The sequence below is a fragment of the Modestobacter sp. VKM Ac-2979 genome (assembly GCF_026967995.1).
In the GTDB taxonomy this organism is placed as follows: domain Bacteria; phylum Actinomycetota; class Actinomycetes; order Mycobacteriales; family Geodermatophilaceae; genus Modestobacter.
The window spans coordinates 114,213-228,344 of sequence record NZ_JAPVBO010000007.1; the positions used below are offsets into that span (position 1 = coordinate 114,213).

Annotated in this window: 101 protein-coding genes (1 of these 101 cut by a window edge); 51 read left to right on the forward strand and 50 right to left on the reverse strand. The window is 72.9% G+C overall.

Translation table 11 applies throughout. The features are described from left to right. The 4 genes from O2W15_RS20115 to O2W15_RS20130 all read right to left on the reverse strand — a co-directional run. Positions 1-181: the start of a M20 family metallopeptidase gene (locus O2W15_RS20115; protein WP_269180688.1), read on the reverse strand. The gene continues 1,010 nt to the left of window position 1, outside the view; 181 of the gene's 1,191 nt are visible here — the first part of the coding sequence; its start codon is at positions 179-181; its stop codon lies beyond the left edge, outside the window. A gap of 7 nt (positions 182-188) precedes the next feature. Next, positions 189-3,530, reverse strand: a complete 3,342-nt coding sequence (locus O2W15_RS20120) for a serine hydrolase (RefSeq protein WP_269180689.1) — start codon at positions 3,528-3,530, stop codon at positions 189-191. A gap of 90 nt (positions 3,531-3,620) precedes the next feature. Continuing rightward, positions 3,621-4,628 carry a hypothetical protein gene (locus tag O2W15_RS20125; protein ID WP_269180690.1) on the reverse strand — a complete coding sequence of 336 codons (1,008 nt, stop codon included), beginning with the start codon at positions 4,626-4,628 and terminating at the stop codon, positions 3,621-3,623. Next, positions 4,625-4,978, reverse strand: coding sequence for a GntR family transcriptional regulator (locus O2W15_RS20130; RefSeq protein WP_269163615.1), 354 nt, complete (start codon positions 4,976-4,978; stop codon positions 4,625-4,627). Before O2W15_RS20130 ends, O2W15_RS20125 begins: the two co-directional genes overlap by 4 nt. A 147-nt stretch (positions 4,979-5,125) precedes the next feature. Between O2W15_RS20130 and O2W15_RS20135 the strand changes: the two genes are divergently transcribed. Further along, positions 5,126-6,070, forward strand: a complete 945-nt coding sequence (locus tag O2W15_RS20135; RefSeq protein WP_269180691.1) for a hypothetical protein — start codon at positions 5,126-5,128, stop codon at positions 6,068-6,070. A gap of 7 nt (positions 6,071-6,077) precedes the next feature. Here O2W15_RS20135 and O2W15_RS20140 read toward each other — a convergent pair whose 3' ends face one another. After that, a complete protein-coding gene (locus O2W15_RS20140) occupies positions 6,078-7,028 on the reverse strand; it encodes a GGDEF domain-containing protein (protein WP_269180692.1) in 951 nt (316 codons plus the stop codon). A gap of 151 nt (positions 7,029-7,179) precedes the next feature. On the opposite strand from O2W15_RS20140, the gene O2W15_RS20145 reads away from it, so the two are divergent. Together O2W15_RS20145 and O2W15_RS20150 are read left to right on the forward strand one after the other, a co-directional pair. Beyond that, on the forward strand, positions 7,180-7,896 hold the full coding sequence (locus tag O2W15_RS20145; protein ID WP_269180693.1) for a mycothiol-dependent nitroreductase Rv2466c family protein: 717 nt from the start codon (positions 7,180-7,182) through the stop codon (positions 7,894-7,896). A 130-nt stretch (positions 7,897-8,026) separates the two neighbouring features. Next, a complete protein-coding gene (locus tag O2W15_RS20150; protein ID WP_269180694.1) occupies positions 8,027-9,487 on the forward strand; it encodes a benzaldehyde dehydrogenase in 1,461 nt (486 codons plus the stop codon). Between the two features lie 75 nt (positions 9,488-9,562). On the opposite strand, the gene O2W15_RS20155 is transcribed toward O2W15_RS20150, so the two are convergent. Continuing rightward, the gene (locus O2W15_RS20155; protein WP_269180695.1) at positions 9,563-10,966 is read right to left on the reverse strand and encodes an NAD(P)/FAD-dependent oxidoreductase; all 1,404 of its coding nucleotides are present in this window, start codon (positions 10,964-10,966) and stop codon (positions 9,563-9,565) included. Positions 10,967-11,074: 108 nt separating this feature from the next. On the opposite strand from O2W15_RS20155, the gene O2W15_RS20160 reads away from it, so the two are divergent. Beyond that, positions 11,075-11,755, forward strand: a complete 681-nt coding sequence (locus tag O2W15_RS20160; protein WP_269163620.1) for an alpha/beta fold hydrolase — start codon at positions 11,075-11,077, stop codon at positions 11,753-11,755. A gap of 13 nt (positions 11,756-11,768) precedes the next feature. Here the strand turns inward: O2W15_RS20160 and O2W15_RS20165 are convergent, their stop codons facing one another. The 3 genes from O2W15_RS20165 to O2W15_RS20175 form a co-directional block, all read right to left on the reverse strand. Beyond that, positions 11,769-12,239 carry a hypothetical protein gene (locus O2W15_RS20165; protein WP_269180696.1) on the reverse strand — a complete coding sequence of 157 codons (471 nt, stop codon included), beginning with the start codon at positions 12,237-12,239 and terminating at the stop codon, positions 11,769-11,771. A 144-nt stretch (positions 12,240-12,383) separates the two neighbouring features. Continuing rightward, a complete protein-coding gene (locus O2W15_RS20170; protein WP_269180697.1) occupies positions 12,384-14,072 on the reverse strand; it encodes a DEAD/DEAH box helicase in 1,689 nt (562 codons plus the stop codon). Positions 14,073-14,316: 244 nt separating this feature from the next. After that, complete coding sequence (locus O2W15_RS20175) at positions 14,317-15,837, reverse strand: aldehyde dehydrogenase family protein (RefSeq protein WP_269180698.1); 1,521 nt, start codon at positions 15,835-15,837, stop codon at positions 14,317-14,319. A gap of 494 nt (positions 15,838-16,331) precedes the next feature. Here O2W15_RS20175 and O2W15_RS20180 point away from each other — a divergent pair, with 494 nt between their 5' ends. Together O2W15_RS20180 and O2W15_RS20185 are read left to right on the forward strand one after the other, a co-directional pair. Beyond that, a complete protein-coding gene (locus O2W15_RS20180) occupies positions 16,332-16,601 on the forward strand; it encodes a GlsB/YeaQ/YmgE family stress response membrane protein (RefSeq protein WP_269163624.1) in 270 nt (89 codons plus the stop codon). A 107-nt stretch (positions 16,602-16,708) separates the two neighbouring features. Beyond that, the gene (locus O2W15_RS20185) at positions 16,709-19,672 is read left to right on the forward strand and encodes a sacsin N-terminal ATP-binding-like domain-containing protein (protein WP_269180699.1); all 2,964 of its coding nucleotides are present in this window, start codon (positions 16,709-16,711) and stop codon (positions 19,670-19,672) included. Positions 19,673-19,723: 51 nt separating this feature from the next. Here O2W15_RS20185 and O2W15_RS20190 read toward each other — a convergent pair whose 3' ends face one another. Continuing rightward, the gene (locus O2W15_RS20190; RefSeq protein WP_269163626.1) at positions 19,724-20,104 is read right to left on the reverse strand and encodes a hypothetical protein; all 381 of its coding nucleotides are present in this window, start codon (positions 20,102-20,104) and stop codon (positions 19,724-19,726) included. Between the two features lie 222 nt (positions 20,105-20,326). Continuing rightward, the gene (locus O2W15_RS20195; protein ID WP_269163627.1) at positions 20,327-20,635 is read right to left on the reverse strand and encodes a hypothetical protein; all 309 of its coding nucleotides are present in this window, start codon (positions 20,633-20,635) and stop codon (positions 20,327-20,329) included. A 100-nt stretch (positions 20,636-20,735) separates the two neighbouring features. Between O2W15_RS20195 and O2W15_RS20200 the strand changes: the two genes are divergently transcribed. The 3 genes from O2W15_RS20200 (at position 20,736) to O2W15_RS20210 (ending at position 22,813) form a co-directional block, all read left to right on the forward strand. Continuing rightward, complete coding sequence (locus tag O2W15_RS20200; RefSeq protein WP_269180700.1) at positions 20,736-21,857, forward strand: 5-methyltetrahydropteroyltriglutamate--homocysteine S-methyltransferase; 1,122 nt, start codon at positions 20,736-20,738, stop codon at positions 21,855-21,857. Positions 21,858-22,049: 192 nt separating this feature from the next. After that, the gene (locus O2W15_RS20205; protein ID WP_269163629.1) at positions 22,050-22,397 is read left to right on the forward strand and encodes an STAS domain-containing protein; all 348 of its coding nucleotides are present in this window, start codon (positions 22,050-22,052) and stop codon (positions 22,395-22,397) included. A 20-nt stretch (positions 22,398-22,417) separates the two neighbouring features. Next, positions 22,418-22,813 carry a GNAT family N-acetyltransferase gene (locus O2W15_RS20210; RefSeq protein WP_269180701.1) on the forward strand — a complete coding sequence of 132 codons (396 nt, stop codon included), beginning with the start codon at positions 22,418-22,420 and terminating at the stop codon, positions 22,811-22,813. A gap of 34 nt (positions 22,814-22,847) precedes the next feature. Here O2W15_RS20210 and O2W15_RS20215 read toward each other — a convergent pair whose 3' ends face one another. Continuing rightward, positions 22,848-23,711: a DUF1206 domain-containing protein gene (locus O2W15_RS20215; protein WP_269163631.1), complete on the reverse strand. Its 864-nt coding sequence runs from the start codon at positions 23,709-23,711 to the stop codon at positions 22,848-22,850. 58 nt (positions 23,712-23,769) lie between these two features. Continuing rightward, positions 23,770-24,606, reverse strand: a complete 837-nt coding sequence (locus tag O2W15_RS20220) for a DUF1206 domain-containing protein (protein ID WP_269180702.1) — start codon at positions 24,604-24,606, stop codon at positions 23,770-23,772. A gap of 159 nt (positions 24,607-24,765) precedes the next feature. Between O2W15_RS20220 and O2W15_RS20225 the strand changes: the two genes are divergently transcribed. The 5 genes from O2W15_RS20225 (at position 24,766) to O2W15_RS20245 (ending at position 31,249) form a co-directional block, all read left to right on the forward strand. Then, entirely contained in the window at positions 24,766-25,407 is a 642-nt protein-coding gene (locus tag O2W15_RS20225) for a hypothetical protein (protein WP_269180703.1), read from the forward strand. A gap of 388 nt (positions 25,408-25,795) precedes the next feature. Beyond that, positions 25,796-27,055: a cytochrome P450 gene (locus O2W15_RS20230; RefSeq protein ID WP_269180704.1), complete on the forward strand. Its 1,260-nt coding sequence runs from the start codon at positions 25,796-25,798 to the stop codon at positions 27,053-27,055. A gap of 51 nt (positions 27,056-27,106) precedes the next feature. Further along, positions 27,107-27,898 (forward strand): alpha/beta fold hydrolase, encoded by a 792-nt coding sequence (locus O2W15_RS20235; RefSeq protein WP_269163635.1) that lies wholly within the window; start codon positions 27,107-27,109, stop codon positions 27,896-27,898. After that, positions 27,895-30,186: a SpoIIE family protein phosphatase gene (locus tag O2W15_RS20240; protein WP_269180705.1), complete on the forward strand. Its 2,292-nt coding sequence runs from the start codon at positions 27,895-27,897 to the stop codon at positions 30,184-30,186. Before O2W15_RS20235 ends, O2W15_RS20240 begins: the two co-directional genes overlap by 4 nt. Positions 30,187-30,265: 79 nt before the next feature. Further along, on the forward strand, positions 30,266-31,249 hold the full coding sequence (locus tag O2W15_RS20245; protein ID WP_269180706.1) for an Acg family FMN-binding oxidoreductase: 984 nt from the start codon (positions 30,266-30,268) through the stop codon (positions 31,247-31,249). A gap of 6 nt (positions 31,250-31,255) precedes the next feature. Here the strand turns inward: O2W15_RS20245 and O2W15_RS20250 are convergent, their stop codons facing one another. Beyond that, entirely contained in the window at positions 31,256-33,583 is a 2,328-nt protein-coding gene (locus O2W15_RS20250; protein ID WP_269180707.1) for a HelD family protein, read from the reverse strand. A 141-nt stretch (positions 33,584-33,724) separates the two neighbouring features. Between O2W15_RS20250 and O2W15_RS20255 the strand changes: the two genes are divergently transcribed. Both O2W15_RS20255 and O2W15_RS20260 read left to right on the forward strand, forming a co-directional pair. Further along, positions 33,725-34,459: an alanyl-tRNA editing protein gene (locus O2W15_RS20255; protein ID WP_269180708.1), complete on the forward strand. Its 735-nt coding sequence runs from the start codon at positions 33,725-33,727 to the stop codon at positions 34,457-34,459. Between the two features lie 22 nt (positions 34,460-34,481). Next, complete coding sequence (locus O2W15_RS20260; RefSeq protein ID WP_269180709.1) at positions 34,482-34,964, forward strand: GNAT family N-acetyltransferase; 483 nt, start codon at positions 34,482-34,484, stop codon at positions 34,962-34,964. A gap of 65 nt (positions 34,965-35,029) precedes the next feature. Here O2W15_RS20260 and O2W15_RS20265 read toward each other — a convergent pair whose 3' ends face one another. The 4 genes from O2W15_RS20265 to O2W15_RS20280 all read right to left on the reverse strand — a co-directional run bounded on the left by O2W15_RS20265 (position 35,030) and on the right by O2W15_RS20280 (position 37,571). Then, entirely contained in the window at positions 35,030-35,605 is a 576-nt protein-coding gene (locus O2W15_RS20265; RefSeq protein WP_269180710.1) for a TetR/AcrR family transcriptional regulator, read from the reverse strand. Then, on the reverse strand, positions 35,598-36,428 hold the full coding sequence (locus O2W15_RS20270) for an alpha/beta fold hydrolase (RefSeq protein WP_269180711.1): 831 nt from the start codon (positions 36,426-36,428) through the stop codon (positions 35,598-35,600). The genes O2W15_RS20265 and O2W15_RS20270 overlap by 8 nt, the downstream gene beginning before the upstream one ends. Before the next feature lie 115 nt (positions 36,429-36,543). Next, on the reverse strand, positions 36,544-37,113 hold the full coding sequence (locus tag O2W15_RS20275) for a mycothiol transferase (protein WP_269180712.1): 570 nt from the start codon (positions 37,111-37,113) through the stop codon (positions 36,544-36,546). Between the two features lie 32 nt (positions 37,114-37,145). Continuing rightward, on the reverse strand, positions 37,146-37,571 hold the full coding sequence (locus O2W15_RS20280; protein ID WP_269180713.1) for a DUF1810 domain-containing protein: 426 nt from the start codon (positions 37,569-37,571) through the stop codon (positions 37,146-37,148). Between the two features lie 101 nt (positions 37,572-37,672). Here O2W15_RS20280 and O2W15_RS20285 point away from each other — a divergent pair, with 101 nt between their 5' ends. Genes O2W15_RS20285 through O2W15_RS20295 form a run of 3 tightly spaced genes read left to right on the forward strand, consistent with a single transcriptional unit; the run spans position 37,673 to position 40,499 of the window. Next, the gene (locus O2W15_RS20285) at positions 37,673-38,836 is read left to right on the forward strand and encodes an acyl-CoA dehydrogenase family protein (protein ID WP_269180714.1); all 1,164 of its coding nucleotides are present in this window, start codon (positions 37,673-37,675) and stop codon (positions 38,834-38,836) included. After that, entirely contained in the window at positions 38,833-39,894 is a 1,062-nt protein-coding gene (locus O2W15_RS20290; RefSeq protein ID WP_269180715.1) for an acyl-CoA dehydrogenase family protein, read from the forward strand. The genes O2W15_RS20285 and O2W15_RS20290 overlap by 4 nt, the downstream gene beginning before the upstream one ends. Next, a complete protein-coding gene (locus O2W15_RS20295) occupies positions 39,891-40,499 on the forward strand; it encodes a GNAT family N-acetyltransferase (protein ID WP_269180716.1) in 609 nt (202 codons plus the stop codon). The genes O2W15_RS20290 and O2W15_RS20295 overlap by 4 nt, the downstream gene beginning before the upstream one ends. A 22-nt stretch (positions 40,500-40,521) precedes the next feature. On the opposite strand, the gene O2W15_RS20300 is transcribed toward O2W15_RS20295, so the two are convergent. From O2W15_RS20300 to O2W15_RS20315, 4 genes are all read right to left on the reverse strand, one after another. Beyond that, positions 40,522-41,145 (reverse strand): hypothetical protein, encoded by a 624-nt coding sequence (locus tag O2W15_RS20300; protein WP_269180717.1) that lies wholly within the window; start codon positions 41,143-41,145, stop codon positions 40,522-40,524. Positions 41,146-41,346: 201 nt separating this feature from the next. Continuing rightward, positions 41,347-42,111, reverse strand: a complete 765-nt coding sequence (locus O2W15_RS20305; protein ID WP_269180718.1) for a DUF6308 family protein — start codon at positions 42,109-42,111, stop codon at positions 41,347-41,349. A 10-nt stretch (positions 42,112-42,121) separates the two neighbouring features. After that, positions 42,122-42,442, reverse strand: a complete 321-nt coding sequence (locus O2W15_RS20310; protein WP_156119131.1) for an EthD family reductase — start codon at positions 42,440-42,442, stop codon at positions 42,122-42,124. Positions 42,443-42,524: 82 nt separating this feature from the next. Then, entirely contained in the window at positions 42,525-43,565 is a 1,041-nt protein-coding gene (locus O2W15_RS20315; RefSeq protein ID WP_269163649.1) for a glutathione S-transferase family protein, read from the reverse strand. Positions 43,566-43,663: 98 nt separating this feature from the next. Between O2W15_RS20315 and O2W15_RS20320 the strand changes: the two genes are divergently transcribed. Beyond that, positions 43,664-43,891, forward strand: coding sequence for a hypothetical protein (locus tag O2W15_RS20320; RefSeq protein ID WP_269163650.1), 228 nt, complete (start codon positions 43,664-43,666; stop codon positions 43,889-43,891). A gap of 232 nt (positions 43,892-44,123) precedes the next feature. Next, positions 44,124-46,778, forward strand: coding sequence for an ExeM/NucH family extracellular endonuclease (locus tag O2W15_RS20325; RefSeq protein WP_269180719.1), 2,655 nt, complete (start codon positions 44,124-44,126; stop codon positions 46,776-46,778). 82 nt (positions 46,779-46,860) lie between these two features. Here the strand turns inward: O2W15_RS20325 and O2W15_RS20330 are convergent, their stop codons facing one another. The 8 genes from O2W15_RS20330 to O2W15_RS20365 all read right to left on the reverse strand — a co-directional run bounded on the left by O2W15_RS20330 (position 46,861) and on the right by O2W15_RS20365 (position 54,585). Then, complete coding sequence (locus O2W15_RS20330) at positions 46,861-47,718, reverse strand: formate/nitrite transporter family protein (RefSeq protein ID WP_269180720.1); 858 nt, start codon at positions 47,716-47,718, stop codon at positions 46,861-46,863. Between the two features lie 139 nt (positions 47,719-47,857). Further along, a complete protein-coding gene (locus tag O2W15_RS20335; protein WP_269180721.1) occupies positions 47,858-48,448 on the reverse strand; it encodes a helix-turn-helix domain-containing protein in 591 nt (196 codons plus the stop codon). 60 nt (positions 48,449-48,508) lie between these two features. Further along, complete coding sequence (locus O2W15_RS20340) at positions 48,509-48,940, reverse strand: hypothetical protein (protein ID WP_269180722.1); 432 nt, start codon at positions 48,938-48,940, stop codon at positions 48,509-48,511. Between the two features lie 127 nt (positions 48,941-49,067). Continuing rightward, the gene (locus tag O2W15_RS20345; protein WP_269180723.1) at positions 49,068-49,691 is read right to left on the reverse strand and encodes an antibiotic biosynthesis monooxygenase; all 624 of its coding nucleotides are present in this window, start codon (positions 49,689-49,691) and stop codon (positions 49,068-49,070) included. A 149-nt stretch (positions 49,692-49,840) separates the two neighbouring features. After that, complete coding sequence (locus O2W15_RS20350; RefSeq protein WP_269180724.1) at positions 49,841-51,694, reverse strand: glycoside hydrolase family 15 protein; 1,854 nt, start codon at positions 51,692-51,694, stop codon at positions 49,841-49,843. Continuing rightward, on the reverse strand, positions 51,691-52,584 hold the full coding sequence (locus O2W15_RS20355) for a glucose 1-dehydrogenase (RefSeq protein ID WP_269167772.1): 894 nt from the start codon (positions 52,582-52,584) through the stop codon (positions 51,691-51,693). Before O2W15_RS20355 ends, O2W15_RS20350 begins: the two co-directional genes overlap by 4 nt. Before the next feature lie 41 nt (positions 52,585-52,625). Next, positions 52,626-54,167 (reverse strand): protein kinase domain-containing protein, encoded by a 1,542-nt coding sequence (locus O2W15_RS20360; RefSeq protein ID WP_269180725.1) that lies wholly within the window; start codon positions 54,165-54,167, stop codon positions 52,626-52,628. Between the two features lie 52 nt (positions 54,168-54,219). Then, a complete protein-coding gene (locus O2W15_RS20365) occupies positions 54,220-54,585 on the reverse strand; it encodes a MerR family DNA-binding transcriptional regulator (RefSeq protein WP_269180726.1) in 366 nt (121 codons plus the stop codon). Positions 54,586-54,648: 63 nt separating this feature from the next. On the opposite strand from O2W15_RS20365, the gene O2W15_RS20370 reads away from it, so the two are divergent. Both O2W15_RS20370 and O2W15_RS20375 read left to right on the forward strand, forming a co-directional pair. Next, positions 54,649-55,206: an NADPH-dependent FMN reductase gene (locus tag O2W15_RS20370; protein ID WP_269180727.1), complete on the forward strand. Its 558-nt coding sequence runs from the start codon at positions 54,649-54,651 to the stop codon at positions 55,204-55,206. Continuing rightward, entirely contained in the window at positions 55,203-55,631 is a 429-nt protein-coding gene (locus O2W15_RS20375) for a YybH family protein (RefSeq protein WP_269180728.1), read from the forward strand. The genes O2W15_RS20370 and O2W15_RS20375 overlap by 4 nt, the downstream gene beginning before the upstream one ends. Positions 55,632-55,645: 14 nt before the next feature. Here the strand turns inward: O2W15_RS20375 and O2W15_RS20380 are convergent, their stop codons facing one another. Both O2W15_RS20380 and O2W15_RS20385 read right to left on the reverse strand, forming a co-directional pair. After that, on the reverse strand, positions 55,646-57,256 hold the full coding sequence (locus O2W15_RS20380; protein WP_269180729.1) for a protein kinase domain-containing protein: 1,611 nt from the start codon (positions 57,254-57,256) through the stop codon (positions 55,646-55,648). A gap of 117 nt (positions 57,257-57,373) precedes the next feature. Continuing rightward, the gene (locus tag O2W15_RS20385; RefSeq protein WP_269180730.1) at positions 57,374-57,961 is read right to left on the reverse strand and encodes a sensor histidine kinase; all 588 of its coding nucleotides are present in this window, start codon (positions 57,959-57,961) and stop codon (positions 57,374-57,376) included. A 355-nt stretch (positions 57,962-58,316) separates the two neighbouring features. Here O2W15_RS20385 and O2W15_RS20390 point away from each other — a divergent pair, with 355 nt between their 5' ends. Then, positions 58,317-59,288, forward strand: coding sequence for a ferritin-like domain-containing protein (locus O2W15_RS20390; protein ID WP_269180731.1), 972 nt, complete (start codon positions 58,317-58,319; stop codon positions 59,286-59,288). A gap of 226 nt (positions 59,289-59,514) precedes the next feature. On the opposite strand, the gene O2W15_RS20395 is transcribed toward O2W15_RS20390, so the two are convergent. The 3 genes from O2W15_RS20395 to O2W15_RS20405 form a co-directional block, all read right to left on the reverse strand. Further along, positions 59,515-60,306 carry an ABC transporter ATP-binding protein gene (locus tag O2W15_RS20395; protein ID WP_269180732.1) on the reverse strand — a complete coding sequence of 264 codons (792 nt, stop codon included), beginning with the start codon at positions 60,304-60,306 and terminating at the stop codon, positions 59,515-59,517. Between the two features lie 9 nt (positions 60,307-60,315). Further along, the gene (locus O2W15_RS20400; protein ID WP_269180733.1) at positions 60,316-61,191 is read right to left on the reverse strand and encodes an ABC transporter permease; all 876 of its coding nucleotides are present in this window, start codon (positions 61,189-61,191) and stop codon (positions 60,316-60,318) included. A gap of 62 nt (positions 61,192-61,253) precedes the next feature. Then, positions 61,254-62,225 carry an ABC transporter substrate-binding protein gene (locus O2W15_RS20405; RefSeq protein WP_269180734.1) on the reverse strand — a complete coding sequence of 324 codons (972 nt, stop codon included), beginning with the start codon at positions 62,223-62,225 and terminating at the stop codon, positions 61,254-61,256. Positions 62,226-62,500: 275 nt separating this feature from the next. Here O2W15_RS20405 and O2W15_RS20410 point away from each other — a divergent pair, with 275 nt between their 5' ends. The 6 genes from O2W15_RS20410 (at position 62,501) to O2W15_RS20435 (ending at position 69,198) form a co-directional block, all read left to right on the forward strand. Next, positions 62,501-63,994, forward strand: coding sequence for a DUF4407 domain-containing protein (locus O2W15_RS20410; RefSeq protein ID WP_269180735.1), 1,494 nt, complete (start codon positions 62,501-62,503; stop codon positions 63,992-63,994). A gap of 137 nt (positions 63,995-64,131) precedes the next feature. Beyond that, positions 64,132-64,731, forward strand: a complete 600-nt coding sequence (locus O2W15_RS20415; RefSeq protein WP_269180736.1) for a sigma-70 family RNA polymerase sigma factor — start codon at positions 64,132-64,134, stop codon at positions 64,729-64,731. Positions 64,732-64,753: 22 nt separating this feature from the next. Then, entirely contained in the window at positions 64,754-65,767 is a 1,014-nt protein-coding gene (locus O2W15_RS20420; RefSeq protein ID WP_269180737.1) for an LLM class flavin-dependent oxidoreductase, read from the forward strand. Positions 65,768-65,855: 88 nt separating this feature from the next. Then, on the forward strand, positions 65,856-67,607 hold the full coding sequence (locus tag O2W15_RS20425; protein WP_269180738.1) for a putative bifunctional diguanylate cyclase/phosphodiesterase: 1,752 nt from the start codon (positions 65,856-65,858) through the stop codon (positions 67,605-67,607). Positions 67,608-67,684: 77 nt separating this feature from the next. Further along, entirely contained in the window at positions 67,685-68,572 is an 888-nt protein-coding gene (locus tag O2W15_RS20430; protein ID WP_269180739.1) for an NmrA family NAD(P)-binding protein, read from the forward strand. Further along, entirely contained in the window at positions 68,569-69,198 is a 630-nt protein-coding gene (locus O2W15_RS20435) for a TetR/AcrR family transcriptional regulator (RefSeq protein ID WP_269180740.1), read from the forward strand. Before O2W15_RS20430 ends, O2W15_RS20435 begins: the two co-directional genes overlap by 4 nt. Positions 69,199-69,204: 6 nt before the next feature. On the opposite strand, the gene O2W15_RS20440 is transcribed toward O2W15_RS20435, so the two are convergent. After that, positions 69,205-69,399: a hypothetical protein gene (locus O2W15_RS20440; RefSeq protein ID WP_269180741.1), complete on the reverse strand. Its 195-nt coding sequence runs from the start codon at positions 69,397-69,399 to the stop codon at positions 69,205-69,207. A 101-nt stretch (positions 69,400-69,500) separates the two neighbouring features. Between O2W15_RS20440 and O2W15_RS20445 the strand changes: the two genes are divergently transcribed. Continuing rightward, a complete protein-coding gene (locus O2W15_RS20445; RefSeq protein WP_269163676.1) occupies positions 69,501-70,034 on the forward strand; it encodes an NUDIX hydrolase family protein in 534 nt (177 codons plus the stop codon). Positions 70,035-70,039: 5 nt separating this feature from the next. On the opposite strand, the gene O2W15_RS20450 is transcribed toward O2W15_RS20445, so the two are convergent. Together O2W15_RS20450 and O2W15_RS20455 are read right to left on the reverse strand one after the other, a co-directional pair. Next, positions 70,040-70,813, reverse strand: coding sequence for a thioesterase family protein (locus O2W15_RS20450; RefSeq protein WP_269180742.1), 774 nt, complete (start codon positions 70,811-70,813; stop codon positions 70,040-70,042). A gap of 66 nt (positions 70,814-70,879) precedes the next feature. Continuing rightward, the gene (locus O2W15_RS20455) at positions 70,880-71,776 is read right to left on the reverse strand and encodes a LysR family transcriptional regulator (RefSeq protein ID WP_269180743.1); all 897 of its coding nucleotides are present in this window, start codon (positions 71,774-71,776) and stop codon (positions 70,880-70,882) included. 113 nt (positions 71,777-71,889) lie between these two features. Here O2W15_RS20455 and O2W15_RS20460 point away from each other — a divergent pair, with 113 nt between their 5' ends. The 3 genes from O2W15_RS20460 to O2W15_RS20470 all read left to right on the forward strand — a co-directional run bounded on the left by O2W15_RS20460 (position 71,890) and on the right by O2W15_RS20470 (position 75,597). Beyond that, a complete protein-coding gene (locus O2W15_RS20460) occupies positions 71,890-73,311 on the forward strand; it encodes a M20 family metallopeptidase (RefSeq protein ID WP_269180744.1) in 1,422 nt (473 codons plus the stop codon). Then, complete coding sequence (locus O2W15_RS20465; protein ID WP_269180745.1) at positions 73,308-74,609, forward strand: MFS transporter; 1,302 nt, start codon at positions 73,308-73,310, stop codon at positions 74,607-74,609. Before O2W15_RS20460 ends, O2W15_RS20465 begins: the two co-directional genes overlap by 4 nt. A gap of 127 nt (positions 74,610-74,736) precedes the next feature. After that, the gene (locus O2W15_RS20470) at positions 74,737-75,597 is read left to right on the forward strand and encodes an alpha/beta hydrolase (protein WP_269180746.1); all 861 of its coding nucleotides are present in this window, start codon (positions 74,737-74,739) and stop codon (positions 75,595-75,597) included. 28 nt (positions 75,598-75,625) lie between these two features. Here O2W15_RS20470 and O2W15_RS20475 read toward each other — a convergent pair whose 3' ends face one another. Then, positions 75,626-76,888, reverse strand: coding sequence for an MFS transporter (locus tag O2W15_RS20475; protein ID WP_269180747.1), 1,263 nt, complete (start codon positions 76,886-76,888; stop codon positions 75,626-75,628). A 225-nt stretch (positions 76,889-77,113) separates the two neighbouring features. Here O2W15_RS20475 and O2W15_RS20480 point away from each other — a divergent pair, with 225 nt between their 5' ends. Beyond that, positions 77,114-77,344 (forward strand): ribbon-helix-helix domain-containing protein, encoded by a 231-nt coding sequence (locus O2W15_RS20480; protein WP_269180748.1) that lies wholly within the window; start codon positions 77,114-77,116, stop codon positions 77,342-77,344. Continuing rightward, positions 77,331-77,678, forward strand: coding sequence for a type II toxin-antitoxin system PemK/MazF family toxin (locus tag O2W15_RS20485; protein WP_269180749.1), 348 nt, complete (start codon positions 77,331-77,333; stop codon positions 77,676-77,678). Before O2W15_RS20480 ends, O2W15_RS20485 begins: the two co-directional genes overlap by 14 nt. 223 nt (positions 77,679-77,901) lie before the next feature. Here O2W15_RS20485 and O2W15_RS20490 read toward each other — a convergent pair whose 3' ends face one another. The 6 genes from O2W15_RS20490 to O2W15_RS20515 all read right to left on the reverse strand — a co-directional run bounded on the left by O2W15_RS20490 (position 77,902) and on the right by O2W15_RS20515 (position 81,522). Next, complete coding sequence (locus O2W15_RS20490) at positions 77,902-79,011, reverse strand: hypothetical protein (RefSeq protein WP_269180750.1); 1,110 nt, start codon at positions 79,009-79,011, stop codon at positions 77,902-77,904. Between the two features lie 76 nt (positions 79,012-79,087). After that, positions 79,088-79,348, reverse strand: coding sequence for a type II toxin-antitoxin system VapC family toxin (locus O2W15_RS20495; RefSeq protein WP_269180751.1), 261 nt, complete (start codon positions 79,346-79,348; stop codon positions 79,088-79,090). A gap of 11 nt (positions 79,349-79,359) precedes the next feature. After that, positions 79,360-79,677 (reverse strand): hypothetical protein, encoded by a 318-nt coding sequence (locus O2W15_RS20500; protein WP_269180752.1) that lies wholly within the window; start codon positions 79,675-79,677, stop codon positions 79,360-79,362. A gap of 51 nt (positions 79,678-79,728) precedes the next feature. Next, positions 79,729-80,169, reverse strand: a complete 441-nt coding sequence (locus tag O2W15_RS20505) for a hypothetical protein (protein ID WP_269180753.1) — start codon at positions 80,167-80,169, stop codon at positions 79,729-79,731. 136 nt (positions 80,170-80,305) lie between these two features. Continuing rightward, complete coding sequence (locus O2W15_RS20510; protein WP_269180754.1) at positions 80,306-81,076, reverse strand: oxidoreductase; 771 nt, start codon at positions 81,074-81,076, stop codon at positions 80,306-80,308. Beyond that, positions 81,064-81,522: an oxidoreductase gene (locus O2W15_RS20515; RefSeq protein WP_269180755.1), complete on the reverse strand. Its 459-nt coding sequence runs from the start codon at positions 81,520-81,522 to the stop codon at positions 81,064-81,066. The genes O2W15_RS20510 and O2W15_RS20515 overlap by 13 nt, the downstream gene beginning before the upstream one ends. Before the next feature lie 153 nt (positions 81,523-81,675). On the opposite strand from O2W15_RS20515, the gene O2W15_RS20520 reads away from it, so the two are divergent. From O2W15_RS20520 to O2W15_RS20535, 4 genes are all read left to right on the forward strand, one after another. Beyond that, positions 81,676-82,221 (forward strand): GIY-YIG nuclease family protein, encoded by a 546-nt coding sequence (locus O2W15_RS20520; protein WP_269180756.1) that lies wholly within the window; start codon positions 81,676-81,678, stop codon positions 82,219-82,221. Between the two features lie 763 nt (positions 82,222-82,984). Continuing rightward, complete coding sequence (locus O2W15_RS20525; protein WP_269180757.1) at positions 82,985-83,659, forward strand: hypothetical protein; 675 nt, start codon at positions 82,985-82,987, stop codon at positions 83,657-83,659. Continuing rightward, positions 83,659-85,191: an Eco57I restriction-modification methylase domain-containing protein gene (locus tag O2W15_RS20530; RefSeq protein WP_269180758.1), complete on the forward strand. Its 1,533-nt coding sequence runs from the start codon at positions 83,659-83,661 to the stop codon at positions 85,189-85,191. Before O2W15_RS20525 ends, O2W15_RS20530 begins: the two co-directional genes overlap by 1 nt. Beyond that, positions 85,188-87,950 carry a GIY-YIG nuclease family protein gene (locus O2W15_RS20535; protein ID WP_269180759.1) on the forward strand — a complete coding sequence of 921 codons (2,763 nt, stop codon included), beginning with the start codon at positions 85,188-85,190 and terminating at the stop codon, positions 87,948-87,950. Before O2W15_RS20530 ends, O2W15_RS20535 begins: the two co-directional genes overlap by 4 nt. Before the next feature lie 176 nt (positions 87,951-88,126). Here the strand turns inward: O2W15_RS20535 and O2W15_RS20540 are convergent, their stop codons facing one another. Beyond that, positions 88,127-89,014 (reverse strand): GIY-YIG nuclease family protein, encoded by an 888-nt coding sequence (locus O2W15_RS20540; protein WP_269180760.1) that lies wholly within the window; start codon positions 89,012-89,014, stop codon positions 88,127-88,129. A gap of 423 nt (positions 89,015-89,437) precedes the next feature. Between O2W15_RS20540 and O2W15_RS20545 the strand changes: the two genes are divergently transcribed. From O2W15_RS20545 to O2W15_RS20565, 5 genes are all read left to right on the forward strand, one after another. Further along, positions 89,438-91,243, forward strand: coding sequence for a hypothetical protein (locus O2W15_RS20545; protein WP_269180761.1), 1,806 nt, complete (start codon positions 89,438-89,440; stop codon positions 91,241-91,243). Beyond that, positions 91,240-92,445 carry a DUF6361 family protein gene (locus O2W15_RS20550; RefSeq protein WP_269180762.1) on the forward strand — a complete coding sequence of 402 codons (1,206 nt, stop codon included), beginning with the start codon at positions 91,240-91,242 and terminating at the stop codon, positions 92,443-92,445. Before O2W15_RS20545 ends, O2W15_RS20550 begins: the two co-directional genes overlap by 4 nt. Further along, the gene (locus O2W15_RS20555) at positions 92,432-94,204 is read left to right on the forward strand and encodes a phospholipase D family protein (RefSeq protein ID WP_269180763.1); all 1,773 of its coding nucleotides are present in this window, start codon (positions 92,432-92,434) and stop codon (positions 94,202-94,204) included. Before O2W15_RS20550 ends, O2W15_RS20555 begins: the two co-directional genes overlap by 14 nt. Beyond that, the gene (locus O2W15_RS20560) at positions 94,201-97,368 is read left to right on the forward strand and encodes a C-terminal helicase domain-containing protein (protein ID WP_269180764.1); all 3,168 of its coding nucleotides are present in this window, start codon (positions 94,201-94,203) and stop codon (positions 97,366-97,368) included. The genes O2W15_RS20555 and O2W15_RS20560 overlap by 4 nt, the downstream gene beginning before the upstream one ends. Positions 97,369-97,478: 110 nt before the next feature. Next, positions 97,479-98,057: a hypothetical protein gene (locus O2W15_RS20565; RefSeq protein WP_269180765.1), complete on the forward strand. Its 579-nt coding sequence runs from the start codon at positions 97,479-97,481 to the stop codon at positions 98,055-98,057. A 41-nt stretch (positions 98,058-98,098) separates the two neighbouring features. On the opposite strand, the gene O2W15_RS20570 is transcribed toward O2W15_RS20565, so the two are convergent. Next, the gene (locus O2W15_RS20570) at positions 98,099-101,191 is read right to left on the reverse strand and encodes a DUF3427 domain-containing protein (protein ID WP_269180766.1); all 3,093 of its coding nucleotides are present in this window, start codon (positions 101,189-101,191) and stop codon (positions 98,099-98,101) included. A 276-nt stretch (positions 101,192-101,467) separates the two neighbouring features. On the opposite strand from O2W15_RS20570, the gene O2W15_RS20575 reads away from it, so the two are divergent. Further along, positions 101,468-102,232 (forward strand): nuclease-related domain-containing protein, encoded by a 765-nt coding sequence (locus O2W15_RS20575; RefSeq protein WP_269180767.1) that lies wholly within the window; start codon positions 101,468-101,470, stop codon positions 102,230-102,232. Positions 102,233-102,414: 182 nt separating this feature from the next. On the opposite strand, the gene O2W15_RS20580 is transcribed toward O2W15_RS20575, so the two are convergent. From O2W15_RS20580 to O2W15_RS20590, 3 genes are all read right to left on the reverse strand, one after another. Next, positions 102,415-108,243: a DUF4011 domain-containing protein gene (locus O2W15_RS20580; protein WP_269180768.1), complete on the reverse strand. Its 5,829-nt coding sequence runs from the start codon at positions 108,241-108,243 to the stop codon at positions 102,415-102,417. Between the two features lie 142 nt (positions 108,244-108,385). Continuing rightward, positions 108,386-108,550, reverse strand: a complete 165-nt coding sequence (locus tag O2W15_RS20585) for a hypothetical protein (protein WP_269180769.1) — start codon at positions 108,548-108,550, stop codon at positions 108,386-108,388. Positions 108,551-108,578: 28 nt separating this feature from the next. Further along, positions 108,579-109,856: a hypothetical protein gene (locus O2W15_RS20590; protein WP_269180770.1), complete on the reverse strand. Its 1,278-nt coding sequence runs from the start codon at positions 109,854-109,856 to the stop codon at positions 108,579-108,581. Between the two features lie 230 nt (positions 109,857-110,086). Here O2W15_RS20590 and O2W15_RS20595 point away from each other — a divergent pair, with 230 nt between their 5' ends. From O2W15_RS20595 to O2W15_RS20615, 5 genes are all read left to right on the forward strand, one after another. Continuing rightward, on the forward strand, positions 110,087-111,211 hold the full coding sequence (locus O2W15_RS20595; protein WP_269180771.1) for a thermonuclease family protein: 1,125 nt from the start codon (positions 110,087-110,089) through the stop codon (positions 111,209-111,211). A 224-nt stretch (positions 111,212-111,435) separates the two neighbouring features. Further along, positions 111,436-111,975 (forward strand): hypothetical protein, encoded by a 540-nt coding sequence (locus O2W15_RS20600; protein ID WP_269180772.1) that lies wholly within the window; start codon positions 111,436-111,438, stop codon positions 111,973-111,975. Next, a complete protein-coding gene (locus tag O2W15_RS20605; protein ID WP_269180773.1) occupies positions 111,972-113,267 on the forward strand; it encodes an exonuclease domain-containing protein in 1,296 nt (431 codons plus the stop codon). The genes O2W15_RS20600 and O2W15_RS20605 overlap by 4 nt, the downstream gene beginning before the upstream one ends. Before the next feature lie 13 nt (positions 113,268-113,280). Then, positions 113,281-113,733: a hypothetical protein gene (locus O2W15_RS20610; RefSeq protein WP_269180774.1), complete on the forward strand. Its 453-nt coding sequence runs from the start codon at positions 113,281-113,283 to the stop codon at positions 113,731-113,733. Between the two features lie 137 nt (positions 113,734-113,870). Then, on the forward strand, positions 113,871-114,014 hold the full coding sequence (locus O2W15_RS20615) for a hypothetical protein (RefSeq protein WP_156119226.1): 144 nt from the start codon (positions 113,871-113,873) through the stop codon (positions 114,012-114,014). Positions 114,015-114,132 lie beyond the last annotated feature (118 nt).

The window sequence follows — 114,132 nt, forward strand, 5'->3', positions numbered from 1 at the left end:
CCGGCTCGGCCCCCAGCGCCTTCGCGCCCATCCGGGCCACCCGGGCCGCCCCGGCGGCCACTGCGGCCGGGTCGGCCGAGGGTGACTCGACGGTCACCAGCTCCTCGAGGTCGGCCAGCATCGCCGGCAGCAGCGCGTCGAACTCGGTGGGTCGGACGTCGTGGGGCAGCAGGTGGGTCACCGGGGGATCAGCCCTTCCTCGGATTGGCGCGGCCGCCGGAGTGCACGTAAGCGCTGCCGTCGGCCAGTTGGTAGAACGTGACCGCCGTCCAGCCCTGGGTACCCGGGGCGCGCATCGCGAACAGTCCGTCGGACACCGGCACGAGCTCGTGCTCCTGCACCGGCTGGCCGGTCGCCTCGGCCACGGCGCCGACCGCGGTCTGGCGCAGCACCAGCCCGCCGTCGCGCTCGAACACCTCCGTCTGCACCGAGCTCCGCTCGTAGGAGCCCACGTGGCGGGTGAGGTCCACCGCCGGTGGCTCGGCCGGCGGCTGCAGGCGGTCGGCCATGGTCACCCCGGCCAGCTCGGCGAAGACCTCGCGATAGAGGTCGGCGTAGACGTCCAGCATGTCCCCGCCGTTGGTCAGCAGCGACACCACCAGGCCCTCGCCCGGGCGCTCGCCGGGCAACACCCGCAGGAACGCCCCCTGACCCAGGGTGCCGCCGTCGTGGCCGTGCAGCCGTGCCCCGTGCCAGTCGAACCGGATCCAGCCCAGACCCCAGGATTCGCCGATCGCCCAGGTGTCCGGGAGGGCGGTCTGCGCGCTGGTCATCGCCGCCGCCGACTCCGCGGACAGCAGCCGGGTGCCGTCGGCGGCCACGCCCCCGCGCAGGTGTGCGGCCGCGAAGGCGGTGACGTCCCGGGCGGTGGCGTTGACCAGGCCGGCCGGGCCCAGCGAGCGGGGCAGCAGCCAGGTCGGCGACGGCTGCGGCTCGGCGCCGGGCTCGGCGGCGATGTGCCCGACGGCGGCGCGGTGCAGGATCGCCTCCTCCGGCAGCGTGGAGGTGTGGGTGAGCCCGAGCGGCTCGATGACCCGTTCGCGCAGGGCGGCGTCCCAGGTCTGGCCGGTGAGCACCTCGACCACCCGGCCGACCAGCGTGAAGCCGGAGTTGCAGTAGGAGAAGGTGGCGCCCAGCGGGTGGTTCTGCGCCACGTCGGCCAGTGCGGCCACGTACCGCTCGATGCAGTCGTCGCCGCGGCCGGTGTCGGTGAAGACGTCGCCGTCGATGCCGCTGGTGTGGGTGAGCAGATGTCGCATGGTCACCCGCTTGGCGACGTCGGGGTCGCCCAGCTGGAGCTCGGGCAGCACCTCGACCAGCGGGGCGTCCAGGTCCAGCTTCCCCTCGTCGACCAGCTGCATCACCAGCGTCGTCGTCCAGACCTTGGTGATCGAGCCGATCTGGAACACCGAGTCGGTGGTCACCTCGACGCCGGTCGCCTTGGTCAGCACGCCGGTGGCGGCCTCCACCAGCTCGTCGTCGGCACCCGGGCTCACCCGCCGGATCGCCAGCACCGCCCCCGGGACGCGGTGCGCCGCGGCGAGCTCGTCCAGCCGCCGCTGCCAGTGCGCGGCGTCCAGGACGGGGCGGCTGTTCCCGTGCTGCTGCGCCCAGGCGATCAGCCGCCGGCTGTAGCCGACCCGGTGCGAGGGCCGGCCGTCCAGGATGAACAGGTGTGAGCCGCCCGGGAAGAGGACCAGCTCGGTGGGAACGCGCTGGGTGCGCAGCGCGGTGAACCACTGCTCGGCCTGGCCGACCGGGCAGCGCTCGTCCGCACCGCCGTGCAGCACCAGCGTCGGCGTGCGGACCCGGTGCACGTTCGTGATCGGCGAGAGCGCCCGGACGGCGTCGGGGTCGGTCACCGGGTCGCCGTACTCCAGCGCGAGCACCTCCCCGGCGTCGCTGGTGCCGGTCATGCTGGTCAGGTCGGCGACCACCCCGCCGGCGATCGCAGCCGCGAACCGGTCGGTGCGGCCGGTCAGCCAGCAGGTCATGAAGCCGCCGTAGCTGTAGCCGGTGAGCACCAGCCGCGCCGGGTCGGCCACGCCCTCGGCGACCAGCTGGTCGACCGGGTCCAGGAAGTCGCGTTCGTCGGCGGTGCCCCAGCCGCGGACGGCGCCGGTGAGGAACGCCCGCCCGTACCCGTCGCTGCCGCGCGGGTTGACCAGCAGCACCGCCCAGCCCGCCGCGACCAGCGCCTGGTGGTACGGGTGCGCGGCATCGGCCACCGGGGACCAGGCGTTGTGCGGGCCGCCGTGCACGTCGACCAGCAGCGGCGCCGGCTGCGGGGTCGCCGGGTCGACCAGCAGCCAGCCGTGCACCTCCGTGCCGTCGTGCACGGTGAACGTCCGGGGCTGCGGCCGGACCAGCGCCACCTCGGGGAGCGAGGCCGCCGTGTGCGTGGTGAGCCGGGTGACGGTGCCCGAGCGCAGGTCGACCACGCCGACCTCGCCGTAGCTGGCCGGGTCGGCCAGGACGACGGCGGCGACGTCGGCCTCGCCGGCCACCGACAGCCCGGAGACGACGACGTCCGCGCCGGTCAGCACCGGACGGGGCGTGCCCGACCCGTCGACGGCGGTCGCGTAGACGTGCGAGCAGCCCCGGTCGCGGACGCAGAAGACGACCTCGGCGCCGTCCCGGGTCAGCTGCGGCAGCCCGCCGGGGTAGCCGGGGCCGCCCGGCATGACGTTGCGGTCCAGCGGCGCGGCCAGGTCGCGCTCGGCCGGGACGGCGTCCAGCGGCTGGAGGAGCAGGCCGGTGTGGTCGACGGAGACCGTGGGCTGGCCGGTGACCAGCAGCGCCTCGCCGTCGGCGGTCCACACCATCGGGCCGGCCAGGCCCAGGCCGTCACCGACCCGGCGGGGTGGGCCACCCGCGACGTCGACCACGTGCGCCGGGGTGCGGTGGGTGAGGTCGGCGTCGGGGTCGGTCGCCGCGGCGAACGCCAGCCGGGTGCCGTCGGGCGACCAGGCCGGCCGGCCGGCGTGCCAGTCGCCGGAGGTCAGCTGCCGCACCTCGCCGGTCGCCAGGTCCAGCACGTGCAGGTGCTGCCGGACCCCGCGCAGCAGCCCCGCGCCGTCGGCCTTGTGGCCGATCCGGGTGGTGCTGATCGGTGCGTGGTCGTCCTGCTCGGCCGGGCGGACCGGCGCGGTGAAGGCGATCCGGTCCCCGTCCGGGCTCCAGACCGGGGCCCCGGCGCCGGCGGGCAGGTCGGTCACCTGCTCGGCCTCACCGCCGTCGACCGGCAGCAGGTGCAGCTGCGGCGGCCCGTCGCCGCGGCGGAGGAAGGCGACCCGGTCGCCGGCGGGGGAGAAGGCCGGGCCGGTGTCGGCGGTGCCCCGGGTCAGCGGCGCCGGCGCACCCCAGCCGTCGGCCGCGGCGCGGACCCGCCAGAGCGCGTACCGGTCGGCGTCGGCCGCGGTGTCGGTGGTGTGCAGCACGTAGACGACGGCGCGTCCGTCGGGGGAGACGGTGGGCTCGCCCGGCAGCTGCAGGGCGTGCACGTCCTCGAGAGCGAGTGGTCGACCCATGGGGCGAGCCTGCTGCCCGAGCTCCGGGTGCTCTTCGTCCGAGGCGACGAAGCGCTGCCGGGTGTGCTGGCCGCTGCGACCAGCGCAGGGTCAGGTCCGCTGCCGGGTGGCCAGCGTGTTGAGCAGCGCCGCGGCCTGCCGGGCGCCCGGCACGGTGACGGCGAAGCGTCGTCCGTCGCCCTGGACCACCTCGACCGCCGCACCCCCGCGCAGCACGACGGCCCGGCGCCCGTCCCGGCCCACCCGGTAGCCCCAGCCGCCGAACTCGCGCAGCGGCCGGACGTCGACCACGGTGGCCTCGGCGATGTCGGCGAGCGGCACCTGCCAGGCGGGGCGGCCCAGCGGGGAGCGCACGGTCAGCCCGCGCTCGTCGACCCAGACGCGGGCGGAGCCGAACAACAGGCCGACGACGAGCAGCAACGCAAGGGCCAGCAACAGCGGCGCCGGGGCGATGCCGAGGAGCACCAGCCCGCCGAGCACGAGGCCACCGGTGCCGAGCACGGCGAGGCCGACCGGCTCCATGGTCGCCCGGCCGGACCAGACGGCCCGCTCGCCGGGGGCGACGGACAGCCGGGGTGCCGTCTCGGGCGGCGCGCTGGAGGCCCGCGCTTCCCCCGGCGGTGTGCCCGGCAGCAGCCGGGCGGCGGCCGCGCCGGCGAGGACGGCGAGCAGGCCGGCGACGATCACGGCCAGGGTGGGGGAAGGGGCCGTCGCGGGGTCGGCCAGGCCGCGCTGCCCGGCGATGCTGCCGACGACCAGCCCGACGCAGAAGACCGAGATCCCGGTCGCCGAGCCGGCCGCCAGTCGGCGCTCGGGGGCGGCGACGCGCCGGGCGCGCAGGACCAGCGCCGTGCCCAGCGACCCCAGCGCGGGGACGATGCCGGTGAGCAGCACCGTGCGCAGCGGAGCGGCGAAGCCGTCGGCGCCGTCGGTGCCCCAGTGGACAGCGACCGGCATCGGCAGCTCCGGCCGCCAGGACGCCACCAGCGCAGCACCGGCCGCCCAGACGGCCAGCGGCAGCGCGACGGCGGCGACCTCCCGGGCCCGGCGGAACGGGCTCCGCGCTGCGGTGAGGTCCCTGTCGTGTCCGTCGCTCATGCCATCGCCTCTCTGACCATCTCGGTGACCTCGGTGGCGCTGAGCCCCAGGCGCCGCGCCTCCTCGACCAGTGCGTGCACTGCCTGGCGCAGCGCGGCGACCGCCGGTGCGGCGTCGGTGCGCACCTGGGCGCCGCGGCCGCGGCGGAGTTCGACCAGGCCCTCGGCCCGCAGCTCCTGGTAGCCGCGCAGCACGGTGTGCAGGTTGACCCCCAGCGCGGCCGCCAGGTCGCGGGCGCCGGGGAGACGCTCGCCCGGGGCGATCTCGCCCACGGCGATGCCCCGCCGCACGGCCGCGGAGATCTGCGCGTGCAGCGGCGCGGGGGAGTCGGGGTCGATGCGCACCAGCACGTTGGCAATCTAACTGTTCTATGCGGACTATAACAAGTGCGGCCTGTTCCGGTCGGCGGTCGGCGACGGCGGCATGATGCAGCGGGGTCCGCCGACCGGCTCGCACGGAGGTCGGCCGACGGACGCGCGACAGGAGGAGGGGCGCCGGTGGCCGAGCTGGAGACGATCGCCGAGGAGCTCTACGCCGTCGCCCCAGAGGAGTTCGTCGCTGCCCGCACCGCTGCCCGGGACCGGGCCCGCGCGGCCGGGCACAAGGAGCTGGCGAAGGCGGTCGCCGCACTGCCCAAGCCCACGACGGCGGCCTGGGTCTGCAACCTGCTGGTCCGCCGCCAGGTCGAGGAGGTCGACCAGCTGCTCGAGCTCGGGGAGCTGTTGCGGCAGGCCCAGGTGGACCTCTCCGCCGACCAGTTGCGCGCGCTGGGCCGGCAGCGGAACCAGGTGGTCGCCGCCCTGGCCCGGCAGGCGCGTGCGGTCGCGCACCGGGAGGGGCACGACGTCAGCAGTGCGGTCGCCGACCAGGTGGAGAGCACCCTGCGGGCGGCGATCGCCGACCCCGACGCCGGGACGGCGCTGCGGGCCGGCCGGCTGACCACCGCCCTGTCCTACAGCGGCCTGGGGCCGGTCGACCTCGGTGGCGCCGTGGCGACCCCCATCCGCTCCGGCGGGGCGGCCCCGGCCCGCGGTCAGGAGGCCGGGACCGGAGCGGGCGCGGCGCCGGACGCCGACGCAGCGGAGCGGAGTCAGGCGGAGGAGCGGCGCCGGGAGGCCGAGGAGCGCCGCGCTCGTGAGCTGGCGCAGGCCCGGCGGGACGCCGAGGAGGCCGCCGGGGTGGCCCGGGACGCCGACGCCGCCGTCGCGGCGGCGGAACGGCAGGTGGTCGAGGCAGCGGAGCGACGCGACGAGCTCCAGGAGCGGGCTGCCCGGCTGGCCGAGGAGCTCCGCCGGGTCGAGCGGCAGGCCGGCGAGGCGGCGGGCGCGGTCGGGGAGGCCGGGCACCGGCGGGACGCTGCGGTCCGCCGCGCGCACACCGCCGCCGCGATCCGGGACCGCGCCGCGGCGCGGGTGGCGGAGCTGGCGGACGCCGACGGGTGAGCGCCGGTCAGCTGCCGCCGTCGGTGGGGCCCGCCGTCCGCTGGCGCTTGCCGGCGTACAGCTCGGCGTCCGCGCGCTGCAGCAGCGCGGCCAGCGAGTCGCCGGCGCGGGCGGTCGCCGTCCCCACCGACCAGCTGATCGGGCCGCCGTCCAGTCGCTGGAGCAGTTCCTGTGCGCCCGGCCCGTCGGTGGCTGGCAGGCACAGCACGAACTCGTCGCCGCCGTAGCGGCCGAGCAGGTCGGCGGTGCGCAGCCGGGCCTGCCAGTGCTCGGCCACCTGCTGCAACAACCGGTCGCCGGCGCCGTGCCCGTCGCGGTCGTTCACCACCTTGAAGTCGTCGAGGTCGAGGACGGCGACCGTCAGCGGTTCCTTGCTGCGCAGCGCCCGGGCCAGGCTCCGGCCGGCCTCGGCCTCCCAGGACCGGCGGTTGGCCAGGCCGGTGAGCGGGTCGGTGGCCGCGTCGGTCCGCAGGACGTTGTTGAGCCGGGCATGGGCCTCGGTGAGGAGGAGGGCGCTGATCGCGGTCATCACCCACGGGAGCGCCGCGGTCCGCGGGAGGCTGACGGCGGCGCCGATGCTCGCCGTCCCGACCGCCAGCGCGGCGTGGGCGCGGGCCGCGGGCAGGGAGCAGAAGTGCGCCGCGTACAGCCCGACCGCGATGAGCACCGGGCCGAGTCCGACGATGCCGACGGCGGTGACCGACTGCGAGGCGAGGAAGGCGACGAGCAGGGAGACGCCGGCCAGGGCGACGTGCCCGCCGGCGGGCGACAGCCGGTCGCCGCGCGCCAGGATCGCGGCCGCACCGCCGATCCCGACGACGGCGAGGGCACGGGTCAGCGCCACCGGGGTGTCGGGGTGCATCGGCCACAGCGCCCCGGCCGTGCAGAACAGTCCACCCGACCCGTACAGCAGCGCCAACAGCCCGACCCGGGCCGGGACCCGTCGGTCCGCCGTCACCTCGTCCACCTGCCGTTCTCCATGTCACCGCGTCCATCGGCGATCCGGGCAGGAGCTTGCACCACCGGCCCCGTGGACCGACTCGTCGGAGTGACCCGGCGGTGATCGCCGTCGTCCGGTGGCGGCGCTGCCGCGGGGCTACGGTCGGGTGATGGCCGACCTGCGCTTCTACTTCGACCCGGTGTGTCCCTTCGCCTGGATGACCAGCAAGTGGGTCCGGATGGTCAGCGCCCAGCGCGACCACCGGGTCGAGTGGCGGTTCATCTCGTTGCGGCTGCTCAACGCACACGTCGACTACGCGGCCCAGTTCCCGCCGGAGTACGAGGCCGGGCACACCGCCGGGCTGCGGCTGCTGCGCGTCGCCGCCAGGGCCCGGGTCGAGCACGGCCCGGACGTGGTCGGCGGCCTGTACGAGGCGCTGGGCCGGCGGGTCTTCGAGTCCGCTCCCCAGGCGGACGAGGACCGGGGGCAGCGGGGCACGGCTGAGTTCCTCGCCCCGGTGCTCGCCGAGGTCGGCCTGCCGGCCGAGCTGGCCGACGCGCTGGACGACGAGTCCTGGGACGCGACGATCCGCGCCGAGACCGACGAGGCGCTGGCGCTGACCGGAAAGGACGTCGGCACCCCGATCCTGCACTTCCAGCCGCCGGAGGGCGTGGCCTTCTTCGGCCCGGTGATCAGCCGGCTGCCGTCGGAGGAGGAGGCCGTCGCGCTGTGGGACCACGTGGTCGGCCTGGCGAGCTTCCCCGGCTTCGCCGAGCTCAAGCGCAGCCTGCGGGAGCGGCCCCAGCTGCCGGCCTTCGGCGTGACCCCCGGCGAGGCCGGCCAGCAGGAGGACTGGCACGGGGGCAGTCGCCGGCAGCACCGCTGACCAGGCGGCGGACGACCCTGCCACGCTGGGGTCGGATGCCCCCGGCTTCCGCCGCACGGAAGTCGGGGTGACAGCCGGGCGCGCAGATGACACAACCGGCACGACGACTCACCGACGAGACGAGGCACACATGGCACTGCTCGAGGACGGCGCGTGGCGCGGCAAGATCTGGACCGGTTCCTGGACCGACGGCAGCGGTGGCACCTACACCGCGGTCGAACCGGCCACCGGTGCCGAGCTCGGTGAGGTCGGCAAGGCGACCCCCGCCGACGTGGAGAAGGCCGGCGCCCGCGCCGCCGAGGCCCAGCGGGAGTGGGCTGCGCTGCCGTTCGAGCAGCGCGCCGCAGTGCTCCGCCGGGCCGGTGACCTGCTGACCGAGCACGCCGCGGAGATCAAGGAGTGGCTGGCCCGGGAGTCCGGCGCCATCCAGCCCTTCGGCGACTTCCAGGTGCACACCAGCGCCCAGGAGTGCTACGAGGCCTCCGCTCTGCCCAGCCACCCCTACGGCGAACTGCTGCGCAGCGGCTCACCCCGGCTGTCGTTCGCCCGGCGGGTGCCGGCCGGCGTCGTCGGGGTGATCGCGCCGTTCAACGTGCCGACCATCCTGGCCATCCGGGCGATCGCCCCGGCGCTGGCGCTGGGCAACGCGGTGGTCCTCAAGCCCGACCCGCGCACCGCCATCTGTGGCGGGGCGGTGTTCGCCCGGGTGTTCGAGGAGGCCGGGGTGCCCGCCGGGGTGTTCCAGGTGCTGCCGGGCGGTGCCGACGTCGGGCAGGCGCTGGTCACCGACCCCGCCGTCCGGGTCATCGCCTTCACCGGCTCCACCAAGGCCGGGCGCTCGGTCGGCGCGCTCGCCGGTCAGCACCTGAAGCGGGCGCACCTGGAGCTGGGCGGCAACTCCGCGCTCATCGTGATGGGCGACGTCGACGTGACCGCCGCGGCCTCGGTCGGCGCGTGGGGCACCTTCGCCCACCAGGGGCAGATCTGCATGGCGACCAGCCGGCACCTGGTGCACGAGTCGATCGCCGAGGAGTACACCGCCATCCTCACCAGCAAGGTCGAGAACCTGCCGGTGGGCGACACCTGGCGTGACCAGGTGGCGCTCGGCCCGATCATCGACGCCGGCCAGCGCGACCGGGTGCACGGGCTGGTCACCGCCAGCATCGACAGCGGGGCCACGGTGCGCACCGGTGGCACCTACGAGGGGCTGTTCTACCGGCCGACCGTGCTCGGCGACGTGCCCGTCGACTCCCCGGCCTACCAGGAGGAGATCTTCGGCCCGGTGGCACCGGTGACGCCGTTCTCCTCGCTGGACGAGGTGGCGGCGATGGCGGCCGGCACCGAGTACGGGCTGTCGCTCGGCATCCTGACCCGCGACGTCTACGCCGGCCTGCAGCTGGCCGAGCGGATCCCGTCCGGCCTGGTGCACATCAACGACCAGACGGTCAACGACGAGGCGGTCGCCCCGTTCGGTGGGGTGGGCGCCTCCGGCACCGGCTCCCGGCACGGCGGCCCGCAGGCCAACATCGAGGCGTTCACCGAGACCCAGTGGGTCACGCTACGCGGGGACCTGCCGGCCTACCCGTTCTGACCCTCCGGCACGACGACGACGGCCCCGGTCCCGCAGCAGCGGGACCGGGGCCGTCGTCGTCAGGCGAGGTGCAGGTCAGGCGGAGTCGCGCCCGGTCACGTCGACCGGCTCGCCCAGGTGCCGACGACCACCGGTCTTGGAGACCTCGAAGTCCGCGCCGAGCTCCTCCAGCGCCAGCCGGCCGTACACCTGCTGCTGGGTGGCGGTCCGCTGCGAGCGGCCGCGGCCCAGGAAGCTGACCGCCCAGTGGATCACCGTGGTGAACCGGTTCTTGAAGCCCACCTGGTACATGATGTGCACCGCGAGCCACAGCACCCAGGCGAGGAAGCCGCCGAACTGGAACTTCCAGGTGTCGGCGACCGCGTGGAACCGCGAGATGGTCGCCATGCTGCCCTTGTCGAAGTACGTGAACTCCGGGGCGGTGGGCCGGCCGGCGAGCCTGGCCTTGACGGCGTCCGCGGCGAACTTGCCGCCCTGGATGGCGACCTGGGCGACGCCGGGGAGCCGCTTGAGCGAGATCATGTCGCCGACCACGTGCACCTCGGGGTGGCCCGGCAGGGTGAGGTCGTCCTGCACCGAGATCCGGCCGGCGCGGTCGACTGCGGCACCGGACTGCTCGCCGAGGACCTTGCCCAGCGGGCTGGCCTGCACGCCCGCCGCCCAGATCTTGGTGGCGGCGTGGATGCGGCGCTGGTGGCCGTCGCCGTCCTTGACCACGATGCCGTCGGCGTCGACGTCGGTGACCATCGCGCCCAGCTGGACCTCGACACCGATCTCGTTGAGCTGCTTGTGCGCCTTCTGGCCGAGCTTGTCGACGAACGGCGGCAGCACCTTCGGTGCCGCGTCGAGCAGGATCACCCGGGCGCTGGTCGGGTCGATCCGGCGGAAGTCCTTGCGCAACGTGCGGCGGGCCAGCTCGGCGATCTGCCCGGCCATCTCCACCCCGGTCGGGCCGGCGCCGACGACCACGAAGGTCAGCAGCCGGTCGATCTCGGCCGGGTCGGTGGCCAGCTCGGCGAGCTCGAAGGCGCCGAAGATGCGGCCGCGCAGCTCGAGGGCGTCGTCGATGCTCTTCATGCCGGGGGCGAACTCGGCGAACTGGTCGTTGCCGAAGTAGGACTGCCCGGCGCCGGCGGCCACGATCAGCTCGTCGTACTCGTGCACCGAGGTGCGGCCGAGCACGGTGGAGGTGACGGTGCGGGCGGCGAGGTCGATGTCGGTGACCTCACCGAGCACGACGCGGGCGTTGGCCTGGTCCCGGAGGATCTCCCGGGTGGCCGGCGCGATCTCCCCTTCGGAGAGGATGCCGGTCGCCACCTGGTAGAGCAGCGGCTGGAAGAGGTGATGGCTCGTCTTGGCCACGAGCGTGATGTCGACCGGGGCCTTCTTCAGCTGCTTGGCGGCGAAGAGACCGCCGAAACCTGATCCGACGATGACGACCCTGGGGCGACGTCCGGTCGGCTGGGTCACGGTGGTCACACTGGCTCCTGATGTCGTCATGATGACTGATCCTCCCACTACTGCTCCGGAACGTGCGGGCGCCCTCCGCTACGGGGCGCCGTCGTCCCGGACACAGTCGGCATCCACATGAGCAGCCTGGAGGCGAACGGTGTTCCCGTCGCGGTGTGCGTCCCGGGTCTCGGTCTGGACGAACGGTCTTGGGCGCGGGTCCTGCGGCGTGCCCGCGGGGACGTGGTGCGGCTGCCGGGGATGGGTGTCCGGGGGCCGGTCGGCACCCTGCCGGAGCTGACCGACCAGCTGCTGGCGGCGCTCGGGCCGGGCCGCTGTGTGCTGGTCGCGCACTCGCAGAGCTGTCAGGTGGTGGCGGCTGCCGCCGCGCGGGACGCCCGGGTGGTCGGCGTGCTGCTGCTCGGCCCGACCACCGACCCGCGGATGCGCCGGATGCCGGTGCTGGCCGGTCGCTGGGTGCGCACGGCGGTGCGGGAGCAGTGGTGGCAGGTGCCGTCCATCGTCGCGCAGTGGCTGCGGACCGGGCCCCGGGACATGACCGCGCTGTGGCGGCGGACTGCGCCGGACCCCATCGACGAGCGGCTGCGCCGGGTGGACGTGCCGGTGGTCGTCGTCCGTGGGGAGCGCGACGCGCTCTGTCCCCGGGACTGGGCGGTGCGCCTGGCCGGGTCGGCCCCCCGCGGTCGGTTCGTCGAGCTGCCGGGTGCGGCGCACATGACGCCGCAGACCCGCCCGGACGACGTCGCCGGCCTGCTGGCCGGCCTGCTCGCCGAGATGGACGAGGAGCAGGCCGGCTGACGTACGGCAGCGGCTACCTGCGGCCGGAGCGGGACGGCTTCCGGCGAGTGGCGACCCGGGCCTCCCGGCCGGTGAGGGCCTGGGTGAGCAGACCGATCCCGATCCCGAACATCCAGACGTCCTTGGCGATCGGCAGCCCGTCCTGGGTGGGGGCCACGCTCTTGCCCGGCTTGGTCATCCCCGGGGTGCGCAGGTAGAGCCCCAGCAGCCCGGCGGAGAAGCCGGTGAGCGCGGCGCCGGCGACGGCCGTGGGCACGAACGGGGTCAGCAGCAGCGCCCCGATGGTGATCTCTGCCGTCGACAGCCCCTTGGCGAAGGTGGTCGCCGGGACCTTCTTCAGCGCCGGGTAGGTGCCGGCGGCGAAGCCGTGCAGTCCGGTCGCGGTGGCCTCGTCGGCGGCGCGCTTGCCGAGGCCGGAGTTGAGGATGAACGCCCCGGTGGCGATGCGCGGGGCGATCTCGCTGGGGGTGATGGGCAGGCGCATGGCGACCTCTACTCGTCTACGGGTTTGCTGAAGTGCTCAACATCATCGTCGCGGTCGCCGAGCGGTCGCGCGACCCGGGGTCGGCCACCAGAACGGGCCGGGGGCGGCCTCAGCAGTGCTGAGACCGCCCCCGACCCGGGATGATCAGCGGCCGGTGCGCCCTCGGCCGCGGCCGGCCCCGCTGGGAGCCTGACCCGCCCGGGCGGCGAGCTCGGCGCGGGTGCGCGCCGGGCCGGCCGAACGGGTCTGCCCGCCGCGGCCGCCACCGGACGACGCCGCCGGCGCTGCGCCGCCACCGCCACCGGAGCGCCGACGACGGCCGCCGCCTCCGCCTCCGCCGGTGCCCTGCGGCTGCGGGGCCGGTGCGGGGGCGGGCTCGACGTACGGTGCGGCCGGGCCGGTCAGCGCGGTGATCTCCCGGGCGCCGGGCTTGATCGCCGACACGTCGGGGGTGATCCCGGCCTGCCGGGCCAGGGTGCGGACCTCGCCGGCCTGGTCGGGCGTGGCGATGGTGACCACGATGCCGCCGGCACCGGCGCGGGCGGTACGGCCCGAGCGGTGCAGGTAGGCCTTGTGCTCGGCCGGCGGGTCGACGTGGACGACGATCGCGACGTCGTCGACGTGGATGCCGCGGGCGGCGATGTCGGTGGCGCAGAGCACCCGGGTCTCGCCGTTGCTGAAGGCCTCGAGGTTGCGCTCGCGGGCGTTCTGGCTGAGGTTGCCGTGCAGGTCGACGGCGGGCACGCCCGCAGCGGTGAGCTGCTTGGCCAGCTTCTTGGCCTGGTGCTTGGTGCGGGTGAACATCACCGTGCGGCCCAGCCCCGAGGCCAGCTCCTGGACGATCTGGGGCTTGTCGGCGGCGTCGATCCGGAACACGTGGTGGGTCATCGTCGAGACCGGCGCCACGGCCGGGTCGACCGAGTGCGTGGTCGGCCGGTCCAGGTAGCGCTTGACCAGCACGTCGACGCCGTTGTCCAGGGTGGCGGAGAAGAGCAGCCGCTGGCCGATCTTGGGGGTGCGGTCCAGCAGGCGCTTGACGCCGGGCAGGAAGCCCAGGTCGGCCATGTGGTCGGCCTCGTCGAGGATGGTGATCTCCACGGCGCCGAGGTCGCAGTGACCCTGGCCGATGAGGTCCTCCAGTCGGCCGGGGCAGGCGATGAGCACGTCGACCCCGCCGGCCAGCGCCTGCACCTGCGGGTTCTGCCCGACGCCACCGAAGACGACGGTCGACCGCATGCCGAGCGCGCGGGCCAGCGGGTCGACGACGGCCGCGACCTGGTTGGCCAGCTCGCGGGTCGGCACCAGGATCAGCGCGCGGGGCCGCTTGGGCTGGCGCTTGGTGGTGGAGGAGGCGAGCCGGGCGACCAGCGGGATGCTGAAGGCCAGCGTCTTGCCCGAGCCGGTGCGCCCGCGGCCGAGCACGTCCCGGCCGGCCAAGGTGTCCGGCAGCGTGGCGACCTGGATCGGGAACGGCGAGGTGATGCCGCTGGCGGTGAGCACCTCGACGAGCGGGGCGGGCACGCCGAGCTCGGCGAAGGTGGTGTCGGTGGGCAGCACGGTGGGGACGTCGCCGGTCGGCACGACCGGGGCGGCCGGCACGTGCTCGTCGGCGCGGGGGGCGGTCGGCTGGCCCTCCGGGCGCGGACCGGCGCCCCGGCCGCGGCCGCCACGACGGCGGCGGTTGCCCTCCGCGCTGCCCTCGGCCGGCGGTGCGGCGGGGGCGCGGAAGGCGGGGGAGCCGGTGCTCGCCGTGGGGGCGGCGGACGGACGGGTCGCGCGACGGCGCGGGCGGTCAGCGCTGTCGTTCTGGGCAGGGGGGAACGAGTTGGTCATCTGGGGTTCCTCAACACTCCGGTGGCCACCGTTCGTCCACCGCGGGCGGGGCCACCGCAGGGGGCCGCATCGCTCTTCCGGGTCGGACGTCGGGTCGCCGGCGCGCCTCGGTGGCGCAGCCTCGCGCCGACGTCGAGTCCACCTGCTCTCGGATGAGCGGGGGGCGGCGCCGGTGTCCCTCACTCTGCCAGACCCGGTCGGTCACCGGGCGCAGGCGGGGGAGGGACTGGTCACATCGGGTCGGTCAGCGGTGGCGCCCGTGCACCAGGCCCATCACCCGGGCGAGCACGCCGGCGGCGTTCGCCGGCCGGCCGAAGCTCATCAGGTCCACCGGCAGGCCGACCCGCTGCCGGGTGATCGCCTTGGCCCGGGTGAACTCGCGCAGCCCGTCCTCGCCGTGGATCCGGCCGAAGCCGCTCTCCCCGACCCCGCCGAAGGGCAGCGCCGGCACGGAGGCGAAGGTGAGCACCGAGTTGATCGAGGTCATCCCGCTGCGCATCCGGCGGGCCAGGTCCATCGCCCGGTCCGTCGACCCGCTGAACACCGAGCCGCCCAGCCCCATCGTGGAGTCGTTGGCCCGGCGCAGGCCCTCCTCGGCGTCGGCCACCTCGGCGATGGTCAAGGTCGGGCCGAAGGTCTCCTCCCGGACGGCGGCGGAGCTCTCCGGCACGTCGAGCAGCACGGTGGGGGCGATGAACCCGCCCTCGACGGTCGCACCGGTCACCGCCCGTCCACCGGTGGCCACCGCGTCGTCCAGGTGCCGGCGGACGACCTCGGTCTGGCTCGCCATGGTCATCGGGCCGTAGGCCGCCGCGTCGTCCGAACCCGGCCGCAGCGCGGCCGTCCGGCGGGTGACCTCGGCGACGAACCGGTCGTAGACGGCGCTGGTGGCGTAGACCCGCTCGATGCCGATGCAGGTCTGCCCGGCGTTGCTCATCGCCCCCCACACCGCGGCGTCGGCGGCGGCGCTCACGTCGGCGTCGTCGTCGACGATCATCGCGTCCTTGCCGCCGCACTCCATGAGCACGGGCGTGAGGGTCTCGGCGCAGGCGGCCATCACCTTCCGGCCGGTGGCGGCCGACCCGGTGAAGGCGAGCTTGTCGACCCCGGCCCGGCAGAGGGCGGCACCCGTCTCCCCGGACCCGGTGACCAGCTGGAGGGCGTCGGCGACGTCGGGGACCGCGGTCTGCCAGGCATCGACCAGCCAGGCGCCGACCGCGGGGGTGAACTCGCTGGGCTTGAAGACGACGGCGTTGCCGGCGGCCAGCGCGTAGGCGATCGAGCCCATCGGGGTGAAGACGGGGTAGTTCCACGGTCCGATCACGCCGACGACGCCCAGCGGCTGGTACTCGAGGTGGGCCGCGTGGTTGGCAGCCAGCATCCCGACCTTGACCCGACGGGGGCCGAGGGTCTTCTCCGCGTGCCCGGCGGCCCAGGCCAGGTGGTCGACGGCGAGGGTGATCTCCAGGATCGCGTCGGCGCGCGGCTTGCCGTTCTCCCGGTGCACGAGATCGGCGAGCTCGTGCACCCGCCGGGCGAGGTGACCGCGGTAGGCCGCCAGCCGGAGCCGCCGTTCGGCGAACCCCAGCGCCGCCCAGGACCCGGAGCTCGGGCGGGCGCGCTCGACGGCCTGCCGGACGGCGTCCGCGTCGTCCACGGGGAACACCCCGACGACGGCGCCGGTGGCCGGGTCGGTCGTCTCGAACGTGCCGGCCCGGCCGGCCGACGGACCAGGGACGCTGTCCAACTCCTCGTCGAGCGACATGTGACCCAGGTTACTGGTCGGTAGTGTCGGGACCGGGGCGGGGTGACCACGGAACCGGTGACGTGCCCGGCCGGCACAGAGCTCCCCGGTGACCGCACGGTCGACCTGGACAGCCGGTCGGACGACGTCGGGGAGTGGGTGCCCGCACCCCGCCGCTCCGTCTGTCACTCCGGCGGGCCGTGTACCGAGGGTGGCGGGTGAGCGGCCCCGGGCAGCGGGCCGCTGGACCGCGCCGGCACCTGTGAGCGCGCTGAGTGTGCGGCATCACGAAGCGTGAGGTGTTGCGTTCGCGTGGCGGGGAAGGCGGGACAAAAGTGCCAGGCCAGTGCGGGACTGTGGTCGACCTGATCGTCTGACATCAGGCTGCCCATCACTCAATGTGATGAACGTTGATCATCTGTGCGTTTGAGTGGGGTCTGCGGTGGGGACATGATCATCCGCTTCTGGAGACGCCAGGACGCACGACGGTCCGCCGTCGACACAAGGAGGCACACATGATCTGGAACATCATCGTACTGATCGTCATCGGCGCCATCGCCGGGTTCATCGCCCGCGCCGTCATCCCCGGCAAGCAGGACCTCAGCATCGGTCTGACAATCGTGCTCGGCATCGTCGGCTCGCTGGTCGGCAACCTGCTCGGGAGCCTCCTCACCGGTGACGGCTTCGAGATCGGCACCGCCGGCATCATCGGCTCGATCATCGGCGCGATCATCGTGCTCGGGATCTACGTCATGACCACGGGACGCAAGAACATCTCCCGCTGACGGGAGTCCGCACTCCCTGACACACGTCGAGGGCCCGGCCGTACTGGCCGGGCCCTCGACGTCTGTCCGGGCACCTCCCGGACGCGCTCCTCGGGCATGCTGCCCGGGTGCCCACCCCCGCCGAACTGCGCCGTCGGGTGCTGGCCGCCTGGACCGACTCCCCGGCCCGGTTCCGGGAGGACGCCAACGCCGAGGAGGACCTGGTCCGCGGCGGCTACCGCGACCGGCTCCTCGTGGAGCTCGCCCAGAACGCCGCCGACGCGGCGAGCCGGGCCGGGGTCCGGGGGCACCTCCGGCTCGACCTGACCGACGGCGTCCTGCGGGCCGCCAACACCGGGGCAGCGCTGGACGACGACGGCGTCCAGGCGCTGGCGACCCTGCGGGCGTCGGCCAAGCGGGACACCGGCGACACCGTCGGCCGCTTCGGCGTCGGCTTCGCGGCCGTTCTTGCGGTGACCGACGAGCCGGCCGTCCTCTCCACCGACCGCTCCGTGCGGTTCAGCGCCGCCGACACCCGCACGGCGGTCGCCGCCCTCTCCGCCCTCGGGCCCGAGCTGGCCCGCCGGGGCGGTGCCGTGCCGGTCCTGCGCCTGCCGTTCGAGACCGACGTCCGGCCCGCGGCCGGGTTCGCCACCGAGGTCGTGCTGCCGCTGCGGCCGGACGCCGTCGCGGCGGTGCGGACGTCGTTGCAGTCACTGGAACCAGAGGTTTTGCTGGCGCTGCCCGCGCTGAGCCGGGTCGACGTGGTGCTCGACGGCCGGGTCCGCACCTCCACCCGCGAGGACGACGGCCCGCGGGTCCGGCTGGCCGGCGGGGACACGGTGACGACCTGGCAGCTGGTGCAGCGCACCGGTGACCTGCCCGCGGCGCTGTTCGCCGACCGGCCCGTCGAGGAGCGGGAACGCCGGCGGTACGCCGTCACCTGGGCCGTCCCGGTCGACGACGACGGGGTCCCGCTCCCGTTGGCCGGCCGGCAGGTGCTGCACGCGCCGACCCCGAGTGATGAACCGCTGTCGCTGCCGGTCCGGCTGATCGCTCCCTTCCCCCTGGGCCCGGACCGGCGGCACGTGGCCCCCGGTCCGGTCACCGACGCGCTCGTCCAGGTGGCGGCCGACGGCTACGCCGACCTGCTCGCCACGCTGCCCGCCGACCCGGTCCTGCTGCAACTGGTGCCGGCCGTCGGGCTGGCGGCTGCCGACCTGGACGCCGCGGTGTGCCGGGCGGTGCTCGACCGGGTCACCGCGACCTCGTGGCTGCCGGCCGCCGACCCGGAGGAGCCGCCGCTGCGTCCGGACCGGGCCGTGGCGCTGGACGACCCGACCGACGACCGGGTCGCCGCCCTGGTCGGCGTGCTCCCCGGCCTGCTGCCCGCCGGCTGGTCCCGGCGCACCGACGCCCGGGTGCTGGCCGCCCTCGGCGTGCGTCGCGCCGGGTGGGCCGACGTGGTCGAGGCGGTGCGCGGGGTGCGGCGGCCAGGGGAGTGGTGGGCCCGGCTCTACGGCGCGCTGGACGGCGCCGACCGCGACGAGTTGGCCGCGCTGCCGGTGCCGCTGGCCGACGGGCGAACGGCGCAGACCCCGGCCGGCGTGCTGCTCGCCGACGAGTCGCTGCCCGCCGCTCGGCTGGCTCCGCTCGGACTGCGGATCGCCGACCCGGCCGTGGCGGCCGGTCCGGCCCGGCGGGTGCTGGAGCGGCTGGGCGCGCGGCCGGCGACCGCAGCCGCGGTGCTCGCCGACGCGGACGTGCGCGCGGCGGTGGAGAGCTCGCTGGACCGGGCCGACGACGACGAGGACGTCGAGCCGCTGGCCCTCGCCGTCCTCGCCCTCGTCGCCGCGGCAGCACCTGCTCCCGGGGACCTGCCGTGGCTGGCGGAGCTCGCGCTGCCCGACGACGACGGCGGCTGGGCGCCCGCCGGGGAACTGGTGTGCCCCGGGTCGCCGCTGGCCGACGTGCTCGCGCCCGGGGCGCTCGGCGCCCTCGACCCGGAGTTCGCCCGCGGCCAGGACGTCGACGTACTGCGCGCGGTGGGCGTGCTGGACACCTTCGCCCTGCTGACCGCCGAGGACCCCGACGACCTGGACGTCGACCGGGTCGAGGAGTGGGTGGACGCCGTGCTGGACCGGCTGCCGGCCGATGCGCAGCCGCCGGAGTGGCCGGTGCTCACGGCGGTGCGGGACCTGGAGCTGGTGCGTGACTGGGAGTCCGCGATGCCGCTCCTCGCCGCCCTGCCGCCGGCCGCCCGGGCCGACCTCGACCTCGGCGGCACCGTCGTCCCCGGTTATCTGCGCTGGTGGCTGCGCACCTCACCGGTCCTGGGCGGGGCGCGGCCGGCCCGGCTCCGCGCCGCGGACGCCGCCGAGTTGCAGGGACTGTACGAACCGGTCGGCGACCTCCCCGGCGCGGTGCTCGACCTGCTCGGCGTCCCGGCCACGGTGGCCGACGTGCTGGCCGACGTGGACGACGCGATCGACCTGCTCGACCGGCTCGGGGACCCGGCGCGCACGGTCTCCCCGACGGTGCTGCGCACGGTGTACGCCCAGCTCGCCGAGGCGCTGGACGGTGTGGACGTCGACCCGCCGGCGCGGGTCCGGACCGCGCCGGACCAGGTCAGCGACGCGGCGGTGGTGCTGGACGCGCCGTGGTTACAGCCACTGGTCTCATCGGCCGTGGTGCCCGCCGGTGGCCGCCCCGTCGCGGTCGCCGACCTGCTGGACGTGCCGCTGGCCAGCGAGGAGGTCGCCGCCCGGGTGGCCAGCCGCCCGGCCCGGACGGTCGGCTGGGCCGAGGTGCCCGGTGCCGGCTTGGCCGCCGCCCGGTTGGGGCTGACCGCGCTGACCGGGTCGGTCGCCGTCCACCCGACGCTGACCGTGACCGGTGGGGTCGAGGTTGCCTGGTGGCCCGGTGCCGACGTCGACGCGGTGGACGGGACGCCGGCCGCCCTCGGCCGGGCGCTGGCCTGGCGGGCCGGCGCCTGGCCGCTGCGACAGGCGCTGGCCGAGGCGTTCGCCCATCCGCACCGCGCCACCGAGCTCGCCGCCGAGGACGCCGTCGCACCCCCACCCGCCGGTTGAGCGACCCTCCTGCAGGGGCCCGTCGCGAGCGTGCGGCAGGAGGGTCTTCCCTCAGTAGTAGCGCGGGATGGCCTGGGCACCGGGGGCGTGGCCGTGCCGGCTGTCCGGGCGCGGGCCGTGCCCGGTCGCCCGGCCCCCGGCGCGTGGCGCCCGCTGGTGGGCCAGCCACGCCTCGTGCAGGGAGAGCCAGTGCGCGGCCGTGAGGTCCGCGGCTCGTGCAGTCGGCGACAGGCCCTCGGCGTGCAGCCAGCGGACCCCGGCGGTGCCGGGCAGCAGGCCGCGCAGCACGGCGCCGAGCGCAGGCTGCCGACTGGCGCCGGGTGCGGCGAGCACCGCGTGCGTCAGCCGGTCGAAGCCGTCGTGGGCGTCGTCGGTGAGCTGGCCGCGGGCCGCGCCGGCCGGGCCGTCGAGAGCAGGGGTGGGTCGTGACACGGAGGACCTCCGGGAGGGCAGCGGGCAGCCCGCGACATCGGTGCGGGCACGCCGGGAACGAGGGAGGAGCGGTCGCAGCCGGTCGCGGGACCGGCGGACGGCGGGGCTGCGTGACAGCGCCCGCGGATCAGCTCAGGAGGTGTGCAGCCGCAGCCGCAGCGAGGTGTCGCCCATGTCGAGGACGCTAGGGACGGTCTCCAGCGCCGTCCACCGCTTTTCGGGTCAGGAGGTCGTGCGGTCCTCGGCGGCGCGCGCCTTGGCGGCCTGCCGCGCCTGGTGGGCGGCGTAGCGGGCGGCGTCCTTCTCCCGGCGGGGGGCGTTCTTCTCCCACTTGACCTTGCGCCGCCGGGCGCGGGCGACCTCGCGCGCCTCGAAGTCCGGGTGCTGCGACCAGGTGCTGGACAGCTGGACGACGACGACCGCCGCGCCACCGAAGATCAGCACGACGGCACCCAGGATCGCGTCGGTGCCGAAGGCCAGCACCGTGAGGGCCACCCAGACGGTACCGACGACGACGGTCCGCTTCGACATGCGGCCAGTATCCGCCTGCTGGCTGTGCGCCCGGCGCGGCCTCGCCGATCCGGTGCCGTTCGGAGAGGCCGAGGCCCGGTGGACCGAGCATGCTGGGGACATGTCCGACCGATCCGGCCCACCGTTCCGTGCCGACCACGTCGGCAGCCTGCTGCGTCCCCCGGCGCTGCTCGACGCCCGGGAGCGGTTCGCCGCCGGGTCGATCGACGCCGCCGAGCTGCGCGGGATCGAGGACGAGGCGATCGCCGACGTGGTCCGTATGCAGGCCGACGTCGGCCTGTCGACCGCCACCGACGGCGAGTTCCGCCGGGCGTCCTGGCACATGGACTTCATCTACGCGATCAACGGCATCAGCAAGGTCCGCGAGAACATCGAGGTCCACTTCAAGAACGCCGACGGCACGATCGACTTCACCCCGGCCGGCCTGCGGGTGGACGGGCCGCTGTCGATCGACGAACCGATCTTCGGCCCCGACCTGGCCTTCCTGCAGTCGCAGGTCCAGCCGGGGCAGACGGCGAAGCTGACCATCCCGTCGCCGTCGATGGTCCACTACCGGGGCGGTGCCGCGGCGATCGACCCGGCCGTCTACCCCGACGAGGACGGCTTCTGGGACGCCCTCTCGGCCGCCTACCGCCAGCAGGTGCAGGCGGTCGCGGCCCAGGGGTGCACCTACCTCCAGCTGGACGACACCAGCCTCGCCTACCTCAACGACCCGGCGCAGCGTGCGGAGCTCGCCGACCAGGGACGCGACGCCGAACACCAGCACGAGCGGTACATCCGGCAGATCAACGCAGCCCTCGCCGGTCGGCCGGACGGCCTCACCGTGACCACGCACATGTGCCGCGGCAACTTCCGGTCCTCCTGGGTCGCCGAGGGCGGCTACGACTTCGTCGCCGAGGCGCTGTTCGGCGGGCTGGAGGTCGACGGCTTCTTCCTGGAGTACGACGACGCACGCTCCGGTGGCTTCGAGCCGCTGCGGTTCGTGCCGCCGGGCAAGCGCGTCGTCCTGGGGCTGGTCACCAGCAAGCGGCCCGAGCTGGAGCGCAAGGACGACCTCAAGCGCCGGATCGACGAGGCCGCGCAACACGTGCCGCTGGAGCAGCTGGCGCTCTCGCCGCAGTGCGGCTTCTCCTCGACCGTGGAGGGGAACGCGCTGACCCGCGACGAGCAGGTCGCCAAGCTGGCCCTGGTGGTGGAGACGGCGCAGGAGATCTGGGGCTGACACGCCCGGCCCGTGGGACCGCTCCCTCGGCGTGGCGCGGCGCGCCACGCCGAGGGCCCCTTGTGCCCAACCGACCTCCTCCCTAGCGTTCGCGGTGCGGTTCAACCACCAGCCGCGACCGAGTGCACGTTGCTCGGCGCACGAGGCCGGCCGCCGACGCCGCCGGCCACGCGAGCTAAGCCGGAGGTCCGCATGACCGCACTCAACGTCGACGTCGACCCCACCCGCATCGACGTGCACGCCGCCACCTCGTCGGCCGGCTGCACCGTCTCCGTCAGCGGTGAGGTCGACTCCGCCACCGCCCCGGGGCTCCGCGGCTGCCTCCTCGAGGTCCTCGCCCGCCCGGGGACCACGACCGTGGAGGTGGACCTGCGCGGGGTCACCTTCCTCGACTCCGCCGGGCTCTCCGCCCTGGCGACCGCACACCGGTCGGCTCAGGCCGGTGGCCGCGACCTGCGGATGCGGTGCGGCACCACGCGCGCCGTCGCCCGGCCGTTGCAGATCACCGGCCTGTGGGACGTCTTCACCATCATCGACTGACCGACGCAGGGCACGGCGCGATGACCGAGTACACGTGGCGCGGTCCGTTCGCCGACGCCGACGTCAACACGCTGCACGCCGAGGGCTTCGGGCACCCGGTGCTCGCCGACGCCTGGGGCGCCCAGCTGGAGCGGCACAGCCTCGGCTGGGTCACCGCCGTGCAGAGCGGCGAACTGGTCGGCTTCGTCAACGTCGCCTGGGACGGCGGGGTGCACGCCTTCCTGCTGGACACGATGGTGCGGGCCGACCGGCGCCGGACCGGGATCGGCCGGGCACTGGTCGAGACCGCGGTGGCCGGGGCGCAGGCGGCGGGCTGCGAGTGGCTGCACGTCGACTTCGACGACCACCTGCGCGGCTTCTACCTGGACGAGTGCGGCTTCACCCCGACCGGCGCCGGCCTGGTCCAGCTCCGCTGACCACCAAAATGGCCATTTTGGTGGTCAGGGTGGGTCAGGTGGCGGGGTCGCGGTCGGGGTAGCGGGCCCGGACCAGCGCGTACACCCCGAACGCCATGAAGCCGACGGCGACCGCGGTGAGCAGCCACCGCCCGGTCGGTACGCCGCCGATCGCGTTCATCGCGCCGTCCAGGCCGGTCGCCGTCGACACGTCCCGGGTCGCCGCCGCGTACACCAGCAGACCGCCGGAGACGGTGAAGGCGATGCCCTTGGCCACATAGCCGACCGAGCCCAGCCGCTCGATCAGCGGTTCCCATCGGTCGGGGGCCGAGTCCAGGTCGACGTCCCGCATGAACTTCCCGGTCACCCCGCGGACGAGCACGTACAGGCCGACCGCGGCGACGCCGAGCCCGACGGCGACCACCAGCGTCGATCCGCCGGGGATCTCCAGTGCGTCGTCGGCCATCGCCTGGAACCGCTCGTCGGCCTGGTAGCCGGCGCCGACGGCGAAGAAGAGGGCCGTGAGCCCCAGCACCGCGTACACGACGGCCTTCGCCGCGCACTTGGTGCAGACGACGCCGGTGCGCAGCCGGTGGTCCGGACGGAGCAACCCGGTCCACCACCGCAGCACCTCGCCGGCCTGCCAGAGCGCCAGGGCGAACAGGCCCAACCCGATGCCCCACAGCAGCACCCGGCCGCCGGGGGACTCGGAGACCGCCTGCAGCGCCCCGGTCTGGTCGGCGTCCTCGGTGCCGGGCTCCACGAACCAGGCGATCCGGAAGGCCAGCCAGCCGATGAGCAGGTGCAGCACGCCGTAGGCGACCAGCCCGACCCGGGCCAGGTGCTCCAGGACGGGGTGGTCGGTGACCTCCCGGGCGCGGGCGACGGCGTCGTGCACCCGCTGCGGAACGGCGTTCACCTCGGGGATGGTGCCCGACCGGCCGGGACCCCGCCGGTCAGGGTCCGGACCCGACCGGTCAGGTGCGCTCGGGGAACCGGGCCCGGAACAGGCAGAAGACGCCGAACGCGGCGATGCCGAGGGCGACCAGGGTGAGGAGGGCCTGACCGAACGGCGCCGACAGGATGGTCTGCATCGCGTCGTCGAGCCCGCCGGCCTTGTCGGAGTCGAAGGTGACCGCTGCCCACCCGAGCAGGCCACCGACGACTGCCAGGGCGACCCCCTTCGCCGGGTAGCCCACCTGGCCCAGCCGCTCGATCAGCCGGCGCTGGGTCGCCGAGGCCTCTGCGGTCTCGATCTCCTTGAGGAACCGCTTGGTCACGCCCTTGTGCACCAGGTAGGCACCCACCCCGAGCAGCGCGAGTGCCGCAGCACCGATGAGGTAGCGGCCACCGGGCCAGCCGAGGACCCCGGCGACCGTCTGCTCCTCCTGCGCCGAGCTGGACTGACCGCCACCGGTGGCGAACCGGATCGCGGTGTAGGCCAGGACCAGGTAGATGAGGGTCTTGGCGATCGCCTTGGCGATCGTGGCGAGCGCGTCCTTCCGCGCATCGCCGGAGGCCTGAAGGCCGGCTCGGTGACGCAGCACCTCGGCCAGCTGCCAGACGGCCAGCGCGAGCAGGCCCAGGGCCAGCACCCACAGCAGCGGCTTCCCGAACGGCTGGGCCGCCAGCGTGGACATCGCCCCGGACTGGTCGGCCGAGCCGCCGCCGCCACCCCAGGCCAGCTGCAGCGACAGCCAGGCCAGCAGCAGGTGGACGACGCCGTAGGCGATCAGCCCCACGCGCGCCAGGTTCTCCAGCGCGTCGCTGTTGCCTGCCCGGTCGGCGCTCGCCGCGGTTCCCGAGGTGCCCATGACCGTTCCTCCTGTGTCGCCGTGTGCTCGGCGATCGCCTGTCGCAAGCGGCGATCAGCGTGGCACAACACGAGGTCGACCGCCGGGGGAGTGCGTGCGGGACCGGGGAGGCGCCGGTCCGTGCGGGACGGATCCCGGTCGGTGAGGGAGACTGGCGGAGTGACGAACGCCGTGACCGCCGGCCGGCAGGCCGGGAGCTCCCCGATCACCCCGCCCACGCCGGAGCAGGCCCGGTCCACCTGGCCGCGGATGGTGGTGCTGGGCGTCGTCCTGCTCGCCCTCGGGATCATGGCCCTGACCTGGCCCGCGGTCGGTTCACGACTGCTGCTCGGCGCGATCGGCCTGTTCGGCGTCGTCCAGGGCGTGCGGTTGCTGCGCCGCGCCCGCACCGGTGCCGTCGAGCGCACGACCGCGCTGGTCGGCGCGGGCGGCGTCTGGCTCGGGGCCCTCGCCATGGGGATGGCGCTGCTGTCGGCGACGGCGACCGGCTGGCTGTTCGTCGCCGCCGGCGTCATCGCGCTGCCGGCCCTGGCCGTCGCCGCCACCGACCGGCGTCCGCTGGCCCTCGGTGGTGCTGCGCTGGTCGCGGCCGCCGCGGTGGCGGTCGCCGTGCTCGGTGGGGTCGACGCCCTGCTGGCCACGGCGCGGGTCCTCGCCGCGGGGACGGTCGGGGCCCTCGGCCTGGCCAACCTGGCCGGTGCGGTCGGCATGGCCCGGATCGCCCGCCGGCCGGCGCCGGCGCCGGCGGCCGGCTGCGGTGGCTGCGCCTGCGGTGCCGGCGGCTGCGGTTCGGCCGGCTGAGCACCCGTCCCGTCCCACCGCGTCGCGTCCCACCGCGGCACGCCGTCCAGTCGTCTCGCGCCGGACACCTGCCCGTCACCGGAGCGACCTAGCGTCGATCCGGAGGTGGGCGGGAGACCCCTGCCCCACCCGCAGGGGGAGGCCGGGGACACCGGCCGGGCGAGAGGAACGGGACATGCGCACGATCGAACGCACGGTGTGGACGTGCGAGAACTGCCGACGCAAGAACGCGAACACCCGCAAGCGCTGTACCGACTGCGGCACCACCCGGCACTGAGCAGCAGCACCTGCGGCCGCGCGCAACGGGGCGCCGGCTCGGAGGGTCCCCGATCCCGGGCGTGACCTGACCGCCGGTTTCCTCGGCCACGACGTGGGCACGCCACAGGTCATGATCCGCATGCCCCGGCTGGACCAGTCGATCCAGATGTTGGCCAGGGGTTACGCCTGGCTGCCCGACCTGCGCCGCGCGGCCGGCCGGGACACCGTGCGCACCCGGCTGATGGTGCGCCCGACCCTCGGCGTCGTGGGGGCCGGTGGGGCCCGCTTCCTCTACGACGAGCGCAACGTGCGCCGCAGCGGCGCGTTGCCCGAGCCGGTCGTCAGCACCCTGTTCGGTCACGGGGCCGTGCACACCCTCGACGGCGAGCCCCACCGGGTCCGCAAGGCGATGTTCGTGGACCTGCTGATGGGCGAGGGGATCGGCGACCTGGTCGACCGGGTCACCACCGCCTGGGACGAGGCCGCGCAGCGCTGGGCGCAGCAGCCGCAGGTCGTGCTGATGGACGCAGCCGCCGAGGTGCTCACCCGCGGGGTCTGTGACTGGGCAGCGGTGCCGGTGAGCGACGAGGAGCTGCCGGCGCTGGCCCGCGACCTCACCACGATGGTCGACGGCTTCGCCACCGGCGCCCCTCGGCACTGGCGTGCCCGCCGGGCGCGGCAGCGGCGTGAGGCGTGGCTGGCCGGGATCGTCGAGGAGGTGCGCAGCGGCCGGCGGAGGGTGCCCGCGGGCTCGGTGCTCGACGTCGTCGCCGGCCACCGAGACTCCGAGGGGGAGCTGCTGGAGCCGCGGGTGGCCGCGGTGGAGGTGCTCAACGTCATCCGGCCGACCGTCGCCGTCTGCTGGTTCGTCGGCTTCACCGCGCACGCCCTGCACCACTGGCCGGCCATCCGGGAGCGGCTGCGGACCGGCCAGCCGGCGTACGCCACGGCCGTGACCCACGAGGTGCGCCGGTTCTACCCGTTCGCGCCGTTCATCGGTGGCCGCTCGCCGCGGGAGGTCGAGTGGGAGGGGCAGACGGTGCCTGCCGGGGCCATGGTGCTGCTGGACCTGTTCGGCCAGAACCACGACCCCGAGCTCTTCCCCGATCCCTACGCGTTCCGGCCCGAGCGGTTCCTGGACGGCGAGGGAGCCGGTGCCGCCGTCCGGCGGATCGGCCCGTGGGAGCTGGTCCCGCAGGGGGCCGGTGACCCTCGCACCGGGCACCGCTGCCCGGGTGAGGACATCACGGTCGCGCTGCTGTCGGCGCTCGCCGTCCGGCTGGCCCGGCTGGCGTACACCCTGCCGCCGCAGGACCTGGAGATCTCACTGCGCCGTATCCCCGCACGGCCGGCGAGTGGGGTCGTGCTCACCGCCGTCCGGCCCGGCTGACCGGGTGCGGAGGCTGGTACCGGAACGGCCCGGTCGCGTAGGTTCGTCGACATGAGCGTCCGCACGCGGCACGACGTCCGTGTGAGCGGTCGACCCGGGGGCCGGCCGATGGTGTTCGCGCACGGCTACGGCTGCGACCAGAACATGTGGCGGTTCATCACCCCCGACTTCGAGGTGGACCACCAGGTGGTCACCTTCGACCACGTGGGGTTCGGCCACTCCGACCTCTCGGCCTACGACCCGGCGAAGTACAACAGCCTGCGCGGGTACGCCGCGGACGTCGTCGAGGTCATGCGCGACCTGGAGCTGACCGACGCGGTGTTCGTCGGGCACTCGGTCAGCGCCATGATCGGTGTGCTGGCGTACGCGCAGGCCCCAGAGCTGTTCGGGGCGATGGTGATGGTCGGGCCGAGCGCCCGGTACGTCGACGACGGCGAGTACGTCGGCGGGTTCTCCCGGGCCCAGATCAAGGACCTGCTGGACAACCTGGACGCCAACCACCTGGGCTGGTCGGCCGCGATCGCGCCGGTGATCATGGGCAACCCGGACCGGCCCGAGCTGGCGGCCGAGCTGACCAACAGCTTCTGCCGCACCGACCCCGACGTGGCGCGGCAGTTCGCCCGGGTCTCCTTCCTCTCCGACAACCGGGCCGACCTGCCCGGCGTCGGCGTGCCCACCCTGGTGCTGCAGTGCTCGGAGGACGTGATCGCGCCCGAGACGGCCGGTCGGTACGTGCACGAGCACGTCCCCGGCTCGACCTTCACCCAGCTGTCCGCGACCGGGCACTGCCCGCACCTGAGCGCACCGGAGGAGACCACCGCCGCCATCCGGGCCTGGTCGTGACGGCGTCCCGCACGGCCGGCTCCGACCGTCGTCGCGGGGACGGCGACCGGGCTCAGCTGGACCAGCTGCTCGAGGACGACCCGGCCGACCTGTACGAGAACGCACCCTGCGGCTACCTGTCCACGCTGCCGGACGGGACGATCGTCAAGGTCAACCAGACGCTGTGCAACTGGCTGGGCCGCCCCGCCGAACGGGTGCTGCGCACCCGGCTGCGCGACCTGCTCAGCGTCGGCGGCCAGGTCTTCCACGACACCCACCTGGCCCCGCTGCTGCGGATGCAGGGGGCGGTCCGCGAGGTCGCCCTGGACGTCGTCCGGGACGACGGCTCGGTGCTGCCCTGCCTGGTGAACGCGGTCGAGCTGCGCGACCCCGAGGGCCGGCCGTTGCTGGTCCGCGCGACGCTGTTCGAGGCCACCGCCCGGCGGCGTTACGAGCGGGAGATCCTGACCGCACACCGGGCCGCGGAGCTCTCCGAGGCCCGGTCGCGGACGTTGCAGCAGGTCGTCGTGCAGCTGGCCGGCGCAACGACGGTGGCCGACGTGGCCGGTGTCGTCGTCCAGCAGGCGCGCTCGGCCCTGCGCAGCCGCGGAGCCGCGCTGCTGCTGGTCGTCCCCCGTCCGGTCGCCCCCGACGGCGACGCCGACGGTGTCGTGCGGCGGTCGGAGCTGGTCGTGGCCCGCAGCGACGGTCTGCCGGCCGCGCTGCTGGACCAGCTGGCCACCGCGGCCGACGGCCGGATCGCGCTGGAGCTGGCCGAGGGGTTGCGGGTCGTCGTGCCCGACGAGCGGCTGCACGGCCGGCGGCCCGAGCTGGCCGCCACGCTGGAGAGCGCCGGGCTGCACGCGCTCGTCGTCGTCCCGGTGTCCGCCGACACCCGCCGGCTCGGCGTCCTGCTGCTCGGCCAGGGCAGCTCGGGCGCCGACGACCTGATCGACCTCGACGAGCCCCGGGACGGCGTGCTCTCCGACGGGGACGTCGACCTGCTGTGGACGCTGGGCCGCCAGGCCGGCCAGGCGCTGGAGCGGGCCCGGCTGCACGAGGAGACCACCCGCCAGGCCGCGCGCTCGGCCTTCCTGCTGTACGCCGCACGGCAGATGGCCGCGGCGACCGGGGTGGGGGAGACGGTCGACCGGCTGTCGGAGCTGGCCGTGCCGCGGCTGGCCGACGTCTGCCTGCTCGACCTGGTCACCCAGCACGGGGCCCGGCGGGTGCTCGCCCGGCACGGGGACCCGGCCCGCCAGCACCTGGTCGACGACCTGCTCGAGTGGGCGCCACCGGCCCGGGAGCTGCCCTTCCCCGCCCGGCGGGCGCTGGCCGAGGGACGCACCCAGTGGTTCTCCGCGCCCGACGACGCGTGGCTGGTCTCGGTGGTCCGCGATCCCCGGGAGCTGGCGGGGGTGCGGGCACTGGAGCTGGCCAGCATCGTCAGCGTGCCGCTGGTGGCGGAGGGGCGGTCGCTGGGCGTGCTGACCCTGAGCGCCGACCGGCGCCGTGGCGTGTTCAGCGCCGCCGACGTCGAGGTGGTCGAGCAGCTGGCGCACCAGGTGTCGCTGGTGCTCGCCAAGGCCCAGCGGTACGAGCTGGAGTCGCGGACCTCGCACACCCTGCAGGCCACCCTGTTGCCGCCGCACCCGCCCGCGGTGCCGGGGATGACCGTCGCCGTGCGCTACCTGGCCGCCACCTCCGGGGTCGAGATCGGCGGGGACTTCTACGACGTCGCCACGTTGCCCGGCGACCACGTGGCGATCGCCGTCGGCGACGTGGTGGGCCACGACATCACCGCGGCGGCGACGATGGGACAGCTGCGCAGCGTCTACCGGGCCCTGCTGGTGGAGGCGCCCGCGCCGTCCGCGGTCATCGACCGGCTGCAGGCCAGCTGGCCGCTGCTCGGGCTGCAGCGGATGGCCACGGCCCTCTTCGCCACCCTGGACCTGCCCACCGGGTTGCTCCACGTCGCCTCGGCCGGGCACCCGCCGCCGCTGCTGATCGTCGACGGCCGCGCCGAGTACCTGCCGGTGACGCCCAGCCGGATGCTCGGGGCACCACCGGCGCCGGCCGTCGAGTGGAGCGGCGTGGTGCCGCCGGGGGCGACGCTGCTGCTGTTCACCGACGGCCTGGTGGAGAGCCGCACCAGTGACCTCGACACCGGCCTGGCCCGGCTGCGGGCGGCGGCCGAGCGCTGGGCCACCGTGGGCGCCGACGCGCTCTGCGACCGGCTGCTGGCCGAGCTGGCCGGAGCGCACCGCGCCGACGACATCGCGCTGCTGGCGCTCACCCGCGACGCCTGACCCGGGACGTTCGCCTCCTGCGCTCGGCGACGATCCCGGGCAGGCTGGGGCGGTAACCCGAAGGTGACAGGAGGCGGACATGCTGGACCAGGCGCAGTGGACCCAGGTGGTGGAGCAGGCGGTGCGGGCACCGTCGATCCACAACACCCAGCCCTGGGCGTTCACCGCTTCCGGTGACCGGCTGGAGGTGCGGCACGACACCGCCCGGGGCCTGCCCGCGATCGACCCCACGGGCCGTCAGCAGGTGCTCAGCTGCGGGGTCGCCGTGCACTTCGCGGTGGTGGCCCTGCGGGGGGCCGGCGTGACCGCCGAGGTCGACGTGCTGCCCGACCCGGCCGACCCGGAGCACCTGGCGACCGTGCGCGTGACCGGGCGGGGCGAGCCCGACGCCACCGACGTGCGGGCGGCCGCGGCGATCGGCGCCCGGCACACCGACCGTGCGCCGTTCCTGCCCGAGCCGCTGCCGGCCGGCCTGGTCGACCGGCTGCAGGCCGAGACGGGCCGGGACGGCGTCTGGCTCAAGCCGATCAGCCGGATGGAGGAGGAGACAGCGGTCGCCGTCCTGCTCGACCAGGGGGAGCAGCTGGAACAGCACGACCCGGCGTACCTGGCCGAGCTGCAGGCCTGGCTGCGGACCGACCCGGACGCACCCGACGGGGTGCCGGTCGCGGCCCTGCCCACGGAGAGCCGCGCCACGAACTTCGCCGTCCGTGACTTCGCCGGCGGCGGACCGCACCCCACCCCCGTGACGCCGGCCGACGACGACCCGCCGCCGCCGGTCGAGCACCCCTCCGTCGTCCTGCTGGGCACCGCTGCCGACGACCGGCGGGCCTGGGTGTGGGCCGGCATGGCGCTGGGCCGGCTGCTGCTGTCGATCACCGACGCCGGGCTGACCGCCTCACCGCTGACCCAGGCGCTGGACCAGGACTGGGCCCGGAACCGGCTGACCGCCCGGCTGGACCTGGTCGGCCACCCGCAGATGATGCTGCGGCTGGGCCGGCCGTCCGGCGCGCAGGTGACCAGCGGCCGACGCCCGGTGGCCGAGGTCCTCCGGGTCAGCTGACCCGGCTCAGTCCTCGACCGGCTGGGGCTCGGTGAGGCGGTCCAGTTCGTGGGGGAGCTCGCCGGGGTGCAGCACGGCCAGCCGCTGGGTGGGCCGGGTGAGCGCCACGTACAGGTCGCTGTGCCCGCGCGCGCCCTCGGCCAGCACCGCGGCCGGGTCGACCAGCAGCACCGAGTCGAACTCCAGGCCCTTGGCGTCTGCGGGCACCAGCACGACCGGCCCGGCGGAGGAGTCCGCGGCCGGGCCGCTGGAGACCGCCGGCCAGCCCGTGCGCAGGCAGTCGACGACGTCGTCGACCCGGCTCGGCGGCACGATCACCGCGACGGTGCCCCCGGCGGCGGCCAGCTCGGCGGTCACGTCGGCGACCCGGGGGAGCAGCGACGCCTCGGTCACCTGCTCGGCGGACGGCGGCACCCCGGTGCTCCGCACGGACCGGGGCGCGGTGGTGCCGGCACCACCGGCGGCCAGCACGTCGGCGGCGACGGCCATGACCTCGGCCGGGGTCCGGTAGTTCACCGTCAGCTGGGCCAGCCGCCACTGCGCAGCGGCGTGCGGCGCGAGGACCGCGCCCCAGTCGGTGGCGCCGGCCAGGCTGCCGGTCTGGGCCAGGTCGCCGACGACGGTCATCGACCGGGTCGGGCACTTGCGGGCCAGCAGCCGCCAGGTCATCGCCGACAGCTCCTGCGCCTCGTCGACGACCACGTGCCCGAAGGTCCAGGTGCGGTCGGTCGCGGCCCGCTCGGCGGCCGACCGGACGTCCACCTCGGCCTCGCGGTCGGCGAGCATCTCGGCGTCCAGCAGGTCGCCGGCGGTCAGCTCCTCGCCGTCCTCGTCGTCGTCGAGGTCGGTGGAGCGGGAGCCGTACAGCAGGTCGAGGGTCTCCTGCGCCTCGTCCCGGGCCTGCCGGCGGCGACGTGCCTCACGGGCGCGGTCGGCGCTGTCGTCGTACCCGAGCAGCTCGTCGGCCTCCTCCAGCAGCGGGACGTCGGCCGGCGTCCACGGCGTGCCGGCCGGGCGGGAGAGGAGGGCGCGGTCCTCGTCGGTCCAGCCCTTCGTCGCCCGCGCGATGCGCTCGGGGGAGGAGAGCAGGTCGCCGAGCAGCTGCTCGGCGGTGAGCACCGGCCACATCTCGTCGACCAGCGCGCGGACGGCGGTCTCCCCGGCGATCTCCGAGCGGAGCGCGTCCAGGTCGCGGGAGTCCAGCAGGCTGCCGCCGCCGCGCACGTCGGCGCCGATCCGGTCGGCGTAGCGCTGGGCCACCAGGTCGACCAGGGCGCGGCGGAAGGCCGGCCGGCCCAGGTTGTGCAGCCGGGACGCGCGCCGGCCGGCGGTGCGGCAGCGGGTGAGGTCGACCGAGCGCAGCTTGATCGACACCCCGTCGATGCGCAGCTCCCGGACGCCGCGGGGCACCGTCTCCCGGTCGCGGACGGCGGCCTTGAGCACGTCGACCATCGCCAGCCGGCCCTTGACCTCGGCCACCTGCTGGCTCTCCGCGCCGCGGGCGTCCAGCCCGGGGCGCAGCTGGCCGAGCCCGGCGAGCAGCACCCCCGTCTCACCGAGCGCGGGCAGCACGTCGGCGATGTAGCGCAGGAAGGTGGGCGTGGGCCCGACGACGAGCAGGCCGCTGCGGGCCAGCCGGTCGCGGTGGGTGTAGAGCAGGTAGGCCGCCCGGTGCAGGGCGACCGCCGTCTTCCCGGTGCCCGGGCCGCCCTGCACGACCAGCACCCCACGGGCGTCGCTGCGGATGATCGCGTCCTGCTCGGCCTGGATGGTGGCCACGATGTCGGCCATCCGGCCGGTGCGCTCGGCGGTGAGCGCGGCCATCAGCGCCGCCTCGCCGGTCAGCGGCGGACCGTCGGTCTCCTCGGGGCGCACGGTGAGCACCTCGTCGTTGACCGCAGTGACCCGTCGGCTGCGGGTGCGGATGTGCCGGCGGCGCACCACGCCCTCGGGTCGGAACGGCGTCGCGGTGTAGAACGGCCGGGACGCCGGCGCGCGCCAGTCGACCAGGGCCGGGTCGCCCGCGGGGTCGTCGGCGGGCAGCCCGACCCGGCCGATGTAGAGCGGCTGCGGCTGCTCCTCGCGGTCCAGCCGGCCGATCACCAGCCCGTGGTCGGCTGCGTCGAGGGCGGTGATCCGCTGCGAGTGGAAGCGCGCCGCGGCCTCCCGCTCACCGAGGGACTGCGGGTTGATCACCGGGCTCGCCAGCGCCTGCCGGAAGCGGGTCACGGCGAGCTCGCGCGCGGCATCGAGCCGGCGGTAGAGGTCGGTGACGGCGGTCTGCTCGGCGGCCAGGGCGGGATCCGGGGCGGCGTCAGGGGGCGAGCTGGACAACGGGCGCTGCTCCTCGGGGGGTGTGCGTACGGCGGTGCTCCGTGGCGACTGGCAACCGTACGGGCACCCGGCTCCTTCCCGGGCGGAATGGACTCCCGGTGGACTGGTCCGTGGCGTCAGCGGCCGGGGCAGGATCGCGGCATGGCCACTGCACACCACGGGCACACCCACCGCCTCGACCTCGCCGACGCCACCGTGCGGGAGTGGGACGCCACCGTGGTCGCCGCTGACGCCGACCAGGGGATCGTGCTGGACCGCTCCGCCTTCTACCCCGGCGGCGGCGGGCAGCCCCCGGACCAGGGCGTGCTGCTGTGGGGCGGGGTGCGCACCCGGATCGCCGGCACCCGCCGCGGCGACGAGCTGTACCTGGTGCCCGAGGAGGGTGACCCGCTGCCGCCGGTGGGGACGGCGGTCCGCGGCGCGCTGGACGACGAGCGCCGGACCGCGCTGATGCGCACCCACTCCGGGCTGCACGTGCTCACCGGCGTCGTGTTCCGGGACTTCGGTGCGCTGGTCACCGGCGGCACCATGGAGCCGCTGACCGCCCGGATGGACTTCGACCTCGCCGAGGTGCCGGCCGACTTCAAGGAGCGGGTCGCCGCGTCGGTCAACGCCGAGCTGGCCGCCGACCGCCGGATCGAGGTCCGCGAGCTGCCCCGGGACGAGGCGTTCGCGATCCCGGACATCATCCGGACCGCCACCAACCTGGTGCCGCCGGAGCTGGAGGTGGTGCGGATCGTGGACATCGTCGGGCTGGACACCCAGGCCGACGGCGGCACCCATGTGGCGTCCACGGCGATGGTGGGCCGGGTCGAGGTGGTGAAGGTGGAGAACAAGGGCCGCGGCTTCCGCCGTCTCCGCCTCCGGATCGTCTAGAGCCACCGTGGCGTGGGAGCCGATGGTGCTGCGAATCGAGACAGAGCGGCTGGTGCTGACCCCGGAGGAGCCTGCGGACGCCGGGTGGTTCACCGAATTGCTGAACGCCCGCGGGACGGGCGTCTTCACCCGGTCGGACGCGGTGGAGCGGATCGCGGCGATGACCGAGACGATCGCGACGTCGGGCATCGGCGTGCTGGCGGTGCGTCGTCGGTCGGACGACGCAGCGCTGGGCTACTGCGGCCTCGTCGTCGGCCGCGGTTCGCTGGCCGAGCCCGAGCTTGCCTACGAGCTGCTGCGCTCCGCGCACGGTCGGGGATACGCGACCGAGGCCGCCCACGCGGTGCTGACTGCGGCGTTCGCGACCGGCCGGACCCGGATCTGGGCGACCGTGCGGTCGTGGAACGAGCCGTCCTTCCGAGTGCTGGCGAAGCTCGGCTTCGCCCGGGATCACACCACGGCCGATGACGCAGGAGAGCTGGTCTGGCTGGTGCACGACGGATGAGGACGGAGGTCAGCACCGAGTCGCACCCCGTTCGTCCGATCGGCGGGCGCGGGACCGGCAGGAGGCTACTGCCGGGAGGAGACGCTCCGCAGACCGCGGTCGAGGAGGTCGATGAGCCACTCGAAGCTCTCGTCGATGTCGGCGGACCACTGGAAGCCGTTCGCGGACTGCAGGGTCGCGAAACCGTGCAAGAAGCTGCGCAACGCGCGCAGCGCGTGGTCCAACTCCGCTCCTTCGACGGCGTAGGACCGGAGCACCGCGGTGAACGAGTCGAGCAACCCGAGTCCCGCGACCGCGATCGGGTCGTCCGGACCGGTCGGCTCGACGCCGATGGTCGCGGCGTACCGACCCGGGTGGGTGAGCCCGAAGTCGCGGAAGGCGTGGGCGGCGGCGGCGAGCGCGTCCCGCCCCGAGCGGCCCTGCGTGGCGGCGCCCACCGCCTCGGCCGCCTCGGCCAGGGCCAGTGCGGCGATCTGGCGGTTCAGGTCCTCCTGGCTGTTGACGTGCTTGTACAGCGACGGCGTCCGGACGCCCAGGCGCTCGGCCAGCCCGCCCATGGTCAGGCCCGTGAAGCCGACCTCGTCGGCGAGCGCGGCGCCGGCCGCGACGACCGCGGCCCGGTCGAGACCGGCCCTAGGCACGGACGGAGTCCAGGAACGACAGCACCAGAGCACTGACCTGGTCGGGGAACTGGACGTGCGGGTAGTGCCCGGCGCCGTCGACCATCGCCAGCCGCCCCAGCCCGGCCGGCAGTGCGGCCACGATCGCCTCGCCCTCGGCCTGCGGGGACGCCCAGTCGGGGTCCAGCGTGCCCTGCACGACCAGCACCGGGCAGCGGACGTCGGCCAGCCGCGCACCGGCGTCCGCGGGAGTCGTCTTGCCCATGCCCTGCAGCGCCTTCATCCGGCCCGGCTCACGCAGCATCGCCTCGATCTGGTCGAGCCGGGCGTCCCAGTCGGCCGGCTTCGGCCCGGGGTAGGCAACCGCCAGGTACCTCCGCCACTGCCCGGTGCTGCCGAGCAGGGCGGTGCCGAGCAGGTGGGACATGCCGCGCCGAAAGCGGGCGCTCCGCAGGTCGCCGAGCGCGATCGACTGCTTGCGGGTGAACGGCGCCAGCTCGACCACCGCGGTGACCGACGAGGGGGCCGTCGCCGCGGCGATCGTGACGGCGCCACCGGAGATGGAGTGACCGACCAGCACCGCCGGGCCGCCAAGGTGCTCCACCAGGGCGATCAAGTCACCGGCGATGTCCGTCCGGGTGTAGGACGGCCAGCCCACGCTGGACTCGCCGGAGCCGCGCAGGTCCATCGCGGCGACGCGGTACCCGGCCGCGACCAGGGCCGGGGCGAGGAACCGGTAGGCCGCACGGCTGTCGCCCATGCCGTGGGCCAGTACGACGAGCGGGCCGGCGCCGGTCACCTCGTACGCGATCGTGCCGCCGTCGACGGTCAGGTGCTCGGTCATGTCGTCCTCCAGTCAGCTAATGCTGTTAGCTCAAAGCTAATGGCGATAGCCATGACCTGTCAACCCTGCTGCCGGAGCACGGCGGGCAGCTGCCCGGTGCCCCCCAGGGAGTCGCTCAACCGAACGGCAGTCGGCCCAGCCGCGGGTGCCAGCCGGGTGGCGGGTCCTCGCCGACCAGGCCGTCGACGGCCTCGCGGAGCAGGTCGGCGTGCCCGGTGTGCCGGCCGTACTCCTCGATGAGGTCGCACAGCAGCCGGCGGAGACCGGCGTGCTCGCCGTCCGGGCCGGTCAGCTCGACCCGCTGGTCCATCCCGCCCGCGACGGCGGCGTCCCACCGGGCGCGGGACCGCGCGACGGCGTCGTCCCACAGCGCGTAGAGCCGCTCGGGGGAGTCGTCCGCGGCGGAGGTGAAGGCCCAGTCGCCGCCGCCCCACTCCGACTCCCACGGCTCACCGATCGGCGCGCCGCTCAGCCGGCCGGTGGAGCAGTCGTCCTCCACCAGCGCCAGGTGCTTGAGCAGGCCGCCGAGGGTGAGGGCAGAGGCGCCGATCCGGGTCTGCAGCCCGGCGGCGTCCAGGTCGGCGGCCTTCCAGCGGAAGGTGGTGCGCAGCCGGTCCAGCGCCCCGAGCAAGTGCTCGGCCTCCGTGCCGGCGAAAGGTGGTTCCCAGGGAGGGTCGTCGCTCATGGCGGCACCGTAGGGCCAGCGGCGGACAGGATCTACAGCCGCGACGTCGTCGCCGGGTCCTCGGCGCCGGCGAAGTACTGGGCGAGGACCTGGCCGAAGAGCGGCTCGTCGGGTGCGGCCCGGGCGAACAACGTCATCGACGAGCGCAGCTTCTGCGCGTCGATCGACCCCAGGACGGCGACCGGGTCGTCGGTGTCCAGCTCGGTGAGCGCCCGGGCGCACTCGCGCAGCCGGGGGCCGAGCACCGGGTGGGCGAGGTACGCGCGGGCCTCGTCCAGCCCGCTGATCGCGTACCGCTGGGCCATCGCGCTGCTGCCGAGGCCGGTGAGCTGCGGGAGCACGAACCACATCCAGTGGCTGGTCTTGCGCCCGGCGCGCAGCTCGGCGAGGGCCTGGTCGTAGGTGCCGCCGGAGTCCTGCGCGTCGACGAACCGGGACAGGGAGAAGGGATCGGTCACCCGGTCAGCCTGCCCCCCAGCGGGCCGGGACACACCGCAGCCGGTAGAACCGACACCGGACCCAGCGAGACCGGGCACCACACCGACGTGGGGAGCACTGCATGGGCAGCAACTCGTTGACGCTGGCGCCCGCGCCGCGATCGGCCGCCGCCGAGGAGGTACGGGCCGAGGTGCGCGAGTTCCTCGCCGCCGAGCTGGCCGCCGGGAGCTTCACCACGCACGTGGACACCTGGCTGTCCGGCGTCGACCCGGCGTTCTCCCGCAAGCTCGGCGAGCGCGGCTGGCTGGGCATGACCTGGCCGAAGCAGTACGGCGGGCACGAACGGACGGCGATGGAGCGCTACGCGGTCACCGAGGAGCTGCTGGCCGCCGGCGCCCCGGTCGCGGCGCACTGGATCGCCGACCGGCAGTCCGGGCCCAACCTGCTGCGCTACGGCACCGAGGCGCAGCGCACCGAGATCCTGCCGCGCATCGCGGCGGGGGAGTGCTACTTCGTGATCGGGATGAGCGAGCCGGACAGCGGCTCGGACCTCGCCTCGATCCGCACCCGGGCAACCCGCAACGGCGACGGCGACTGGGTGGTCAACGGCGCCAAGGTCTGGACGTCGAACGCGCACACCTCGCACTACGCGATCACCCTGGTGCGCACGTCGCCGGCCGACCCGGCCAACCGGCACGCGGGGCTCTCGCAGCTGCTGGTCGACCTGTCGCTGCCCGGGATCACCGTCAACCCGATCCGGATCCTGGACGGCGGCCACCACTTCAACGAGGTCGTGTTCGAGGACGTGGTCATCCCCGGCGACATGCTGCTGGGCGAGGAGGGTGCGGGCTGGCACCAGGTGACCGCGGAGCTGGCGTTCGAGCGCTCCGGGCCGGAACGGTTCCTGTCCACCTACCCGCTGATCGCCGAGTTCGCCCGGCGCGCGGCCGAGGGCCAGGACCCGGCCCAGCTGGCCGCCCTGGGCCGGCTGTCGGCCCGGCTGCTCTCCCTGCGTCAGCTCTCGCTCCGCATCGCCGGGGCGCTGGACCGCGGCGAGCTGCCCGACATCCCGGCCGCCCTGGTCAAGGACGTCGGGACGACGTTCGAGGCCGACGTGATCGACGAGGTCCGCCGGGTGGTCGACGTCCCGGCGTCGCTGGACTCACCCGACGCGCTGGGCCGGGCCCTGGCCGAGGCACAGCTGCACGCGCCGGGCTACACGCTGCGCGGCGGCACCAACGAGATCCTGCGCGGGATCGTGGCGAGGGGACTGGGGCTCCGATGAGCGACGTCGATCTGGTCGTCGAGACCGTCCGGGACATCCTGACGAAGCACGAGCCGTTCGCGCTCACCGCCGAGCGGTCGTGGGACGCCGGGCTGTGGTCCGCGCTCGCCGCGGCCGGGCTGACCGGGGTGGGGCTCCCCGAGGAGGCCGGCGGCTCCGGCGGCGAGCTGGCCGACGCGGTGGCGATCGTGGGGGCGCTGGCCGCCGGGGCCGCGGCGGTGCCGGTGGCCGAGCAGCTGCTGGTGGCCGCCCCCGCCGTCCTGGCCGCCGGCCTCGACCTCCCCGCACCCGAGGAGCCGCTCTCCATCGCGGTGGACGGCGCGGTCACCGCCGAGCCCCGGGACGACGGTGACGGCCCGGGCAGCTGGACGCTCACCGGCACCGCGACCGACGTGGCGTGGGCCGGCGTCGCGCAGCACCTCGCCGTGCTGGCGACCAGCGCGGTGGGGCCGGTGCTCGCACTGGTCGACGTCGCCGGGCGGGAGACCACGCACGCGGCCAACCTGGCCGGCGAACCCCGCGGCTCGTTCGTGCTGCAGGGGGTGACCGCGGCCGGGGCGCTGCTGACCGACGCGCAGGCCGAGCAGCTGCGGGCCCGGTACGCGCTGGCCCGGGCGGTGCAGCTGTCCGCGGCGCTGCAGCAGGTGCTGGCCTGGACGGTGCACCACGCCGGCGAGCGGCACCAGTTCGGCCGGCCGCTGGGCAAGTTCCAGGCGATCCAGATGGAGCTGGCCGAGATGGCCGGTGAGGTGACCGCGGTGGCGGCACTGGTCGACGCCGCCGTGCAGGCGGTCGAGCGCGGGGAGTCCCTGGTGCTGGCGGCCGCGGCGGCGAAGGTGCGGGCCGGGGCCGCGGTCGAGGTGGTCGCCCGGCTGGCCCACCAGGTGCACGGCGCGATCGGCTTCACCCAGGAGCACCGGCTGCACCACCTCACCCGGCGCTGCTGGTCGTGGCGGGACGAGGCCGGCACCGAGACGGCGTGGGCCCGGGTGCTCGGCGCCGGGCTGCTCGCCGACGGCCCCGACGCGCTCTGGCCGGCACTCACCCGGGTGGTGTGAAGCCGCGCATCCGGTCGTACCGCCGCTCCGACCGGGCGGCGGTCTACGACGTCTGCGTGCGCACCGCCGACGCCGGCGGTGACGCCCGGGGCCGGTGGTCGACCGACGACCTGATGCCCGACCTGTTCGCCGGCCCGTACGTCGACCTCGAGCCGGACCGGGCGTTCGTGCTGGACGACGGCGGGCGGGCGGTCGGCTACGTGCTGGGCACCGCCGACACGGCCGGCTTCGTGCGGGACTGGCGGGCGCGGTGGCTGCCGCGGCTGGCCGACCGGTACCCGGCGCCGCCCGAGCCGCCGCGCACACCGGAGGAGCGGATGGCGTCGCTGCTGCACCGGCCGGAGCGGATGCTCGTGCCCGAGCTCGCGGCGTACCCGGCGCACCTGCACGTCGACCTGCTGCCCGAGGCGCAGGGCGCCGGCTGGGGACGGGCGCTGATCGAGGTGTTCTGCGCCGCGGTCGCCGCGGCCGGGGCACCCGGTGTGCACCTGGGCGTGGACCCGGCCAACGCCCGCGCCCTCGGCTTCTACGCCCGGCTCGGCTTCACCGAGGTCGCCGTCCCGTCGGTGTCGGGCGCGGTCTTCCTCGCCCGCCCGACCACCTGACCCGCGCTCGTCCCGCCGTCGACTACACGGTCTCGGGGATGCGGAGGTGGGCGACGACCAGGTCGAACTCGGCGACCTCGGTGATCCGCCCGCCCATCGCCCGGCCGTACTCCGTGCGCAGCGCATCGGCGCGCTGACCGGCGACGAGCATCGCCTCCCGGTCGGCGTAGGCGACGGCCAGCACGGTGCCGCCGGAGACCCGGTCGATCATCAGGCTGGCGCTGCAGAAGCCGGTGAGCTCCTCGATCCGGGGCAGCAGGGCCATCCGGAACGTGGCGACGTCGTCGTCGAGCGCGGCCGGGGCCGGGCGGGAGCTCCAGATGAGCCGGCAGACGGCGTCGGCGCCGGTGGGCTGCGCCCGGTGCAAGACGGCGACCTCCCACTGCGCCACCACCGGCACGGCTCCGAGCACCTGGCCGAGGCGAGCGCGGTCGCGGCGCATGCCCTCGGCGCTGCCGAGCATCGCCTGCTCGTCCGCCCAGCCGCTGGTGACGATGCAGCGGCCGGTGCGGCGGCCGACGAGCATCGACAGCCCGGTGCAGCCCGGGAGGCCGGTCGTCGTCGGGAGCCACTCGTCCCGGACGAAGTCGATCGCGTCGTCGAGAGCACGCGGGTTGCCACGAAGGGTGGTGGTCCGTGCGTACATGGGCTGCCTCCTCGCCTCCGGCGCCGCCCCCGGCGACGCCGCCGTGCAGCGAACTGTGCTCGTGTCCCTGAGCCGCGGTCAGCCGGTGAGCGGTCCCCGGTCACGGGACCCGGCGTTGCGTCACGGGCCGCTGAACGACGGCGCACCCTCTGCTCCCCGGGGGACGGGGGTCTCGCCCGGCTGGTCCGAGCCGTCGGTCGCTCAGCGGGTCGCGCTGAGCGACCGGTGCCACTCCTCGGCCGCCTCGCCCAGCGCCACCGCCGTGCCCAGCCGCAGCGTGCCACTGAGCCAGACCAGCAGGTCGTGCAGCCGCAGCCGGGTCAGCGGGGCGCCGAGCAGCTCGGCCGCCGCCTGCTCCAGCGCCGTGAAGGCGGCATCGTTGGCGCGGAGCTCGCGGTGCACGACCGCCGCCGTCCCGCTGTCGCCCTCGCGCAGGTGCGGCACCGTCTGCAGCCAGGTGGCGCGGTGCAGCAACGGCACCAGGTCGGGACGGCGGTGGTGCAGCGCAGCCGCCACGTGCCGCCGCTGCGGTTCAGGCAGCTCACCGAGACCGCGCAGGCCGGCGCCGACGGTGCCCGGTTCACCGAGCACCGACAGCTCGTCGTCCGGCAGCTCCCAGAAGGCCCGTCCGGACGCACGCGCGGCGAGGGCGGCGGCCACGGGTCCGGCCGCGTCGAGGGCAGCGCGGACCGCGGACCACGCGTCGGGGTCCAGCCGGCCGTGCAGCCCCTCGGCCACCAGCACGTCCTCGTCGCCCAGTGGCCCGGCGGGCACCGGCCGGGCGTCGAAGCGCTCGTAGCCGAAGGCCGGCACCTGGACCCACCGGCCGTCCCGCTCGTTGGGGGAGCGGTACCGCAGCGGCCGCCGTCCCCGGGCGTACCCGAGGACGGCGGCCAGCGCGGTGCCCCACGGCAGCGGCTCCGGTCCGGCAGTGGGCAGCGCGAGGTCCGGCCGGCCGGTCAGCACGGGGCGGAGGTCAGCCGGCCGGGCTGACGTCGTCCAGGTCGAAGCTGGACATGGACGCCCCGCCGGTGGCGAAGGTGGCCACGTCGGCGCCGGCGGCGCGGCCGGCCTCGGAGCCCATGCCGGCCCCCATCGCGTCGGCGGACTCGAAGTCCAGCTCGGCGATCAGGTACGGCCCGGGCGCGATGGGGTCCATCGACCGCGGATGCCCGACGGTGAACCGGAGGAGCCCGGGGATGGCCTGCGCCAGACCGACGTGCACGTCCCGGTAGTGCTGGTCGAACTCCGCCGGGTCGGTCGGCTGGCCGTACTGGACGATCAGTCTGTGCACCACTGCGCCACCTCTCCTCGGTCCGCGGGCTCCGCTGCCCGGGACGCCGTGGTCAGCCAACCAGGGCGCCCGGGCTGCGGCGCGCTCAGCGGTGGCCGATGCCGCCGGGGCCGTGCTCGGGCGGGATGACCTCGCCCTCGATCGGCGGTCCGGGCGGGGTGCCGTCGCCGAACGGGCGGCCGCCCAGCTCCTCGCGCCCGTGCGGGGTCAGCCAGACCGACGTGTCCGGGCCCATCGGGATGATCTGGGTCGGGTTGATGTCGGCGTGCACGACGTAGTAGTGCTCCTTGATCTGCGGGAAGTCGGTGGTGTCACCGAAGCCCGGGGTCTGGAACAGGTCGCGGGCGTAGCCCCACAGCGCCGACATCTCGGCCAGCTTGTTCCGGTTGGCCTTGAAGTGGCCGTGGTAGACGGCGTCGAACCGGGCCAGCGTGGTGAACAGCCGCACGTCGGCCTCGGTGATCGTCTCGCCCATCAGGAACCGACGGGTGGACAACCGCTCCTCCAGCCAGTCCATCGCCGTCCACAGCCGCTCGTAGGCCTTGTCGTAGGCGCGCTGGGAGCCGGCGAAGCCGCAGCGGTAGACGCCGTTGTTCACCTCGGTGAAGATCCGCTCGATCACCTCGTCCATCTCCGCCCGCAGGTGCTCCGGGTAGAGGTCGGGGGCGCCGTCGCGGTGGAACGCGGTCCACTCACTGGAGAAGTCCAGCGTCATCTGCTTGAAGTCGTTGGTGACCACGGCCCCGGTCGGGACGTCGACCATCGCCGGCACCGTGATGCCACGCGGGTACTCCGGGTCGCGGGCGAAGAACGCCTGCTGCAGCCGCTCGTACCCCAGCACCGGGTCGCGGCCGTCGGGGTCGAGGTCGAAGGTCCAGCTGCGTTCGTCGTGCGTGGGCCCGCAGATGCCCATGGAGATGGCCTGCTCCAGGCCGAGCAGCCGCCGGACGATCGCCGCGCGGTTGGCCCACGGGCAGGCCCGGGCGATGACCAGCCGGTACCGGCCGGCCTCCACCGGCCACCGGCTGTCGCCGTCGGCGGTGATCCGGTCGGTGATGTAGTTCTGGTCCCGCTGGTAGTCCTGGCCCTTTTCGACGTAACCGCTGCCGCTCTTGGAGGTGCTCACCCCTCCAGCCTCGCCGACCGGACGCCCCGCCGCAGCGTGTGGCGCGCGGTGCCGGGCGATCGCGGCCTCGTGGGTCCGGGCCGGGCTAGCCTCGTGGCATGGCCGCCCCCTTCCGCCCGCCCTGGTTCGGCCACCGGGGGGTGCAGCTGCTGGCCGGCGTGGCGGTGGCCTACAACCTCGTCGCGATCGTGCTGCGGCTGGTGGACGGCGACTGGGGCGAGGCCTTCCTGAGCGTCGCGTGGACCGTGGTGTTCAGCTACGTGCTGGTGGAGTCGCTGCGGTTCCGAAAGCAGCAGGACGCCGGTCAGGACACCGCCGCCGACTGACCGGCGCCCGGACGGCACCGGCCGGGCCGGGGCAGCGGGATCGTGCTCGGCGCACCGGGAGCGGGACGGCGGGATGGAGCCGGCCACGGCCACGGGGCCGAGGACTCGCCGGGGACGCCGCCCCTCGCGTTGGCGTGTCACGAAATGGTCACTTACCGTCAGCGAGTCGTCCACATCCGCCGCTCAGGCTGGGCATGGACCCACTCCGCGTCGCCCTCCGAGAGGACCGTTCGTGCCCCTCCCCCCTGGTACCATCCGCACCGCTGCGAGGCGCGCTGCCCTCGGCGCTGCCACGGCGTCCGCTGCCGTGCTCGCCGCCGTCGCCGTCCCGGCGGTCGCAGTCGCCGCGCCGCCCACCACGCCGTTCATCTCCGAGATCCACTACGACAACGCCGGCACCGACGTGGGTGAGTTCGTCGAGGTGCAGCTCCCCGCCGGCACCAGCTCCGACGGCCTGAGCGTGGTCCTCTACAACGGGGGCAACGGTGCGGTCTACGACACCGACGCCCTCCCGGCCGTGACCGCGCCCGCGGACGGCTCGGCCGTCGCGGTCGTCGACTACCCGTCCAACGGGATCCAGAACGGCGCCCCGGACGCGGTCGCCCTGGTCCGCGGCACGGAGGTGCTCGAGTTCCTCTCCTACGAGGGGACGATGACCGCCGCCGGCGGCCCGGCCACCGGCACGACCAGCACCGACATCGGTGTCGAGGAGACCGGCAGCGAGCCGGCTGGGCAGTCGCTGTCGCGCAGCTACGACGCGGCCACCGACGCGCTCGTCTGGTCCGGTCCGGCCGCGGCCAGCAAGGGCGTGGTCAACTCCGCGGCCCCCGGTCCGGTGGAGCCGCCGCCGGCCGCCGGCGAGGTGTGCGACGTCCCGGTGACCAACGAGATCGGCGAGGTGCAGGGCACCGGCGCGACCACCCCGCTGGACGGCTCGACGGTCACCGTGCGCGGCGTCGTCGTCGGCGACGTCCCCGGGCTCTCCGGCTTCTACCTGCAGGACGCCGACGGTGACGGTGACGCCGCCACCTCCGACGGCGTCTTCGTCTTCTCGGCGGTCGAGGTGGACCTCGGCGACACCGTCGCGGTGACCGGCGCCGCCGAGGAGTACTTCGAGCAGACTCAGATCCGCGGCGAGGCGAACGTGGGCATCTGCACCGACGGCACCGTCGTGGACCTGCCGACGCCGGCCCCGCTGGACCTGCCCGCCGACGACGACACCCGCGAGCGGTTCGAGGGCATGCTGGTCGCCCCGGTCGACACGCTGACCGTCAGCGAGGTCTACGCCCTCACCAGCTACGGCGAGCTGACCCTGTCCGAGGGTGGCCTGCTGGTGCAGCCGACCGAGCTGGCCCGCCCCGGCGCCGGCGCGGAGGCGATCGCGGCGGAGAACGCCCTGCGCCGCATCGTCCTCGATGACGCGCAGAGCAGCCGGGTCAGCGTCACCACCGCGCCGTACCTGTCGCCGGAGACCCCGGTGCGGGTGGGCGACGAGCTGTCCTTCACCGAGCCGCTGGTGCTCGGCTACGGGTTCGACGCCTGGCGGCTGCAGCCAGCCGACGGCACCGCGGACGGCGTCTTCGCCCTGCAGAACACCCGCCCGGCCGCGCCGGGCGAGGTGGGTGGCGACGTCCAGCTGGGTGCGTTCAACGTGCTCAACTACTTCCTCACCTTCGGTGGGGTCGGCCGGGGTGCGCCGAACCAGGCCGAGTTCGAGGAGCAGGCCGGCAAGATCGTGACGGCGATCAACGCGCTGGACGCCGACGTGGTCACCCTGATGGAGATCGAGGACACCGACTCCACCGGGCTGACCCCGGGCAACGCGGACACCGCGCTGGCCGACCTGGTGACCCGGCTCAACGCCGACGCCGGCAGTCAGAAGTGGGCCTACGTCGCCTTCCCGGAGGAGCTGTACGCGGTCGACCGGGACGTCATCCGCAACGCGATCATCTACCAGCCCGCCGTCGTCACCCCGGTCGGTGACTCGGTCGGCCTGGTCGACGAGTCGGTCTGGTCCAACGCCCGCGAGCCGATCGCCCAGACGTTCACCGCGGACGGCGACGCCTTCACCGTGGTGGCCAACCACTTCAAGTCCAAGGGAGGCACCGGCACCGGTGACAACCTCGACACCGGGCAGGGCTCGTTCAACGGCGACCGGGTGCGGCAGGCGGAGTCGCTGGCGGTCTTCGCCGAGCAGCTGGAGGCGCAAACCGGCGACCCGGACGTCGTGCTGATGGGCGACTTCAACGCCTACACCCAGGAGGACCCGATCGAGGCTCTCCGCGACGAGGGCTTCGTCAACCTGGGTGAGGAGTTCGACCCGGGCCGGTACAGCTATGTGTTCAACGCACTGTCCGGCTCGCTGGACCACGCGCTGGCCACGGCCGAGCTCACCGCCAAGGTCACCGACGTCGTGCACTGGAACATCAACTCGGTGGAGTCCTTCGCCTACCAGTACGCCGGCGACCCGGAGCTGTACGCGGCGGACCCCTACCGCTCCAGCGACCACGACCCGCTGCTGCTCGGCATCGACCTCGAGGAGACTGTCGTGGTGCCCGAGCCGCAGCTCTGCCAGGGCCTCGAGCCCACCCTCGTCGGCACCGAGGGCGACGACGTGCTGCGTGGCGGCAACGGCGTCGACGTGATCATGGGCCTGGGCGGCAACGACACCATCACCGGTGGCAACGGCGCCGACATCATCTGCGGCGGCGCCGGCGACGACGTGATCCGCGGCGGGAACGGCAGCGACGTGCTGCTGGGCGGCGCCGGAGACGACGAGCTGTACGGGGACAACGGCAGCGACACGCTGATCGGCGGCCCGGGCACCGACGTCCTCGACCAGGGGCGGGGCAAGGGCTCCGAGCAGCAGGGCGGCGCGGAGTCCTGACCGCGGGCTGATCGGTTCCTGAACCGCACAACGGCGGCGTCCCACCGAGGTGGGGCGCCGCCGTTGTCGTGTGCGGAGCGGGTCAGCCGCGTTCCGCCGGCGGGGCGGACGCCTCGGACTCCTCGGGCTCGTCCTCGGGCTCGTCCTTGAGGAACAGGTACCAGTAGGACGTGGACACGAAGACCACCGCGCCGACGAGGTTGCCGGCGCCGGCCAGCAGCCAGTTGAGCGCCGCGTCGTCCCAGCCCAGGTCCGGGACGCCGGCGAAGATCGCCGCCGGGAGGAAGAACATGTTGGCGATCACGTGGTCGAAGCCCATCGCCACGAACGCCATGATCGGGAAGAAGATCGCCAGGATCTTGCCCGAGACGGTCGTCGCCGCCAGGGACATCCAGACCGCGAGGCAGACCAGCCAGTTGCAGCCGACCGCGCGGAGGAACGTCTGCCAGGCGGTCTCGCCCAGCGCCTTGCCCTCGGAGATCGAGGCCAGCCGCTCGTAGGTGAGCCCGCCGGTACCGGTGGCGCTGGCGTCCCCGATCACCCCGGTCTGCACGGCGAGGAAGAAGGCCACGAACATGGCGCCGACCAGGTTGCCGATCAGCACCAGGGACAGGTTCTTGGCGACGTCGCCGAGGCCGATCTTGCCGCGCATGGCCCCCAGCGGGACCAGTGCCATGTTGCCGGTGGCCAGGTCGGAGCCGGCGACGAGCACGAGCACCAGGCCGAGGGTGAAGGTGGCGCCGGTGAACAGCGTCGGCAGCGTCCCCCAGGTCTCCGGGTCGAGGCCGGAGGAGACGACGATGGCGACGAGGCCGCCGAAGGCGATGTAGGCGCCGGCCAGGAAGGCGCTGACCAGCACCTTGTCCCAGGTGCGGCGGGTCTTCTTCGCCCCGGTCGCGGCGGCGACCTGGGCGATCTCCTTGGGTGCGCGAGCGGGCAAGGCGTACCTCCTGGGGAGTCGAGCGGGTCGGCCCGTGGTCTCAGGCCCGGGAGGCACCAGCCTCTCGGACGGCGCGCGGTCCCGCACGGTGAGCGGTGGACCCGCCGAGCAGTCGGGGGCGGGCGTCCGGCCTGGCCGGCTAGTCGCTGCTGCCGCGCGGCCGGGCGCGCACGTGCATGCGCTCTCCCTGTGGCCCGAACAGGGCCAGCAGCTCGACCGGGGCCGGCCCGGGGTTGGTCAGCGCGTGCGGCACATGGGTGTCGAACTCGACCACCTCGCCCGGGGTGAGCTCCAGCCGCTGGTCGCCGAGGAAGAGCACGAACCGGCCGTTGAGCACGTAGAGCCACTCGTAGCCCTCGTGCGTCTTGAGCTCCACGCCGCCGGTGGGGTGACCCGGAGGCATGATCATCTTGTAGGCCTGCAGCCCGCCGGGCCGGCGGGTGAGCGGCAGCATGGTCATGCCGTTGCGCAGCACCGGGCGCGGCTGGACCCGGGGGTCCTGTGACGGTGGCTCGTCGAGCAGCTGGTCCAGCGGCACCTGCAGGGCGCGGGTGAGCGGCAGCAGCAGCTCCAGCGTCGCCCGCCGCTGCCCGGACTCCAGCCGGGACAGCGTGCTCACCGAGATGCCGGTGGTCTCCGACAGCTGGGTCAGCGTGGTGTCCCGCTGCTGCCGCAGCGCCCGCAGTCGGGGCCCGACGGCCTGGACCACCGCATCGACGTCGTCGCTCATGCCGACCAGCTTGCCGGTACAGCAACGATGCTTGTCAAGCCGTGCCCATGTGGAAGCTGGTCACTGCCAGGCCCAGCGGGCCGGTTCGACCAGCGGGAACACCGTGCCACCGGCGGCCAGGTGCAGGCTCCAGCTGCCGTCGATCCCGCTGTTCAGGTCCTCCCGCAGCGCCTCGGCCCACTCGTCGTCGCTCGCGGTGACCAGCGACCGGCCGGGCCGGCACAGCGCCAGCGCGAGGTGGCCGTCGGCGCAGTCGCTCTGCTCGGTGACCGCGTCGTGCAAGGCCAGCAGACCGGTCAGGCTCTCGTGCCGGGGCCGGCGGGGGAGGTCGTCGACCGGCATGAGCACCGGCAGCATCAGCCCGGCGGCGTCGAACCAGGCCAGCCACAGGCTGCGCGCACCGAAGACCGGCGGCGCGAGCACGGTGTGCCAGCGCCGGGTGAGCTCGGTGGCGGAGCGGACGGGGAGCTGGGCGAGCGGCGTCGTGGTCACGGGTCGACCGTGGCAGCCCCTGGGTGCCGGCGGGCCGTCGTCCACAGGTTGCTGCGCCGCCCACAGCCGGCCGCTCCGGCCGCGCCGGGCTGGTGCCGTCGGTGGTAGGCGGCACCAGCTCAGCCGGTCAGGCCATCTCCGGTACCCGCAGGTGCGCCACGGTCAGCTCGAACTCGGCGACCTCGACGATCCGCATGCCCGTCGCGGCGGCGAAGTCCTCGCGCATCGCCGAGCCCATCTCCCGCGACTGCTCCAGCTCTGCGCGGCTGGCGTAGGTGATCGCCGTGGAGGCGCCACCGGTGTCCCGGTCGACCAGCAGGCTGACGCTGCAGAAGCCGGGCAGGTCGCTCATCCGTGGCAGCAGGCTCATCCGGAAGGCGTCGATCATGCCGATGAGCTGCGCCGGGTCGCCGTCGGTCCAGACGACCCGGGTCCAGGCGCCGTCACCGGCCGGGTGCTCCCGGTGCAGCACCGCGATGTCCCACTCGGCGACGCCCATCTCCTCGGCCCGCATCACCTCGGCGGCCTGGTCGCGGAGCTCACCGACGGCGACCGCGCTGGCCCGCATCGCCTCGTGGGTGGCCCAGGCTGCGGTGACGATGCAGCGGCCGGCGTCCCGGTCGGCGAGCATCGACATGCCCACGCAGCCGCTCATGCCGCGCAGCATGGGCCAGACGGCGTCGCGGACGTACTCGATGCCCTCGTCGACGGCCTGCGGGTCGCCGCGCACCGTGGTGGTCCTGGCGTGCATCCCCGTCCTCCTCCCTGGCCGCGCCCGGACGGCACCGCCGCGAGGTCGAGGGTCCTCGCGCACCGCGCCCGTCGAGGGGTTCGTGCACCGCGCTCGGCGCGCCCCGGCGCGTGCACACTCCCCGCACCCCGTCGCACACGCGGTGCTGCTCAGCCTGGGGAGGACGCCTCGGCGACGGTGATCGCGGCGTTGACCAGCGCCAGGTGGGACAGCGCCTGGGGGAGGTTGCCGAGCAGGTCGCCGGTCGCCGGGTCGAGCATCTCGCTCAGCAGCCCGACGTCGTTGGGGGTGCTCATGAGCTCGTCCATCAGGCCGCGCGCCTCCTCGACCCGGCCGCACAGCGCGAGCGCGGAGACCAGCCAGAACGAGCAGGCGAGGAAGACGCCCTCCTCCTCGGCGGCACCGGTGAAGCGGTACAGGTGTGGGCCGGCGCCCAGCTCGGCGCGCAGCGCGTCCAGCGTGCTGCTCATCCGCTCGCCCCGGTCGAAGCCGCTGATCGCGTGCAGCACGATCGAGGCGTCCAGCTGGTCGGTGCCCGGGTACCAGACGTAGGCGCCGCGCTCGTCGGACCAGCAGTTCTGCTCGACCCACTCCCGGATGTGCTCCGCCTCGCTGCGCCAGCGGGCGTCGTCGCCGGGGATCTGCCCGCTCTCGGCCAGCTCCACGGCCTTGGTCAGCGCCATCCAGCAGCCCAGCTTCGAGGTCGTGTAGTGCCGGTGCTCGGGCAGCTCCCACATGCCGGAGTCCTTGCTCCGCCACCGGTCGCAGGCCAGGTCGGCGACGCCGGCCAGCAGCCGGCCGGTGTGCGCGTCCAGCACGTTCCCGTGCTCGACGTACAGCGCGACGATGCTGAAGAGGTCACCGAAGACGCCCAGCTGCAGCTGCCCGGCCGCGTTGTTGCCGCTGACCACCGGGGCGGCACCGCGCCAGCCCGGCACGTCGCGGAACTCCGCCGTCGGCACCAGGCCGCCGTCCAGGGCGTAGACCACCTGCGGCTCGGGGCCGTGCTGGCGGATCGTGGACAGCAGCCAGCTGATCGCGCCGTGGGTCTCCTCGCGCAGGCCGAACCGGAACAGCGCCGTCAGCGCGTAGGCGGAGTCGCGCACCCACGCGTAGCGGTAGTCCCAGTTCTTGCCTCCGCCCGGCGACTCGGGCAGCGACGTGGTGGCGGCAGCGACCATCGACCCGCTGGCCGCGTGGACCAGCAGCTTGAGGGTCAGCGCACTGCGACGGACGGCGGTGTCCCAGGGGCCGTCCCAGTCGAAGCTGCGCATCCACGCCGCCCAGTTCTCGATCGTCCGGTCGACCCCGGCGTCGATCGCCTCGGCCGCCGGCAGGAACAACGGCTCGCTCTCCGTGGCGACCAGGCCCAGCAGGTGCCGGGAGCCGGGGGCGGTGCGGAAGACGACGTCGATCCGCCGGTCGCCGTCGTCGACGGAGTCGGCGCCCAGCGTGCGGACGGCGAGGGTCAGGTCGTCCACCCGCAGCACGGCGCCGTGCGCGGTCTGGTGCACCCACGGCGAGGCGGTGTTCAGGCAGGTGCCCGGCCGGACCGCCGCCCGCATCTCGACGTGCCCGTCGACCCCCTCGATCCGGCGGGCCAGCTCCGACCACGGCAACCGGCCGGCGACGCCGCTGTTGAGCGAGTCGGTGACCCGCACGCTGCCCGAGGCGGTGGTGAAGGTCGTGGTGAGCACGTTGGTGTGCGCCACGTACGCGCGGCGCACGGTGGACTCCTCGACCGGGCGCAGCTCCACGTACCCGCCCTGCTCGGCGTCCAGCAGCGCGCCGAACACCGGGGCGCCGTCCATCTCCGGCAGCGGTAGCCAGTCGATCCGGCCGTCCCGGGCGACGAGCGCGACGGTGCGGCCGTCACCGATCGCGGCGTAAGAGCGCAGGTCGGCGTAGCCGGCGTCGTCCCGCTCGTCGACCGGGCCGGAGCCGGCGCCGTCCGCGCCCCAGTGCAGGGCGGGACGGCGCCGGGTGTCGTGCCCGGACGTCACGGCGTCGGCATCCCACCGTTGACGTTGAGGGTCTCCCCGGAGACGTAGCCGGACTCCGGCGAGGCGAGGAAGACGTAGGCCGGGCCGAGCTCGGCCGGCTGGCCGGCGCGGCCGATCGGCGTCTCCTGCCCGAACTCCGGCAGCGCCTCGGTGGGCTGGCCGCCCGAGGCCTGCAGCGGCGTCCAGAACGGACCCGGGGCCACCACGTTGACCCGGATGCCCTTGGGGGCCAGCTGCTGGGCCAGCGCCTTGCTCATCGTGTTGATCGCGGCCTTGGTGGTGGCGTAGTCGACCAGGCCGGGGGAGGGCTGGTAGGCCTGGATGGAGCTGGTGTTGATGATCGAGGCGCCGGCGGGCAGGTGCGGCAGCGCCTCCTGGACGATCCAGAACAACGCGTAGACGTTGGTCTTGAAGGTGGCGTCGAACTGGTCGCTGGTGAGGTCGGCGAGGTCGTCGACGTAGGTCTGCTTGCCGGCGATGTTGGCGATGATGTCCAGCCCGCCGAGCTCCTCGACCGCGGTGTGCACCAGCGCGCGGGCGGCGGTCTCGTCGGAGATGTCAGCGGGGGCGAGCACGGCCTTGCGGCCGGCCTCCTCGACCAGCGCGGCGACCTGCTCGGCGTCGGTCTGCTCGCTGGCCAGGTAGTTGAGGACGACGTCGGCGCCCTCCCGCGCGAAGGCGATCGCCGCGGCGCGCCCGATGCCGGAGTCGGCGCCGGTGACCAGGGCCTTGCGCCCGGTGAGCCGGCCGGTGCCGCGGTAGCTCTGCTCACCGTGGTCGGCGCCGGGCTGCAGGTCCGTGGTCAGGCCCGGGGCGTCCTGGGACTGCTCGGGGAACCCGTCGGTGCGGTACTGGGTCGTCGGGTCGGTGAAGGTGAACTGGTCGGCCATGACATCCGGCGTGCCCCATCCGATGGGGCGTCACACACCGGTCAGTCGTCGCGATCGCGCCGGCGCTCACGCCAGCGCTCGAGGGCCTTCTCGATGTCCTCCTCGTCCAGCTCGGCGTCCTCGGTCGGCGTCGGCGTCGGCGTCGGCGTCGGGGCGGGTGCGGGCGCCGGTGCCGGAGCGGGCGGCGGCGGTGGCGGCGGAGGTGGCGGAGGGGCGACCGCATGGGTGATGGTCACCGCGGCACCGGGCAGCACCTGACCGACCGGGTCGAGCGCGATCACCGAGCCGTCGGGGACGTCGCCGGTCTGCAGTGGCCGCAGCGTCGGGACCAGACCGCGCTCGACCAGCTCGGCCTGCACCTCGGCCGCCGGCCGGCCCACGTAGTCCACCGTGGACAGCGAGACCAGCTGCACCACCGGGGTGCTCGGGGGCGTCGGTTCGACGGTCGGGGTCGGCTGGGCGGTGGCCGGGGGGTCCTCGCGGCCGGTGGCGAGCTGGAGCAGGCCGAAGGTGCTCCCCATCGCGACGAGGAAGGCGAGCAGGGTGGCGACCAGGAACGGCCAGCGACGACGGCTCTCCGGCTCGGGCTCGTCGACGTCGTCCTCGTCGACCGGGGGCAGCGTGTAGGTCTGGGTCGCCGGGAAGGGCGGCAGCGGGGTCGGGGTGCGCACGGCAGGCAGTTCCGCCGTCCGGATGGCCGGCATCACCGCCGTCCGTGGCTCGGCGTCCGCCGCACCGACGGGCCGACCGGCGAGGACGTCGTCGATGGCGGCACGGAAGGCGGCGCCGTCGGCGAAGCGCTCGGCGGGGTCCTTGGCGATGGCGCGCTCGATCAGCCGGCGCACCGGTGCCGGGACGTCGTCGGGCAGCGGTGGTGGGACCTCCCGGATCCGCCGGAGCGCGACCTCCACCGCGTCCCCGCCGTCGAAGCCGCGGTGCCCGGCCAGGCACTCGTAGCCGACCAGGCCGAGGGCGTAGACGTCGCTGGCCGGGGTGGCGCGGTTGCCGGCGGCCTGCTCGGGGGAGAGGTAGTGGGCGGTGCCGACGACCTCGCCGGTGATGGTCAGCGGCACGCTGGTGGCGGAGACCGCGACGCCGAAGTCGGTGAGCTTGACCCCGCCGTCGTCGGCGAGCAGGACGTTGCCCGGCTTCACGTCCCGGTGGACGACGTCGGCGGCGTGCGCGGCGGCCAGCCCGGCGGCGCACTGCCGGAGCACCTGCAGCGTGCGGTCCGGCGACAGCCGCGGCTCACGCCGCAGCAGCGTCGCCAGCGACTCGCCGCGGACCAGCTCCATCACCAGGTAGGCGAGGTGCTCGCCGCGGGTGCTGGCGTCGGGCAGCACCTCGCCGTAGTCGAAGAGGGTGGCGATGTGCGGGTGCACCAGGCCGGCGGAGTGCTGCGCCTCGGCCCGGAAGCGGGCGAGGAAGGTCGCGTTGGCGGTGTACTCGCTGCGCAGGACCTTGACCGCGACGTCCCGGCCGAGCACGGTGTCGCGGGCGCGCCACACCTGGCCCATGCCGCCGGAGGCGATCAGCGTCTGCAGCTCGTAGCGCCCCCCGAGGAGCTGACCGTTGGGGTGCACCGGCACATCTTCCACGTTCGGCCGCGGCGGTGTGCGACTCCTGGGGCGGGAGTCACAGGCGGCACAGGAGCTCTCCCGAACTCAGGAGCTCGAGCTGGGTCCGGAGGGCGGTGATCCGCGCCTCGGCCTCCGCCACGAGCGCGTCGTGCACCCGGCCCCAGTCGGCGGGGGTCGGGTCCGGCGGGAGCTCGGCGAGCACCGCAGCCACCTCCGCGACCGTGAGACCGATGCGTTGTGACACCCGGGCGACCTTCACCCGACAGGCGGCGTCGGGGCCGAAGCGCCGTTGGTTCCCGGACGTGCGCACGCTGCTGATCAGGCCGTGCTGCTCGTAGAAGCGGACCGCGGAGGCGGCCACCCCACTGGCCTCGGCGACCTGGCCGACGGTGAGACCGTCGGCGACCTTGACTTCAACCATTGTTGAAGTCCTAGCGTCGCCGGCATGACCAGTCAAGACAGACAGGGGCCGGAGGACCGGCCGATGACGCTGACGATCGTGGTGGCCAGCACCCGTGCGGTCCGTGGTGGGCCGGTGGTCGCGGGGTGGTTCACCGCGGTCGCCGGACGACGGGGTGACCTGCGCGTGGAGGTGCTGGACCTCGCCGAGGTGCGGCTCCCCGACGTGGGGTCGGCGGCCGGTGCGGGGGCCACGTCGGTCGTCTCCACCCGGCTGCACCAGGCGGATGCGTTCGTGGTCGTGACGCCGGAGTACAACCACAGGTACCCGGGGCCGCTGAAGAACGCCATCGACACCTTCGACGCCGAGTGGCACGCCAAGCCGGTGGGCTTCGTCAGCTACGGCGGCATCTCCGGAGGGCTCCGGGCGGTCGAGCACCTGCGTCCGGTGTTCGCCGAGGTGCACGCCACGACCATCCGGGAGACGGTCAGCTTCGCCCACTACGGCGAGCTGTTCGACGAGGCCGGCCGGCTCCGGGCGCCGGAGCGGGCGACCGCCGCGGCCGAGCGCCTGCTGGACCAACTGGTGTGGTGGGCGCGGGCGCTGCGCACCGCCCGCGACCGCGCGCCCTACGCGGCATGACCGGCGCCCCAGCCGATCGGCCCCGCGCCGCGATCGGTCCCGTCCCCGACGACGTCGCCGAGGCGGTCACCGCCGTCCTCGCCGGCATCCAGTCGGGCTTCAACGCCAAGACCCCCGGCACCTCGATGGGCGGCTTCCTCGCCGACGCGGTCTCCGTGTCCCCGGACGGACGGCAGACCAGTGGCGGACACGAGCTCACCGAGTACCACCAGCACCGGCTGACCGGACCCGCACGGCACTGGCGCATCCAGCAGGAGGTCCAGCAGCTGGCCCTGGTGGACGAGGACACGGTGGTCGCCGACGTCCACCAGCGGATGCAGACCCCGGAGGGCGACTTCACCAACCGGGGGACCGCCGTCCTGGTCCGGCGCGCAGGGGAGTGGTGGATCGCCCGGTTCCACAACACCCGCGCCACCGGGGGCTGACCACGGCGTTCGGCTCAGCCGTCGTTCCCGCCCCCGGTGCCGGTCCCGCCGCCTTCGGTGCCGGTCCCGCCGCCCCCGGTGCCGGTCCCGCCGCCCCCGGTGCCGCTCCCGCCGCCCTGGTCCGGCTCGTCCTCGTCGCCCTCGTCCGGCTCGTCCTCGTCGCCGTCGGTCGGGGTGAGCGTCGGGGCGGTGGTCGGTGCGGGTGGGGCGGTGGCGTAGGTGACCGTGACGACGGTGCCCTCGGCCAGCTCGCCGGCCGGGGTGACGGCGAGGACCTCGCCCTCGTCGGCGTCGGCCGTCTGCCGCGGGACGGCGCTGACGGACAGGCCGAGGCCGATCAGGTCGGCCTCGACGTCGCCGATCCGCCGGCCCAGGTAGTCGTCGGCGTCCACCTCGACCAGCACAGCACTGCGGGTGGTGGTCTCCTCGGTGGTGGGCGTGGTCGGGGACGTCTGCTCGGCGTTCGTCGTCGGTGTCGTGGTGGAGGTGTCCGTCCCGTCGTCGCCGAGCAGCTGGAACCCGGCGACGGCGACGGTGGCCGCGATGAGCACCGCGAGCAGCGGCAGCAGCAGTCGGCGGCGCCTGTCCTCCCGCTCCCGCTCGGGCCCCGGCCCGGCTGCGCCGGCACCGACGGCGCCCACCCCGGCAGCACCGGCACCCACCCCGGCAGCGCCCACCCAGGGGGTGGTCGCGGCCCCACCGACGGCCGGCATGACCCGCGTGCTCGGCGACTGTGCCGACATCCCGGCCGCGGGGAGCACCGTCGTCCGGTCGGTCTGCGGCAGGGGGCGCCCGGCGCGGACGTCGTCGATCGCGGTGCCGAAGGCGGCGCCGTCCGGGAAGCGCTGGGCCGGGTCCTTGACCATCGCGGCCGCGATGAGCTGGCGCACCGGGGCCGGGACGTCGTCCGGCAGGGGTGCGGCGGTGTCCCGGATCTGCATCAGCGCGACCTGGACCGAGCTCTCCGCGTCGAAGGCGTGGTGGCCGGCCAGGCACTCGTAGCCGACGACGCCGAGGGCGTAGACGTCGCTGGCCGCGGTGGCCCGGTCGCCCTGGGCCTGCTCGGGGGAGAGGTAGTGCGGGGTGCCGATGACCTGGCCGGTCTGGGTGAGCGGCACGCTGGAGCCGGAGACGGCGACCCCGAAGTCGGTGATCTTGACGGTGCCGTCGTCGCCGATCAGCACGTTGCCGGGCTTGACGTCGCGGTGGACGACGCCGGTGGCGTGCGCGGCGGCCAGGCCGGCGGCGCTCTGCCGCAGCACGTCGAGGGTGCGCTCGGGGCTCAGCCGGCCCTCGCGGCGCAGCAGCGCCGACAGCGACTCACCGCGCACCAGCTCCATCACCAGGTAGGCGAGGTGCTCGTCGCGCGGGCCGGCGGGTGGGATCTCGCCGTAGTCGAACAGGGTGGCGATGTTCGGGTGCACCAGGCGGGCGGCGAGCTGTGCCTCGGCTCGGAAGCGGGCCAGGAACGTCGGGTCGCCGGTGAACTCGCTGCGCAGCACCTTCACCGCGACGTCCCGCTCGAGCAACGTGTCGCGGGCCTGCCAGACCTGCCCCATGCCGCCGGTGGCGATCAGCGAGTTGAGCTCGTAGCGCCCGCCCAGGAGCTGACCGTCCGGGTGCATGTGGCTCCTCCCTGGTGCGCTGCCCGGGGCGTCCGGACGCCCCATCCCACCAAGTCGGGCATGCGGTGGCGACCCCGGGCCCCCGATCAGGGGAGCCGGAGGCGCGGCCGCGGTGCCTCAGGCGGCGGGGGTCAGTGGTCCGGCCAGTTCGGCGGCCAGCTCGGTGAAGACCCGGCAGGTGACCTCCAGCTCGCGGCGCAGCGCGCCGATCACCGGGCCGGGAGTCGGCAGCTGCCCGGTGCGGGCGGCCTCCTCCAGGGTGGCGCAGAGCGCGGCCAGCGGGCCGGCGCCGAGGGTGGCCGCGCTGCCCCGCAGCTTGTGGGCGGTCTCCTCGACGGCGACGGCGTCCCCGGCGCGCAGCGCATCCTCGACGGACGCCAGCCCGTCGGGCGCCAAGCCGACGAAGGTGCCGAGCAGCTCGGCCTGCAGCCGGCGCTCGGCCTCGTCGCCGAGGTCCCAGATGTCCTCGACGTGGTCGCGGACGGCCTCTCCGCGGGCGGCGGCGGTGTCCTCCAGGGCGGTGTCGATGGCCGCGGTCAGGGCGGTCATCGACACCGGCTTGGCGAGGTAGGCGGCGTTCAGTGCGGCGCCGGCGGCCACGTCACCGGGCAGGGCCCGGCCGCTGAGGAAGATCAGCGGCAGGTCGGCCCACACCGGGTCGCGCCGCAGGGCGGAGGCGAGGGACAGCCCACTGCCGCCGGGCATGAACATGAGAGCGGCATTCAGCCGCGGGTACCGCACCGGCGTCGAGGGAGTTCACCCCATGGGGGTCCGTCCCCGGTGGGGCCATGATCGCGCTCCTGCCCCCAGGAGGTGTGAGGCGGGGGCGGTGTGCACCAGTGCGGCGATCTCCCGCTCGACTTCCCGGCTGCCCGAGCTCAGGGGAGGCGGCACGTCGGTCGGGGGCCGGCTGGCGCACCCGATCGGGACGACGGTCCGGGGGCGTGCTGCAGCCGGGAAGGAGCTGTGGCCATGCCAGCCGCGCGGACGTGATGCAGACCACTGCTAGCAACATGCTTGCAAGAGTTAGCAGAGGGGCTTTTCGGGGCATGGTGAAGACATGGCCGACAACAAGAAGATCGTCAACCAGCTCCGCGCCCTCGTGCTCCTCACCAAGACCGAGGAGCAGGTCGCGCGTACTCGGATCTCGCAGGCCCGGACCGACGCCGTCCGCCGCGAGCTCACGCAGAACGCCGACAACGCAGCGGCCCGCACCATCGAGATCACCGAGGCCCTCCGCTCCCTCGGCGGTGTCCCGGACGTCGTGACCCCGGCCCTCGGCCGGCTCTCCGCGACACTGAAGGCCACCTTCGAGCAGGCGGCTCCCATCGAGGAGGCGCTCCTGACCGACCTGTCGCTCGAGCACCAGCTGCTCGACCGTGCCACCTACGTCAAGGTCCTGGCCGAGCAGGCCAAGGAGACCCAGGTGCGCCGGCTGGCCGAGAAGCTCATCGGCGCCCACCAGGCGACGGTCGAGTGGCTGACCGTCGTCCTCGCCGAGGAGGCCCTCGGTGGCCCCGCGGCGCTCGTCGCGACCCCGGTCCAGAAGGTCGCCGGCGGTGTGGCCCGCGCGGTCAACGCCCCGGTCCGCTTCTGGACCTACACGGTCAACAACGCCGTCGACACCGTCCGGGACGCCGGTGAGGAGACCTCCGACCGGTTCTCCGCCGTGACCGACCGGGCGCAGCACCTCACCGACGCCGTCCGCGAGACGCTCACCGTCGGCCGCCGCGCCTCGCTGCGTCGCGCCGAGGAGATCGCCCGCCGCGAGGGCGACAAGGACGCCGCCGAGGCCGCCAAGTCCGCCCGCGAGGAGCTCGGCGACGTCTCCGCCGACGAGCTGCCGATCAAGGACTACGACCAGCTCTCCGTGAACGACGCCGTGAAGGCCATCAAGGGGCTCGAGGAGCCGCACGACATCCGCGTGGTCATCCGCTACGAGGAGGCCCACAAGAGCCGTTCGAGCCTGGTCAGCGCCGCGCAGACCCAGCTCGCCTCGCTCGCCAAGGAGGCCGTGGGCGTCGACGCCTGATCCCGCAGGACCATCGGAGGGTCCACACCCCGCTCGCCGGGGTGTGGACCTTCTCTGCGTCGCCGTGCCCGTTCCGTGGGGCCGCGCCCGGTCACGGGCTCGCGGCAGGCGCGACAACGGTGAGCCTGCTGCCCGCCGCAGGTGATGTGCGTCCCTGGCGGGTTCCCGGCCAGATACCCGCCAGGACCGTGCACTGCCCGCAACGGCGCGGGGCCCCGGCGGGGCGTCAGGCCGGGGCAGGGGCGGCGTGCACCAGCTCGGCGATCTCCCGCTTGACCGCGTTGAAGGCCGGGCTGGTCACGTCGCGGTCGGCCAGGTCGACCGGGACGATCCGGCGGATGGACCCGGGCACGCCGTGCGAGGCGCCTCCGGTCATCACCACGACCCGGTCGGCCAGGTAGACCGCCTCCTCGATCGAGTGGGTCACGAAGACCACCGTCGTCCGGGTGTCGACGTGGATGCGCTTGAGCTCCGCCTGCAGGTCGGCGCGGGTGAGCGCGTCCAGCGCGCCGAACGGCTCGTCCATCAGCAGCAGGGACGGGTCGTTGGCCAGCACCCGGGCGATCGCCACCCGCTGCTGCATGCCGCCGGACAGCTGGGCGGGGTACTTCGCCGCGAACCGGGTCAACCCCACCGCGGCGATGAACCGGTCGGTGACCGCGGCGACCTCCGCCTTGGGCAGCTTCTTGCGGGCCGGGCCGTAGGCGACGTTCTCCCGCACCGACAGCCAGGGGAACAGGCCGTAGTCCTGGAAGACGACGCCGCGGTCGGGGCCGGGGCCGGTGACCGGCGTCCCGCCGACCTCGACGACGCCGCCGCTGGGCCGCTCGAAGCCGGCCAGGATGCGCAGCAGCGTGCTCTTGCCGCAGCCGCTCGCGCCGACCACGGCGACGAACTCACCGGAGGCGATCGTCAGGTCGACGTCGGCCATGGCGGCGACCCCGCCGGCGTAGACCTTGCTCAGGCCGGCGATGCGGACGTCGGCGGTGCGGCCGGCGGAGAGGTGCTCGGTGTCCATCGTCGGCTCCTACTTGATCAGCGGGCGGTCGCGGAACAGGACGCGGAAGAACAGCGTCAACAACCGGTCGGAGAGGAAGCCGGCGACGGCGATGCAGATCATCCCGACGACGATCTGGTCGGTCTGCACGACGTCGCGGGCCAGGAAGATCGTCGAGCCCAGGCCGGTCGGGACGCCGGTGGTCTCGCTGAGCACGAGGATCACCCAGGCCAGTCCGAGACCCACCCGCATGCCGTTGACGATCGCCGGTGCGGCGGCCGGCAGCACCACCCGCAGCAGCGTGCCGACGCCGGAGGTGCCCAGCATCCGGGCGGCCTCCAGCAGCCGCTCGGGCACCTGCCGGGCGCCGCTGATGGTGCCCAGCACGATCGGGAAGAAGGCGGACAGCGTGATCAGGAAGATCGAGGCCTGGTCGCCGTAGCCGATGAGCAGGGCCACCAGCGGCACCCAGGCGGTCGCCGGGATCGGCCGGAACAGGTTGATCATCGGGTCGAACAGCGAGTTCGCGGTGCGGAACCGGCCCATCAGCACGCCGAGCGGCACGGCGATCAGCGTGGCCAGCGCGAAGCCGGACACGACCCGCAGCGCGCTGGCCGGCAGGTCCTCCCAGAGCAGGCTGCTGAAGGCGTCGTCCCGGGTGCCGGCGACGTAGTTGACCAGCCCGGCGGCGACGTCGGCGGGGTAGGGGAGGAAGCCCATCCGGATGCCCAGCGGCAGCTCCCACTCCTGCGCCCGGCCGAGCTGCCAGAGCAGCAGGAACAGCAGCGGGACGGGCAGGCCGAGGAGGACGGTGCGCGCCCGGCCACGGCCTCTCCGGCCAGGGGTGTCCGGGACCGTGGGGGCGGCGGCCGCGACGGGGACGGTCGCGACGTCGGTGGTGGTCATGGGGGTCCTCTCCTCCCGCAGGGCGGGAGGGGCGCCGGCACGTACGCCGGCGCCCCGGGGGCTCAGGCGGACGGGGCGAAGGAGGTGTCGACGAGGTCGGCGGCGGTGGGGGCGGTGTCGATGACGTCGAGCGAGACCATCGCGTCGGCCAGCGCCTCGACCTGGGTCTGGTACTCCTCGCTCAGGTCGGCGCGCAGCCAGAAGTTGTCCAGCGCGGACTCGAACACGTCCTGGTCGCCACCGAACTCGGCGACCATCTCCGGCAGCCACTCGTCGATGTTGTCGGCCATGTACTCGGTGGTCGCTGCGTGCGTGTCGACCACCGCCTGCACCAGCTCGGGGTCCTCCTCGATCAAGGCACCGGTGGTGGTCAGGCCGAGGTTCACCCGACCGATCGGGGTCGCGTAGGGGTCGGTGAGCTCGGTGGCGCCGGCCGCGGTGGCGAGCGAGACGGCGATCTCGGTGCCGAAGAAGGCGTCGATCGAGCCGCTGCCGAGAGCCGAGGCCATCTCCGGTGGAGGCACGGCGATCAGCTCCACGCTGCTCGGGTCGATGCCGTTCTCCTCCAGGATCAGCCGCATCGCGATCTCCGGGGCGCTGCCCTGGATGTAGCCGACCGTCTTCCCGGTCAGGTCGGCGACGGTCTCGATGCCCTCACCGCCGATGAAGCCGAAGCCGCCGTCGGCCGCGGAGGCGACCAGGGTGATGTCGCGGTCCTGCGCGACCGAGGCGATGGTCGCGACGACGCCGGTGATCGAGAAGTCGACGTCGCCGGAGATGACCGCGTCGGTCAGCGAGGGCGCGGTGTCCAGGACGACGACCTCGAACTCGACGCCCTCGGGGGCGTACTCCTCGTAGAGGAACGGGGCGTAGAAGTGCGGCTGGCCGCGCAGGGTCCCGATCGTGACGGTCTCGGTGCCCCCGTCGTCACTGCCGCCGGCCTCGGCGGAGTCGGACGAACAGGCAGCCAGCGCCAGGACGGTGGTGGCTGCGACGGTGCCGGCGATCGCGCGCCGGACGAGCTGGGGGCTCATGGGTCTCCTTCGAGGCCGACGTGGCCGACCGCCGAACGCGGGGCGGCGGGCGGACGGAGAGCGCGCTGTGCGTTCTCGAGGGCGACTTCACCCTCCCCGTGTGCGGCAGCGGTGTCCGAGACGTGACGGTGCCGTTACGTGGTGTCCCGGCGGTCGGAGATGTCTCACAGTCGCTGACCGGTACCGGCTCGGTCGTGGGCGACCGATAGCTCATCTGGTCGTTCTGCGAGAGGAATCCCCGGATGAGGTCCCGCCCCCGTTCTGCCGGTGATCGGTTGGCCGTACTGGCCGGCGCCCGGCTCGATCTGCTGCGGGTCGCCCCCGGCGCCCGTTCCAAGTACGTCGCCCTCGGTGGTGTGCTGGTCAGCACCGGTGCGCTGGCCGCGCTGTCGATGGCGTTCGCCGTGCACATGGCGCTGGGCGCCTGGTGGTGGCTCGCCGTCCTGATCGGTCTGGGCTGGGGGCTGGTGATCCTCAACCTGGACCGGATGCTGTTGGTCGGGATGGGCCACGACTCGTCCTGGTGGCGCAACGTGGGGCTGGCGGTGCCGCGGCTGGCGCTGGCCGTCGTCCTCGGCACGGTCATCTCCACGCCGCTGACGCTGCAGGTGTTCAGCAAGGAGGTCGACGCCACGATCGTGACGCTGCAGGCGGAGGCGGCCGAGCAGTTCACCGACGAGCTGGACGCCGACGCCCGGTACGCGCAGATCCCGGTGCTCACCCAGTCGATCGCCGACGACCAGGCCGTGGTCGCCAGCGGCGGCGCGACCGACCCGAACACCGATCCGCGGGTGGCGGCGGCGCAGGCCGAGCGGGACAGCAAGAAGGCCGTCTACGACGCAGCGTCGGGCCGGTACGACGAGCTGCAGGCCAAGGCGCAGTGCGAGCTCGACGGCACCTGTGGGTCCGGCGACGAGGGCCAGGGCGCGGCGTACTTCGCCGCGTCGGCAGCGGCCGGTCAGCAGGCGGCGGTGCGGGAGACGGCGAAGGCCGAGCTGGACGCCGCAGAGGCGGCGCTGCTGCAGACCCGCACCACGGCCGAGAAGGACGCCGTCGGTGCCGCGGCCCGCAGCGTGGCGCTGGCCAAGGCCGCGCTGGTGACCGACCAGGCCGAACTCAGCCGGCTGACCGACGCGCGACTGGCCGAGCAGGCCGCGTTCGACGCGGAGAACAGCCAGAGCGACGGCATCCTGGCCCGGCTCGAGGCGATCGACCGGCTGTCGGAGGAGCGGCCGATGGCGCACCTGGCTCACGTGATGCTCTTCCTGCTGTTCCTCAGCGTGGAGATCCTCCCGGTGCTGATGAAGACGCTGCTGAACTTCGCCCCGCCGATGGCCTACGACCGGCTGGTGAAGGTGCGCGACGACGAGGAGGTCGAGGCGGAGGAGATCCGGCGCGACGGCCGGCAGCGGGCGCAGCAGGCCCGGGCCGACCTCATCGTGGCGGCCGAGACCGACCGGATCGCCCGGGAGATCCTGGACCGCGACCTCGCCGCCCGCGAGGAGGCAGCCCGGGCGGCCGAGCGCAAGGCCCGCCGCAAGGAGGCCCGTTCGCTGCGCGGCCTGCTGCGGCGGATCGCACCCGGCCGCGGCGGCGCCCAGCCGGAGGTCTTCGAGCCGACCCTGGAGCCGATCGAGCCGACGCTGGACACCGGCGAGCTCGAGGCGATGATGGCCGCGCCGTCGGGCGTGAGCCTGTTCGGGACGACGGCGGTGCCGGCGCCCCGGCCGGCCGCCGAGCTGCTGCAGCCGGTGACCGAGGACCGCTGATCCCTCCTGCTCCACCTGACCGCCGATCCGGGTCCGCCCGGGTCGGCGGTCTGCGTCTCCCGGGCGGGTGACCGCGCTCACTCCTTCGGGGGAAGGACGGTTTGGGCGATCATGTTGTGCACCATTCATCGGGGGTGATGAACAGCGTCGTTCCCGCGCCCGGCCGCACCGCCCCGGCCTCCATCGCCGACCTGCTGGACCAGTACACCGCCCCGGCGCTGGCGCTTGCCCGGCGGATCCTGGTCGACGAGCGGCTCGCCGAGGACGTCGTCCAGGAGGCCTTCGTCGCCTACTGGCGCGACCCGGCCGCGTTCGACGGGGCCCGGGGCTCGTTCCGCTCCTGGTTCCTGGCGCTGGTGCACCACAAGGCGGTGGACGCCGTCCGGCACGAGTCCTCGCAGCAGCGTCGGCTGGACGCGGTGGCGGAGCGGTTCCGGGACGAGTCCCCGCTCGACGTCGCCGAGCTGGTCGCCGGCCGGATGGCCGACGCCCGGGTGCGCACGGCCCTGGCGGAGCTGCCCGCGGTGCAGCGTGAGGCGCTGGTGCTGGCCTACTGGGGTGGCTACACGCAGCGGGAGATCGCCCAGTGCACCGGCGCTCCGCTGGGCACGGTGAAGACCCGGATGATGGTCGGCATGCGGCGGCTGCAGAACGGGCTGACCGCCGTCGTCCCGGGGCTGGCGGTCCGGCCCGGCACCCCGCCGGTCGCCACCGCACCGCGGCCGGTCGACCGCTGACCCGGTCTGATCTGATCGCGCCATGCCGTCGCCCGGGGTGCCGTTGGAGAAGCTGGGTTTCCTGACCATCGGCCTGTTCGACGAGGCCGACCCACGCGGCGGGCACGAGTCGACGCTGCGGGTGATCGAGCTGGGGGAGCACCTGGGCTTCGACAGCGCGTGGCTGCGCAACCGGCACCTGCAGTACGGCATCTCCTCCCCGGTCGCGGTGCTGGCGGCGGCCACCCAGCGAACGTCCCGGATCGAGCTGGGGACGGCGGTGATCCCGCTGGCGTGGGAGAACCCGCTGCGGCTGGCCGAGGACCTCGCGACGGTCGACGTGCTCAGCGGCGGCCGGCTGAACCCCGGGTTCTCCGTCGGCCCGCCGATGCACTGGGACGACGTCCGGGCCGCGCTGTACCCCGACACCGCCGCCGTCGAGGACTTCACCTACGAGCGGGTGGCCCGGCTGCTCCGCTTCGTCGAGGGCGCGCCGGCGTCGTCCTTCGCCGGCCGGGAGGGCGTGGTGGAGGAGTGGTCGGACCGGGTGCAGCCGCACTCGCCGGGGCTGCGGTCGAGGCTCTGGTACGGCGGCGCGTCGCTGCGGTCGGCGGCCTGGGCAGGGGAGAACGGGTTGAACTTCCTGACCTCGTCGGTGGTGAAGGCGGAGTCCTCCGAGGACTTCGCCACCGAGCAGGCAGGCCAGCTGCAGGCCTTCAAGGCCGCGCACCCGGCCGGGCGGGTGTCGCAGGGCCTGGTCGTCATCCCGACCGACTCGGCGACCCCGGAGCAGCGGGAGAGGTACGCCGCCTACGTCGAGGCCCGGCTGCCGCGGACGGCGACCCCGCAGGGCCCGGCCCGGCTGATGTTCGCCCCCGACCTGGTCGGGACGTCGGAGCAGATCGCCGAGCAGCTGTACGCCCACGCCGGCTTCCGGGAGGTGACCGAGGTGGTCTTCGCGCTGCCGTTCAGCTTCGAGCACGACGACTACGTGCAGATCCTCACCGACATGGCTGAGCACCTCGGCCCGGCGCTGGGCTGGTCGCCGACCGCCTGACCGTCGCCTCTCACTCGCGGGAGGGGAATCGGGGGCTTCCCGGGCGTGATTCGCTGAAGTTCCGGAACCCGGCGTTCGATCACCTTGCATGCGGATCGGTCGGATGGCGCCTGAGCTGGCCACCCCCCGCGTGGTGGCCCGGACCGCCGGGCTGCTGACCGCGGTCGGCGGGCTGGCGGCGGTCGCCCTGGTGCTGGGCACCCCGGGCGGGCTGGCCGTCTACGACCCCGCCGTCCTCACCCTCGCGCCGGTCACCACGGTGCTCGGCCTCGCGGTCATGCGCTGGGGCAGCCGGGTGCCGATGGCCTCCTACCGCTGGTTGCTGGCCCTGGGGTCGGCCGGCATCGGGGTGTTCGCGATGGCCTCGCCGTCGGCCACCGGCGCGGTGGCCGTGCTGGCGCTGATGGCGTTCGCGTCGATGAACTCCTTCCTCTTCTTCCCGCTGGTGTGGGCCGTCGGCTTCCTGGGCGAGCTGCTGGTCATCGGCACGATCGTGGTGGTGCTGCGCGGTGACGTGCCGGCCGGACCTGCCGCCGTCCTCGGCCTGCTCGTGCTCGGCTCGGCCGGGGCCATCGGCGTCCTGGCGCGCCGGGCGGCCAGCGCCCAGGAGGACGCGCTGACCGGGCTGGTGAACCGGCGGGGGTTCGACGAGGCACTGGACGTCGCGGTGCGCGGTGCGCTGCGCGTCGGTGAGCCGCTGTCGGCGGCGCTGTTCGACCTGGACCACTTCAAGGCGGTCAACGACTCGCGCGGGCACGCGGCCGGTGACGAACTGCTGCGGACGGTGGCGGCCACCTGGGCACCGATGCTGCCGCTCGGCGCCGTCCTCGCCCGGCACGGTGGCGACGAGTTCTCCCTGCTGCTGCCCGGGCTGGACGGCGAGGCGGCCCTGGCCGCCGCGGAGCGGCTGCGTGCTGCGCTGCCCCGGATCGGCACGTCCGTCGGGGTGGCGGCGATGGAGCCGGAGGACTCGCCGGCCGCGCTGATGCGGCGGGCGGACTCGGCGCTGTACCGGGTCAAGTCGCTGGGCCGCGGGCGCAGCGAGCTGGACGCCGGCGGCCGGAGCCCGCTGGGCAGGGACCTGGCGGCCGCGCTGGTCGACCCCGTCGGCGGCGGGCTGTCCGTGCACTTCCAGCCGATCGTGACCCTGGCGGACGGCGAGGTGGCCGGCGTCGAAGCGCTGGTGCGCTGGACCCATCGCGAGCGCGGGCCGGTGACCCCGATGGAGTTCGTCCCGGTCGCCGAGCGGGAGGGGTTGATCGGGGAGCTGGGTGCGGTCGTCTGGGCGGCGGCGTGCCGGGACGCGCGGACCCTGTGCGCGGCGACCGGCCGACGGCTGTTCCTGACAGTCAACGTGTCCGGCCTGGAGCTGGACGACGAGGCGTTCCCGGCCCGGGTGCTCGCCACGCTGGCCGAGACCGGCTGGCCGGCCGAGCGGACCGTAGTGGAGGTGACCGAGAGCCTGGTCGAGGCGGAGTCGACCCGCTCGGTGCGCGCGCTGCACGTGCTGCGGGAGCACGGGCTGCAGGTCGCCATCGACGACTTCGGCACCGGCTACTCGGCGCTGGCCCGGCTGGACACGCTGCCCACCGACTACCTGAAGCTGGACAACTCGTTCGTCTCCACGATCACCACGTCCAGCCGGCGCGGCCGGCTGCTGCGCAGCGTGATGGCGCTGGCCGACGCGCTGGAGCTGATCTTGGTCGCCGAGGGCGTGGAGACGGTCGAGCAGGCCCGGGCGCTCACCGAGCTGGGCTGTCCACTGGCGCAGGGGTGGCTGTTCGGCCGGCCGCAGCCGGTGGCGGAGCTGATCGCGGCGCTGCGGCCGGTGGCGGCCTGACCGGGCCGGGGAGGCACGGTCTACTGTCGATCACAAAGCGGACAACCTGATCCGCTTCCTTGGTCGAGGAGACCCGCATGACCACAGTCCTGCTCGCCGGCGCCAGTGGTGACCTCGGTGCCCGCACGATCCGGGCCCTGGTCGCGAAGGGGGCCGACGTCCGGGCGCTGGTCCGCATCGGCGCCGGCCCGGAGAAGACCGCGCGGCTGGCCGGGCTCGGCGCCACCGTCGTCGAGACCGACCACGACGAGCCGGCCGACCTGCGGCGGGTGGCCGAGGGGGCCGACGTCGTCCTCTCCACCCTCAACGGGCTGCGGGACGTGATGGTCGGCGTGCAGACCCGGCTGCTGGAGGCCGCGGTGGCCGCCGGCGTCCCGCGGTTCATCCCCTCGGACTTCTCCGCCGACTACCGGCGCGTGGCCCCCGGGTCCAACCGGAACTTCGAGCTCCGCCGCGACTTCGCCCGAGTGCTCGACCGTGCCCCGATCCGGGGGACGTCGGTGCTCAACGGCGCCTTCGCCGACCTGCTCACCGGCCAGGCGCCGATCGTGCTGTCCGGCCGGGACCGGGTCCTGTACTGGGGCGACGCCGACCAGCCGCTGGACTTCACCACCAAGGACGACACCGCGGCGTTCACCGCGGACGCCGCCCTGGACGACGCCGCCCCGCGGTACCTGGAGGTCGCCGGCGACACCGTCACCGCGCGGCAGCTGGCCGCGACGATGACCGAGCTGACCGGGCGGCGGTTCCGGGCGACCTGGGCCGGCACGCCCGGTCTGATCGCCGGGATGGCCAAGGTGGGTCGTGCGGTGTCCCGGGACGACGAGGCGCCCTTCCCGGTGTGGCAGGGGATGCAGTACCTGCACAGCATGTTCAGCGGGGATGCCGAGCTCGGGCCGCTGGACAACGACCGCTACGGTCCGCGGGACTGGACGACGGCACGGGAGGTGCTCGCCGCGCGATGACCGAGTCGCCGCCGCTGCGCCGGGACGCCGCGCGCAACCGGGAGCGCGTCCTCGCCGCCGCGCGGCGGCTGTTCGCCGAGACCGGCCGGGCCGTCACGCACAACGAGGTGGCACGGGCCGCCGACGTCGGCGTGGGCACGGTCTACCGGCGCTTCCCGACCCGCGAGGACCTGATGCTGGCCCTGTTCGAGGACCAGCTCGCCCTCGTCGGCCGGCTCGCCGACGAGGCGCTCGCGGCCGACGACCCGGGCGAGGGCCTGCGCCGGTTCCTGGTGCAGGTGGTCGAGCTGCAGGCCGGCGACCGGGGGCTGCAGGAGTTCATGCTCGGGCCGCAGGCGCGGGCCAGGGCCGGGGCGGCGACGTCCCGGATCGCACCGGTGGTCGGGGCGCTGCTGGACCGGGCGAAGGAGCGCGGGCAGGTGCGGCCGGAGGTGACCGCGCTGGACGTCGCGCTGATCCCGGTGATGGTCGGCGCGGTCACCACCCGGTCGCGGGACGTCGCCCCGGAGATCTGGCGGCGGGTGGTGACGATCGCGCTGGACGGCCTGCGCCCGACCGACGGCGAGCTGCCCGGGCCGCCGCTGACGCCGGCGCAGTTCGAGGAGGTTGTCAGCCGGGAGCGCTGAGCCTGCTCAGGTGACGGGCTCGGCGATCCAGTGGCCGGTGTGCGCGAAGTCCGTGGTGGCCGGGTGCTGGCAGGTGGGGCACGGCTCGGTGGTCAGGGTGCCCTCCTCGGTCAGCCGCTTGCGGAGTCGACGCATCGAGGTCTCGCCGCCGGTCAGGTCGGCAAGCCAGCTGTTGAGCGCGTCGTCGGATCGGGTGCTCATGCAATCGGTTCTCGGCAGTCCGCGCCTCGGCCGTGACCGTGCGACGCGCCACGGGAGCCCGCCGCACCGCGGCCGGAACCTCATCGGTTAGACAGTGACCCATGACCGAGGCGACGACGAAGAACGACGCTGGCTGGCTCTCCGGTGAGGAGATGGACGCCGCGCGCGAGCGGTTGCCCATCCTCTACATCGACGCGGTGCCGGTGCGGGTTGACGACCAGGGCGTGGTGACCTCGGTCGGTCTGCTGCTGCGGGCCGGCAGCGACGGGCTGGTCAAGCGGGCGCTGGTGTCCGGCCGGGTGCTGTACCACGAGCGGGTGCGCTCGGCGCTGCTCCGGCACCTGGAGAAGGACCTCGGGCCGCTCGCGCTGCCCCGGGTGCCGCCCGCGCCGCAGCCGTTCACCATCGCCGAGTACTTCCCGACGCCGGGGGTGACGCCGTTCCACGACCCGCGGCAGCACGCGGTGTCGTTGGCCTACGTCGTCCCGGTCGAGGGCGACTGCGCACCGCAGCAGGACGCGCTGGAGCTGACCTGGTTCACCCCGCAGGAGGCCCGGGAGCCCGCGCTGCTGGCCGAGCTGGCGAACGGGCAGAGCCACCTGCTGCTCCAGGCCCTGGCGCACCTCGGCGTCTGATCGGGTCAGCGTTCGCGGACGAGCAGCGGCTGGGAGACCTGGCCGACCTCGCCGGCGGCGTCGGACAACGTGCCGAGGCACAGCCCGATGCCGTCGGCGGCGATCGAGCTGCGGGCGGACAGGTGCACCCACTCGCCGTCCGGCTCGCGGGTCAGGTGGGTGGTCATGCCCGGCGGGATGGACAGCCAGCTGCTGATCGGCAGCTCGGCGGAGAGGCCGTTGGCGGCGTCGGCGGCGACCAGCGTGCGGTCCAGGGCGGTGAGCTCCTGACCGGCGATCAGCGGGACCAGGACCCGGGTCCAGACGTCGGCCGGGCCGGTCTCGTCCGGTGAGCCGGCGGTGTAGCGCCAGTCGAGGGCCTGCCCGAAGCCCCAGTCGGGCAGGTGCGGCAGGAAGTGGCTGGACACCTCGGGGACGGCAGGTGGCGGGGTCAGCTCGGTGACCACCGGCGGCGTCGGGCCGGTGGCGATCGACCAGACCCGGGCGACGGCGACGGTGCGGCCCTCGACGGTCATCGCGGCCTCGGTGAGGTCGATTCGCCGGCCCGGGCGGACGGGGGAGACCTCGACGGTCAGCTCGCGGCGGGGGATGGCGCCGAAGAAGTCGACGCTGACCCGCGCCGCCCGCAAGTGCTCACCCGCGGCGCTGGTCGCCAGGTGCGCCAGCAGCGCGGACGGCGGCCCGCCGTGCTGGGCGCTGGTCTCCCACGGGCTCTCGGTGGCCCGAGTGGGGGAGAAGCGGTTGTCACCGAGCGGCAGGTAGAAGGCCTCGAGGTCCACGCCCGGCAGTCTCTCCCACGCCTCCTGAGGGGCCGCAGTCGCGACTTCGGCCCCTGGGGCGCCGGCTCAGCCGCCGGCCGTGCGCAGCGCGGCGATCAGGTCGTCGGCGACCCGGGTGACGGCGGACGGCAGCTGCCGACCGACCTGCGCCTGCAGCTGCAGCGTGCGCCGGGCCAGCTCGGCGCCCTCCAGCGGGATGGCGACCAGTCCGTCGAGGTGCTGGGGCAGTGACACCCGCCCCAGTACGGCGACCGCGCCGGACTCCCGGACGAACCGCAGCACGGCGTCGGTGACGTCGCAGGTGAAGACCGGCTCCAGCACGCAGCCGGCGGCGGCGCAGGCGAGGTCCATCAGCGCCCGGTTGGTGGTGGCGGTCGAGGGGAGCGCGAGCGGCAGGCCGACCAGCTCGGGCAGCGCCATCGTCGTCCGCGCAGTGAGGGGGGAGTCGCTGCGGACGACGAGCGTCAGCGGCGCCGGCTGGGCGTGCAGCACGCGCACCTGCGGGTCGGCGCCGAGGGTGAAGGTGAGCCCGAGGTCGGCGGTGCCCGCGCGGACCAGCTGGGTGACCGCGGTCGGGCCGGCGGCGGTGAGCACGAACCGGACGTCGGGGGAGGAGTTCCGGTGGGCGGCCAGCACGCGCGGGAGCAGGTCGTGCAGCGGGCCGTCGCAGGAGGCGAGAGTGACCTGCGGGCCGGCGTCGCGGTGGTCGCGGACGTCGTCGAGCAGCGTCCCCGCCTCGGCGATGGCCCGCCGGGCGTACTCGGCGAACGTGTGCCCGGCCGCCGTCGGCACCACCCCGGTGGCCTGCCGCTCGAACAGCGGCGTGCCCAGCTCCCGCTCCAGCCGGGTCAGCTGCCGGCTCACCGCCGAGCCGGCCACGTACAGCCGCCGGGCCGCCTCGTTGATCGAGCCGGTGGTGTACACGGCGAGGACGTAGGTCAGCGCCGGATCGACCAGAGGCACCCGGCGAGGTTAGCGCCGCGGCCGCAGCGTTGCCGCTACGGCAATGGCGCTGTTCCCCTATCGACACCCACAGTGGCCTTGTTCACACGCTCGGTGCAGGTCACGGTCCTCTCATGTCCCGAGACGCATCCCTGGCCGGCGCGGTCGCCGTCTACGACTCCGGTGAGTTCCTGGCCCAGCTGCGTCGCCGGGTGGCCCACCCCTCGGAGAGCGCGTTCCCCGAGCGGGAGGGCGCGCTGCGCGCCTACCTCGACGAGGAGATCGTGCCGGCGGTCGAGGCGATGGGCTTCGAGGCCCGGATCGTGGAGAACCCGGTGTCTCCGCGCCACCGGTTCCTGGTCGCCACCCGGGTCGAGGACGACGCGCTGCCCACCGTGCTCACCTACGGCCACGGCGACGTGCAGCCGGCGCACGCCGAGCAGTGGCGGGACGACCTGGACCCCTGGCAGGTCACCGTGGACGGCGAGCGCTGGTACGGCCGCGGGGTGGCCGACAACAAGGGCCAGCACACCGTCAACCTGGTCGCGCTGGAGCAGGTTCTCGCTGCCCGCGGCGGCCGGCTGGGCTACAACGTCACGTTGTTGCTGGACATGGGGGAGGAGTTCGGTTCCCCGGGCCTGGCCGAGCTGTGCGCGCGGGAGCGGGAGCTGCTGACTGCTGACCTGCTGATCGGCTCCGACGGGCCGCGGGTGGCCGCCGACCGGCCGACCGTCTTCCTGGGCACCCGCGGGTCGGTGAACCTGACACTGCGGGTGCACTCCCGCGACGAGGGGCAGCACTCGGGCAACTGGGGTGGCGTGCTGGTCAACCCGGCGGTCCGGGTGGCGCACGCGCTGGCCGCCCTGGTCGACGCGCACGGCCGGCTGCTGGTCGAGGCGCTGCGACCGGACGGCATCCCGGAGCCGGTGCGGCGGGCGCTGGCCGACATCGCGGTGGACCAGGGGCCGGACAGCCCCCGGCTGGACTCCGACTGGGGCGAACCGGGGCTGACCCCGAGCGAGCGGTTGTTCGGCTGGAACACCCTGGAGGTGCTGGCGATGAAGGCCGGCGACCCGGACGGGCCGGTCAACGCGATCCCGCCGTCGGCCCGGGCACACTGCCAGCTGCGCTGCGTCGTCGGCATCGACGTCGACGGTGTGGGCGACGCCGTCCGGGCGCACCTGGTCGACCGCGGCTTCGCCGACGTCGAGGTCGAGGTCGAGCACACCATGGCGCCGACCCGGCTGGACCCGCAGGACCCCTGGGTGTCCTGGACGCTGGCCAGCCTGGAGCGGAGCACCGGCCTGCGCCCGGCGCTGCTGCCCAACCTGGGCGGCTCGCTGCCGAACAACCCCTTCGTCGAGGTCCTCGGCCTGCCCACGGTGTGGGTGCCGCACTCCTACCCGGGGTGCGCGCAGCACGCGCCCGACGAGCACCTGCCCGCGCCGCTGGTACGCGAGTCGCTGCAGGTGATGGCCGGGTTGTGGTGGGACCTCGGCGAGCTGACCTGCTGGCCACCTGCATCTCCCGACGAGGACGGAACGAGCGCCCGATGACCGCACCGAGCCCTGCAGCGCCCAGCCCCGCACCGGCGAAGCCGGCACCGAGCGCGCGGCGGGTGATCACCGCGGCGTGCGTCGGCAATGCCCTCGAGTGGTACGACATCGCCGTCTACAGCTACTTCGCCGTCTACATCTCCCGGGCGTTCTTCGACAACAGCGATCCGGCGGTCGGGCTGCTGCTCGCGTTGGGGACGTTCGCGGTGTCGTTCCTCATCCGCCCGATCGGGGCGATGGTGCTCGGCAGCTACGCGGACCGGGCCGGACGGACGCCGGCGCTGTCACTGTCGCTGGGTCTGATGGTGCTCGGCACGCTGATCATCTGCATCATGCCGACGTACGCGTCGATCGGCGTGCTCGCCTCCGTGGGCATCCTGGTGGCGCGGCTGATCCAGGGCTTCGCCGCCGGCGGGGAGTTTGGCAGCGCGACGGCGATGATGGTCGAGCACCTGCCGGGACGGCGCGGGTTCGCGGCGAGCTGGCAGTTCACCAGCCAGGCGGCGAGTGCGCTGATCGCGGCCGTGCTGGGGACCGTGCTGACCACGACGATGAGCGAGGAGACGCTCAACTCGTGGGGCTTCCGCATCCCGTTCATCGTCGGGCTGCTCGTGGGCCCGGTGGGCATCTACATCCGCCGGCACGTCCCCGAGGCGGAGCCGACGGCCGAGGCGCTCGCCGACACCCGACGGAAGACGCCGGTGCGGGAGGTGCTGCTCGGGCACAAGGTGGCGGTGCTGCTGACCATCGGCGCGCTGGCGGTGACCACCTGCCTGAACTACATGATCACCTACATCCCCACCTACGCGATCAACACGCTGGAGCTGCCGTCGTCGTCCGGGTTCATCGCGACGGTGGCGGGTGCGGTGGTGCTGCTGATCGTGACGCCGCTGGCGGGGCACCTGTCCGACCGGTGGGGCCCGGTGCCGCTGATGCTGCCGGCGGCCGCCGCGGTGCTGGTGCTCATCTACCCGATGTTCGCGTTCATGGTGGCCGCGCCCGGGGTGGGCGTGCTTGTGCTGGTCGTCGGCGCGATGGCGCTGCTCAAGGGCACCTACTTCGGGCCGCTGGGCGGGCTGATGGCCGGCCTGTTCCCGTCCCGGGTGCGGGCCACCGGGATGGCGGTGGGCTACAACATCGGCGTCGCGATCTTCGGTGGGTTCACCCCGCTGGTGGCGCAGTGGCTGCTCGGGTCGACCGGGATCGACGCCGCCCCTGCCTTCTGGGTGATGGTCGCCGCGGTGGCCAGCATCTCCAGCCTGGTGGTCTGCCGGAAGCGCGTGCCGCTGCGCGGCTGACGGCGCCGGCCGGTGCAGTGCCCGGCGGGAGCGTGGACGAGCGCGCTCCCGGCCGGGTGCAGGCTGTCGCTGCAGACACGGCGGGTCGGCCGACCGCGTCGTCCCCGATGTCGGAGGAGCACCGCCCATGAGCTTGTACCGAGACTTCGCGACGGTCGAGGAACTGACCGCCCAGTACGACATCGAGGCCACCGTGCCCGACTTCGGCGCCTACGCCACCGACTTCGTGGCCCGCAGCGCGGCGACCCGCGAGGCGCTGGGCGGCACGCTCGACGTGCGCTACGGCGCGACGCTCACCGAGACCTACGACGTGTTCCCGGGCGCCGGCGAGGGACTCTCCCCGGCGCTGTACTTCGTGCACGGCGGGTTCTGGAAGGCGACGGACTCCAAGGTCTGGAGCTACGTCGCCGACGGCATGGCCCCGCACGGGGTGGTGACGGTGGTGGAGAGCTACACGCTGGCGCCGGCGGTGTCGGTCGCGGAGATCACCCGGCAGCACCGGGCGGCGTTCGCCCACCTGTACCGCAACGCCGAGGAGTTCGGCGTAGACCGGTCGAAGATCGTGGTCGCCGGGCACTCGGCCGGCGGCCACGCCGTCGGGGCGCTGCTGGCCACCGACTGGGCAGGGGAGTACGGGCTGCCGGCGCAGCCGTTCGCCGGTGCGCTGCCGTTCAGCGCTGTGATGGACCTCCGTCCGCTGGTGCACTCGTTCGTGCAGCCCTGGCTCAACCTCAGCCCCGGGGACGCCGCAGCCCTCTCCCCGCAGCTGCACCTGCCCACCGCCGTGCCGCCGACCCTTGCGGTGGTCGGCACCCGGGAGACCGAGGAGTTCGAGCGCCAGTCGCGGGACTGGGCGGCCGCCTGTCAGGCCGCCGGGTTGGACGTGGAGTTCCGCACGCTGGAGCGCAACCACTTCGACATCCTCGACGACCTCGCTGACCCGGACGGTGAGCTGGCCCGGGCGGTCCTCGGCTTCCTGGGCCGCTGACCCGCGGTCCCCGCCGGGGCGCTGGTGCTCAGGCGGGGACTGGCTCCAGCTCCCGCTCCCGCTCCGGCTGCTGGTCGACGCGGGGTGTGGCGGCGATGTGGGCGAGTGCGGCGGCGACCACGATCGCGGCGGCGACGGCGGGCAGGACGAGCGCGGTGGCGGCGCCGAGCCGGTCGACGACGACGCCGGTGACGGCGGAGGAGACCGCCTGTCCGACGACGACGGCGGACCCGAGAAGCGTCATGGTGGTCGCCGAGCGGCCGAGCGGGCTGAACCTGGCGGCGAGGCTGTACTGGCTGACCAGCGTCGGCCCGATTCCACAGCCGAGGACGGCGAGGGCGACGATCAGCGTCAGCTCCGACCGGGCGGTGGCGTAGGCGATCGCGGCGGCGAGCATCAGCGACCCGAACACCAGCCACCGCGCCCGCAGGCTGAACCGCTCGGGGAAGACGGCCGACCCGAGCGCCAGCGCGGCCGAGCCGATGCCCATGACGCCGTAGAGCAGCCCGGCCCGGTCGCCGCTGCCGTCGGCGGCGAGGAAGCCGGTGAGCGAGGTGAGGGTGGCGCCGAAGAAGAGGCCGATGCCGAGTGTGCCGGTCACCACGGTGACCAGCGGGAAGCGGGCGAGCTCCCGGGCGGGCGCCTGCTCGTGGCGGGCGTCCTGCGCGCCGGGGTGCAGCCGCCCGGTCGGGTGCAGCGCGAACCAGGTGACGAAGACGAACGTCAGCGCCGAGGCGCCGGCGATGGCCAGCCAGGGGGCGACGGCGGTGGCGAGCAACCCGACCAGGAAGGGGCCGACGATGAAGACGGTCTCGTCGGCGGCGGACTCGTAGGCCATCGTCCCGTTCAGCACCCGCTCACGCTGGTTGCGCTGGACCGAGCGCCTGATGATGGCGACCAGCCGGGTGCGCGACATCGGGGCGATCTGCGGCGCCGACGCCCCGATCAGCACCGACATGGCGAGCAGGGCGAGGGCCGGGGTGCTGCTGGCGACGACGAACGGGAAGGCGCCGAGCAGGGTCGCGTTGACCAGCCCGACGGGGACGAGCACCCGGCGCTGGCCGAGCCGGTCGGCGGCCGCGCCGAGCAGGGGGCCGGCGAGGGCGGTGCCGATGCCGGCGGCGGCGGAGTTGAGCCCACCGAGGGTGACCGAGCCGCGCTCCGCGACGACGAGGGTCAGGACGCCGACCACCATCATCGCAAACGGGAGCCGCGCGATGAAGGCGAGCGGGAAGTAGGAGAGCCCGGCGTGCCGGATGAGCTCGGAGCTGGAAGAGCGCGTGTGGAACATGACCTCTGCTGCGGGTAGGGCGTGCCGCCTTGCTCACACCGGGGACGCCGGCCGCAGGTTGTTACACACGAGTTTCAGGAACTGCACCGACGATAACCGACGCCGCCGCCTCGACGCGTGAGCTGAAGGCGATCCACTACGACCGGGTGGGGTCGGGTACCTCTTGCGACCTCTGTTGGAAACGGTCCTTGCTACCGCATTGCTACCAGCGGTAGCATCTGGTGCATGAAGCTCAGTGTCAGCCTGCCTGCCGACGACGTCGAGCTCATCGATCAGTACGCCCGCGCCTCAGGACTACACGGCCGCTCTGCCGTGATTCAGCATGCCTTGCGACTCTTGCGCGAAGCGGGTCTCGAGCGTGACTACGCCACGGCGTGGGAGGAGTGGGAGACCGCTGGCGAGCAGTCGCTGTGGGACTCCGTTGTGGGCGACGGCGTGACCGATGCGCCGCGGTGAGGTCCGGCTCGTCGACCTGGAGCCGGTGCGTGGCAGCGAGGCGAACAAGCGACGACCGGCCGTGTTGGTGAGCAACGATCGGGCCAATGTCGCGGCCGCCCGTCTGGGCCGTGGCGTGCTGACGGTCGTCCCGGTGACCAGCAACGTCGCTCGGGTGCTTCCCTTTCAGGCGTTGTTGCCCGCGGAGCGGACCGGCCTGACAGCTGATTCGAAGGCGCAGGCCGAACAGATCCGCTCGGTGGCCCTGGAGCGGATCGGTCCGGTGCTCGGTGACGTGCCGCCGGACCTGATGAGCAAGCTCGACGAGGCCATTCGGGTTCACCTACAGCTGTGAGCCAGACGAGGCGAGAACCGACCCGAGTCGGTTACGACTACGGAGCGGTGGTGCCGACCTCCGCGTGAGCGTGCCGGGTCTCACCCCGTGACGGCCAGCAGGTCGGCGAGGAGCACGCGCGAGATGGATCGGCCGCATCAGATCAGGTCGTCGAGTGGCGTCCGGGCGGCGTGCTGGGCCACTGCGTCGAAGGGCGCCTCGCTGCTGCAGCTTCAGGCGTCGGTCAGGCGGTCAACTCGTCGTCCCACCTCCGGACGGCGGTGCGGAAGGCAGGCGCCCACCGGTCGACCGCGTGCAGCGATGCGTCGGTGAGTCCGACGCGCACACCGCGTTCGCCGTGGCCGTACCGGATGAGGTCGCCCAGCAGCTCGGGGGCACGGTCGAGGTCGAGCTCGTCGGAGTCGAGGTCGTGCAGCCTCGGGTCGAGCAGCCGGCCTACGTGGCGAGGTGCCCACAGCAGTGGGTCACCCACGCCGTTGCTCAGGCCGCTGGTGAGGACCCGCTCGACCAGCAGCGGGAGTGCGCCCCGTGTCCAAGGGCGGCCCCAGGGTGAGGCCAGGAACCGCGTGGTGAGCTCGTCGGTGTCGACGTCGTCCGGTCTCCCGGGCACGGTGGCTTCACCTCCGTCGGGGAAGCGGGACAGCATCCACCGCACGATGCAGCGCTGGTTTCGCCACTTCGTGCTGGTTCTCAGGACCTCGTCGAGTCCCACTCCCGTGAACGCAGCGGTGAGCCGGGCGCGGGCGTCCGCCGCATCGATGTCGCGGATGCGGAGATCCGAGTCGTCATCCGTTCTCGGCGAGCGCAGCACCGTCTCGATCGGGTGCTCGAACAGGGCGCCGTCGACGGCTCGGGCGCCCAGCTCGTTGTCGACGCGGACGACGGCGGTGAGCGCATGCCCGCTCGGGATGGTGACGCCCAGGACGACATCGTCCGCCTCGCGGAAGGGGCCGATCAGCTCGACCACCCGGGCGGCCGGGATGGCGAGGTGTAGGTCGGCGAGCCAGCGCGGCACAGCGTGCCCACGGTCGGCGATGTCCCGGCGGACCCATCGGCGCAGGCCTGGGTCGTCGGCCAGCGTGGCGATGGCAAGTGCGCCGGCCGACGTCTCCGGGCGGTCCCAGGCCGTGAGGTGGCGGACGACCTGGGCCGTGCTCCCGGGATCGGCGTCGGGATGGCTGGTGAGGTCGAGCATTGACGAGGCCATGCCGAGCAACGTCCCAGGCGTGGTGGAGTCGAGACCCTCGCTCAGTCCCCGACCCAGGCTCTCCGAGAACTGGGCTCGGAGCTGGTCGGCGCGCGGGGCAACGGTGGGTTCAGCCGTGGTCGTCATGATTCGAACACTAGTTCGACTGTCTGACAGGAACGTCCGGTTGATGGCGGCTGTGCTGCGTCCGCCGCGACCTCGGTCAGCTGGCGACGACGGTGACCGGGCAGGTGGTTCCGGGTGCGCGCGCCAGTCGGGCATCGGCGGTGAGCAGGGCGCAGCCCAGCGCCTCAGTCAGGGCGTCGTAGGCCGAGACGTTTTTCCGGAGTGCCCAGATGCGCGGGAGAAGCGGATGGGCCGGGTGACGGACGAGGGTCAGCGCGGACCATTCGAGGAGGAGGTGTTCGCCGACGCGCGCCTGGAGACGGCCGGCCGAGACCAGCCGGCGGAGGGTCTGGGCCACGTCCGCGTCGATCAGGTGCGGCGCGTGCAGCTGTTCGCGGGCCGCGCTCTCCCGGGCCGATCCATCGCGGAGCAGGGCTGCGACGGCGGCCGAGGCATCGAGGACGACCACCGCTCCGCGCGGCCTGCGTCCACGGCGTCCACGATCTCGTCGAGGCCGACACCGGTGTCCGGCAGGGCCGCCAGCAGGGCCGGGTTGTCCACCCGGCGGCTGACATCGGCCAGCTCCCGGATCGCCACCGCGCTGACCGACGTGCGTTCGCGCTCGGCCAGCCGGGTGAGCCGCTCGACCACCTCGACGGGGACGTTGCGCAGGTACAGGCTCGGCACGCCGCGATAGTCCACCGGGCTGTCGCAATCTGCGAGCAGGTATGTCGGCGTTCACGGTGCCGGCCATGCGGGCCGGGGGAGGAGCGGCAGGGCAGTGCGCCCGTCGTGGACGTGCACGCTGCAGTCGAGACCGTCGCGGCCACGGACGATCGACTCAAACGCGCTGCACCAGGCGGCATCGTCCGGAGTGGGTGTCGCCGGGCCGGGGCGCTCGAGGCACATCGCCAGGTGCAGGTCGGCCGGATCGACGTCCTCGGACTGGGCCACGACGGAGTGCAGCTCGGCGAGGTTGCCGATCGCCACCCGGTCGGGCTCGAGCGGGAGCTCCTCGACCGGGATGAGCAGGTGGACCATCGTGCCGTCGCTCCGCAGCCAGGCGAGGAACAGCCGGCGGCAGGACGGTGGCCCGTCGAGGTGGAGCAGGTCGCGCCACCGATCGGTGAGTTCGGCGTCGTTGGTCACGGGGAGGTCGGAGTGCGGTCGGGTCCTCATGGCGGGGGACTCTGCCGCGCAGCGGCCCCTCGCCGCTCGCGTCGTCCACAGGCCCGGTGCGGGCGTGCGTGACCTGCACCGGGTCACCCTGGAGCCGTGCGGGCGGCCGATGTGGTCACGTCGGCCGCCCGCAGGGTCAGACGCTGACCGGCACCTCGCCGAACTCGGCGATCGGGACGTCGGCCGTGGCGGCCGCGCGCACCTCGGCCGGGGTGGGCGGCAACCCGATGCTCGGGGCGTGGCCGCGGAAGTTCGACAGCCACCACCGCCAGTCCGCCGGCAGCAGGTCGAAGGGGGCCTCCACGCCGAGTTCGCGGGCGGCCCAGACCGGCCAGTGCGGGTTGGACAGCGCCGGGCGGCCGATCATCGCGACGTCGATGAGCTCGGAGCGGATCACCGAGTCGGCGGTCTGCGGGACGCCGAGGTTCCAGCTGGTGGCGACCGGGATGCCCACCTCGCGGCGGACCCTGGTGGCGCGCGGGACGAAGCCGGCGGGCTCGTTTAGGAACGAGGGGTTGACCATCTCGTCGGTGTTGCCGCCCATGGACAGGTCGGCGAGGTCGAGGCCGTGCTCCTTCATCCAGCCGATCGCCTCGATGGAGTCCTCGAACTGCACGCCGCCGGGGTGGAAGTCGTCAGAGCCCAGCCGCATGGTGAGCGGGAGGTGCTCGGGCCAGATCTCCCGGACGGCGTCCAGGGCCTCGAGCAGGAAGCGGGCCCGGTTGCGGTTGCTGCCGCCGTACTCATCGGTGCGCTGGTTGGCGAGCGGGGAAAAGAAGCTGGCGGCGAGGTAGCCGTGCGCGAAGTGCATCTCCAGCCACTCGTAGCCGGCGTCGGCGGCGCGGCGGGCGGCATCGGCGTAGCTGCGGTACAGGCCCTTGATCTCTTCGACCGTCAGCTCGTGCACCGGGAAGGAGTGGTCGCCGGCGGGGATGGCGGAGGGGCCGACGGTCTGCCAGCCGTCCGGGTGGTCCGGCGGGAGGGCCTTCCAGCTGCCCTGGGCGTTGGCTCCTTGTGCGGCGGGACCTCGCTGCCCTTGCGCCCGGTGTGGCCGAGCTGGATGCCCGGGACAGCACCGAAGCGCTTGATGATGCCGGTGACCCGGGCGTGCCCGGCGATCTGGTCGTCGTCCCAGATGCCGGCGCAGGAGGTGGTCGTGCGGCCGTCGGGGGTGATGGCGATCTGCTCGGGGAAGACCAGCCCGAAGCCGCCGGCGGCGCGGGCGCCGAGGTATATGACGTGGTAGTCGTCCATCTGCCCGTCGACCGAGCCGTACATGGTCATCGGCGACATGGCGATGCGGTTGCGCAGCGTCACGCCCTTGAGCGTGAAGGGGGAGAACAGGTCGGGCACGGGCGGTCCCCTCGGAGTCGGTGCCCTCACGACACCTCTCGCTCGCTCCGCTCCGGTTACGAGCGCCGGGGACGTCGGTCAACTTCTCCGCACGGTGCTCTGCGGGGGCCGTGCGGATTGGGTCCGGGGTGTTGCGGGCGTTTGACTGTCGGCATGAACTCCGTGGTCGCCGCGCTGCGTTCGCTCCCTGTGTCGCTGGACGAGGCGCGCGCCGGCGTGCCCGCCGAACCGGGGGTCTACGCGTGGTGGGGGCGGTTCGGTGCGCTGCCCGGCATCTCCGGACCGCGGCACGAGGCCGCTGACCTGCAGCTGCTGTACGTGGGCATCGCGCCGAACGGGGCCGCGTCGAAGGCCACGCTGCGCAGTCGAGTGGTGGGCGACCACATTCGCGGGACGACCGGCTCGTCGACGCTCCGGCGGTCACTGGCCGCGCTGCTCAGCGAGCAGCAGGGTTGGCAGAGCCGATGGACGACCCGGCCGGTGCTGGTCAACCGGGACGAGCTGGCGCTGTCGGAGTGGATGGCGGAGAAGCTGCGGTTGACCTGGGCCGAGCACCCGAAGCCGTGGACGGTGGAAGTCGCGGTGATCACCGAGCTCGAGCCGCCACTCAACCAAGCCGACAACGCCGCTCATCCGCTCTATTCGTACGTGCTGGACGCGCGAAGGCGCTGGCGGGACGCAGCCCGGGGTGACGCGTGAGGTCGAGGTGGTCGAGGTGTTCAGCGCCGCGGTGCGCACTGATGGCTGGGACGTGGGGCTTGTCGGCGTCTCTGTGTAAGTGCGTGACCGGTGGTGATCGGTCAGGCTCGGTCGAGCCGGCCCAACAGCAGGATGACGGCAATCGGCGCCACTCCCACCGGACCAGGCCCGGGCCGGGGTGCGGGCGGCGGCGGGGCTGCACGCGTGGTGGGCGCCGTTCGGTGCGCTGCCGGACATCTCCAGGCCGCGGCACCCGACGGCTCCACTCCAGCTGCTGTACGGGGATCGCGCCGAACGGGGCGGCGTCGAATGCGAAGCGGCGCCGACACGTATGAGGCCACGGCGGTCGCTTAACCCGCCGTCGTCATCTACAACCTGAGCGATGTCCGCTTGACACTCCGAGTGTGTGACAGTCGGAAGGCGAGGCGCCACGTACCGTGCGTGCTCTGCAGGAGGAGGAAGATTGGCGAATCAACGGCCGCCAAGTGGACAGTCTCAGTCCCCCTTGGGTTCCACATGGCGAGCGGAGGACGACGAAGCGGCAGCAGATCTCACGCGTGGTCCTTCAGACGGAGCGACGACGACCACGATCGCGCCGTGGGCGACAGTCCTACTTGAGACCAGAGCAGCTGCCGCACGCTCAACCGGGAGGCAAGGGCTCATGTCGTTGGAGCCCACCACTGGAACCGAGCGGCTCATCAAGTCTGTAGATCGGGTTCGAGGCCTGGCGGAGGTCTTCACCCCGGCGAGCACCGTCCAAAAGATGCTGGACCTGCTCCCCGCCCAGATGTGGCACACGCACCCGTCGCCGACGTTCCTCGAGCCCGCCTGTGGTGACGGCAACTTCCTGGTCGCCATCTTCGATCGCAAGCTGGACCGCGTCTCGGAGGAGTTCCGCGCGGGGACGCTCGCCGCCGGCAACGACGACGAGGCCGTTCACTTCCACGCCCTCGAGGCGCTCGCGTCCATCTACGCCGTGGACATCTCGCCCGACAACGTCATCGGCGGAACCCCCGGACACGACGTCGGGGCACGCGATCGGCTTATCGCACTGTTGTCCGAACGCCTCACCGAGATCCTGGGCCGCACCGTCGACTCCGCTGCCCCGGTGATGCGCACGGCGCACTGGATCGTGGAGCGCAACGTCCAGGTCGGCAACATGTTGCCGCCTGGGGTGGACGGCACTCACAAGCGCGAAGACCTGCCCATCCGCGAGTACACCTGGGCCGCAGAGAACAGGACCGTGACGATCCAGCGCACCACGCTCAGCGCGATCGTGGCGGCCGGGGACGCCGACGACACCGGCGTGATGTCGCTCTTCGGCCCGCCAGAACCGGAGCCCGAGTGGCAGGGCCCTGCTCTCTCCCTGGGTTCCGCGTCGGGTTCGACGGCCACCGGTGCCCCCGCAGCGGCCGGCGCAGGTCGGGGAAGCAGCTGATGTTGCAGCAGAGCACGAACCAGCCCGACATCTTGGAGGTCATCTCCGACCTGTCTAACGATGAGGTGTTCACCCCGCCGAAGGTGGCCAACGCCGTCCTCGACCTGCTCCCCGACGAGGTGTGGTCCAACCCCGACCTCCGCTGGCTGGACCCCGGCACCAAGACCGGCGTGTTCCTCCGAGAGGTCACGCGACGCCTGCTCCAGGGACTCAGCACCGTGATCCCCGACGAGGAAGAGCGGCTCCGCCACATCCTGACCAAGCAGGTGGTCGGCGTCGCCATCACAGAGCTGACCGCCCTCATGGCGCGGCGCACGGTGTACTGCTCGAAAGACGCATCAGGGCCCCGCTCGACTATTGCCATGCCGACGAGCGCCGGCAACATCTGGATGAACCGGGTCGAGCACTCGTACGTCAACGGACGCTGCCCCGAGTGCGGCGCCTCTGAGGCGCTCATGGAGCGCGACAACCGCGAGAACCACGCCTACGGGTTCATCCACCAGTCGTCGCTCGCCGAGCTGGATAAGGAGTTCGGAATGAAGTTCGACGTGATCGTTGGGAATCCGCCGTATCAGATGACCGGCGGCGGCGGTGGCTCCGGTCACTCGCCGCTCTATAACGTGTTCATGGATCAGGCGAAGGCGCTCAACCCCCGCTACATTTCCATGATCATCCCCTCGCGGTGGATGGCCGGCGGCCGTGGCCTCGACAACTTCCGTGTCGAGATGCTTGGGGACCGCCGCATTCGGCGCATCGTCGACTACCCGAATGCTGCCGAGTTGTTTCCAACCGTGGACATCAAGAGCGGCGTCTGCTACTTCCTCTGGGACCGAGACAACCCCGGCACCTGCCAGACGACCCTTGTTCGCGACGGAAAGGCCACCGGGCCTGATGAGCGCCGCCTTAATGAGTTCGATGTCCTGATTAGGGACACCAGAGCAGTTGTCATCCTGCGCAAGGTCCTCGCCAAAGAGGAGCAGAGTCTTCAGGGGCTCGTTGCAGGAGCCGTCCCCTTCGGCCTTACGTCGAACTTCAATGGATACAAGAAGGGCGCCACGGCGGGGTCCAAGGAAGTGACCATCCACGCGAGTACTCCCTCCGGACAGCGCAACTCCGGATCCATGAGCCGAAACCTGATCACCAAGAATGTGCATCTTATCGACGCCTGGAAAGTGCTGGCCCCGAAGGCTGGTCCGGGAAGCAGTGGTGGTCACATCCTTCCTGACATGGTGCTCGGGCGCGCCATGATCGCCGGGCCCAGGTCGGTGTGCACCGAAACGTTCCTGCCCATCGGCCCCCTGGCTAGCAAGACCGAGGCGGAGAGTCTCGATGCGTACCTGCGGACCCGATTCCTGCGCTTCCTCGTGTCTCTCCGGAAGATCAGCCAGGACGCCATGCGCGGCGTGTACCGCTGGGTCCCTCAGCAGCCGTGGGACCGGACATGGACCGACGAGGAGCTCTACGCCAAGTACGACATCACTCCCGACGAGCAGGCGTTCATCGCCGCGATGGTCCGGGAGATGCCGGCATGACCGCAGCGCTCACCGGCGGGGTGCGGCACCCGAAAATCTACGCCTACACCACCGACGCCTACGAGAACGAGGCATGGATCGGCCCGCGGGAGGGCAAGGGCCTGCTCAAGGTCGGCTACACCGACCTCGACGTCGACCAGCGCATCTACAAGCAGCTCCACGGGGTGAAGATGCCCACCCCTACGGCCTACGAGGTGCAGGTTGTCGAGGCAGCGATCGCCGACGATGGGCGCGCGTTCCTCGACCATGACGTGCACGCCGCGCTCCGCCGCGCCGGCGTTCATCGGCGCGAAGGCGAGTGGTACGAGTGCACCGCGGCCGAGGTTCAGGCGGCCATCGCGGCCGTCAAGTCCGGCGCACGCCTTCAGTCGTTGCGGCCACGGGCCACCTTCGAACTGCGCCCCGAACAGGAAGCCGCCGTCGAGCGCACCGCCGCGTACTTCACTGCCCACGCCGACGGCAGCAGTCCGCCCCACTTCTTGTGGAACGCGAAGATGCGGTTCGGCAAGACGTTCACCACCTACCAGCTCGCCCAGCGCATGGGCTGGACGCGCGTGCTCGTGCTCACCTACAAGCCGGCCGTCGAGACGGCCTGGCGGGAGGACCTGGAAGGGCACGCCGACTTCGCCGGGTGGCGCTTCAAGGGCAAGGAGGACGCGCCACCGGACCTCGGCGATGAGTCTCCGTTGGTGTGGTTCGCCTCATTTCAGGACGTGCTCGGCAGCGACGACGACGGCAACCCGAAGGCTAAGAACGGAGGCCTGTACGAGGCGGAATGGGACGCCGTCGTCATCGACGAGTACCACTTCGGCGCATGGCGCGACGCTGCCCGCGGCCTCTACGTCGGCGACCCGGAAACCGGCAGTAGCGGCGACACCTCGGAAAAGGCCGAGCTCGACACCCCGGACCTCGACGAGGACTTCACCGAGAACCTTGAGGGCGCCCTGCCGCTGCGGGTGAGCAACTACCTCTACCTGTCGGGCACACCGTTCCGCGCCCTGACACAGGGCGAGTTCCTGGAGGACCAGGTCTACAACTGGACCTACAGCGATGAGCAGCGCGAGAAGGCAGCGTGGACGGGGCACGGCAAGAACCCCTACGCCGCCCTGCCCAAGATGTACCTGCTGGCCTACGAGATGCCCGAGGCACTGCGCGAGGTAGCCCTTAACAACCTGTCGGAGTTTTCCCTCACCGAGTTCTTCCGCACCGAGAAGACCGACGACGGTCCGCCCCGATTCATCCACGAGTCCGAGGTCCAGAAGTGGCTGGACCTGCTGCGGGGGCAGGAGATCACCGGCCTGTGGGCCAACGTGTCATCGCGCAACCGGCCGCCGCTGCCGTACGAGGACACCAACCTGCTCGCCGCCCTCCAGCACACCGTCTGGTACCTGCCGAGCGTTGACGCCTGCTTCGCCATGCGCGGCCTGCTGACCGCCCAGCACAACACCTTCTACCGCGACTACCAGGTGGTCGTCGCCGCCGGCGCGAAGGCCGGCCTCGGCAAGGAGGCGCTGCCGCCGGTCGAGCAGGCGATCGGCAAGGTCCCGCAGGAGCGCAAGACCATCACCCTCTCCTGCGGCAAACTCATGACCGGCGTCACGGTGCCGGCTTGGGCGGGCATCTTCATGCTGCGCGAGCTCAAGAGCCCGGAGAGCTACTTCCAGGCGGCGTTCCGCGTCCAGTCGCCGTGGAAGAGCGCCCTCGTCAACACCGCTGAGGGCGGCGAAGACGAGGTCGTGCACAAGGAGCACTGCTACGTCCTGGACTTCGCCCCTAACCGAGCGCTGCGCCAGATCGTGGACTACGCAACCCGGCTTCGCGCCGACACCGCCGCCGAGCGCAACGATGAGGCGGCCATCGACGAGTTTATGGAGTTCCTGCCCGTCTTGAGCTTCGACGGGTACTCCATGTCGCAGTTGCACGCCGCCGACGTCCTCGACTACCTCACCAACGGCATCAGCTCGAGCATGCTCGCCCGTCGGTGGAACAGCCCAGAGCTGCTCGCCCTGGATATGCGGGCCATGGAGGCGCTGCTGGCCAACCCCGACCTTCTGGCCTCCCTCGAGCAGATCGAGATGTTCCGCAACATCACCGACGATCTGACCGCCATGATCTCCACCAACAAGGAGCTCCGGCAGAAGACGCTAGCCAAGGAGAAGCTGAGCGGTGAGGAGAAAGCGCGCAAGGATGACGCGGCCAAGCGCCGCGACAACCTGAAGAAGCGGCTGCAGCGGTTCATCACGCGCATCCCTGCGTTCATGTACCTGACCGACGACCGCGAGAAGGCCATCCGCGATATCGTCACGCAGCTCGAGCCGCAGCTGTTCGAGCGCGTCACGGGCCTGACCCTCGCCGACTTCGAGCAGCTGGTGAACGCGGGCGTGTTCAACGACAGCAAGATGAACGACGCGGTGTGGAAGTTCCGCACGTTCGAGGAGCCGAGCCTCCACTACGGTGAGTCCGAGGACACCGCACCGCGCACCGTTGGTGGCTGGACCCTGCGGCGTGATGAGCAGTTCGCCCTACTGGTCGACACGGAAGTGCTCCGCCCGGGGGACACCCTGACGGGGGCGAGCGGCGCGCAGGCGATGATCACCGAAGACTACGGAATTCTCGTAGGCGGGATCCGGCAAGATGGGCCTGACGCGGCCGCTAAGGCCGCTACAAATAGCGCCGTTACGGATGGCTGGACTTACTGGTCAGCCAGCACGGGTTACGGAGACGGAAGCCTGGCAGAGCTGCATGCTCTCGTTGCTTGAGCCCAAAGGCTGGGTTGCAAAAGTCTAGACCGCCCCAGTGGTCGACTAGGCATGCTGCTGTTCTCTTGGCATCGGCCATATTCGCTCGCAACGAGCTGAGCGACTGAACGCGTGAAGACCTGATCCTATCGGCGCTCGAAAGTTCGTCAGCACATTGAGGGCGTGCCCATGCGGCGTCACTCGTCGTCCTCTGGGGCGTCGTTGACCGTGAGGACCCTTAGGCCCATCACTCTAGCGACTTCGTCCAAAAAGCGGGTGCTAGTGACGAACCACTCGCGGCCGGCGGTGCGTGCGACACTGCGGTGATGATCGGCTGCCTCGAGCAATCGGTGAAAACTGCGTTCCGTGTCCGCACTGCTCATGTCGCCGGTGGGATAAATGCGCAGGAGTATTGGCTCTTCTGGAAGTGCAGTCGTCCGCGTCTGGTTGCGAAACCGTTCAATCACGTCGCTGTCGCTTCGGCCGACCTTCATCAGCGTTCGGCCGCTCGGTGGGTCAAACGGGTAGCGAAGGTAGTGAGGTAGGGCGTAGACGTAAACGCCGACGTCGTTGCGCCGTTCGGCCTCTTCTGTCTGTTCCTTAGCCCGCTCCACCTCCACGACACGCGCCGTTTCATCGTTCGCACGTCGTTCTAACTCGAGTAAGTTGAATTGCAGGTAGTTGCGTACCGGGACCGACAGGTCGCGGCGTCGCAGCAATGACCTAAACTTACGTGCAACGCCGAGTGCGACCGTGGGCGCCGTCGGCAGCTCGCCGTGGAGCAGTGCCCGTAGTGTCTTCGTGTAATTCCATACGAAATTAGAGGTCGACACTTCGAGTTCCGCTGCAATCTCATCCGCACTTAAGCCGCGATTCAGTGCTCGGTAAACCTCGCCCAGTCGGGACTCGTCCATCTCAAGAATGCGCTCGATCTCTGCTTTAGCGGTCTCAGGCGGGGCTGCTGCTCCAAGAGAACTTGCATCCTCCAACGATTCGGTCGTGAAGTCCGCCACCCGTGTGACAGGCGTTGTATCCAAGCTTGGCTTGACTTCGGGGGCGTTGCGCGACTCGTTCTCATGGTCCACCCCGCGAATCTATACAGACGTGGTCGGTCGGCCACTTAGGTGGGGGTGCTTGCCGCCACCGCCAGCGTGGTGCCGTGCGGTTGCCTGGTTCGCCCCTCGCGAGGTGATCGCTCGTCAGGCGACCGCCGACAAACGCTTCCGGCTACCGCAACCGCGACCGGGTCAGGTCTGCGCCAGGTGAGCATCGCGGCCTAAAACACCCGGTCCCGCCGGCCTTGTACCCAGGGAGCTCTGAGCGCACGAGTCGCACCACACACCGTCAGGCGCGAAAGTGACCCGTCGAGGGCCTCGGGTCACAGTGGTCACAGCCGTCGCACCCGTTCGGTCATTGGGTGTCGGCGTTACCGAACGGTCCGTACCGGATGGCAGGGTCGAGGAAGCGCGGTTCTTTACCGTGGTCGGTGACTGTCAGGAGTTCATGTCTTGTCTGCGAAGCTCGTCTTCTTGCACGGCGTCGGTGACGGTGACCCGCGCGGTCAGTGGCTGACCGATCTGAACCATGGGTTGGAGAGTGCCGGCTACAGGGGTCTTGCTCGTGCGGAGACCATCGCGCCGCAGTACAGCGACCTGCTCAGCACGGACGGTGTCCACGCCTCGGTTCCCGCGCGCACCTACAAGTCCTCCAACGAGGACGGCCGGCGGCGCAAGTACGAGTTCCAGCAAGCGAATGCCGCACGCCTCATCGGCACTGATCCCGACATCGGGCGTTTCGGGTTCGACGACCTGCCTTCTGTCGTGCTCGGTCCCGGGCAAGAGGCAGTCATCGCTGCAGGCATCCTGCAGCTGCACCAGGTGCGCCGCTACATCGAGAACGAGGGCCTCCGCGGGGCGATCCTTCGGCGCGTGCTCGAGGATCTGCCGGCGTCGGGCGAGATCGTGCTCGTCGGTCACAGCTTGGGGTCCGTGGTCGCCATCGACCTCCTCGATCACCTGCCTGTCGGTGTAACCGTCAAGCGGTTCATCACGATCGGGAGCCCGGCCGGCTCGTCGTTCATCCACGCGAACTCTGAGCGCCTGCTCAAGAAGTTCCCGTACGGGATCGTGGGGGACTGGTCCAACCTCTACGGCCGTGCCGACATCGTCACCGCCGGTCGCGGGCTCGGCTCCACCTTCCCAGCCGCAGCTGACCACCCGATCGCAGTCGGCCCACGGCACGCCGCCAAGGCGTATTTCGAACACCCGTCGGTTGCGATCCTGATCGGTCAGGCGCTCCAAGGGTCGCTGGGAACTGACCTGGCCGTCCGATCCGTGGCCCTTGAGGTCATCGGTTCTGTGCCGGAGCAGACAGCCCTGTTCGCGCTGGCGTTTGCGCACCACGTCCGGCGAAGGATCAAGGACAAGGCGGTCGCTGGCCGCTACGAGCTGGCGCTGCGGACCGTGCAGTTGGAGATGGCGGAGAGCCTCAGGCTCCTCCTCGCGAATGAAGGTCGACCCCTGTCGGGCGCTGTCCGGGCACTGTCGAATGGGGAACCGCCCACGTTGGTCCGGGCCTGGAGGATTGACGAAGTCGTCGAGGTCCTCGTCCTCTGCGCGTTGTCCAACCTCGTCCAGCCATATGACGTGTCGACAGGCGACGCACCGATGGACGCGCTGCGCGACATGGCGACGGAGCTCCACATCCAGCCGGAGAGCGGGGACCGTATCCGGCAGGCCATCGCTGATGTGAAGGGCTGCCTCGGCGGCAGCACTGGCATCCCATGGTCACGCATCCTCATCGGTGTTGGTGGCGTGGCCCTTCTCGCCGCCGGGCCCCTCGGTGTCGCGCTGGCTGCGCCGGCGACCGCCTACGGGGCAGCGGCAGTCACGGGTGCTCTGGCTGCCTTCGGTCCGGGCGGCATGATCGGTGGACTAGCGATGCTGAGCGGGTTGACCTCAGCCGGCGCGGCAGTGACTGCGGGGGCGGTCACCGTGAGTGCGGCCAACGCGTCCGTCGATGAACTCGCGGCTGACGTGGTCATCCGGGTGAGTTCGGCGAGAGCTCGTCAGCTCCTCGATGTGACGCCGGATGCAGGTGCCTGGTACTACCTCGTCAGCGCTGAGACAGACGTGGCGGCAGAACTCAACCGGTTGACGCCCCTGTCGGACCCCAAGTCCCCGCGGATTGCCGATCTCGAGCGAAAGCGCGTGATCCTCCGTCGGCTGCTGACCTTCATGCTCGACCACGGACTGCAGCCGAGCGAGCTGCTGGCGGCGGAGCAAGAGCCCGTCGAAGCTGGAGTGCCCGGATGACCTCGACTCTGAAGTGGCTCGACTTCTCCGCTGAGGAGCAACGCCGGACGCGCGAGATGCTGCGCCTGTTCGAGGAGAAGGAGAGCCGCGACGAACTGGGCATCGGTCAGGTCCGCGACGCCTTCTCGGACCTGCTCTTCCCCGGTACATCAGTGCTGCTGACTCGTGCGCGGTACTTCCTCGTCGTCCCGTGGTGCGGTCAGTACGCGGACAGTACGGCGCACTACCGGCGGGGACGGCAGACGCTGGACATGGTCGAACGCAGGGCGCTCGTGGCGCTCAAGGCGGCGGCACCGGGCGAACCCGGGATCATCGGTGCGTACGCCGGAACCGCGGTGAAGAACCTGCCCTCGGTCCTCTACAAGCAGGCGCTGGAGCGCTACGGCATCGCCCGCCCAGCAGTGGAGAGCGGCGTGCTCGCTGAGGAGGCGGTTGGGGAACAGGTCACCCGTGATGCCCCAGGCCGATGGGTCTCCTCGCTGCCAGCAGCGCCGCCCGGCTTTCCCGATGCCATAGACGGTGGGGTTCGGCTGTCGCTGGAGGAGGCGAGCTGGTTGAGCGAGCAGATCATCGCAGCCACCCCGGACTCTTACCTGACGCACGTCCTGCTGTCCGAGTTGCCGCTAGACGGCGTGGACTGGCCGTGGAGCCACCCCGCCGTCGAAACGGCGCCGACCGAGATGGTCTCGGTCGTCGCGGACGCAGAGCTCTTCTCTCTCGCAATGCACGGAGCGGCCCTGCTCTACAACCTGCTCATCAGCGAGTGGTACGAGAGCAAGGACTTGAGCAACGTTCCCAGTCCGGTCGAGACCTACCGCAGCGCCCTGGACGACTGGGCGGAACAGGCCCTGGCGCATCCAAAGCGGAGCTTGTGGGACACCGCCGCGATGTGGGGACGGGTCATGAGTCAGAACCCGCGCGTCGAGGGCAACATCCGCGCCCGCCGGTTCATCAGTGATTGGCTCGACGGCTTCGTTCGCGGTGACGTCGACGGTGTCGCGGACGACGACGCACGCCGGCAGCTCATCAAGCAGCGCGAGCGCTCGATCAAGGGGGCGCAGTCGCGGTTGACCAACGAGAAGCTCCTGCGCAGCTGGGCCGGAGCATCCGGCAGCCGACGGTTGACCTATCGGTGGGGCAACGTGGCGGCGCTCGTCACCGACATCCGCGAGGGACTGGGATCGTCCGATGCTCGAACCTGACGGCCGCGCACTCCTGCTCGACGCCTTTCGCCCACCGGAGGGGTACCGCCTCGACTACGGCGTGGCCACGACCTTCACGCTGCACCTCGACACAGCGCTGTCGGTCCCGCTGTCTTTCCTCTCCCGTCGGCTGGCCGACTCCGGTGATCCGATCGCGCTGATGGAGGCGGTCCGGGCAGCGGCTGACCGGCTCGACATCTTCCACCAGGCCGGCATGATCGCCATGCCGCCATCGCGGTCGCCCATCTTTTCCTTCCTCGAGCCGGTGCTGCACGCGGTGCGGCGGCCCAAGGCGGGACATCTCTTCCACCCGAAGTTGTGGGCTCTCCGTTACGTGGCCGACGACGACGTCGCCGACGTCCGTATGCGGCTGCTCGTCCCCAGTCGCAACCTCACGGCCGACCGCAGCTGGGATCTCTGCCTCCAGCTCGAGGGTCAGCTGGGTCCAGATCCCGTCGAGGGCAACAGCCCGGTCGCCGAGTTGCTGACTGTGCTGCCTGGCATGTGTCTGTCGACCATGCCGCCTGATCGCATCGCCCGGCTCGATGCTCTGGTGAGCGACCTCCAGCGGACAGAGTGGGAACTGCCCGAGCACGTCGACGAGCTGTTCTTCGACGTCCTGGGACTCGGCCGCCCCCTGGCCGACGACTTCTTCGTCGGCCACGAGCACCTCGTCATCTCACCTTTTTGCACAGACGGTGGCCTGGCCACCGTCACCGGCCGTACGCCAGCGACGGTGGTCAGTCGGCAGGAGACCCTCGACGGGCTCGACCGGAGTGCTCTCGGGGAGCACGAGACGTTCGTTCTCGATCCGCTCACCAGCGAGATGGAAGACAAGGGAGACGGGACACACCCGAGCGCCATCGGGCTGACCGGACTGCACGCCAAGTGCTTCATCCTCCGCTATGGCAGGAAGGCGTGGATCCGGGTGGGCTCGGCCAACGCCACAGAAGCGGCCTTCGCCGGGAACGTCGAGATCCTCGTCTCGCTGGTCGGCTCGGCGGCGAAGCTGGGCGTGACCGACCTCTTCAAGGCCGAGAGCTCGCTGCGCAGCATCCTCACCGAGTACTCGCCGCAGGCGGCCCCCGATGAGGACGACGTGGCGGGTCAGCTCGGTGACCTGTTGATCGACCTGGCCAGTGGGGACTTCACCGCGTCGGTCCAGTCGAAAGACCAGGGCCACCTGATCCAGCTGCAGGGCCCAGCCATCCCGACGTTGCCGGTCGGTGCACGCGTCACTGTCCACCCAGTCACGGTGCCCGAGTTCGCCGCCGAGGTACCGCCAGAGCAGCTTATCGACGTCACGTTCGGGCCCCTGGAGGTCGACCAGATCTCGGCCTTCGTGATCATCACGGTAATGACCCAGGAGGATGTCTCGGCGAGTGCCGTCGTCCTCGCTGATCTCGTGGGGGCCCCGATAAACCGGCTCGATGAGATCATCGCCCGGCAGGTGGACACCCCGGAGAAGTTCCTCCGTTTCCTCGCGCTCCTGCTCGGAGTGGGTCAGCCCGCCTGGACGGTGGGGATGGAACCCGTCGGAAGTGCCGGAGCATCCGCCGCACCTGCATTTGAAGCGCCCGGGTTGCTCGAGCTGCTGATGTGGGCTTTGGTCGAGCACCCGGGCCGGCTGGATGACCTCGCCCGCCTCGTCGACCGTCTTGGTGCGTCTGCAGACCGAGGGAGCGTGCTCCCGGACGGGTTTTCAGAGATCTGGGCGGTCGTGGACGCCGTCCGACGCGATCAGGAGGCCGTCGCGTGACGCGCTTTGATGCCGGCCCGGTGCTCGCCGGACTGAAGGACTTCCAGCGCGCCACCGTGGACCACGTCGCTCGTCGGTTCTTCACCGATGATCAACCGACGCGACGGTTCCTCGTTGCCGACGAGACGGGCTTGGGCAAGAGCGTCGTGGCCCGCGGCGTCATCGCCAAGACGCTCGAGCACCTCCAGGACGACGACTCGGTCGACCGCATCGACGTCGTCTACATCTGCTCGAACGCGGACATCGCCCGGCAGAACCTCGCTCGGCTGGAGGTCACCGGAACTCGAGCCACGCACATGTCCACGCGATTGACGATGCTCGCCAAACACACCGCCTCGTTGAAGGGCGCCACCTCCGATCTGATCGACAAGCCGGTCAATCTGGTCGCGTTCACGCCCGGAACGAGCTTTGAGCAGGGCTGGCGGACGGGACAGGCGGAGGAGCGAGCGCTCATCTACCTGTTGCTGGAGGAGCACCTCGAGCTGTCCGGCTGGGCTCGTCGCAGCGCACTCCAGACTCTTCGGGCCACCACCCGGTCGTACGAGCGGTTCGAGTCCGCCGTTGAGTACCTCCGCTCGACCCTCGACGGCGGTCCCGATCCCGTCATCGCGGAAGCCTTCGGTCAGGCACTCAACAGGGACGGCCTTGGGCGGCGCGCCGAAGACCTCTTCGCTGACGTCGGCCGTCGGCAAGACATCACTGGCGAGTTGTGGCACCGCGCGACGGGGCTGATCGGAGAACTCCGCGGTCGACTGGCGCGAGCCTCAATCGAGTCCCTGGAACCCGATCTCGTCATCCTCGATGAGTTCCAGCGGTTCAGGAACTTGCTCTCGGTCGAGCAGGGCGGGGAAAGTGCCGAGCTCGCTCAGGAGCTGTTCAACTACGGCCAGGCGAAGGTCCTGCTGCTGTCCGCTACCCCGTACAAGCCCTTCACGTTGGAGCAGGAGCGGCTGACGACGGGGGAGAGCCACCACAAGGACTTCCTGGAGACCCTGCGTTTCCTCAACGGGGACCCGGACTGGCTGGACCAAGTCGACGACGCTCTGGCGGACTATCGCGATGCGCTGTCGCGTGCCATCCCCGCAGCGGAAGCGGCCAGCCGCGTCCGAGAGCTGTTGACGACCGTCATGACACGGGCGGAGCGCCCGCGGTTGAGCACTGGGGAGATGGTGCACGAGCGGCGCACTGAGCTGGTCGATCTGACAGCGGACGACGTCCGCGGCTACGTGCGGCTTCGCGAGCTCGCCTCGGCGCTCGACGCCAACGCGACTCTCGAGTACTGGAAGTCCGCCCCGTACTTCGTCAACTTCGTCGAGGGATACCAGCTCGGCGACAAGCTGAAGAAGGCCCTAGCGGACGGCGCCACACCACGCGTCCGCGAGCTCGCCTCGCGTACCCAGCAACTGGATGCGGCGGCTCTGTCGTCGTTCAAGCCGATGGACATGGGCAACGCCCGGCTGCGCCGTCTCGCTGAGGACACGGTGAACAAGGGATGGGCAGAGCTGTTGTGGCTGCCGCCGTCCATGCCGTACTTCTCGCTCGGTCAGCCCTTCGCGCAGCACGCCGCCGTCGGGATCACCAAGCGCTTGATCTTCTCCTCGTGGTCGGCGACTCCTACGGCCATCGCTGGGCTGCTCAGCTATGAAGCTGAGCGCCGCATCGCCGACGGCGTGCTGACGGAGAACACCGTCCAGGCGCGTGCCGCGGTGGCGAGTCGGCTCGACTACCGCCTCACCGACGGCCGGCCCGCAGCCATGAGCGCGCTGGCTCTGTTCTGGCCGCATCCGGAGTTGGCTCGATTGGGTGACCCACTCACTGTGGCCCGCTCGCGCCCCGGCGAATTGCTGAGCCGTGCGCAGATGGAGACCGCGGTCCGAGACGCGCTGGAAGGTGCGGAGGACGACGCGGAGCAGGCGGAGCCGGAGGGCGACACCGTAGCGTGGAACCGGTTCCTGAGCTGGCCGGGCGCTCTGCCGGCCGACGTGGGTGGCGGGCTGCCATCGCTGTTGGCGGGCGGCTCTGGCGAATCACCCGACGCGGGCCAAGAGCAGCCAGAGACGGGTGCCGGTTTGAGTGCACACGTCGATCAGGCACTGCAGGCAATCGCCCGCGGCGGCCCTGGCCGACTGCGTCGCAGGAACAGCCTCGGCCGGGACGTCGTCCGGCTCGCCGCGCACGCGCCCGGGAACATCGCGTGGCGAGCGCTGAGTCGCATCCTCACCGAGGACGACAACGTGACCAGCGGCGAGCACTGGCGGGCGGCAGCACACCTCGCTGCTGGCCTGCGCGCACTCTTCAACCGACTTGAGAGCACGCTCATCATCGACCGCGGTGACGAAGGACCCGCCTACTGGCGAGCAGTCCTCGACTACTGCGCGGCCGGCAACCTGCAGGCCGTTCTCGACGAGTACGTGCACCATCTGCGGAGCTCACTGTCTGACACGCCCCTGACCGGCGAGGCTCTGTTCGGCTTGGCGGATGACATGGTCCGCGCGGTGAGCCTGCGCGTCGCCAACTACACGCCCTACTACCCGCTCGATGGCGGCGGACCACGACTCCGCAGTCGCTTCGCGCTCCGCTACGGATCGGCGCGAGGGACGGCAGCCGATGCTGCCGAAGGTGTGCAGGTGCGTCAGCAAGACGTGCGGGCGGCATTCAACAGCCCGTTCTGGCCTTTCGTGCTCACCACCACCTCAGCCGGCCAGGAGGGCATCGACTTCCACTGGTGGTGCTCGGCGATCGTGCACTGGAACACCCCGGCAAATCCGGTGGACTTCGAGCAGCGGGAGGGGCGTGTGCACCGCTTCGGCGGGCACGCCGTGCGGCGCAACGTGGCTTCCGCGCACCGAGCGGAAGCGCTCGGCTCCTCGCTGAATGACCCGTGGAGGGCGGCCTACGACGCCGCTGACCAGGCGACTCAAGACCAGGGTGACTTCGTGCCGTACTGGGTTTACGGCGGCGACGCCAAGATCGAGCGGTACGTGTACCCGTACGCGCTCAGCCTGGACGGCCCCCGATATGACCGGCTGAAGCGCGACCTGGCGCTCTACCGGCTCGCCTTTGGCCAGCCGCGCCAAGAGGACCTGCTCAAGCTGCTTGATCGGCGCAGCGATGACGAGGTGGCAGCAACGGATGTCATCGACCTGCGGGCGCCGACTGTGTGAGAGGAACCGGGGCGCCATCCCGCGTTCGATCTCGAGGCTGATGCTGGCGTGCAGCCCAGCTGGTAAGGGCCCCAAGGCGGGGCGCGTAGGGCCCAGTCAGGAGGCGAACTATGGATCTGAAGCCTGATCAAGTAGGCCAGCTGGTCGCCGCGCGGCAGGAATGCGGGTCAGCCGTATCGGAGGACTGTGACGAGGCCTTACGTGAGGTCGCCGCTCGCATCGCCTCAACGGGCTCGGTGGGGAAAGCGGACATCGGTGCTCTCGTGCTGTGGAAGCGTCTGCAGGCGAACACTCCCTGGGCGGCGCGCCTGAACTCGACACCCGACAGCAACGTCCGTGCTGCCACGCGTGCGGCCGTCGAAGCGGTGCACGACTCGAACAGATCGACGGCCGACGCCGCGGGAAGTGGCCGCAGTGCTCTCAGGTCGCTGCCTGGTTTTGGCCATGGCGACGCCCTGGCGTCGGCTGTCTTGGTCGCCGCGGCACCACAGCGAATGGCGATCTACGACCGACGAGCCCACGCGGCCCTGGCCCAATTGGGCGTCCAGCTCGACAACGCGTCGGGACGCTATGGCCGCTACATGCAAGTGGTCGAAGACGCACGCGCGATGGTGTCGAGAACACACGGCCTCTCATGGACCGCGCGCGACGTGGATCTTGCGCTGTACTGGCTGGGCGGCCGCAGGTGACCGAGAGAAGACTATGACCGTCAACATTGCCCGCTGACCTGTCAGGCGACCTTTGCGCCATGGAAGACGTCGCCGGGTAGGGCATGGTCTAGTCGCCAGAGGATGCGCATCGGTCGGTTGCCAGTGTGCGACTGGTAGGTCATCGGTCCGGCATACAGGTACGGCGGCACTCCGAGGGCGCCGTCCGCCGTCTTCGTCTCCCGCACGAACAGGTGCACTGAGCTCCCCAGCTCCCGGTGGTGCACGTACCGCTGGCCGACGGGTGACGCTTCCGTCGTCGTGTTCTGCGACTCCCACTGGAACAGCGTCGGTGTGATTGCCGAGTCGGCGTACATCGTGGTGGGGGAGAAGTGACCCTCGGTCTTGGTCAGCGTCACGAAGAACAAATCCGCCCGCTCGTCCAGCACCCACTTCACGCCGGACCCGAACGTGCCGGCCAGATCGGTCATCCCGAACGCCGCCAGCGCCTCCTCGCGGCTGTATCGGGCGTGCACGTGCAGCGGCCGCGCTCCGCCGTCCAGCGCTGGCGCCACGCGATGGATGCGCTCTCGCAGCACCCCGATCAGTTGAGCCAGCTCCGCCGAACGAACTCGGTCGGCGAGCAGTCGGGCCAGTGACTCCTCCACCGAGGAGAACGGCGTCCGCGAACCCCAAAGTGCGAAGTGAAGCATCGCGGCCAGTCGTCGGTCTCGGTCGCTCGATCCGAGAACCCCGCCGTTGAGCACGTCGCCCAGGCGGTCGAGTCGCTCGACGTCGTCCAGGTGCAGCATCCGGGCGAATGCGCCGCGCAGCCGGGCGTCGTCCGGCCCCGGTTCGGCGGTGACCACGCCGGCCGCGCGCTGCAGGTCCAGCCAGCTTCGGTTGGTGCCGCGGTAGAGGTCCTCGATGTCCAGCCCGGTCTCGTCCAGGAAGGTGGGCAGGTCGGCCTGCGGGGAAGCAGCGAGTTCGCTGGCCAGTTGCGGCCAGGGGAGCCGCAGCGACTGCCGGACGTTGTCCAGGACCACCTGCTGGGCGACCCGGTCCAGTTGGATCGAGCAGCCGGCCGGCAGCGTCGGAAAACCGAGGTCGATCTCCCGTTCCAGCCCACGTCGGGACGTCCCGGTCAGCGCCCGAAAGCGCAGGTCGAAGCGGAAGCTCCGGTGCTGGGAGCCGATGAAGTCCAACACCGTAAGGCACGGCTTGTCCTCAGCCAGCCGGAGGCCGCGGCCGAGCTGCTGCAGGAAAACGGTGGCGCTTTCCGTCGGCCGGAGGAAGAGCACCGTGTCGATCTCCGGCAGGTCGAAGCCCTCGTTGAACAGATCGACGGTGAACAGCACGTTCACCTCGCCGTTCCGCAGTGCCGTCAGCGCTGCCGCACGGGCGTCCGCGCCGTCCCGAGATGTCACTGCGCGGCTCGGGATGTTGGCGGCATCGAACCGAGCAGCCATGAAGACGGCGTGGTCGATGCTCACGCAGAAGCCCAGCGCTCGCATGCGGGTCGGCTCGGCCACGGTGTCGACCACGGCCTGCAGGATCAGCCGCACTCGGGCGTCACTGCCGGTGTAGAGGTTGGTCAGCTCGGCGACGTCGTAGCCGGAACCCCGTCGCCAGCGCACTGTGTCCAGCGGGACGTCATCGTGCTTGCCGAAGTACTGGAACGGCGCCAGCAGCCGCTGCTCCAGCGCCTCCCACAGCCGCAGCTCGACTGCCGGCCGGCCGCCGAAGCGGGCGATCACGTCCCGGCCGTCCGCACGTTCCGGCGTCGCGGTGAGCCCGACGAGCACCTTCGGCTTCAGGTGGTCCAGCAGCCGGCGGTAGGTAGCTGCCTCGGCGTGGTGGAACTCGTCGACCACCACCAGGTCGAACAGGTCCGGCCGCAGCTCGGCGAGGTCGAGCTGGGCCAACGACTGCACCGAGGCGAACACGTGCTGCCACTGCGTGGGCTTGGCGCCGTCGACCAGCAGCTCACCGAAGTCGCCGCGGCGGAGCACCTGGCGGAACGTCGACCGGCTCTGGGTCAGGATCTCTTTGCGGTGGGCGACGAAGAGCACCGTCTCGACGTGCCCCTGGGCGCGCAGCCGCCGGTAGTCCAGCGCGGAGACCACTGTCTTGCCGGTGCCGGTCGCCATCACCACGAGGTTCTGCCAGCGGTCGTGCACCAGCCGCTCGGCGTCCAGCGCCTCGAGGATCTCCTGCTGATAGCCGAACGGTCGGACGTCGAGGGAGGTGATCTCCGTAGGGTCGTCGGTGCGCCCACCGCGCTCGACGGCGATGGCAGCGGTGAAGCGCTCGGCGTCGTAGGGCTCGAACGCAGGGTCGTGCCAGTAGGAGTCAAACGTCTCGGCGAAGGTCTGGAGCAGATGAGACTGCTCCACCGACGACAGCCGCACGTTCCACTCCAGCCCGTCGATCATCGCCGCCCGGGACAGATTCGACGACCCGACATAGCCGGTGGAGAAGCCGGAGTCGCGGTGGAAGAGCCAGGCCTTCGCGTGCAGCCGCGTCGTCCGGGTCTCGTAGGAGATCCGGACGTCAGCCCCCGCAGCGATCAGCCGCTCGACGGCCCGTGGCTCGGTTGCGCCCAGGTAGGTCGTGGTGATGACCCTTAGACGCACGCCGCGCTGCTGCAGGTCGTGCAGCGCCTGCTCCAGCACTCGGACACCGTGCCAGGTGATGAAGGCGCACAGCAGGTCGACGCTGTCCGCCGACGCCAGTTCGCGCTCCACCTCATAACCGATCCGCGGCTGCCCCCGGCCGTTGACCAGCAGTGCGCTGGTGCTCAGCGGCACCTCCGGCCGCGCCGGGAAGGTCACCGGCACCGGGGTGGGGGAGGGCGTCGCGACGGCGAGCAGCTGCTGAGCGGCGTCGGCGACCCGGTCGCCGGACAGGACGGCGTCCGGTGCGCTGAGCTCGCCGACCGAGGTCGCGATCCGGTTTGCCAGCTCGATCTGCGCGGCCACCTTGCCTCGGTCGGACCCAGGCGCGGACTGCAGTGACCGGCTGATGAGGTTCGCCAGGTGTCGGGTCAGCACGAGGTGCGAGTCGGCCGGGTCGAGCGGCTCGTACTGCACCAGCTCCATCGGCGTGCTGGTCAGCGTGCCCGCCAGCTCCTCGGTGACCAGCGCCTCGTATATCCCCGGCGCGACCTCGTTCACTGCGTCCTCCGTCGACCAAGCATCGACGCAGAGTCGCACGTGCCGCCCAAGCGCCCGAGCGCACGCGCCGAGAACGACTGCTTCAAGGCGACCAGCTCTGTGTTGAAAGTAGTGGCCGCTGGATCGGAAAGGCACAACCCGATTCGGCGGAGGTCGTTGCACTGCTGTGCTCGCCATCGGCTGCCTAGACGCAAGGATGGGGGAGGCCGCCACTACGGGTGAGAGTCACGACCAACGGCCTGTTCCCAGCGACCTGTGCAGGCGGACGATCACCGAATGGCCATGTTGCGTCGCTCGCCCAGTGCGGGTCGTTTCGCGGAAGGCCGCTATCGCGAGCTGCGCAGCCGCTGGCGGCGCCGGATCTCTCGCCGGCTCCTGTTGCTCATTGCGATCACCTGGACCGCCTGCCTGCTGGTCTCCTGGCTCGGTGATGGCTGGGTTCGGTGGTACGGCGGCGTCATGCTCGGCGCATTCGTGATGATGGCCGTGGCCGTGTGGACCACGCCACCAGAATCGATTCAGCGTTGGGGTGTCGGGGCCGAGGGCGAGCGCCGCACCGGGCGTGAGCTGAAAACCCTCGCAAGGCGGGGCTGGAACGTGACCCACGATCTCGACTGGCCGGGCGCGGGAAACATCGACCACCTGGTCATCGGTACCGGCGGGATTTTCGTCATCGACAGCAAGGCGTGGAACGGCGTCGTGAGCGTGGACGACGCAGGTGCCACCATCACGCCTCGGGACGACCCGGACCGAGCGTGGACGGAGCGCGGGCAACGAAACCGCCAGACCCGCGCAGCAAGAGCCGTCGCCCGAGCCCTCGCGGCTCGCAGTGGAATCGCTGTACCCGCTCCTTGCTCGGTTGTGGTGGTGTGGGCGTCCTTTCCGCAGCGCGTCGCGGTCAGCGGTGACGTTTCGTACGTGGCGGGGGATCAGTTGGCCGATTGGTTGCACAGCCGTCCGCGAGAGCTCTCAAGTGAGCAGGTCACGCGCCTTTCCGTTGCTGTCGGAACTGATCTGCTGAGTGACGCACTGCCCGCCTGATCGATGCACCGATCGAGAGATCGGATGGGTCCGTTCCAAGACCGACACGTGGCGACGCCACTACCGGATCCGGTGGCCCGGCTCGCTGCCCCGTGGCGCTACCGGGTAGCCCCCACGGTGCAGCGGGTCAGCCAGCCGTTTCCTTGCCTTGCCGGCGGCGCGCCGGCTCAGCGATTGATCTGTCAGGCGGTGAACAGGCCGGACGGTGCAGAGTTCAGCTGGCCGGCGTCGACCGCCGCCGACAGTGCTGACTCCAGGACAGCGACCTGGGCCGGTGTGCGGCGGCGGTAGCCGAACACCTCGAGCGTTTGGGCGAACAGCTCGTCCCTCGTCATTCCCGCACTGGCCCGGCACAGGGCGACCATCGCGTTGCCGATCTCCTCCGGCGCCAACTGCTCCATTGGCCGGGTCGCCCCCGGGTCACGGCGGAAACCGGTCCAACTCGCCCGGTCCAACTGCGCCGGCCAGACGACCTCACCGATTCGAGCCGCCTCGGGCACCAGCGCGGCCAGCGCATCGCGGCGCACCTGGGCCACCCGGCCCAGCCCGAACGCACCCGCGGCCAGCCGGGTCAGCCGGTCGAGGTGGATGGGCCCCTCCGCCTCGGCTCCGGCCGCCAGCACCGCCCGCACCTGCTCGGCCACCCGCCGATTGCCCAGCTGGTCGAGCAGGCTCCGGGTGCCTGCCGGCTCCGGCGTCCACGGCACGAACGGCTCCTCCCCGTCCAGGACCGCCGCGGCGGGAACGACGTCCGCCGCATTTGAAGCCGGAGCCACCGAAGCCGGAGCAGCCGTCGCAGCCACCGAGACGGGAAGCGGCTCGGCCGCGGGCGGGGGAGCGACCGGGGTCTGGGCGGCGGCGACCAGCCGCTCCACCACCGCGTCCGGGTCAGCCAACCAGGCCGGCAGCCACACCCGCTCCACCGCCGGCCAGCGCAGCATCCCGCCGAGCACCTCCACCGGCAGCCCGTCGCGGTCGCCGACCGTCCGCCGTCGCGCCCACGCCGGGCCGTCGAGCAGCACCGCCAGCACCGGCACGTCGGGCGCCGAGGCCAGCGACACGGCCAGGTCCACCTTGAACTCCGACAGCCCGACGTCGGTTCGCACGACCAGTCCACGAGCCCGCAGCGCTTCGGCGACGGAGTCCCGGTGCCGGTCGGGCAGCGAGGCGAACCGTGCGTCCCGCGGCAGCGCATCCGTGCCGTGCGCCGCCAGGTCCAGGTAGGCGCGCAGGTGCTTGATCCCCACCGACGACGTCTGCTCCGCCCGCAGCTCGGCCGGGTCGAAGGAGGAGAACACCACCACCTGTCGCCGGGCGCGGGTGATCGCCACGTTCAGCCGGCGCTCGCCACCCACCTTGTTTAGCGGCCCGAAGTTCAGCGGCAGCTGACCCCGGTCGTTGGCGCTGAATGCGGTGGAGAACAGCACAACGTCCCGCTCGTCGCCCTGCACGTTCTCCAGGTTCTTGACGAACAAGCCCTCGCCGTCGGTGCGGTCCAGCGCCTCGACCAGCCGCTCGTCACCGGCGTCCCGCAGCAGTGCATCGATCAGCGCCCGCTGCTGGGCGTTGAACGTCACCACGCCGATCGAGGGCGGCTCGTCGGGGGAGAGCGCGAAGCGCCGGCGGATCTCCGCCACGATCGCCTCGGCCTCGACCGGGTTGGTGCGCAGCAGCTTGCCCGCCCCCGAGCGGTGGAACGTGCCGTCCACCCGCACCAGCGAGACACCGCGGCCGTCCGGCGCCGAGGAGGCCGGCCCGTGCACCGGCGCCGGGAACGAGGACAGCCGGTTCTCGTAGTACTGGCCGTTGCTGAAGGCGATCAGCGACTCGTCCTGGCTGCGGTAGTGCCACGACAGCCACTGCCGCGGCACCCGCGCCTGCACGCACTCCGAGAGGATCGACTCCTCGTCCTCCACGGCGGTGGCCAGGTCCTCGGGCAGCGAGTCGTCGTCCGTCGTCGGCTCGGCGAAGGACGTCGGCGGCATCTGCTTGCTGTCCCCGACGACGACCGCGGCGTGCGCCCGGCCCAGTGCACCGACGGCGTCGGCGACCCGGATCTGCGACGCCTCGTCGAACACCACCAGGTCGAACAGGCCGGCTCGGGCCGGGAAGAACCGGGCCACCGAGTCGGGGCTGACCAGCACGCACGGCATGACGGCGGTGACCAGCTCGCCGTACTCGGCGATCAGCCCGCGCACGCCGAGCCCGCCGCGCTGCCGGTTCAGCTCGCGCTGCAGCGCACCGACCCGGCCACCGCGGGCGGTGACGTCGAACGACCGTGCGGCGACGACCGATGCGGGCAGCGCGGCTGTGAGGTGTTGGCGCACCGCCCGGGAGGCCGCGGTGAACCGGGAGATCGCCCGCTCGTGCACCGGCGCGTCGAAGACGGCCAGCCCGGTGGCCCCCTCCCGCTCGGTCATCGCGGCGCCGGCCAGCCCGAGCTCGAAGGAGCGGACGGCGTCGTCGGCGGGCACCGCGCCGGACAGCAGCGCCGACCGCGCTTCACCCAGCCCGGCCGAGCGCAGCGGCTCCACCGCGGCGACCAGGTCCAGCCACCGCCGCAGCGACGGCACCCCGGGAGCCGTGACCGCCCGTTCGGCGCGGGTCGCCTGCCACCGGGCGAACAACCCGTCGGTGCCCGCCCACGCCGCGAGCTGCTCCGGCGTCGACCGGCAGACGGTCAGCAGCTGCTGCACCGCCTCCTCCGCGCGGCCGACCGCCGCCGCGGCGGACGGGTTGGTCGCCGGCCCCTGGGCCAGGAGCGCGCGCAGCGCCCAGGGGAAGCCGTCGCTGCCCTCGACCACCGCACCGGCCAGCCGGAGCCAGTCGACCTCCCGATCGACCAGGCCGGGATCGGTCAGCGGGTTCCACGTCGCCGGGACCTGCAGCCCGGGGATCGCCGCGGCACGGGCGGCCAGCGCCCGCGCCGCCGTCTGCACGGCGAGCAGCGCCGCCGCCAGCGCCGGCACCGCCTTCGGCGCCACCTCGCCGGTCAGCACCGGAGCCAGCTGGTCGCGGACGGCGATCAGCCGCTTCTTGCGGCCGAAGAAGCCCGACTGCGCGGCGGCCTGCCCGGCGGCGGCGATCTCCGCCAGCGGCAGGTCCAGCGCGGCCGGCGTCGCGACGTCCAGACCCGGGTGCTGCGCCGTGCGGAAGGCGGCGACGTCGGCCGACAGCGCGGCCGTCTCGGTGCGCCAGCGTGCCGACCGGGTCTCGTCCAGCACCGCCAGGTCGACCGGCGGGCCGTCCAGCACCCGGGCCAGCCCGGCCAGGTCGCCGGGCGTGGTCACCGCGGCCAGCACCGGCGCCAGCCGCGCAGATCCCAGCAACTCGGCGACGGCGGTATCGACCGCGGCAGCGGCGGACGCAGCGGCCGGCACGTCGACGTCGGCGACGTCCACGAAGCCCCACGGGTGGCCCGGCCGCGGCCGGGCCAGGTCGGCGACGTCCGGGAGCCCGGCGAGTGCGCGCCGCACCGCCGCCACGTCGTCCGCCGTCAGCCCACCGACCGCACTCGGCGAGACGGGCAGCGGCGGCACGGAGTCGCCCACGCTGAGCGCACCGGTGTGCGCGCTGTACAGCGAGAGGCCGGCGGCGTTCGGCTCGTGCAGCCGGGTGGCGTACCGGGCCAGCGAACGCCGGGCCGAGCGCAGGTCCTCGCCGTCGGCGGCCAACCCCTGCTCATCGACCTGCACCGCGTGCTCCAGCGCCGCCCGGATCTGCGCCCGCACCACGGCCGGCCGGCTGCCCTTGTCGTGCAGGTCGAGGGCGAACGGGCCCATCCCGACCGCGTCCAGCCGCCGGGCGACGACGTCCAGCGCGGCGCGCTTCTCGGCGACGAACAGCACCCGCTTGCCGTCGGCGACTGCCCGGGCCAGCAGGTTGGTGATGGTCTGCGACTTGCCCGTGCCGGGTGGGCCCTCGAGCACGAACGTCCGGCCGGCGGCGGCCTCGGCGACCGCGGTCAGTTGTGAGGCGTCCGCCGGCACCGGCACGCCGGCCGCGAGCTCGTCGAGGTCGACCGAGCCGTCTTCAGCGACCGGGTCGTCGAACGGGTCGGTGGGGGAGTGCACCAGGTGGGCGACCAGCGGGTTCTCGCTCAGCGTCGCCCAGTGCTCGTCGAGGTCCTTCCACAGCCGGAACTTCGCGAACGCCAGGATCGCCAGGTCGGCGGTGGGCTCCACCCGGTACGGCAGCCCCTGCTCGACCAGCGCGACCCGCATCGCCTGGAGGGCAGCGTCCAGGTCGATGCCGGCGCCGTCCTCGGTCGGTTCGGCCAGGCCGGGGACGCTCAGCCCATGCAGCTGGCGCAGCTTCTCCAGCAGGCAGTAGTTGGGCGTGCTGGTGCCGGACTCGTCCACGGTCAGCCGGTAGGCCCCCGACCGGGAGTGGGCCTTCAGCACGACGGGCACCAGGATCAGCGGCGAGCGCAGGGGCCGGCCGTCCAGCTCCCAGGCCAGGCTGCCCAGGGCCAGGTACAGGTTGTTGGCGCCGGTCTCCTCCAGCACCGTCTTCGCCTTGTAGGCCAGCGCCCGCATCCGGGTCAGGTACGAGGCCTCCGGGACGTCGACGTACAGCCCGCGGCGGTCCAGCAGCAACTCGGCCAGCTGCTCCTGCGGCAGCTCCCGGGCCGAGCGCAGCCCCCGCTCGCGCTGGACGGCGGCCAGCTGGTCACTGGGCAGCAGGGTCAGCGCCGTCCCGCCGTTGACCAGGTCCTCCAGCGCGCCCAGCTGCGCGTCGGGCACGGTCAGCGCGATCCCGGCGCGCGGCGTGTAGTTGATCAGCCGGTTGCGCAGGCTGAGGTCCAGCAGCGCGTTCTTCCACTGCGCGATCCGCGGCGGGGCTGCCTCACGAGCATCCAGCGGAGCCGCCGTCCCGCTGTCAGCCGGGCGGGCCGGGGTGCTGTGCACGGCCGGCCGGTACTCGACCACCTGCACGGTGCCGTCGGCGTCCCGGGTGCGGGCCGGCAGTGGGAGGACGCCGTCGCGCCGGGCGCGGTAGACGTCGACGACGCCGATCACCCGGTCGAGGTCGCCGGTGAGCCACGCTGCGTAGGGCGGGCGGTGCAGCTCGTCGAAGCCGACCGGCTCGGTGCGGGTGGTGAGCATCGTGGTCTCCACCAGCCGGATCAGCCCGAGGTCGACCAGGTTCACCAGGCTGGCGACGTCGGTGGTCGCCGAGCTCTGCGCCGACAGCTCCTCGCGCCAGTAGCCGAGGAAGGCGTGCCCCTCGACCAGCCACAGCAGCGGCCGGATGCCGGCCTGCTCCAGCGCGGCAGCCAGGACGACGACCAGGTCCAAGCAGGTGCCGACCCGCTCGTCGAGCACCTCGCCGGGCGTGCGCACCTTCTGCCCGACGTCGGCCCAGCTGGCCGGCGGCTCGCTGTAGCGGACGGCGCGGGCCTGCACGGCGGCGCAGACCGCGGCGGCGATCGCGTCCACCCGCTCGGCGCCGGCCTGGTAGCCCTGGATCGACGGGCTGCCGGTCTCCGTGCGCAGCAGCTCGGCGGCCTCGGCGACCAGCGCGGTGATCGACGGGTGGTTCGGCTGCACGTGGGCGGCGAGCATCTCCATCGCCAGCTCCAGCGGAGTGGCCAGCCACTGCGCCGCGGCCAGCACCTGCACCGGCACGCGCGCCCGGCCGAGCACCTCGCCGTCCTTCTCCACCAGGACCGACAGCCAGCCGGGACGGCGCTCCTCGACCTGCAGCATCGCCGCCGGGTCCAGCCGCAGTCCGACGTCGGTGAGCCGGGTGGTGTGCCCGGGGTCGACGTCGGCGAACAACTCGACGGCCTCGCCGATCGGGCCAGCGGCGTCCCGGATGCCCACGTGCACGCTGGCGTGCCGCACCGGCTCGTCGTGCCCGGTGAGCACCAGCTGTGAGACGACGGTGATGCCGTTGTGGGCGAGCGCGTAGCTCAGGACGGGCACTGCCGTCACGTCGACCGTGACCCGCGGCCCCGGTGCCGCCCCGTCGATGGACGTCGGCTGGAGCTCCGCGGGGTCAGTCATGCGCCCTGTCTACCGGCCAGCAGCGACGAGTCCGGGTTACGCCGTGACGGTTGTGGCAGCTGGTGCGTCAACGGACGAAGTCGATACGCCTCACTGCGGGGTGACGGCCACGGCGTGTGCTCACGCCACGGCCGGCGCCGCGCTACTGCAGGACGGTGAGCACGAACAGGATGAGGAGCGCTGACAAGGCCACCATGATCAGGCTTCCGGCGACCGACAGGGCGATGTAGTTGTCGCGGGCACGCCAGGCGACCAGTCCGCCCGCGATGGAGGAGACGAGCAGTACTCCGAGCAGGAACCAGATCATCGGTACGTCTCTACTCCAGGGTCCGCGGTCACGGGGCGTCGACCGGCGTGGCCAGCGGGGCCCGGGTGTCGGTCATCAGCTCGATGAGCTCTCGCACCGCTGCCCGCGTGCCGGCGATGTCGTCGGCGACCGGGCTGAGCCCGGCGCGCTCGCCCCCCACCGACATGGCGATGGTCAGGTCGTCGACGACCAGCGCGGAGCGTTCGAACCGCTCCAGCTCGGCCAGCTGAGCGAGCTCCCGCGACAGCTGTGCGGCCTGCTCGCGGTGTCGGATCAGCGCGTCGGCGCGCTCGCCCAGCCGCTCGGCGGCCGCGTCCAGCGCCGTCCACTGCTGCTGCCAGATCACCCTCGCCGGCCCGGTCGGCATCGCCCCGAGTTGGGTGCGGGCGTCGTGGATGCGCAGCGCCAGGTCGATGACGGCGTCGACCTCGTGGTCGCCGTCGAACGCCGCGCGGGTGGCGTCGAGTGCCGGAGATGACCAGGACGGTTCCCGCAGCGTCGCCTCCCACGCCCGGCAGGCCGCACCGGCCACCCGCGCCTCGATCCAGTCGGCCTCGGCCAGCTCGGTCTCCGGCCCGGTGAGAGCGAGCCGGCGGCGCTCGACGGCAGCCTCGCCCGTGAGCCCCAGCAGGGTCAGCAACAGGATGGCGAACAGGACGCCGACGGGCGCAACGAACGTCTGCAGCCCCACGAAGACGCCCACCGCCAGCGCCCACTGGCTCCACGGCGGGAGGCGCCGCCATGCGTCGCCGGCGTCCTGCAGCGTCCCGGTCGGGGTGGGCCAGTACCTGCGTTCGATCCGGTTGCCTCCCTGCGGATGGCGGGTGTTCCACAGCGCCTCGTGCGGCAGCACCCGAGTCCTGCTCTTCGGGTTGTCGGGGTCGGATCTCACGGATCGATGGGACAACCGGAAGAGGGCTGTCCGCAGCTCCGGATCGCCCTTCGTCAGCAGCGCGATGACCTGGTTGTCGGTGTGCACGGCGACGCCCTCCGACGTCACAGAGACCTTGCGGACGTCGCTGCGCGGGATGACCAGAGCGCGCGGACCGTGGCGGTGCCCCGGCCTGGCCAGACGCAGCATCTCGGTGAAGTGCTGCCGGGGACGGGCCTGCCCGAAGAGCAGAGCGCCGGACGTGATCGCCAGGGCGCCGCTGGACGTCCCCGCCCACCGGGCCCGGAACACCCTGTCGATGACGTCGCCCGGGGCGAGCGCTGCGGCCATCGCCTCGACGTCGGTCTTGAGCGGCCGCTTCGTCCACGGACGCCGCAACGCTGCCCGCCACAACAGCTCCGCCGCCTGCTCCACCGGGCCTCCTCCTGACCGCGCGGGTGGGTCCCGCTCGTTCCTGCGACGAAGACGACCACGGGCCACCGACGGGAACCGGGGTCGCCGCACCGCCTGTCACCGGTCCGGGGGACGCCGCTCGCGGCCGTTGCCCCTTCCGGGGGTGGCTCGGACCTGACCGACGTCCGGTGACCCGCCGACTCCTTAGCGTGCCCACCGGCGACACCTGTCGCCTGGCCGTCGGAGGAAGCATGCAGAACCTGTTCGCTGTCGTAGCCGCCCACAAGATCGCTGCGACGGTGGCCACCGCAGCCCTGGTGGTCGGGGCGGGAGCCGTCCACGAGGCAGTGAGCGGACCCGTCATCGCGACAGTGACCAAGGTGGTGGACGGCGACACCATCGACGTCCGGTACGACGGCGAGACCCGTCGGGTGCGACTGCTCAACGTGGACACCCCGGAGTCGGTGGACCCGAGCAAGCCGGTCGAGTGCCTCGCCCCGGAGGCGACCCAGTACCTGAAGGGCCGCCTCCCCGTCGGGACCGAGGTGCGGCTCGAGCACGACGAGGAGAAGTACGACCGGTACGACCGCGAACTGGCCGCGGTCTTCCTCGGCGACGACCTGGTGAACGCCGACATCGTCCGGCAGGGCCTGGGCGTGGCGCTGGTGGTCGGGACGAACACGCAGTTCTACCCGCCCGTGCGGCAGGCGCATGACGAGGCGCGAGAGGCCGGCCGGGGGCTCTACGCCTCCGACGTGACGTGCACCGTCCCCGCACAGGTGGCCGCCCTGGAGCAGACGGCGGCCGACACGGTCGCCCAACAGCCCGTCGCACCGACCGAGCTGGCCGCGTTCGATTCCCACTCCGGTGAGCTGGTCGCTGCGCTGACCACGGCGCGTGCGCTCACCGCTCTCCTGGACCGGGACGCGCGCGCTTTCCCACTGCTGCCGTTCGCCGGCCGCGGGCTGAGCGGTCTGCAGAGCCGGGTGGAGCGCGTCCGCACCGACCTGAACGCCGCCGTCGCGGACAACGACTCGGCTCGGGCGGCCGAGCAGCAGCGACAGGAGGAAGAGGCCCGGCGAGCCGCGGAAGAAGCCGCGCGCCAGGCCGCGGAGGAGGCGGCGCGTCAGGCCGCGGAGGAGGCTGCACGGCAGGCCGCTGAGCAGGAGGCTGCGCGGAAGGCAGCCGAGGACGCCGCAGCAGCGCGAGCCCGCTCGCAGTCGTCCAGCTCGTCGTCTCGGACCTCGTCGAGTGCCCCGAGGACGGCAGCCCCATCGCAGCCGTCCGGCGACTCCGGCCCGAGTGGCTACACCGGCTGCCGGAGCTACGCGCCCGGCGGAAAGAGCTGGACGCCGATGCCGTGCCCGGGCTCCTGACGCCTGCAACGTCGTGGGGTCACGGTCCGCGGCTCAGGACCCGGCAGCACCCTGGGGTGACGAGTTCGCCGGGTGTGCCCGGTTGAGCAGGTCCCGCTGCTGGGCGCGCCGCGAGCGGCGCCTGTGACGAGTGGGCTGCATGGGACGGATTCGTTCCGTGGACGTCGGCTCCTGTCGTTGCGCCGTGCCATGGTCCGCCCCGTTGCACCGAGAGCGGGGGACACATGAGCGGGATCATCGTGGTCGATCAGCCGACCGACGAGCGGGTGGCCATCTGGCAGGTGAGCGTCGGTGACGGCCTCGAGTCGACGATGGCGGGCGCCTGGGTCCTCCCGGCGGACGACGAGCGGATCGACGGGCTGGTGCGCGGACGCCTCCTGGTGACCACCGAGCCGGCCGCCGGGCGGTTCGGCGCCGGAGCCGATCCTGCAGCCCTGGTGACGGCGATCCGCGAGGAGATCGCCGACCTGGACCGGGCCTTTGCCGGGCACCTGGCGTCGCTCCCGTCCACCCGCCGCAGCCTCGTCCGGCCGCGGTGGCCTTCCGTCCCCGACGCGGCGACCCCCGAGTCCGCCGGCGACCCGCTGGCCTCGCGTGCGCTCACTCTGGCCCGCTGGGTCTCCGACCTGCTGACCGCGTGGGACGAGGTGGAGAGCCAGCGGCTCACCCGGCCGTTCCTGCTGTCCTCCGGTGGTGAGACCGCCCGCGACCACCCGCCCGGCTGGCCGGCCGCGCCGGAGACGACGCAGGAGGAGGCAGCGTGAGCGTCGCCGTGCTGGACCTGGAGACCACTGGCCTGCGCCCGGGCGTCGACCGGGTGGTCGAGGTGGGCGTCGTCCTGCTCGACGACCGCGGTGAGGTGGAGGGCGAGTTCTGCACCCTGGTCAACCCCGGCCGCGACGTCGGGCCTACCTCGGTGCACGGCATCTCCGCTCGTGACGTCGCCGACGCACCGGCCTTCGCCGACATTGCCGGCTACCTCAGCCACCTGTTGGCCGGCCGGCTCGTCGTCGCGCACAACGCCCTGTTCGACCTGCGGTTCCTCGGCCGGGAGTTCGGTCGCGCCGGCCTGCCGATCATGCTGTCGCCGTCGCTGTGCACCATGCGCCTGGCCCCGCTGTTCTTCGGCGCGGGCACCCGCTCCTTGCAGGCGCTCTGCGACTACATGTCCATCCCGCTGGAGGCGCACGCGGCGCTGAACGACGCCCGCGCGACCGCCGAGCTGCTCGTCCGGATGCTCGCCTCCGACCTGGGCACCGAACCGCTGGTCGGCGCCGGCCTGACCGTCCGCTTCGCCGCCGACGGCGGCTACGAGGGCTTTGAGCCGCTGGACGCCGTCTGGGCCGACCTCGTCGCCCGGGCGATCGAACCCGGCCCGTGCTCGCCCTGCGACCCCTGTCCTTCGGTGCCCCGGGACGCGGCCACCGCGCTGTCCCGCCGGCGGGACGGCTACCTCGGCGGGCTCGTCGCGGCCCTGCCCGCGCTGGACGGCGCACCGCCGAGCATGGCGCCCTACCTGACCGTGCTGGACGAGGCGCTCGAGGACCGGCTGGTCAGCATCACCGAGGCCGACCAGCTGTTCTCCCTCGCCGCCGAGCTCGGCTGCGGGGCGGACCACGTGCGGGCCGCGCACCGCCTCTACCTCGATGCGCTGGCCACCACGGCGCTGGCTGACGACATCGTCACCGACGCCGAGCTGGCCGACCTGCGGCGCGTCGCCGAGCTGCTGGGCATGGAGAGCCGGGACGTCGACGTCGCGCTGACCATGGTCCGCTCCGGCGCGAAGGTCTCCCTGCCTCGGCGTCCCGGGCTGTTCTCCCCGGGCGACAAGATCGTGTTCACCGGCGAGATGTCCCGCAGCCGCGACGACCTCGAGCAGGCCGCCCGGGACGCCGGCCTGCAGCCGATGTCCTCGGTGTCCGGCAAGACCAGCCTGCTGGTCTGCGCCGACCCGGACTCCCAGTCGGGCAAGGCCCGGAAGGCCCGCAGCCTCGGGGTGCGGGTCATCGGCGAGGCGGTCTTCTGGGAGTCGCTGTCCCTGGCGGGCGCCCGGTGAGCAGCAGGCCCGCGTGACCGCGCGCGTGTTCCCGGCGGAGCCGACCTTCGAGTCACCCGCCGAGCAGTCGTTCGTCCAGGCGCTGCGCGACCAGTTGCCCGACGACGTCGGCCTACCCGACGTTGTCGCTGCAGGCCGCCGCGCTCCTCCACACGCTGGGGGCAACCGCGCGCTCGTCGACGGGCACCAGCGACTGGGCTGGTTGGGCACAGTCGTCTTCCTCGACCCCAACGCCCACGAACCGGAGCTGAGCGACGACGCCGCCTTCCAGCTGGTCATGGACGTGGCGGCCGGCTCGGCCGAGGTCGAGGAGATCGCCGAGCGACTTCGGACTAGGCGCGCTGACCCGCTGCGGATGCCGAGCATGACGAGCGGGTCACCAGGGGCAGTTCACGTGCGACGCCGCCGGCCGCAGCGACTCAGCTCGGTCGTCCGCCTCGTTGACCTGTTCGGGGGACTGCCTTGATCACGCGCCGCAGCATCCCGGACAGTAGCCAGGATGGGGTCGATCGAGGGAGTGGCGGGCAGATGACGCAAGCACAGCCGGCGCGACGCACGCGCCGGCGTCGGTGTCCCCGGTGCGGGCAGCTCGGGGCACTTCCCGTGATCTACGGCCTCCCGGACATCACCGCGATGGACCTCGCCGCCGAGGGCAAGCTCATCCTCGGCGGCTGCATGCTCGGGTCGGATGATCCCGACTGGCTCTGTCTGCCCTGCGCGAAGGGGCCGGATCCGCAGACCGACTGACCGGTCAGCTCACCGCTGGACGACGACCGTCACCGGCACGTGGTCACTCCGACCACTTTCACCCAGGTGTCGAAGTCGCCCACCTCGACCTCAGCCGCTCGTAGCCAGGCCGGTCGGC

Coding starts and splice junctions, on each gene's coding strand:
- O2W15_RS20120 (WP_269180689.1), bottom strand. CDS start 3,530: ATGGGTCGACCACTCGCTCTCGAGGACGTGCACGCCCTGCAGCTGCCG.
- O2W15_RS20125 (WP_269180690.1), bottom strand. CDS start 4,628: ATGAGCGACGGACACGACAGGGACCTCACCGCAGCGCGGAGCCCGTTC.
- O2W15_RS20145 (WP_269180693.1), top strand. CDS start 7,180: ATGGCCGACCTGCGCTTCTACTTCGACCCGGTGTGTCCCTTCGCCTGG.
- O2W15_RS20150 (WP_269180694.1), top strand. CDS start 8,027: ATGGCACTGCTCGAGGACGGCGCGTGGCGCGGCAAGATCTGGACCGGT.
- O2W15_RS20160 (WP_269163620.1), top strand. CDS start 11,075: ATGAGCAGCCTGGAGGCGAACGGTGTTCCCGTCGCGGTGTGCGTCCCG.
- O2W15_RS20165 (WP_269180696.1), bottom strand. CDS start 12,239: ATGCGCCTGCCCATCACCCCCAGCGAGATCGCCCCGCGCATCGCCACC.
- O2W15_RS20170 (WP_269180697.1), bottom strand. CDS start 14,072: ATGACCAACTCGTTCCCCCCTGCCCAGAACGACAGCGCTGACCGCCCG.
- O2W15_RS20175 (WP_269180698.1), bottom strand. CDS start 15,837: ATGTCGCTCGACGAGGAGTTGGACAGCGTCCCTGGTCCGTCGGCCGGC.
- O2W15_RS20180 (WP_269163624.1), top strand. CDS start 16,332: ATGATCTGGAACATCATCGTACTGATCGTCATCGGCGCCATCGCCGGG.
- O2W15_RS20195 (WP_269163627.1), bottom strand. CDS start 20,635: ATGTCGAAGCGGACCGTCGTCGTCGGTACCGTCTGGGTGGCCCTCACG.
- O2W15_RS20200 (WP_269180700.1), top strand. CDS start 20,736: ATGTCCGACCGATCCGGCCCACCGTTCCGTGCCGACCACGTCGGCAGC.
- O2W15_RS20205 (WP_269163629.1), top strand. CDS start 22,050: ATGACCGCACTCAACGTCGACGTCGACCCCACCCGCATCGACGTGCAC.
- O2W15_RS20210 (WP_269180701.1), top strand. CDS start 22,418: ATGACCGAGTACACGTGGCGCGGTCCGTTCGCCGACGCCGACGTCAAC.
- O2W15_RS20220 (WP_269180702.1), bottom strand. CDS start 24,606: ATGGGCACCTCGGGAACCGCGGCGAGCGCCGACCGGGCAGGCAACAGC.
- O2W15_RS20230 (WP_269180704.1), top strand. CDS start 25,796: ATGATCCGCATGCCCCGGCTGGACCAGTCGATCCAGATGTTGGCCAGG.
- O2W15_RS20235 (WP_269163635.1), top strand. CDS start 27,107: ATGAGCGTCCGCACGCGGCACGACGTCCGTGTGAGCGGTCGACCCGGG.
- O2W15_RS20245 (WP_269180706.1), top strand. CDS start 30,266: ATGCTGGACCAGGCGCAGTGGACCCAGGTGGTGGAGCAGGCGGTGCGG.
- O2W15_RS20255 (WP_269180708.1), top strand. CDS start 33,725: ATGGCCACTGCACACCACGGGCACACCCACCGCCTCGACCTCGCCGAC.
- O2W15_RS20260 (WP_269180709.1), top strand. CDS start 34,482: ATGGTGCTGCGAATCGAGACAGAGCGGCTGGTGCTGACCCCGGAGGAG.
- O2W15_RS20270 (WP_269180711.1), bottom strand. CDS start 36,428: ATGACCGAGCACCTGACCGTCGACGGCGGCACGATCGCGTACGAGGTG.
- O2W15_RS20275 (WP_269180712.1), bottom strand. CDS start 37,113: ATGAGCGACGACCCTCCCTGGGAACCACCTTTCGCCGGCACGGAGGCC.
- O2W15_RS20285 (WP_269180714.1), top strand. CDS start 37,673: ATGGGCAGCAACTCGTTGACGCTGGCGCCCGCGCCGCGATCGGCCGCC.
- O2W15_RS20290 (WP_269180715.1), top strand. CDS start 38,833: ATGAGCGACGTCGATCTGGTCGTCGAGACCGTCCGGGACATCCTGACG.
- O2W15_RS20300 (WP_269180717.1), bottom strand. CDS start 41,145: ATGTACGCACGGACCACCACCCTTCGTGGCAACCCGCGTGCTCTCGAC.
- O2W15_RS20320 (WP_269163650.1), top strand. CDS start 43,664: ATGGCCGCCCCCTTCCGCCCGCCCTGGTTCGGCCACCGGGGGGTGCAG.
- O2W15_RS20335 (WP_269180721.1), bottom strand. CDS start 48,448: ATGAGCGACGACGTCGATGCGGTGGTCCAGGCCGTCGGGCCCCGACTG.
- O2W15_RS20345 (WP_269180723.1), bottom strand. CDS start 49,691: ATGCACGCCAGGACCACCACGGTGCGCGGCGACCCGCAGGCCGTCGAC.
- O2W15_RS20355 (WP_269167772.1), bottom strand. CDS start 52,584: ATGGCCGACCAGTTCACCTTCACCGACCCGACGACCCAGTACCGCACC.
- O2W15_RS20365 (WP_269180726.1), bottom strand. CDS start 54,585: ATGGTTGAAGTCAAGGTCGCCGACGGTCTCACCGTCGGCCAGGTCGCC.
- O2W15_RS20370 (WP_269180727.1), top strand. CDS start 54,649: ATGACGCTGACGATCGTGGTGGCCAGCACCCGTGCGGTCCGTGGTGGG.
- O2W15_RS20375 (WP_269180728.1), top strand. CDS start 55,203: ATGACCGGCGCCCCAGCCGATCGGCCCCGCGCCGCGATCGGTCCCGTC.
- O2W15_RS20380 (WP_269180729.1), bottom strand. CDS start 57,256: ATGCACCCGGACGGTCAGCTCCTGGGCGGGCGCTACGAGCTCAACTCG.
- O2W15_RS20385 (WP_269180730.1), bottom strand. CDS start 57,961: ATGCCCGGCGGCAGTGGGCTGTCCCTCGCCTCCGCCCTGCGGCGCGAC.
- O2W15_RS20390 (WP_269180731.1), top strand. CDS start 58,317: ATGGCCGACAACAAGAAGATCGTCAACCAGCTCCGCGCCCTCGTGCTC.
- O2W15_RS20395 (WP_269180732.1), bottom strand. CDS start 60,306: ATGGACACCGAGCACCTCTCCGCCGGCCGCACCGCCGACGTCCGCATC.
- O2W15_RS20400 (WP_269180733.1), bottom strand. CDS start 61,191: ATGACCACCACCGACGTCGCGACCGTCCCCGTCGCGGCCGCCGCCCCC.
- O2W15_RS20405 (WP_269180734.1), bottom strand. CDS start 62,225: ATGAGCCCCCAGCTCGTCCGGCGCGCGATCGCCGGCACCGTCGCAGCC.
- O2W15_RS20415 (WP_269180736.1), top strand. CDS start 64,132: ATGAACAGCGTCGTTCCCGCGCCCGGCCGCACCGCCCCGGCCTCCATC.
- O2W15_RS20420 (WP_269180737.1), top strand. CDS start 64,754: ATGCCGTCGCCCGGGGTGCCGTTGGAGAAGCTGGGTTTCCTGACCATC.
- O2W15_RS20425 (WP_269180738.1), top strand. CDS start 65,856: ATGCGGATCGGTCGGATGGCGCCTGAGCTGGCCACCCCCCGCGTGGTG.
- O2W15_RS20430 (WP_269180739.1), top strand. CDS start 67,685: ATGACCACAGTCCTGCTCGCCGGCGCCAGTGGTGACCTCGGTGCCCGC.
- O2W15_RS20435 (WP_269180740.1), top strand. CDS start 68,569: ATGACCGAGTCGCCGCCGCTGCGCCGGGACGCCGCGCGCAACCGGGAG.
- O2W15_RS20440 (WP_269180741.1), bottom strand. CDS start 69,399: ATGAGCACCCGATCCGACGACGCGCTCAACAGCTGGCTTGCCGACCTG.
- O2W15_RS20445 (WP_269163676.1), top strand. CDS start 69,501: ATGACCGAGGCGACGACGAAGAACGACGCTGGCTGGCTCTCCGGTGAG.
- O2W15_RS20460 (WP_269180744.1), top strand. CDS start 71,890: ATGTCCCGAGACGCATCCCTGGCCGGCGCGGTCGCCGTCTACGACTCC.
- O2W15_RS20465 (WP_269180745.1), top strand. CDS start 73,308: ATGACCGCACCGAGCCCTGCAGCGCCCAGCCCCGCACCGGCGAAGCCG.
- O2W15_RS20470 (WP_269180746.1), top strand. CDS start 74,737: ATGAGCTTGTACCGAGACTTCGCGACGGTCGAGGAACTGACCGCCCAG.
- O2W15_RS20475 (WP_269180747.1), bottom strand. CDS start 76,888: ATGTTCCACACGCGCTCTTCCAGCTCCGAGCTCATCCGGCACGCCGGG.
- O2W15_RS20480 (WP_269180748.1), top strand. CDS start 77,114: ATGAAGCTCAGTGTCAGCCTGCCTGCCGACGACGTCGAGCTCATCGAT.
- O2W15_RS20485 (WP_269180749.1), top strand. CDS start 77,331: ATGCGCCGCGGTGAGGTCCGGCTCGTCGACCTGGAGCCGGTGCGTGGC.
- O2W15_RS20490 (WP_269180750.1), bottom strand. CDS start 79,011: ATGACGACCACGGCTGAACCCACCGTTGCCCCGCGCGCCGACCAGCTC.
- O2W15_RS20505 (WP_269180753.1), bottom strand. CDS start 80,169: ATGAGGACCCGACCGCACTCCGACCTCCCCGTGACCAACGACGCCGAA.
- O2W15_RS20520 (WP_269180756.1), top strand. CDS start 81,676: ATGAACTCCGTGGTCGCCGCGCTGCGTTCGCTCCCTGTGTCGCTGGAC.
- O2W15_RS20525 (WP_269180757.1), top strand. CDS start 82,985: ATGCTGGACCTGCTCCCCGCCCAGATGTGGCACACGCACCCGTCGCCG.
- O2W15_RS20530 (WP_269180758.1), top strand. CDS start 83,659: ATGTTGCAGCAGAGCACGAACCAGCCCGACATCTTGGAGGTCATCTCC.
- O2W15_RS20535 (WP_269180759.1), top strand. CDS start 85,188: ATGACCGCAGCGCTCACCGGCGGGGTGCGGCACCCGAAAATCTACGCC.
- O2W15_RS20550 (WP_269180762.1), top strand. CDS start 91,240: ATGACCTCGACTCTGAAGTGGCTCGACTTCTCCGCTGAGGAGCAACGC.
- O2W15_RS20555 (WP_269180763.1), top strand. CDS start 92,432: ATGCTCGAACCTGACGGCCGCGCACTCCTGCTCGACGCCTTTCGCCCA.
- O2W15_RS20565 (WP_269180765.1), top strand. CDS start 97,479: ATGGATCTGAAGCCTGATCAAGTAGGCCAGCTGGTCGCCGCGCGGCAG.
- O2W15_RS20575 (WP_269180767.1), top strand. CDS start 101,468: ATGGCCATGTTGCGTCGCTCGCCCAGTGCGGGTCGTTTCGCGGAAGGC.
- O2W15_RS20580 (WP_269180768.1), bottom strand. CDS start 108,243: ATGACTGACCCCGCGGAGCTCCAGCCGACGTCCATCGACGGGGCGGCA.
- O2W15_RS20585 (WP_269180769.1), bottom strand. CDS start 108,550: ATGATCTGGTTCCTGCTCGGAGTACTGCTCGTCTCCTCCATCGCGGGC.
- O2W15_RS20595 (WP_269180771.1), top strand. CDS start 110,087: ATGCAGAACCTGTTCGCTGTCGTAGCCGCCCACAAGATCGCTGCGACG.
- O2W15_RS20600 (WP_269180772.1), top strand. CDS start 111,436: ATGAGCGGGATCATCGTGGTCGATCAGCCGACCGACGAGCGGGTGGCC.